The following is a 115,343-nucleotide window of genomic DNA, read 5'->3' on the forward strand; positions in this document are numbered from 1 at the left end:
CCCCGCACCCGAAGGAGAACATCCCCCCGTGGCCATTGACCGCGAGAAGGTGCTCCAAGCCGCCCAGAAGTACGCCGAGAAGAAGAAGTACGACAAGGCGGTCATCGAGTATCAAAGGCTCGTCGCAGCGGATCCGAACGACGCGCGCACTCTCCTGAAGATCGGCGATCTCCAGACGAAGATGGGCACGTACCCGGACGCGATCGCGACGTACGAGGGCGTCGGGCGCCTCTACGCCCAGCAGGGGTTCGCGCTCAAGGCGATCGCGGTCTACAAGCAGATTCGGGAGCTCATCGCGAAGCACGCCCCTACGCTCGACGAGCGCTACGGGCACATCACGCCCAAGCTCGCGGAGCTGTACGAGCAGCTCGGCCTCGTGAGCGACGCGCTCGCGGCCCTCGACGAGGTCGCTACGCGCTTTCAGCGCCAGCAACGCGACGCCGAGGCGATCGCGGTGTGCCAGAAGATCGTGCAGCTCGACCCGAGCAACCCCCTCCCGCACCTGCGCCTGGCGGAGGCCCTCTCCCGCACGCGCGACCTCGATGGCGCGGTCTCGTCGTTCAAGGCGGCGTCCACGCTCCTCATGCAGATCGGCCGGCGCGACGACGCGGTGAAGGTGCTGGAGCGGCTGCTCCATCACAAGACCGACCTCGAGCAGGCTCGACTCTGCGCCGAGCTCTACCTCGAGCGAGGGCAGCCGCAGGACGGAATGCTCGCGCTCGCGAAGCTGCAGCTCTGCTTCCAGGCCGACCCTCGCAACCTCGACACTCTCGGCCTGCTTTCGCGCGCGTTCAACGTGATCGGGCAGGCGGCGAAGTCGATCGAGGTGCAGAAGGAGATGGCGCGCGTCGCACGCGACAGCGACCAGCGCGACCTGTTCCGCGAGATCGCGACGAGGCTCTTGCAGCTCGCGCCGCACGACGACGTGGTCCAGCGCCTCGCGGGCCAGGCGATGCCCGAACGCGTGCAGGCCTACGTGCCACCGCCGCAGGCCACCGCGCCCCCTCCGGCTCCTCCGGCCCCTCCCGTCCCGCAGCCCGCGGCGGCACAGTTCGCCCAGACCGCGATCGGCGGCGGCCAGGCGTGGCCCCTCGCGGCGCCGCCTGAAGAGGTCGAGGACTCCGGCAGCTACGAGTCGGCGGACGAGTACGCGGAAGAGGCCGAGCCCGAGCCCGAGCCCGAGCCCGAGCCCGAGCCCTTCGCGCCCCCGCAGGCGGAGTCGGAGCCGGCGCCGCCGGCGGACGTGCCCCAGCTTCTGGAGAGCGCCGCGGCTTTCCGCCGCGTGCGCCTCTACGCCAAGGCGCTCGAGGCGCTCGTGGCAGCCCTCGAGCTCGAGCCCCGCTCCGTCGAGGTCTACGAGGCGATGCGCGACATCTACCTCGAGGACAACCGGGTCGACGACGCCGTGCAGGCGATGCTCTTCGTCGCGAGCCTGAACGTCGACGCGCTCGACGGCGACGCCGCGGCCCGCACGCTCCAGGACGTGCTCGCGTACGATCCAAGCAACGGGCGCGCCATCGAGATGCTCCGCGAGCTCGGCTACGAGGTCGTGGACGAGTACGGCGAGTCGAGCCAGGCCAGCGAGATCACCGAGCAGGGCTATGCCGACGAGGCCAGCCAGCAGCTGCCTTCCTACGATCTCGAAGAGATGGGCCCGCAGGACGTGTCGCCGCAGTACGCGTCGCCGAATGTCGTGGCGCGCGGTGGCGAGCCCGGCGGGCTGCCTCGCTTCACGATGGAGGCGCAGGAGCGCGACGCGCCCTCGGTGCCCCCTCGGCCAGGCGGCTCCGCCGCTCCCACGGGCCTCAGCCTCGAGGAGGCCCTCGAAGAGTCCGAGTTCTTCGCCTCCCGCGGGCTCTTCGACGACGCCTACAACATCCTCGTCGCTCAGCTCGAGCGGTACCCGAACCACCCTCTGCTCCGGGAGCGGCTCGCGGAGCTCGAGTACCCGACCGAGGCGAGCGGCGCGCACGAGCGCCCCGTCAACGACGAGACCGATCGCAGCTTCGCTATCGCGGAGTCCCTCGACGTCTATCCGGAGGCGCCCGTCACCGCGGCGGCCGGCTTCCGCTCGGCGGACCAGCAGGTGAACGTCGAAGAGGTGTTCGCCAAGTTCAAGCAGGGCGTGGAGACCCAGGTCGCCGAGGACGACTCGCAGACCCACTACGACCTCGCCGTCGCCTACAAGGAGATGGGGCTCATCGACGACGCCATCCGCGAGTTCGACACGGCCTCGCGCGACCAGGAGATGGAGTGCGTCTGCCAAAGCATGATCGGCACCCTCGAGCTCGCGCGCGGCAACACCACCGAGGCGGTCACGGCCTTCCTTCGGGGTCTGAACGCGCCCGTGAAGGAGCCGCAGCAGGAGACCCTCTTGCTCTACGAGCTCGGCAACGCTTACGAGGCCAAGAAGATGCCGCGCGAGGCGCTCGCGTACTTCCAGAAGGTCGTGCGCAAGGACCCGCGCTACCGCGACGTGACCGAGCGCATCACGCGCCTCGGCCACAAGGTGCCTGGCCGCGCGAGCTGAAGAGCCGTCACTTTTCTAGGTAAGCACGCACCGCAGGATCGCGACGAAGGTGGCGGCGAGCTCGGCTTCGTGTACGCGCGGCCCTGACGGGCTCGCGGCGAGGCGGGCTACGGCCCCGTGTCGCGTCGGCGGATCGCAGCTTCTGCGCCCGCCCCGCGAACCCCTTGCGCGCGCCGCGAGAGACCTCGCGAAATGGCGCAAATGCGCGCGGTCACTTCAAGGCACACACCTTGCTCAATGCCCACGGAGCAGGAGGCGCGCATGAAGCGAGCGGTGATCTTAGGGGCAGGGACAGCCGGGACGATGATGGCGAACAAGCTCGCCAAGGCGCTCCCGGAGGACACCTGGAAGATCGTCGTCGTCGATCGCGACGACCAGCACGTCTATCAACCGGGCCTGCTCTTCCTGCCATTCGGCATGTATAGGCGCGACGATTTGATCAAGCGGCGGACGCAGCTCGTCGACCGCCGGGTGGAGCTCCGCCTCGCCGAGGTGGATCGCGTCGCGCCCGACGAGAGCGTGATCCACTTCAAGCGCGGCGACAAGCTCGCGTACGACATTCTGATCATCGCGACCGGCTCTCGCGTGCTGCCCGAGCAGACCGAAGGCCTCACCGCCGAGGGGTGGCGCGACACCGCCTTCGACTTCTACACACTCGACGGCGCGCTCGGGCTCGCGGAGAAGCTCGCCGACTGGCCTGGCGGCCGCCTGGTGGTCAACGTCGTCGAAATGCCCATCAAGTGCCCTGTCGCGCCGCTCGAGTTCGTGTTTCTGGCCGAGGCGTTCTTCCGTAAGCGAGGCATTCGCGACAAGGTGGAGCTCGTGTACGCGACTCCCCTCGAGGGCGCCTTCACCAAGCCGCAGGCGTCGGCCGCCCTCGGCGACATGCTCACGAAGCGGGGTATCGAGGTGGTCGGCGACTACTCGCTCGCTCGAGTCGACGGCGGGAAGCGCGCGATGACGTCGTACGACGGCCGCGAGCTAGGGTACGACCTGCTCGTCACGGCCCCGCTGCACAGCGGCTCCGAGGCGCTCGCGCGCTCGCAGATGACCGACGCCGGCGGGTGGTTCCCCACGGACAAGCACACGCTGCAGAGTCCGCGCTTCCCGAACGTGTTCGCCCTCGGGGACGCCACCGATCTCCCCACCTCGAAGGCGGGCGCCGTCGCCCACTTCCAGTCGGAGGTGCTCTTCGAGAACGTGCTCCGCTTCGTCGACGGCAAGCCGCCCGAGCCGGCGTTCGACGGGCACGCGAACTGCTTCATCGAGACAGGCGACGGCAAGGCGATGTTGATCGACTTCAACTACGAGACCGAGCCGCTGCCCGGGCGATACCCCCTCCCCGGGGTGGGGCCGTTCACGCTGCTCGGGGAGAGCGAGATCAACCACTGGGGCAAGCTCGCCTTCAAGTGGGTTTATTGGAACGTCCTCTTGGCAGGCAAAGAGCTGCCCCTCGATCACCGCATGCTCATGGCTGGGAAGTGGAGCTGAACATGGAGGCCGACAAGCTTGACACAGTCCTCGCCCGCCTCGACGCCCTCAGCGCGAGGGTGCACGATCTCACCGAGCGGCAGCGCAAGCAGGACGAGCTGTTCTCGGAGATGAGCCCCATCCTGAAGGAGGTCATGGCGACCGCCACGACGCGCCTCGACGCGCTCGAAAAGAGGGGCTACTTCGCCTTCGGGCGCGAGCTCGTCGGCGTGGGCGAGCGCATCGTGGAGGGCTTCTCGCCCGACGACGTGCGCCTGCTCGGCGACTCGGTCGTGGCCATTCTGGAGACCGTGCGGACGTTGACGCAGCCCGAGGTGCTCGCGGTGGCGGGCGAGGCGAGCGAGGCGTTGCAGAAGGCCGACCAGGTCGAGCCCATCGGCATCCTCGGGATGGTGCGCGCGTCGCGCGACGAGGAAGTGCAGAAGGGCATGGCCGTCATGATGGACGTGGTACGCCACGTGGGGCGCGTCGCCGAGATCGTCGCCAAGCGGAGGGCGCCGCGACCCGCCGACGCCCGGGCGCGGCTCGCCGCGGTCACCGGCGCGAGGCGGCGCCCTGTGCTCGGCGTGGAGCGACCTCGCGCCTCGCCCCCCAAGCCCGCGGCCGCGCAGTCCGAGGGGGGTGCCGCGTCGAGCACCAAGCCCGCCGAGGTCGCGGCGGTGATCGAGGGCGTCGCCTTCACGCGGGACGGGCACCTCGCCGACGCGGGCGCGTGGTCCGAAGGGCTCGCCCTGAAGCTCGCGGAGACCCACGGCCTCGCCCTCGACGCGCCGCGCTGGGCGGTGGTTCGATTCGCCCGCGCGGACTTCGAGGCCACGGGCGCGGCGCCCAACATTCGGCGCCTGACCCAGGGCACGGGAGTGACGACCAAAGACCTCTACGGCCTGTTCCCGAAGGCCCCCGCGCGCACGATCGCCAAGATCGCGGGAATACCGAAGCCCGCCGGCTGCATCTGAGCCCCGCGAGCCCGCGCTCGCCATGAACGGGAACATCTCGCCACCCGAACGCGGACTCCCCACGAAGGGGACCGCTGATTGCCTTCTACGTCTCCAGGAGGAGCCTCGATGAACGTCGCCACGTCCAAACGAAGAGTTGCCATCATCGTCTCTCACGGCGGGCTCGATGAGGTCTATCCGGGCCTCATCCTCGGGAACGCCGCGCGGCAGTCGGGCATTGACGCCTTCCTCTTCTTCACGTTCTGGGGGCTCGACGCCATCACCGAGTCGAAGGTCGACCACCTGCACATGAACCTCGCCGGAAACGCGAGCTCGAACATGCCGACCGTGCTCGCCGGGCTCCCCGGCATGGAGAGCCTCGCGGCCTCGATGATGAAGAAGCAAATGGCCGAGCTCGACCTCCCCACGGTCCGTGAGATGATGCAGATCCTGGACGAGTCGGGCGCGGAGCTGTTCGCGTGCGAGCTCGCGATGAAGATGTTCAAACGCGAGGGCAAAGATCTCCTGCCGCAGGTGAAGGACGTGATCACCGCCGGCGACTTCTACGACCTCGCCGAGGGCGCCCAGATCATCTTCACCTGACGCCGACGCGTCAGCGCGCGCGGTCCAGAAACAGGCTCGGAGAGACGACCCCGACCGCGATCGCCGCCACGACGAACGCCGTGCGGGTACCGAGGACGAGGGCGTCGGTCGCGAGGCTCACCGGCGGCGAGGGCGTGCTCACGAGGGCGATGAGCGCCAGCATCGTGCGGTAGGCGAACGTGCCGGGGACGAGGGCGATCATGGCGCTCATGCTGAAGAGCGACATGGGCACCCTCATGCGTCGGGCGAGCAGCGCGCTCACGACACCGATCGTGGTGGCCCCGATGAGCGTCGCGAGCTCGAGCGGCACGCCCCGCTCGACCGCCACGGTGCGCCCCACGTGCCCCAGCACGCCGGCGAGCGCCGAGCCGAGGAGGTATCGGCGAGGCACGGCGAAGAGCAGCGCGAAGCCGATCGTGACCACGAGGGTCGCGCCCGCGTCGCGCGCCAGGAGCCCGAGCCACGCGAGCGGCGTCATTGAACCGCCGCCCCGAGCGCGCGGGTGATCGAGGCCGACACAGCGAGGCCTACGGCGATGACGAGCACGATCGTCGTGGCCTTCGCGGCGCGCGCCACGGCGGTGACGATGTGGCCCTTGATCATGTCCCGGCCCGCGTGCACGAACAGCACCCCGGGGATGAGCTGCACCGCCGTGGCGGAGACGCAGACGGTCACGCTCCCGTGGACCGCGGTCGCGAGGGCGGTGAGCGCCAGCCCCGTCGTGAGGGAGGCCGAGAGGACCGTAAGATAGGGATTCACGTGACGCGTGTGGAGCGCCTGGCGGAGCGACATCACGAGCGCGCCGCCGACGAGCGTGCACGCGAGCTCGCGGACGCCGCCCTGAAAGAGCTGGCTGAACGCGGCGCACGCCGCGCCGATCGCGAGCGCCACCCACCATCGGGGGTAGTGCGCCGCGCGCTCGATCTCGGCGAGCCGCGCGCGCAGGGCCTCGCGAGACACCTCACCCGTCATCACGCGCGGCGCCACCTCGACCACGGCGGCCATTTTCGCGAGGTCGACGCCGAGCTCGGGCACCCGGCGCAGCTTGGTGCGAAAGTCCTCGCCCTCGGTCGTGGTGATCACGAGGCCGTTCGGCGAGACGAGTACATCGATGGAGTCGACCCCGAGGCCCTTGGCGAGGCCCGCGACGGTGCGCTCGACGAGGGCCGTGTCGGCGCCGCTTTGGAGGAGGAGCGCGCCGCCCCAGAGGATGAGATCCACCGCGTCGCGCAGCGCCTCCCGCGACAGGCCAATCGCCCGCGGATCCGCCGTGTCGGCGGGCATCCACGCCAGGGGAGACTCCTTGTCCGGCATGGCGGGCACGCTACGCGATGTCACTTCACGCGTCGACCCGCGCCAGGGCCTCAGTGCTTGACCGGCGGCCGCCAGCCGGGGACGTCGACGTCGTGCCGAGGAGGCGGCGTGGGGTGCGGCGCGCCGCGCACGCAGCGCAGCCCGACCCCGGGCACTTGGTAGGTGAACTGCGCCGCGGCGCGGAACGTGATCGCCATGCCACCGAACGAGCGATTCCACGCGCCGCCTCGCAGCGGGTGCATGGGGGTCTGGTTGCGCACGAGCGGGTCCACCTTCGGAGGCGCGTCGGCCTGGCCCTTCTCGAACGGCGCGAACGAGTCCTCCACCCACTCCCAGACGTTCCCCGCGAGGTCGTGCACGTGGCCCGAGGGCCAGAGTCGGTCGCCCGCCGGATGCACGCCGACCTTCGAGGGCCCCCCGCCGTGGCAGCCCACGTCACCGCCAGCGCGGGTCTTCGGCGCGCCGAACTGCGTGAAGTCGACGAGGTCGCACGACGGCTCGGGCTCGTTGCCCCACGGGTACTTGTACTGCTCGGGACCGGTCGCCGCCCACTCCCACTCGGCCTCGGTCGGCAGGCGCTTGCCTACCGCCTCGCAGTACGTGCGCGCCTTCTTCCAGTTCACGAGGTTCACCGGGTGGTCGGGCAGCTTCGGGTAGGTCGAGAACGGGTCTTTCGTCCACGGCTCGAGGCAGCGCCCGGCGTCCACGCACGCCGCGTATTGGCGCACCGTGACCTCGTTCTCGTCCATGCAGAATGCACGCGTAAGCACCACCTTGTGGCTGCCTTCGCGACCCTTCATCATGCGGAATCCCTCGGGGCCCGTCGGGGGAATCTCCACCTCGCCCGGGGGGCAGGCGCGCGCGGACGCGTCGGTCGCGGCGTCGTCGGCGACCGGAGCCCCCGCGTCGGTAGGCGGCGTAGACGGAGTGGGCGGCGCGTCGCTCACCCCGGCGTCCTCGGGTGCTGGGCTGGCTTCGGGCGCCGCGTCACGGACCTCGACCGCACGAGGCGACTCGACCACCGCGGAGGCCGCACACGCGCCGGTCGCGCCGACGACGAAGAACCCGACTGCCGTACGCCACCGCATCCTCGCTGGTAGCCGATGCCGCCCGGGCGAGTGAAGTTTGTGCCGGAGCCCGCGCATGAGCGCGCCATGGGGCGCCGGAGCGCTTGGGGCGACGTCCAGGGCCTCTCGCGGTCGCCTAGTGCACCGCCGTCGTAAGTAAGGTGAGCGCGTGGCGGTCGACATCACCACGGAGACCGTCATCGATCGCCCGCTCGAGGTCATCGCGGCGCGGCCGCTCGTGAGGCGGTAGCACCGAGGCCCTGCCGGGGGCATACTGGCGGGCGATGCGCCGCGCCTTCCCAGCTGTCTCCGTCGCGTGGTTGTTTGCGGCGTACGCTTGCACCACCTTCGGCACCGCCGTCAACGAGTCGCCGGACGCGAGCCCCATCCCCGTCCCCGTCCCCGTCCCCTCGGACGCCCTGGCACCGCTGGACGGGAGCCGGATCGACGCGGGCTCCCCGGGCGAGGCTGACGCCTCCGCTGACGCGGGGGCGCAGTGCGCGCTCGTCGTCGCGGACGATTTCTCCTCGGGGACCCTCGGTCCGTGGAAGCACACGAAGTCTGCGGACGTGGGCGGCGTCGACTTCAGCAACGGTGGTGTGACACTTACAACGAGCGGAGCGGGCTTCTCCGTCTTGGCTTCGCCGCCCATCGCGCCGGCGAACGCCCCTGCTTTGCCAGCCTTCGTGGAGGTCCGCTTCGACGTGAGCCTCGCGGAGAACAAGGCGTCCTACACGCTGGCGCAGCTCATCGGCTACTTCCCCCAGAACGTGCAACTGGTGACGCGCAGCAGCGAGGACGGCGTCGCGCGGACCCTCTCCCTCGTGTACGCCTCGCCCCTTTCCACGGAGAGCCAAAGACTCCCGGTGAAGGTCGGCGCGCCCACCGAGGTGCTCTTGCGCATTGCCTCGGATCCCACGAGAGGGACGCTCGTACAGCTCACCGCTGGGACCTCGACGGTGACGCTCATCGACCCCGCCTTCCTCAATCCGCGGACAACTCCACCGGCGGACGTCTACTTCCAAATGGGTCCGTTCCTCAACCTCGTTGGCGACGTGGTTGGCGTGACCGTGGCGTACGACAACGTCTCGGTACGCCGCTGCCGTTAGCGAAGCGCTCGAGCGACGGAGCGACGGAGCGACGGAGCGCGGCGGGCGCGGCGCGGCGCGGCGCGGCGCGGCGCGGCGCGGCGCCCTCCAGGGCGCGGGCGTGGAACGCTCGTCATTCGGGGAAGGCGCGAACGCTCGCGCGGGAGGAGCCCGCCGAACGTCGCGCTCTGCCAATCTGGCGGCCAGGCCTCGGGCGAGCTGCCAAGTTGTCCCCCGGGCGACGGGAACACCCAGGATTTCCCCACCAATTCGCGACAATGTCCCGTCCGAACCGCGCGGCACGTGCGTTGCTGAGTTGGACTCTCGATGCCATTCGAAGATCCCCCATCGCCGCGCGCACCGCGCCCCACCCCCCCAGAGAAGAGCCCGTTCTGGAGGGACCTCCTTCACCTCTGGTTCGTGAAATACAACCCCCTCTACCTCGTGAGCGCGATGCTCGTCTTGGCGGGCCTCAACCTGGTGTCGAAGGGACTCGCCAGCGAAGGGAGCCTCTACGGCCCGCTCGCGGTGGGTCTCGTGGCCGAGGTGTACGCGGCCGTGCTGATCGGCGGCGCGGCGCTCCTCACGCGCGTCGGCCAGCGGAGGCCCGCGGTGCTGCTCGCGCTGATCGCGATCGTGTATCAGGTCGATCTGACGCTCCACACCGAGACGTGCGCGGTCCTTGGCGCCCTCGGGGTGACGCTGTCGGCGCTCTGGCTGGCCATCTTCGTCGCCAAGCTCGTCGCGCTCGGGTGGGCGCTCCGCGTCCGCATCGCGCCCCGCGCGCTGCTCGCGGCGACCCTTGGAGCGCTCGGGCTCGCGGCTCTCCCGCGGACCTTCGTGGCGCTGGGACCCGAGCACGCCGGGACACTGCTGGCGCTCTTCGTCTTCGCGCTCGGCGTGGTCTTCCCGCGCGACCTGACCGACTGCGTGACCTCGCGGGCCGAGCTCGACGCGTGGGGCCGCCTCGTGCTCCGCCGGACGGTGCTCGCCACGTGGGCCATCTGGGGAGTCCTCTTTGCCCTCCACGTCGCGTTCTGGGCGAGCGAAGCGCCCATCGCGTGGGCCCGCGTCGTCCTGGCGCTCCTCGCGCTGGTCGTGGCGCGGCAGCCGCGCGAGCTCCGCGTTTGGGTGACCGGCGGCGGCGCGCTGGCCCTCTTCGCGGTCACGCGGCCAAGCGAGCTCTCGAGCGTCGCGGCGCTCTTCGCCTTGACCCTCGCGGTCCGGGCCGCAACCCGCCTCCGCACCGTCGTGCCGGCGCTCCGCTCGACTCCGGACGATCCATCGCCCTACCGAGTGAGGACGACCGAGCGCGAGGCCTGGACGACGACCGAAGCCCTCGCGCGCGTGAGCCCGGAGGAGCGACTGCGGCTCATCACCGGGACGCTGGCGGCGACCTACGTCGCGCAGTGGACCTCCGGCTGGCGTGGCGGCTCGCTCCCTCCGCACAACCTCCTCGTGGACGTGCTCTTCCTCGCCGTCGCCGCCGTCGTCGCGTGGCGCGCTCGCGGGCGACTGGTCCTCGGCTTCGCGGGCCTCGTGGTCGGTCACGGCGTCGCGGTGTCGGGCGTGCTGGCGCTCGTCCCGCGTCCCCATTCATTGGTCGGCTGGGGGGCGAGCGCGCTCGTCCTCGGGTTTGCCCTCCTGCTCGCGGCGATCGGCGTCAGCTTCGCCGTGCCTCGACGCCTCGCGCGGCCGGCGGAGGGAGGCGAGGACGACCGGGGCGGCCACGATCGCGCTCCGGACCCAGCAGGCTATCGTTCGTAGATCAGATGTTTGCCTCAGCGCCAAGGACGCGACATTCGAGAGGTTCCCGCGTGTCTCGTCGCGGTTCTCGCGCGAAGACGCTATGCTCCCGCGCGGCATGGCCGAGGGGGCAGCATCGGTTCGACCCGGACAGGTGATCGACGGCAGGTACAAGGTCGAGCGTGTGCTCGGCCAGGGTGGCATGGCCATGGTCGTCGCGGCGCGTCACCTCGAGCTCGACGAGCTCGTCGCCATCAAGGTCATCCTCCCGGGGCGCGCCTCGAGCCCTGACGCCCGCGAGCGTTTCGCGCGGGAGGCGCGCGCGGCCGTCAAGATCAAGAGCGAGCACGTCGCCCGGGTCATGGATGTCGGCCCCCTCGAGGACGGCACGCCGTACATGGTCATGGAGTACCTCGACGGCGAAGACTTCGCCGCGGTCCTCGAGCGCCGCAAGAAGATCCCAGCCGCGGAGGCGATCCACTACGCCCTGCAGATCACCGACGCGCTGACGGAGGCGCACTCGCTCGGGATCATCCACCGCGACGTCAAGCCCGCGAACCTCTTCCTCGCCAAGAAGCGCAACCGTCCGCCCACGGTGAAGGTGCTGGACTTCGGCATCTCCAAGGTGGAGCTGCACGATCGGAGGCGCACCGAGACGAAAGAGATCCTCGGCTCTCCTTGGTACATGGCGCCTGAGCAGCTCAAGAGCGCGACGTCGGTGGATCGGCGCTCGGACATTTGGTCGCTCGGGGTGATCCTCTACGAGCTCGTGACGGGCGAGGTGCCGTTCGACGGCGGGTCGATGACCGAGGTCATCGTGAAGGTGCTCCACGATCCGGTGCCGAGGCGCGATCTCCCCGAGCACCTCGAGGCCGTGATCCAGCGGTGCCTCGCGAAGGACCCGAACGACCGCTACGACAGCATGAACCAGGTCACGGCGGCCCTCCGCGCGCTGGTCGACACGGTCCCGCTCTCGCCCTCGCCGCCGATCGCCGACGTGGCGGCGCTCGCCGCGGCTCCGGAGGCAGGCTGCGACGAAGACGACGGCTCCGCGGTCGACGAGGTCGATGAGGGAGAGCTCCTTCGCTCGGAGGTGCCGCCCAAGGTCGCGGAGGCGCCGCCCAAGGCCGAGGTGACGCCGCCCAAGGCCGAGGTGACGCCGCCCGGAAGCGACGGGCCCAAGGTCGTCGTGGAGGACGCATCGAAGGTCGCAGAGGCGCCGACGCCCATCTCCCCGGCCGTCCGCATGTACGTGCAGTCCACCCCGCGGGCGGAGGACGACACGGGCGACCGGCGATCGCGGCCCACCGTCCCCGTCCCGGGCGCGCGCCGCAGCCGGCGCGAGACGACGAGACCGAGACGCGCTCGCGGCCCACCGTCCCCGTCCCGGGTCGCGCGCCCGCCGCAGCCGCGGCGCCAGAGACCGACGAGACCGAGACGCGCTCGCGGCCCACCGTCCCCGTCCCGGGTCGCGCGCAAGCGCCCGGTCCGAGCCCCGTCGACGAGGGGCGGCGCCGCCCGAGGATGCTCGGCGCGCTCGCGGTCGGGCTGGTGGTGGCCGGCGTGGTGGGCGCGAAGACGCTCTCGCGCGCCCCGGACGCGACCCGCGCGCCCGAAGCCGTCCGTCCGCCCGATCCGCCGCCGGGGCCCGCGTCCAGCGCCCCTCCCGCGGCCGACAGCGCCCAAGCCGCCCCGGCGCCGCGCGCGAGTGAGTCCCGGGTGGTCGCAGCGCTCCGGCAGCCCCCGACCGCCGCCGCCCCCGCGCCGGTCTCCGCGCCACACCCGACGGCTCCCGGGCCGCACCCCGGCGCGACCGCGCCAGCGCCCTCGGCGGCAAGGGACCTCGAGCTCTCGCCGACGTTCACGCCTCCCCCTCCGCTGCCGCTGCCGGTGCCCGCGACGCCGCCGCCGGCCGCGCACGCGCCGGCTCCCGCCTCGGCCTCCGCGTCCGCGGCAGGAGCCGCCGACGACGCCTCGGTCGGCCTCGCGGTCGCGCGAGCGCACCACCCGGCCCTCGCGAAGGCATGCTGGGGCGCCGCCGGGACCGCGATGGTCACGGCGGTGGTCGCGGTGGCTCCAGGAGGGAGCGTGAGCTCCGTCCGGGCGTCGACGACCGATCCTGGGCTCGCGCGCTGCGTCGAGGGCGAGGTCCGCGGCTGGAGATTCCCGGTGGCGGAGCGACCGCGCACGTTCACGATCCCGATCCTCTTCCGTCGCCGCTGACGGGACGCGCGCGCCCCCTTCGGGGGGCAGGCCCCCGCGGCCGGAGTCGCTCGCGAAAACTTGCCGGTCGCTTGTATGCTCTCGCTCGCCGGGCCGTCAAAGCGGCTCGCTCGGCCTTCGCCGCGCGATGCGCCAAAAAAGGAGTCTCGATGAACTACTGGAAAGTGTCGACGTTTGCGCTCGCCGGGTGCCTCTCCCTCGGCATCGTTTATCAGACCGCCACGCCCGCTCACGCGGAGGCACAGCCGCACATGCAGGCCGCGCTCGGCCAGCTCAAGGCGGCGAAGGCGTCGCTCGCGCGCGCGACCGCAGACAAGGGTGGCCACCGCGTCAAGGCGATGGCCCTCACCGATCAGGCGATCGACGAGACCGAGAAGGGCATCGCGTACGACAACAAGCACTGAGCGCGCAGACGCGCAGACGCACTGAGCGCAAAGAAGGGCCCCTCACGAGGAGCCCTTTTTCGCTGTTCGGAGGTGCTCTGGCGCCCTTCGTCGCACGCAAAATCGAAAGGGGGGGCCCCTCTCGGAGCCCCCCTTCGCCGTTTCGGAAGTGCCGTTCGCGAGTCTCCTTACTGCGTAGGCCGGAGGCCCTGGATCTGGTCGAGGCGCACGAACGTGTAGCCCTCGGCCTTCAGCTTGGGCACGAGGTACTTCACCATGAGCTGGGTCTTGGCGTGGATGTCGTGCAAGAGCACGATGCCCTTCTTCTTCGCCTTGATCTCGGCCATGTAGCGGTCGCCGCACGCCTCGGGGGAGAGCTTGTACTTCGCACCCCAGCAGGCCCAGTCGGCGCCGAAGCCGCCGGCCATGTCCCCGCCGATGTCCCAGTAGATGTTGCCCACGTACTTCTTGGTGCGGTCGCTGCCGTTCAGCGCGGTCTGCACGCCGGTGCTCCAGCTGCCGCCCGAGGTGCGCACGAAGAAGGGCGCGCCCGACGCGACGTGAGGGGCGATGAGCACGTCGGTTTTGCCGATCTCGTCGACCATCTGCGAGGGGGCGAGCCGCGCGAACGAGGGGGTGATGGGATGCGTGTAGGTGTGGTTGGCGATGAGGTGGCCCATCGCCGCGATCTTGCCCGGGGCCGCGCGCTGGGGCTCGGACGCGGCGATCGCGTTGCCGGTCATGAAGAACGTGGACGGGATGCCCTGGTCCTTGAGCCACTGCGCGAACTCGACGGAGCTGGCGCGGGGGCCGTCGTCGAAGGTGAGCGCGAGCTGCTTGTCGGCCATCTTGTCGACGCCGCGCAGGTTGTTCTTCTCGGTGAGCGCCTCCTCGGAGTTCGACTCGCCGACCACGTCGAGCTCCGCGCCGGGGTCCTCGCCGACGGGGTCGGTGGGAGCCTCGGCCGAACAGGCGGCCACGCTGAGCGCGGCGACGGCCGCGAGAGCCAGGGGAGCGGCGAGGGACCAGCGCTTCGACATGCAGACTCCTTCGAGAAAGTTGACCCCGCTAGCTGTGCCATTCCTGTAGGCAATTTCAAGCGCAATCCGGCGTGGAGACGTGCCATCGCTGCGCGCGGATTTCAACCCGAACGGATAGGCCGCCCGAGGCGTTGAAGGCTACGCTCGGAGGAGGAGGTCTCAGGATGGATCGATCGGGCCACGCGCGAGCGACGAGGCGGGGCTGAGAGTGGCGGTCCCCAAGCCCTTCCAGTCGCTGCGCGCGCTGCGAAACTTGAACGTCGCGGCGGTGGGGCTCGCGCTCGCGACGGTCACGGCGGGCATCTTCGGCCTGATCGTGGCCGACTCGGGTCAGTTCGGGCTCTCCACCTTCGTCACGGGCCTGCCGACGCTGCTCATCGGGAGCCTATGGGCCGCCGTGCTCCGGTGGCGCAAGACGGTGGGGCGCTCCTCGTTCCGCTGGGGTTGGCTCTCTTCGGTGCCGCTCGCCATGACGAACGCCGGGCTCGCCGCGGCGATCCTGTTAGGTTGGAGTCAAGGGGAGATCGGCGGGGCCGCCGTCGGGTTCGCGCTCGGCTGCACGTTCGGAGCGATCGCGTGGCTCCCCGCGATGATGGCGACCCTCGTCGCGTTCGGCCTCCCCATCGCGTGGTCGCAGGCCCTCGCCCGCAAGGGGCTGGCCGGCGAGGAGCGCGGCGAGTGGATCGTTGGCCTCGCGTGTGTGGCGCTGTCGCTGTTTGGCCTCGTGCTGGCCCTCTCCGGCGGCCACGTGTCGGCGGGCGCGGACCACGTGCTCCCGCACTGGGAGGGGATCCTCGAGCCGTGGGGCCGGCGGCTGCTGCTCGCGATGGCCGGCCTGGGGACCGCCACCGGACTGGCCTCCACGCTGCTGGCCCGGCGGCGCGAGGCCGCTCGGCGCAGGTTCGTCGCCGAGGCTGAAGAGGGCCAGGTGCCTGGGTACCGCGTCGACGCGAGCCCCGAGGGCAAGGTGCTGGTCCGCGTCACCTCGCACGGAGAGGGCTACCGCGTCAGCGACTTCCGGGAGGAGGTCTTCGCCCTCGACGAGGAGGGGCAGGCCACGCGAGCGCTTGCGCTCGCGCCGCCACGGCGCTGATCTCACGTGGCGAGCGCTGACGTGCGCTCACTCCACGGAGCGGCGCACGAGGACTGCCAGCTCGGCGCGGATCCGGCAGAGCAGCGCTTGGTCGGGGAGGCGCGCGAACCCCAGGGTGACGTCTTGCGGCTCCACGGTCTCGGTGAACACGCGCATCGTGACCTGCCCGGGGCCACCCGGCACCGCGGGCGCGCCGGTGAGGTAGTCGAGGCCGGTCCAGAGCTCAGCGCCGTTCACGAAGTGCTGCGGGAGCGAGGGCACGAGCGGCGCGAGGCCCCACGCGTCGCGCCGGGCCTCCGTGAGCGCGCGGAGCCCCTCGCGGAGCCCGCCGCACAGTCCCGGGAGTCGGTCACGCGCGGTGCGCTGCCACGCGCGGCGGAGCGCGTCTTCGGGCGCGAAGAGGTTCAGGCTCGTCGCGTGCACGCAGTACGAATAGGTCTCACCTTTTCCCTCGAGGTCCTCCGCGCGCACGGCGGTCGGCGGGCGCACGACCACGTCGCGGTTCGGGAGCTCGCCTTGGAGCGAGGTGCGCCGCCCCCTGCGGCCGGCCGCGATCGCGCCGCGCGCGCGCGCGGGGGACACCGAGGCCTCGAGCGGCTCGGCCGAGGTGTCCCACGGGAGCGCGGCGTCCAGCGCCCCGTCGGACTGGCAGAAGAGCATGTGGTCGAAGCTCGCGCGGGCCGGCAGGTGGCCGTCGTGTACGTGGAGCGTGGGGAAGAAGAGCGCGCCGGGCTCCCTGGTTGGGAACGTGAACGCCATCGGGTGCACGGTCTGTCGCGCGATCCTGCCAAGGAAGCCGGCGCGGCGAGGCCTCAGCTGAAATACGGCGAAGCCCCAGTCCGCGTAGTTCGCGCCGTGGTCCGCGCTGCGCCCGTCGAGGCGCGCCCACACCGCGTCGGAGAGGCGAAAGCGCCGATCGAGGCGGCGAAAGTCGGCGCGGCGAGGCACGAACGAGGCCTCGAACTCGCCGACCTCCACGACCGCGAGCGGTCTCCGCGAGGGGGCCGAGCGCATGAGCCCCTTCGCCTGCGGGGCGCTGCCCCAGTCGGGCGGGAACGCCGCCTCGAGGTGCGTGAAGAACGAGGCGTAGCCCGAGAGATCGACGAAGCTCACGGCGTCGTCGCCGGGCGACGGTGGCACGGGCAAGGGCAGCACCATCGCGAGCTCCTCGTCGAGCTCGACGTTCATCGCGTACACCAACCACTGGCGCCCGAGCTCGGCCGACCTCGCGAAAATGCGCGTGCCACCGACGAACCTGACCGGGAGCGAGAAGCAGCACATAGGCCGAGTTTACGCGAGCGCGGCCGCCGCGCAGGAGTCCCTGGCGAAGCTCGACACATCAGCACGAAGCCGTGCTCGAGCTCCTCGAAGACGACGCGCGCTTGGGTGCTCAGCGCGCGCGCAAGACGGTCACTTGGTGACGCCGGCCTTCGGCGGCACGAGGAAGAGGACCTTGCGGGTGTCGAGGCGGATGTCGCCCGGCACGCCGACCACGTCCAAGAAGGAATTGTAGAACTGGGCCGTGTCTTGGGGCTCCGCCGTCGTGTTGGTCTCGGCGATGACCTCGAAGCAGACCGGCGTGCCGACGGTGACGCCGGTGAACGTGTCGTTGACGCCGTCGCCGTTCGTGTCTTTCGCGGGGTGGGCGGGGCAGCCCTGCGTCGCGTCGCCCTCGTCCTTCGCGCGGAGGGCCTTGATGAACTTGGTGGCGTCGACGCCATTCGCGTTGGCCGGGTCATTGCGCGGGCGGAGCGCCACGTCGTACGCCGTCCCGATCGCGACGGCCTTGATCGCGTCGACGACTCCTCCCCCGATGTTCGGCGAGCTCTTCGAGTAGCGGAAGTTCAGCCGGCACCTGCCGCCGGGCGCCCCGGCGCGACCCGCGCCGTTGACGCCCGTACAGCACTGGCCGCCGCAGCCCGTGAACGCGCTCGGAGGCAGGTTCGACTGCGTCGAGTCGGACAGGCTGTCGGCGTCGACCTCGTTGTCGCTGCTCCCGTCCGAGGTGAGCGCGACGAACTTGGCGTTCGCTCCCGCGAAGGCGCCGCGCAGACGCGCGCTGGTGACCCCGCCCTTGGTCCCGTGCCAGGACGCGTCGGTCACGAGGACCACCATCGGCAGCGCGCCGGGACGGAAATCGACGCCGCCCGTAGTGCCCGGCGCGGGCGTGTGGGCGGGCACCCCGGTGACCGGGAGCCCCGTGAGGACATGGAACATCGCGGGCACCTGCCCCTCGGGCGTGTCGCCGCCGCCGGACGCGTTGAGCCGCCCCGCGGCCGACTGCGCGAGGCTCAGCGTCGTGGTGATCCGTTGGAAGACCTCGACGAGCTGGGGCGCGGGATCTTCTTCGTCCTTGTGGCTCACGATCGCGATGCCCACGGAGGGGATCGCGGCCTGGAGCTGGGTGAGGAGGGAGCCGCCGAGCGCGGTCCGGATGGCGTTGATCTCGGACGACATCGACCCGGTGGTGTCGACCACGAAGGCGACGTCGACCGCCTGGATGTTGGTCTTGAACTTGAGGACGTCGCTCGGCGGCGTGGGGGCCTGGCCGTACGGGACGATGAAGAAGAAGTCGCGCGCGCTGTCAGCGCCGCGCCGAAGCGGCACGACCGTGAGCTTCGCGCCGGTGGACCCGCCGTCGACACGGACGGTGACGTCGGTCGTGAAGCCGGGAGCGGTCGTGGGCAGTGTGGCGACCGACTCGAAGTTGTTGCCGGTGAACTTGCCGAGCTCGGGCTTCTCGAGCTCGAAGGTGGCGCGCGCCGTGAGGTCGGTCTCGCCGTTCGCGGTCTTGCGCACGACCTTGTAGGTCTGCTTGGCCGGGGTGGGTGGCGTCGTGGAGGTGTCGACGAACAAGATCGCGTTGAGCGGGTCGACCGCGAGGCCGTCGTCCGCCGCGTTGCCGAAGTCCACGAAGCCGCCGTCCGCCCCACTCCCAGGGGGGAGGGGGTCCTTCTTGTCGTCGAAGACCGCGCGACGCTCGGTGCCGCACGCGGCGGCGAACGCGATAGCAAGCAACGAGAGAGAGACGCTCGGGCGCATTCGACGACCTCCAGGCCCGGACCGGACCATGAAGCACCATAGCGCACCTCGGGGCGAGACGCCCCTTTCACGCCGCGATCGATCGCCCGGGCACCGTTCGGAGGTCGAGACGGAGCGGCGGGCGGACCGCGAAGAGGGGTAAGCTCGCGCGATGGCTCGGCCCATCTCGCTCGCTGCGGTCGTCTTTCTTCTGCTCGCGGCTGCGTGCGAACGCCGCGAGCGCGGGCTGCGCTGCCCCGAGATCACGGGGCGTCTCCCCGGCGAGGTCGCCTTCCGCGCGTGCACGGACGGGCGCGAGCGCGCTCTCTCCTGCCCCGCCGTACGCGGAACGGCGACGTCGGAGCTCTTCTGCGCGTGCACGACCAACGGCAAGCTGGGCGCGAGCTTCGTGCTCATGAGCGACACCGTCGACGGCTCCAAGGACCCCGCGCGGGCCATCGACATCGGTCACCGCAGGTGCGGCTGGGAGATCGAGCCGCCCCGGTAGCGACCCGCGACGCGGCGCGTGGCCGCGCGATCGCGCGAGAGACGTGCAATCGTCAATGGGATTGACTTCGCGGACGCGGCGTGCGGCGAGCTCAAGGCAAGAGGAGGAACGACCGAACGAGCGCCACCCCCTCCGGCGTGCCGATCGACTCCGGGTGAAACTGCAGCCCCACGGTGGGGTGCGAGGCGTGGCGCATCGCCATGAGGGTGCCGTCGGCGGCCCGCGCGATCGGGCGGAGCGCCGGCGGCAGCGTGACCGACTCGACGACGAGCGAGTGGTATCGCATCGCCACGAGGGGCCGCGCGAGGCCGACGAAGAGCGGATCTTCCTCGGTGAACACCTCGCGGGCCTTGCCGTGGACGACCTCGGCCGCGCGGACGACCCGCGCGCCGAACGCCACGCCGATCGCCTGGTGCCCGAGGCACACGCCGAGGAGAGGCACGCGCCCCGACAGCGCGCGGACGGCCTCGACCGACACGCCCGCGCCGCCCCCACCGGGCGCCGAAGGATCGCCTGGCCCTGGCGAGAGAATCACGCGATCGGGCGCGAGCTGCTCGAGCTCGGCGACCGAGGTCTCTCGACTCCGGCGAACGAGGACCTCGGCCTCACCGTCGAGGGCCTCGTGCACGAGGTGCACGAGGTTCCACGTGAACGAGTCGTAGTTGTCGACCACGAGCACCCTCACGGGCGGTGCTCCCAGACCACGGGGCGGCCAAAATACGCCGCGAGCGCTCGCACCAGCGCGCGCGCCTTGTCGAGGGTCTCCTCCCACTCGGCGAGCGGCTGCGAGTCGTGGACCACTCCGCCGCCGACCCCGAACGTGCAGGTCTCGGCGGTGAGGACGAAGGTGCGGATCGCGACCGACGTGTCGAGCGCGCCGCGGACGTCGAGGTAGCCTATCGCGCCGGAGTACACGCCGCGCTCGTGGGGCTCGAGGTCGGCGAGCAGCTCGACCGCGCGCACCTTCGGAGCGCCGGTCATGCTCCCCGGCGGGAAGGCCGCGCGCAGGACGTCGACCGCGCCGCGTCCGGGCGCGAGGCGCGACTCGATCGTGGAGACGAGCTGGTGGACCTGGGCGTGCGGCTCGACCACCCGGCGCTCGCGGACCCGCACGCTCCCCGGCGCGGACACGCGCGCCAGGTCGTTGCGCAGGAGGTCTACGATCATGTCGTTCTCCGCGCCGTCCTTCTCGCTCGCGGCGAGCTCGAGCGCGAGGCGCGCGTCTTCCTCCGGGGTCGCGCCGCGCGGACGTGTGCCCTTGATGGGCCTCGCCTGCACGGCGCCTCCGGGTGCGATCCGCAGGAAACGCTCCGGCGACGACGAGACCAGGTGCACACCGGCGAGCCGGACGTAGCTCGAGAAGGGCGCCGGGTTCGACGCGCGCAGGGCCTCGTAGAGCGCGGCCGGATCACGGGGCCTCGGCTCCACGGCGAGGGTGTGGGTCACGCAGAGCTGGAAGACCTCGCCGGCCGCGATGGACTCCTTCGCGCGCGCGACCAGCGCCGAGTAGCTCTCGGCCGAGTGACGCGAGACGATCCGCGGCGCGCGTTCGTCCGGCGCGGCAGGCGGCGCGGGATCTGCCGGGCGCGCGGCGCGCGGCGCACACCACGGCCCCGCCGCCAGCAGGGCTCGGACCCTGGCCTCGAGCGCTTCCGCGTCGGAGCGCGCCGCGGCGTGGCTCGGGCCGCGCCCGACGAGGGAGAGCTTCGCGGTCCACCCGTCGGCGTCATCGGCGAACAGCACGGCGTCGGTGAAGAGCAGCGCCAGGTCCGGGGCCGCCTCGCGCGGGCGCGCCGGCAAGCCCTGGAGCGACTCGACGAAGTGGGAGACCCCGTCGCCGAAAAAACCCACGAAACCGCACGCATACGGCCCGCACTCGGCCGCGGCGGGGACGGAGCCGGCCGCCGCGCGGAGGAGCCGCTCGACGAGCCCGAGCGGGCAGCCCTCGAGGCGCGCTTCGGTCGGTTCCTCGCCGCGCAGATCGGTGACGAGCGTCTCCGCCTGGTCGACGAGCCTCGGCGGGCAGGCGGCGTCGTCCCAAGGCATGCGGAGGGTCGCGCTCCCGCCAGACGCGAGGCGGCCCGCAGTGAGCGTGAAGCGGGGGGCGAGCGCCACCCGCGCCGTGGTCGCGTAGGGCGAGCCGCGCACGGCGCGATCGAGCAGCGCGAGCGGGCCCGCGGCCTCCGGGAGCCGGACGAGACCCGCGAGCGCGCACGGAAGCGCGACGTCGACCACGCGGTGGACGCGCCCGGCCGAGAGCCAGGCGACGAGCTCTTCCACGCACGCGCTCACGCGGGCCCGCGCTCCTGCGCGATCGCCTCGAGGAGCGCGGCGCGCGCGCGCGCGACGCAGGGGTGGTCAGGCGCGAGCGCCCGCGACTCGAACCGCGACACGGGGAGGAGCGGGGTCACCGAGCTCGTGAAGAGCGCGCCGTCGGCGGCCCGCAGGTCTTCGAGGGCGACGGCGCGCTCCTCCACGGGGGCGCCCGCGGCGCGGAGGCGCTCGAGCAGCAGCTCCCGGGTGACGCCCGGCCGGCACCCCGACGAGAGCGCGGGCGTCACCAGCAAGTCGCCGCGCGCGAGGAACAGGTTCGACGACACGCCCGACACCACGGCGCCATCGAGCCCGAGCACGAGCCCCTCGCCGTGGCCTCTCGCCTCGACCTCCCGGCGCATCGCGACGCGGAGCGCGTAGCTGCCGAGCTTCCACCCCGGAGGCTGGCACGCGGCCGGCACGGCGCGCAGGGTCACGGGCGCGACCTCCGTGGGCGCGGGAAACGCCGGAGTGCCGAGCTCGCGCACGACGACGCTCAGCACCGGCGCGGCGAGCCCCGTGAGCCCGAGCCCCGCGGCCCGTGGCGGCATCTCGCCTCGGCTCAGAGTGATACGCAAGTACCCGTACTCGGATACAAATCTGTCGCACGCGGTGCGCACGATTGGCTCGATCGCGGCCGCCGACGGGCAGGCAAGGCCGAGCTCCCCGGCGGTCGCCTCGAGCCGCGCGAGGTGGCGACCGAGGCCCACGGGGGCCCCTGCGTAGACGCGGAGCGACGCGAAGAGCGAGTCGCCGAGCAGGTACGCCCGATCGAACAACGACACCGTCGCGGGCTCGTCGGCCTCGAGGAAGCGGTCGCGGAGGAAGATGACGGGCGGCGCGGACAACGGGGCCGGCACCTTACACGATCCCGGGGCGGCCGAGCGCTCGGGGCCGGCCCGCGGCATGCGGAGCCTCGGGGCGGCGCGCGCCAGGCTCGCCACGTGGCGGAACTACGCTATTCTCGACGCTCGATGCCTACGTTGCTGAGCCTCCCCGTCGCCGCGGTGGTGCTGTTCGGCGCCCTCTTCGGCGGCGGAGGGCGGCCGACGCCCCCACCCGACGCCGTCACGCCGCGGTCTGCGAGCGACGAGGTGCTTGGTCTGCCCCTCGAGGAGCCTCGCGCGAAGGCCGAGGTGTGGGCCACGCGCGCGTGGCCGCTCCACGTGCGAAACCCGAACACGAACCGCACCGCCGACGTGCGGGTGTACACCGACCTCGGCAAGGTCGACCCCGAGGCGCTGCGCGCCTTCGTCGCGGTGGTGAACCCCGACGGAGAGCCGCTCGAGCCGAGGGTGCTCTTGCTCGTCGCGCGCGCCGCGTACGCCTTAGGCGCCAGCGGCGTCGAGGTGATCAGCGGTCACCGCCAGGAGGCGCGCGGGACGAGCAGGCATCACACCGACGAGGCGCTCGACTTCAAGCTCGATCGCGTCGACTCCGGCCTGCTGGCCGCCCACCTTCGCGGCTATGGCCACGTGGGCGTGGGAGTCTATACCCACCCGCGCACCCATTACGTGCACCTCGACACGCGCGAGAAGAGCTTCCACTGGATCGACGCCTCGCCCCCCGGCAAGACCTGGCGCGAGCAGGGCATCACGAGCCTGAAGGCCGACGAGCGCGATCGGAGCTGGCGCGACGAAGACGACCTGCCGCGCTTCCTAGGCGTCGCGGTCCCGCGGCGACGCTAGCAGCCTGTTGATTTACGGACCGAGGCCCGGCGTCGTCCGCGCCCGGCCCGCCAAGGCGCGATCCGAGGAGCGCGCGGAGCGTGTTCCAGGTGGGCGTTTCTAGGTGAGCACGCACCGCAGGATCGCAACGACGGCGGTCGGGATGCGGCGGCGACGGGCCGACGGGAGTAAATCAACGGGCTGCTAAGCTAAGTCAGCGAGGATTTGGCTCGCTTCGGCCGCTCGTCCGCGAGCTCATTGGGATCGAATCGTCGGTGGGTCAGCGCAGCCAGAGGACGGCGAGATCGAGCTCGATGGCGTCGAAGGGCTCGGCGCGCACGCGCTCGTCGTCGGCGTACGTCGCGAGGAGCCGGTAGGTGGGCCCGTCGAGAGAGAGGACCTCGAGCGTGCGCGCGACAGGCTCGATGAGCCACACGTGCTGGACGCGCTCGCGCTGGTATACCGGGAGCTTCTTTCGCCGATCGTGGCGCTGCGTCGAAGGCGACAGCACCTCGCACACCCAGTCGGGGCGGAGCGTGAAGAACGCCGCGTGGGGCATCTCGGGCATCGACTCGCGCCGCCAGCCGCCGAGATCGGGGACCAAGATGTCGGGCTCGGGTCCGAGGTGGAGCTCGGGCTCGTAGAGGAGGACCCAGCCACCCGGGCCGCCTCGACCGCGCTTGAACGGGGGCCCGAGCTCTTCGCCGAGCGTGGTCGCGGCCTGCGCGTGGGGAGACGCCGGGCGGGGGTGGAGCACAAGCTCGCCGTCGATAACCTCGGCGACCTTGTGCGGAGGTGCGTCGAGGACATCTTGGTAGGTTGCACGTTTTCTTGCGGGCTCACCCATCCCCTCAGCGTACGCGATGGGCAGCGCCCCGGCGAGGGCGTCCACGGCCGACCTCGAGCCGCTACTCGCCGACCTCGAGCGTCGCGAGGAGCCGCTCGAGCAGCGTGATGAGATCGCCCGCGAGCCCCATCGGCGCCGAGCGCGACTCGGTGAGCGCGTCGCGGAGGCGCTCGGCCGCGGCCTTCATCGAGGCCTTCTCGCGGGCCACCCGGTCGGGCTCGCTCGGCGGGAAGATCGTGGGCGCGAAGTGCTTCGACAGGGTCGGCATGGACACCGGGTGCTCGAGCACCTTCTTGCGCAGCTCGTCCATCACCTCGGGCGGGGCGTCGTGGCGCTCTTCCGCGCGGCGCAGGAAGTCCACCGAGTCGTAGCTCGGGATCTTCTGCGTGAGGCCGTCGCGCTCCATCACGTCGGGCGCGCGCTCCTTCAAAAACAGAAACGATCCCGTGAGCTTGTCGACGGTCTCCTGGCGGAGGCGCAGCTCCTTCTTCGTGTAGTCCTCGAACGACGCGTAGCCCCAGGCCTCGTAGCTGCGCTTCTTCCGCGCCCGCACGAGCGCCTCGGCGAGCTCGAGCCAGCCGGTCTTGAAGAGGCGCGCCCGGCGCAACATGTCGGCGCGCTCGGGATCGGCTCTGTGCGCCTGCTCCGACGCCTCGAGCTCGGCGACCGTCCCTCGCGAGGCGGGACGGGGCGCGTCGGCGGGGCTGTGCGAAGGCGGCATCGTCGCGGGATACTGCGCTTCGAGCCCGGCGGGAAGGGGCAGCGCGTCTCTCCTCGTTCGTCGCTGGCGCGTCAGTAGCGGTGAACGAGCGGCGTGACCTCGCTGCACGGGCGGCACATGGTCGAGGCGACGCCCGTGTTTCGCCGGGAGCGCCCCGCGACCGCCTTGAAGACGGGGCCGCTCACGTCCTCGTCGCACTGGAGGCATGCGTTGAGGGCGCCGTCCGGCTCGTTGTAGGGCTTGGTGAGCGCCGCGACGCAGGGGCCGAGGCAGCGCGCGCGGGTGTGGTCGGTGTTGTACGACCAGACCTGCGCGCAGGGGCGGTCGAACCCGAGCGCCTCGAGGCACGCGAGCTGCGCGGCCTTGTCGTTTCCGTGTTTCACGCCGCAGTCGCGGACCGGCGCGGTGAGGTCGGGGCGACGGATGTACACGGCGAGATCGCGCAGCGGCGAGCAGAGCCCGCACGCGCCGACGTGGGTGATCTGCGCCCCCGCGGCCTTGGCCGCCGCGGGCGAGTCGTAGGTGCGGAGGCGGTAGCTCTTTGCGGGCGCCGGCTCGCGGAGCACGGCGCACACCGCGTCGGCCGATCCGGTAGCGGCCGGCGGCGAGGCGTACGGATCGGCCTTGAGCTCCCCAGGCGCATCGAGCAGCGTGAGCGACTCGAGCGCGGCCAGATCGGCCTCGGTGTAGTCGGGCTGCTCGAACGGGGTCGCCGCGCACGTGCACCGCGGCGCGCACTCGGCCTCGGAGAGCCCCGTCTGTGGGCCAGGCCGGCCGAACATCGCCGTGCAAGGCGCCGACGCGTCGGAGGTTTGCCCTGCGGGGTCGGCGCGGCAAGCGACGAGCGCCATCGCGAGGACCACCGCTCGGACCGTCCCACGTGAGACGGAGCGCGACCGCGCGACCGCGAGGGCCTTGGGCGAGGGGCGCATGGATCGAGTCTTATGCCATTCTTCGGGACGCGGCAGACGAATCACGCCCCTTTCGTTCGTTGGTGGCGAATGGCCACGACGGCGGCGCACCGGCACCTCGCCGTCCGTCGAGCGGGACGGGCTTCAGCGCGGCGCACATCATGCGCCGTCGAAGCCCCAGATCGCCACCGGGCCAGTTCCTCCAGAGATTCGTAACCGGTGCGCGGACCCCATTTCGCGCGTGTGATGCGCGTCTTCCGACGAGGGGGGAGCCGGACCGCGCCGGCGAAGCATGGCTACGTCGCCAACATCCTCGACCAGGCTGAAACCGGCTGAACCCTCTCGCCTCCTCGTGGCATCGTAGGCTCCGACATGCGCACCCTCGTCTGGTTTCGTGGCAAAGACCTGCGCGTGAGCGATCACGCGCCGCTTCGCCGCGCGGCGGCGGCGGGCGAGGTCGTGCCCCTCTTCGTGCTCGACCCGTATTTCTTCGCCCCCGAGCGCGCGCGCGAGCTGCCGCATCGCATGCAGTTTCTCCTCGAGTCGCTCGCGTCGCTCGCGCAGAACCTCGCCCACGCGGGCACGCGGCTCCTGCTGGTGGAGGGCCGGAGCGACGAGGTCGTGCCTCGCCTCGCGCGTGAGCTCGCGGTCGATCGCGTGGTCGCGCAGGCGTGGACCGAGCCGCTCGGGCGCGCCCGAGATCGCCGCGTGCGCGCGCGCCTCACCGTGCCGCTCGAGCTCTTGGACGGCGAGCTGCTCGCGGCGCATGGCGCGGTGCGGACGGGAGGCGGCGGACCGTTCTCGGTGTTCACGCCCTTCGCGCGCGCGTTTCGGCGCGACGTGGCGATAGGCCCGTGTCTGCCATCGCCGCGCACGCTCCCGCCGCTGCCCGAGGCGGCCCGCGCCGTGCGCACGCGGGAGGTCCCCACGCTCGCCGAGCTCGGCCTCACCGAGAACCCTCGCCTCCTCCGGGGCGGCGAGCGCGCGGCCCGCGCGCGCCTCGAGGCCTTCGTGGCCACTCGGCTCGAGGCGTACGCGAGCGGCCGCGATCTCCTCGGCGTCGACGGCACGAGCCGCCTCTCCCAGGATCTCAAGTTCGGCGTGCTCTCGCCGCGCACCGTGTGGAACGCGGTGACCGCCGCCTCGGCCGAGGCGCCGGCGCGCATCGAAGAGGGCGCCGACAAGCTCACGAACGAGCTGCTCTGGCGCGAGTTCACCCACCACGTGGTCGACGCGCGCCCCGAGGTCCTGACCGAGCCGTTCAAGCCGGCCTTCCGCCGCTTCCCGTGGCGCGACGACGAGGCCTCCTGGGCCGCGTGGCGGGACGGCCGCACCGGCTACCCGGTGGTGGACGCCGCGGCGCGGGAGCTCTTGGCCACGGGCTTCGTGCACAACCGCGCGCGCATGATCACCGCGAGCTTCCTCACGAAGCACCTCCTGCTCTCGTACACCCGAGGCGAGGCGCACTACCTGCGCTACCTGACCGACGGCGACTGGATCCAGAACAACGCAGGCTGGCAGTGGTCGGCGGGGTGCGGGTGCGACGCGCAGCCGTATTTTCGCGTCTTCAACCCCATCACGCAGGGACAGAAGTTCGACCCCGACGGCGCGTACGTAAAACGCTGGCTGCCAGAGCTCGCGCGATTGGATGCAAAGCACATCCACGCGCCGTGGCTCGCGCCCGCCCTCTCCCTTCGGGCCGCGGGGCTCCGCCTGGGAGAGAGCTACCCGCACCCCATCGTGGACCACGCCACGGCCCGGGAGCGCTTCCTCGCGACAGCCAAAGCGGCGCTGTCGCCCAGCTGAGCGAAAGGAGCGGCCGGCCGCCGGGCGCGCGCAATCCCTGTGGTTGGTCGACGGGCTGCTAGGGTGGACGCGATCGCTACCCCTGATCGGAGCCATGAATGACGGACGACGCTGCCTCGTACACGCCCTCGAAGGTCTGGACCTGGAACCGCGAGATGGGAGGGCGGTTCGCGGGCGTGAACCGCCCGACCGCGGGGGCACGGGCCGACGTCGAGCTGCCCGTCGGACGCCACCCGCTGCAGCTCTATTCGCAGGCGACGCCCAACGGCGTGAAGGTGACCGTGATGCTCGAGGAGCTCCTCGCGCTCGGGCACAGGGGCGCCGAGTACGACGCCTGGTTCATTTCGATCGACGACGGTGCGCAGTTCGGGAGCGGCTTCGTGGCGGTGAACCCGAACTCCAAGATCCCCGCGCTCATGGACCGCAGCGGTCCCGAGCCCATCCGGGTCTTCGAGTCCGGGGCGATCTTGCTCTATCTGGCGGAGAAGTTCGGCGCCTTCCTGCCGAAGGAGCCCGGCAAGCGCGCGGAGTGCCTGTCGTGGCTCTTCTGGCAAATGGGCAGCGCGCCCTACCTCGGCGGCGGACTCGGCCACTTCTACGCCTATGCGCCGACGAAGATCGAATACGCGATCGACCGCTATGCGATGGAGGTGAAGCGACAGCTCGACGTGCTGAACCGTCGACTCGCAGAGACCGCGTATCTCACGGGCGACGAGTACACCGTCGCGGACGTCGCCGTGTGGCCTTGGTATGGCGCGCTCGTGAGGGGCCTCCTCTACGGCGTTGGGGAGTTCTTGCAGGTGACGAGCTACACCCACGTCGTGCGATGGGCGGAGCTCATCGCGCTGCGCCCGGCGGTCCAGCGCGGCAGGAGGGTCAATCGTGTGTGGGGGGCCCTCGAGGGCCAGCTCCGCGAGCGCCACGACGCGTCCGACTTCGACCCCCCATCGACGCCGTAGGCGCGCGCGGAAGCGGCGCGTGACCGGGAGTGCCCTCCCCCGCGAACTGAGCCGCGTCGACGGTGCTCGACGCGGTAGGGCTTGCGCCGGCGAGGGAAGGCGGGTCTCCTCTCGGTGGAGGTCGTTCGCCCTATGCCCAAGGTCCCGCTCCGCGACGGGCGCTCGCTGCACGTACACGTGGTAGGGCGGGGCGGTCCCGGCCGCACGGTCGTGATGCTGCACGGCTTCGGCATGCACGGGGCCATGTGGCTGCCCCTCGTGGCGCCCCTCGCGCACAAGTACCGGTTCGTGCTGCCCGACCTGCGCGGCTTCGGGCGGTCGCATGGGGTCGACTACGGGCACGCCGACGTGATCGGAGGGCACGCCGACGACGTGGAAGACCTCCTCGAGCACCTCGGCGAGGAGCGCGTGTTGCTCGGCGGCCTCTCGATGGGGGCGCTCACGGCGCTCGCGCTCGCGGCGCGCGGCGGCTTCCGGCGAGTCGCCGGCTACGTGCACATCGACCAGGCCGCGCGCATCCAGAACGATGCACACTACACCCATGGCCTCTTCGGCCCCGAGCAGCCGGCGCGGTTCGCGGAGATGCGCGCGCTGCTTGGCGAGGTCGATCCGCTCCGTGACCGGCCCTTCGATGCCCTCCCCGCCCGGCTCCGCGAGCGGGTCCGCGGGGCGTTCGCGAAATTCCTCCGCTCGGCCTTCCGCCCCGCCTGGCTGAAGACCGCGACCGGCGCGGTCCACCGCGAAGCGCTGGCCAGGCGCGTCTTTCCGGTCGCGAACTGGCCAATCTACATGGACTGCCTCCGAGCTTATCTGGAGCAGGACTACGACTTCCGTGACGCCTTGGTCGACACGCGAACTCCGGTAACCTTCATGGTGGGCGAGGCCTCGGAGATGTACCCGGCCGAGGGCCAACTCGAGCTCGCGCGGTCGGTGCCCGGCGCCACCGTCGTGCGCTTCCCGGGCGTGGGGCACGCCATCCCCGTGGAGGCGCCCTGGGCCTTCGTCCGCGCCCTCTCCCGCGCGCTCGACACCTGACGAGGGTCGAGCCGGGTGATGGGCCTTCTTTTTGGGTTTCCCGCCGCGACCAAGCGGCGATACCACTCAGGGATGCGCAACCTCATGCTCTCGTGCCTCGCGATCTCTTCCCTGCTCGTCTCGAGCGCGGCGAGCGCGGACATCCCCCCGGGTCCGAGCCCAACCAACCCTTCCGCCCCGGCGCGCCCCACTCCATGTGGCACGAACGAGAACGCTGCCGCGTCTTCCTGCTCGGGGAAGAACGTCGGCGAAGCGTGCACGCTGGCCAGCGGCGCAAGCGGCGAGTGCCAGGCGCTCCGATGCACGACCGAGGCGGGCACGACCCTCCTCGCTTGCGCGTCGCCCGCCCCCGGCGCGGATGCCGGCACCTCGGGCCCGGTGAGCAGCTCGTCGAACTGCGCGGTCCACGCGCCCGGCGCGCACACCGTCGGCGCGGGCGGCGCGGGCCTCACGCTGCTCGGCCTCGCCGTGGCGGTCGCGGGCCGCCGCCGGCGCCGCTGACACGCCAGGGTGCTCGAGCTCGCTCAGGCGGGCGTCGGGCACCCGTAGACGATGTCGACCGCCTTGATGGTGCCCGCCTGCAGGTCGGTACACACCTGGCCGTAGAGGGTGACCTGGTTGGTCACCGGATCGTACTCCCAGCCGTTCGCCTTGTTCGGGTCGCGCGACACGGGCTTCGTCTTGTCGACGAACACGTAGAGCTTCGTAGGATCGGGCGGGGTCGTGCCGAGCTTGAACGTGCACGAGAGAGTGAGCGCCGCGATCGCCTTCAGCGCCGCGTCGAGCGAGGCCTTGTCGCCCGCGTTGTAGAACTTGGTAGCCCCGCTGAGCGGCGCGCCGCCCGCGACGGCGAACTGGTTCAGCGTGGGCACGTCGACGCCGCTGCCGAAGCCGACGACGAAGGTCTTCACGCCCTTCCCCGCGAGCGCGGTGATCGCGGCCGTCGTGCCGGAATCGCCCCCGGCGGCGTTGCAGCCGGCCTGCGCGCCGTCGGACACCAGCATCGCGAAGCTCTTGCGGGTGGTGTCGCTGAAGCCGGGGTCGGTAGCCGCCTGGGTCATGCCGGTGTCGATGTTGGTCACGCAGGGCCCGTCGGGGAAGTTGGGATCCGCGGCCTTTAGCGCGCTCGTGAGCATCGTCTGGATCTTGGTCTCGTTCGTGGGCCCGACCGGCACCGGCAGCGCGGCGGCCTGCGTACAGCTGTTGGCGTCGGTATCCGGGAACATGGTGAGGCCGAAGCGAATCTTGCCGTTGTAGGAGGTGGTGAGCGTCTTCAGCGCGTCCACCGCGATCTCCCACTTCGTCTGCGCGCCCACCTTGTTGGTCATCGAGCACGAGCGGTCGAGCACGACCAGCAGGTTCGGGGGCACGGGCTCGGCCGAGATCGCCTGCGAGCCACAACCGCCGCCGGGCACGCAGGTGAGCGTCTTGGGATCGCAGACCTTGCCCTTCTCGCAGTCGAGGGTGTCGTCGCAGGCCGCGCCGCTGAGGCAGCGGCCCTTCGAGCTGCAGCGCTCGGGGGCGACGCACGCGGGGCTGCACGCGCCCGGCGCAGGGGGCGGCGCGACGCCGTCGGGGAAGCTGCCCGAGTCGGGATCGGTGGGGAAGACCGTGACGCCGTCCCCCTCGGTGCTGCCGCACGCGGCGACGATGAGAGCCACACCTGCCACCACCGAGAGAGCGCGCAGCTTCATGCTCGAAGCATACCCGCCCGGGGGCGCCTCGCCCGATGACATTTCGCACGCGCCGCCCGAGGGAGCTCCGCCCGAGGCCGGCTCGTGCTCGCGGCCGATCCTGGTCGGGCTCGACCTCTGCCTCGCAGTCTCTCTGGGTGGTGGCGTACACGACCCGATGCCCCGCGAACGCGGGGCGCAGGCGGAGCAGCTCCATCCAGTGCCCCCCAGACGAGGCCACGGCGAGGATACTTCTGCGGACCGCGGGGGCCCGCGGGTCGAACGGCGTGGAGGCGGAGTGCGCCAACGTCGGAGGAGTTGTTGCCATGACTCCACCTCAGCAACATCCGTACTCCGCAGCTCATGCGGCAAAGGCCGGCTCCACGGGTCGGCAGGGTGTGCAGTGCCTTGCACCCTTGCGCCGATCCCTGCGCGGCGCGCTCCGAGAGCGGCACGCGCCCCTGCCGCGCCCCCGCCGCTCGCCCGCTCAGCCGGCCGGTGCGCGTCCGCCGTCGGCCGCTCCCGCTCGAGCGCCCGCCGCGCGGACGCCGTAGAAGTAATACCCGCGGCCGAGCGCGCCGATGGGGTAGGTGCCGTACGTCCACGTGAACGCGTCGCCCAGCGGCGCCACCATCACGCGGAGCTCGTCTTCCGTGTAGACGCGCAGCGTGCTCACGAGGCCGTCCCAGACCGACGCGACCAGCGCGGTCGGTGTCGCCCAGGTGAGCCAGGCCTTCGCGAGCTTCCTGCGCGGCGCGAGCGCGGGGTTCGCGTAGAGCCCAAGGAGCCCTGGCACCGCGAACGCCGCGAAGAGCAGCGGGTTGCGCTCGAACCCCTCGGCGACGAACACGCCCGGGGAGCGCTCGCACGCGCCGCGCAGGATGGCGCCGGCGAGGTCGGGGGAAAAATGGTGAAGAGCGTTGATGATCACCCGGACGCGGCCCGCGCCGAGGTCCGCGGGGATGCGCGTGGCGTCGACCGACGACGCCTCGTACTCGACCACGCCAGGGTGCGCCGACGCGAGGCGGGCCCACGCGTCCGGGTGGGGGTGCAGGTCGGTCAGCAAGAACCGCGGCGCCCGTGCGCCTTGCCGGGCGAGCTCGCGCGCGAGGATCGCGGCGGGGCCGCCGGCGCCCGAACAGAGGTCGAGCACGGAGTCCGCGCCCGCCCGGTCGAGGAAGTCCGAGAAGGGGCCGGCGAGGCCCCGGAGCATACGCCCCCAGGTGAGCGCGCGGCTCAGGGCCTCGACGATCGACTCGCGGAGCGCCGGCGGTGCCCAGGCGCTGTCGTTGAACTCGAAGAGCTGGGCGCGCGGTAGAGCCATGGGGCGCGAGGGTATCGTCCGGGCTCCCGAAGCGCGACCCTCGCGTGCCCATGACACATCCTGCCCCCCCCCGAGCCTCGTGCGGCGCTCCGGCTCAGCGGAGCTTCGCCTGCAGGCGCGCCACTCCAGCGCGGAGCACGGTGTCGAGCGCCTCTCCGAACGGGGTCTTGTTCTTCACGGCCACGGAGAGGTCGAGGCCCCCGGCGGACGCGCTCAGGCCGGCCTTGTCGGCGGGCACCGTCGCGTGCACGACCTCGGCGGCGAGCACCTGCCCCGACTCCACGTCCACCACGCGCAGGTTGAGCGTGAGCGCGGCGTACGAGCGGCCCGCGTCGATGCCGGGCAATCCCGGGATCTTGAGCGCGAGCTCGGCCCCCTTCACGTCGGGCTCGAAGGCGTCGACGTCGCCAAGGACGAAGCGCGAGACACCCAAAATCTTCCCCTGCTTGGCGAAGCTGCCTTTGCAGTCGAAATACACCTTGTCGGGGTTCGAGTCCGAGCAGAGCTTGAGCTCGCCAATCAGCGCCGAGATCTGCGCGCGCTCCACGAGAGTGAAGCAGCCTGTGCCCGAGAGCGCGGCCACCACCAGATCGTCGCTCCCGTCGAGGAGGAGGTCGCGCTTGGTCTTGTTGCGCAGCGGCACGACGCCGAAGGTGCCTGCGACCGGGGCGCTCGCGCACCGCGCGCCCGGAGCCGCGGGAGCTTCGGGAGCAGGCGCCTTGACGACCACTCCACCGCCTTCACCCCCGCACGAGATCGTGAGGCCGAGTCCGAGGAGAAGAAGCGCGAGGCGCGCGCGGGCGCGAGCACGAACGGAAGCGGGGTCAGCCAAAGGAGGGATCATGGGGTTCCTGACAAGAGGTTCTGAACGGAGAGCTCGGGCGCCTTGGCGCACGCGTTCTCGAAGTGGAGGGTCGCGAACTTCGGGCCCTCGGTCCACGCGCCGTCGTCGTAGTCGGCGGTGCAGAGGGCACGCGCGCGGCCCGCCGCCTCGCGCTTCAGCTTCCCCTCGGCGCACTGCGCGAGCTTCATGTCGACGGCCGCGGCGAGGTCGAGGGCGCGCGCGCGCGTGCAGGGCGCCTCCAGCCTGGCCCCGTCGGTGAGGGCCTTCATCCAAACCTTCGCGTGGGGAGCGAGCAGCTTGTCGGCCGCCGCCCAGTCGCGCGCGAGCCCGAGCGCGACCGCGGCGTCGGACAGCGCGAGGGCGTGGACGACCGTCGACCGCGGGCTCATGCGCTCCACGGTCGCGGCCATCGCCTTGTACGCGGCGCCCGAGGCGCGCCAGTCCTTCGCCTCGGTCGCCAGACGCGCGGCGTAGAGGTCGTAGCGGTACGCCTGCGCGGGGGCGCGCTGCGCGGCGGCCCGGCCCGCCTCGAGGAAGTAGCGCTCGGCCTCCACGTCGTGGGCGAGCCGCGCGGTCTTGGCGACTCCCGGGTATTCGAAAGATCGCCAGTAGTCGCTCGCCCCGTGGGCCGCGTCGAACTCTCGCCAGAGCGCGACGGAGCGCTTCGGATCGAACCGCGCAGCGGAGGAAGCAAACGATGCCTGGTACGACACGAACTGGTACGCGTCGGGCTGCTGTCGCACGTAGTAGTCGCGAATGTCCTCGAGCATGCGGTCGAACGTCGGCACGTCGCCGACCTCGGCCGCCAAGACCCCGATGTGGGTGCGAAGGCGATACCGCTCGGTGATGCCCGAGGCGGGGTCGAACTCGGGCAGCACCTCGCGGCCGCGCGCGATCGCGCTCCGCACGCGCTCCTTGTCCGCGTAGCTCCGCGCGCCTCGAATCAGGTAAGCGCCAATGCCCATCACGCACTCGGCCCGATCGCGCGCGGAGCTGCCTGCGAGGCCCCAGCACGCGTCGGCGAGGGCCCAGAGCTCGGTCTCGCTGTCTGCGCGCTCCATGAGCTGGCGCTCGGCGAACGCCGCCTCCGTGGTCGACTTCGCTTCGACGAAGAGATCGCGCGCGAGGCCGAGCTCGCGCTTGCGCTCGGCGGGGTCCTTCGTCTCGCTGGCCGCGCTGCGGTGCAGGAGCGCCGCGAGCATGGGGAACTCGGCGCTGTCTTTGAAGGACGCGGCCCAGCCGAGGGCGGCGCGGATCACCTCCTGAGCGCCGGGCGTCCCCGGGGGGAGCCTGCCCACGGCCCGCGCGGCGTCGCGAAGCCGACCGGACGCCACCAGCGCGTCGAGGCGACCGCGCACGTCTCTCATGTGCTGGGCGGCGACAGGGTTCTTCGCCATCATCTCGTTCGTGCTGCCGCGGTACGTGTGCCAGAGCATCCCGCGGATCGCCCAGAGCAGATCGACGCGGGAGTCGAGCGATCGGAGAGGGTCCCCTGCCTTGTCGAGCACCGTCACACGGCGGAGCGCGAGGCGCACGTGCTCGGTGCTCCCGTCCGTGTGCGTGCCGTCGTCGTAGAGCCGGGCGGCGCGCTCGAGCGCGGTCGCGGACGCCTCGAAGGCGCCCTGACCGTCGAGTTCTTGGGAGAGCTTCACGAGGCGAGCGACGCCCTCGCCGAAGTCGCGCCCCGCCTTCCAGGCGGCGTCCTCGGCCATGTACACGGTCCACGCGTAGCGCGCGGGAGCCCCCTTCCGAGCGAAGTCGACCTGCTTCGCGCGGAGCTCGGCGATGGCCTTCGGATTCTGCGCCGCCGCCTCCACCTCGAGGTCGAGCAGCGCGTCGGTCTGCCCGGGCGAGTCCTTCACGAACGCGGCCGCCGCGCGCAGGCGCTCCTTCGCCGCGCCAGGATTCTTCGCGCGCAGGTAGAGCCGTGCCTCGAACTTCGCGATCTCGCGGAGGAGATCGGGGGACTGGGTCCACTCGGCGACCTTCCGCGCCGCGCCCAGCACCTCGCGGGCCTTGTCCTCCGAGCCCTCGACCGTGAGCCAGTAGAGCTCCGTGAGGGCCCAGAAGGCGGACTGGAGGTTGGCCCCAGAGCCACGGAGCGGCGGGGCGGTGGCCGCGAGCACGGCCTCATAGGGCAGCTTGGCTCGCTCGAGGCGCTGGGTGATCGCGGCCCGCTTGTCTGTGAGGGTCGGCTCGCGCGGCGGGTTGAGGACGTCGGCGATCGCCACGTAGTAGTCGGCCTGCTGGCGAGACTCGCCGCGCGTGCGGTCGGCCCACTTGCGGAGCCCCGCCGCGAGCCCCTTGCGGTGCGCGGCGAGCACGAGCTTCTCGTCCTCCGACACCGTGCGCGCCGCGACCGTGGGCTTCGAGACCTTGGCGGCGCGCAAGAGCTCGTCGTCGAGGCGCGACTCCGGCTCGACCAGGGCGCCCGTAAGCTGCAGGATGGAAGAGAGGTGTGACTCGACGACCGAGAGCAGGCGCGCGTCGGCCTCCGACGGCTTGCCCGCGCCGCGAAGATCGTCAGCCACCGCGAAGAGCTGCGTGTCGAGCGTGCTGCCACCGACCCGCTCCGCGAGCTTCGCTGCGCGCGCGAACAGCTCGGTCCGGCGCGAGGGCACCGGCGTCGAGTACGCGGCGTTCCCGGCGTGGACCGCCGCGACGCGGAGGTTGCCGGAGGCCTCGCAGCGCTCCGCTATTTTCGTGTAGGCTGCATCGAGCTCGCTGCCGGCGGAGGCGAGGCGGGCGTCGCTGTCGAAGGCGACGTTCCCGTCCACCCAGCAGGAGAGCCACGCGCTCTTTCCTTCGGCGAGCCGCTTGGCGTGGGCGAGCGCGGCGGCGCGGCTCGGGTAGTGGACGCTGTCGACGGCGCTCGCGTAGACCACGAGCGCGCCGCCGAGGATCACCGGATCGCCGCACGTGGCGGCGAGCCGCACGGCCTCGCGGGCGTCGCCGAGCGCCGCGGGGCCCTCGGCGATGTTGATGGCCCTCGCGCGCTGGGTCGTCACGGCGGCACGATCACACGCGGCCGCGGCCGAGGCCGGCATGCGCGAGAGCACCTGGGAGGTCCGCGAGAGCGCCCACTCGGTCATGCCGAGGTCGAGCATCAGGCGGATGTACTCGGCCTCGAACCTGTACTGATCCGACGGCTCCGCCAGCGCCTTCGCGTAGAGCGGCTGCGCCTTCACGAGGTCGCCCTGGTACTGGAGCTCGCGGGCGCGGGTCGCGAGCGCGAGGGCGGCCGGGGCGAGCGGCTTCGCAGGCGGCGGCGAGGCCCCCACGACGCCCACCTTGTCGAGGATCTTCGCGACCGCCGCGTCGAGCTCCGGCCCGCCGGTCGCGCTCGCGTCGAGATCGAACTCCACGGTGGGCAGCACGACCGCGTCCTCCACGCGGACGGGCCGGATGACCGCGTGGAAGTGCGTGAGGTCGCGCTCGTGGAGCCCGCCGAGCACCAGGTACTCGGCGCCGACGAGCCGGCCGGTAGCGGCGAGCTTCTGCGCCCCTGCGCTCGAGACCTCGCCGCCACGGCGGAGCTCCTCGATGATCTTCGTGAGCTCGGAGCGCTCGAGCACGGAGACGCCTTCGGTGTGCGTGAGACGAGACGCGAAGAGCTCGGCGACCGAGCCGCCGAGGTACTGCCGCTCGCGCATGACCTCGGGCCGCGCGTGGAGCTGGAAGGGGGGCACGGCGACGCGGTGGGAGCCGCGGCCCCGCCCGAGCGAGGCCTTTCCCTTCAGCAGCGCCCCGAGCTCCTCTTCGGCCGAGAGGTTCTTGCCCTCGATGTCGGCGATGTCGGCGGCCACCTCGCGGACGGGCGCCTTCGGCGGCGCGCTCCCCTGGCAGGCCTGGCACCCCACGACGAGCCCCACGAGCGCCGTGCCTCGTCCCCACCCGAAGGTTCGCATTTCGTCAGTCGACCCGTCGCCTGGGTGTCTGTCAACGGAGAGGACGAAGGAGAGTCCTCTTCGCCGCGGCGGCCGCGCCTGGCCTCTCAGCGATGGCGGTCGGCCGCACGCAGCGGATCGACCGCCGCCGGCGAACGTGTAGGCGCGGGACGCGGGAGGAGGGACACGGTCTTGCGCACGCCCACCTCGCCGGCCATCGCGCCCCAACACAGGAGCTCGTGCGGACGACCTCGCCGACGCACGCAGGTGGAGCCGCAGCCCGAGCACGGCTCGCCCCCGCCCACGCGCACCTCCTCGACCTCGCCGACTCCGGGGACGGGCTTGGCCGTCGAGTCGAAGTCGCCCTCGGTGTGGAGGTCCAACGGCGCGCCGAGCTGGCCGGAGAGGTTCGAGCCCCAGCACGCGATCGTGGCGTCGGCGCGGAGGACGCACGCGTGGTACTCGCCGACCGCGAGCTGCGTGACGCGGCCGAGCCCCGCTTTCTTTCGGGGTCGGCCCGCGGGCTTTCCCACCGAGCCCTCCCCTCCCCAGCAGGTGACCTCGAAGCCCGCGCGCGCGCAGACGAGGCCTCGCCCCACGGACACCTCGTCGACACGCGTGACGCCTTTGACGGGGACGGCGGAGGCGCTGTCTTTCCCGGTGTCGTCGCCCAGCTCGCCGAAGCCGTTCGCGCCCCAGCACGCGAGGCCGCCGTCGAGGCCGATCGCGCAGCTCGAGGAGGGCCCTCCGCCGATTCCGCGCGCGGCCGCGACGCCCTCCGCGGGGAGCAGGGCCCCGCTGTCGTCGATGCACTCAACCGCGCCGCTCGCGCGCCGCGCGCACCGCCCGGAGAGCTCGACGACCTCCGAGGCCCCGGCGAGGACCCGCGCCGGACCGAGGTCCGCGAAGCACGCCACTCCGCCGCCGCGTCGCAGAGCGCACCACCGGTCGTCGTCTCCGGAGACCGAGAGCACATCATCAAGGACCTTGACGAATTGCGCTTCTTCGGGAGGCGACCTGCGCAGGTCGCCGAGGAGCGGCGAGGCCCCCCAACACACGACGCGGCCGTCGACGCGCACCGCGCACCCGCGCCCGTGCCCGAGCGCGAACGACGCGACCGGCGACGGGGGCGGCGACGGTCCACCACCGGCCACGGCGGAAGGCGGCGGCGGGAGAGGCGGCGACGCCGACGCGTCGCGACCGCCATCGGGCGCGTGGGCCGCATCCGGGGCGGCGGCCGGCGGGCAGCCGAACGCGAGCGTCGCGCTCAGCGTGAGCGCGACGCCCCCGCCGACGACTCGGTAGCGGCGCGCCCGCTCGCGGTCGCGTGGGCCTTCGTCGGGTGCTCCCATTCGCCGAGTCTACAGCCGCGACGCGGGACATTCGGCTCCTACGGTTGGCGGCGCGACGCCTCGGCCTGCGGCGTCGACCACCACACGCTGCACCTGAAGGGGCACGGCCACCTGGCCGACCGTCGGCGCGGCGTGGGGCCGACCCGCGCTGCGCGAGCCCGTTCGGCGTGCTCGATCTGGCGAGGAACGTCGAAGCGTGGGCCGCCGCGGACGGCGGCTCGAGGGGGTGGCGACAGGCGTTGGAGGGGTCGCATTTGGATCGCGGGCCGGCACCGGCACCCGCTGCCGCCACGCCCCCTGGGCAGGAGAGGGGAAGAAAAACGCGGCGGTGCGCGATGGCGGGCCGCGGCGTGCGCGCGGCCTGATACCCTGTTGGGCATGTGGGTGCGTGGCGCAGCGATCCGTCCCGTGCCGGCCTTCGCGGTCGTCGGCCGCGCGGTGGTCGACGGCGTCGAGCGGGCGCTCAGCCAAGAGGGAGACACCGCCGACCGCGAGCTGGCGCGCTGCTTCGAGCGCTTCGAGAAGACCCAGCCCGAGATCGCCCGGCGCGCGAACGAGCTGCTCTCGCGTCCCCTCGACGAGACCGCGCTCGCGCTCGGGTATTTTTTGACCGTCGCCGTCTGGCTCGCGTTCGATCGCTCCTTCCGCGGACGCCTCGAGGAGGTCTCTGCGGAGGCACTCTGCGCGGCGGAGGCGGCGCTCGCCCTCGAGGAGGAGCTCCGCGCGACCCACGCCGACGAGCCGCTCGAGCTCGACGACGTGATGGCCATCGAGCAGCCGTCGGTGGTCGGCTTCGTTCACGAGCACGTCGACGCCGCGCTGGAGGGCCCCGCGGAGGACGGCGAGGTCGACGTGGACGACGTAGACCTCGTGTACAAACTGGTGCTCCTCGAGACCCTCGCGCTGTCGCACGCGGTGACGGCCCCCGACGGTCCTCCGCGCGGGCGCGAGGAGCTCGAGGCCTAGTCCCATCATGAGAGCGGTCCGGTACGACGCCTACGGGGGCATCGAGCGGCTCGCGCTCGAGGACGCCCCGCGGCCCGAGGCTGGCCGCCGACGAGCGCGGGTCCGGGTGGTGCGCGCCGCGCTCAACCCGAAGGACGCGCTGTTTCGCAAGGGCCGCTTTCGCGCGCTGTCGGGCGCTTCGTTCCCCAAGACGCCCGGGCTCGATTTCGCCGGGTTCGTGCTCGACGACCCCACCGGGCGGCACCCCGTAGGGGCGCGGGTCTTCGGCGTGCTCGACGAGTGGCGCTGCACGCGAGGCACCCTCGCGGACGAGGTCGTCGTGCACCCGCGGGAGCTGGCGCGGCTGCCGAGCCACGTCTCCTTCGACGAGGGCGCCGCCGTGGCGCTCGTGGGCCTCACGGCGATTCAGGCGCTCCGCGACGTGGCGCGCCTCGAGCCCGGGCAGCGGCTGCTGGTGAACGGCGCGTCGGGCGGCCTAGGCACGATGGCCATCCAGGTTGGGCGGCGGCTCGGCGCTCACGTCACCACGATCTCCTCGGCGCGGAATCGTGCATTCTGCACAGATCTCGGCGCGGACGAGGCGCTCGCTTACGATCTGCCGGCGCCGCCCCGAGCGCCCTTCGACGTCGTGCTCGACGCCTTCGGGAACCTGCCGCTCGCCGAGGCGCGGGGCCGGCTCGCGCCTCGCGCGGTGTGGGTCGGCGCGGTCCCCACGCCCCGGCTGCTCCTGCGCGATCTCGCGACGCGGGTCGCGGCCATCGAGGAGCGCTTGGTCTTGGTGCGACCGCGCGTGAGCGATCTGGACACGCTCGCGGCCTGGCTGGTCGACGGCTCGCTCCGCGCCGTGATCGACCACACCTACGCGCTGGCCGACGTCGCGGCGGCGTTCGCCCACCTGGAGTCGAAGCGCGCCCGCGGCAAGCTCGTGGTCGAGGTCTGCGAGGAGTGCGAGTGAGGCCACGGCGGCCCTGGCGCGCGACCCTCACGATCGTCGCGATCGTCGCCTGGCTAGGCGCGGCCTGTGGCGCCCCCGAAGCGCCGATCGCCGCTACGTCGCCCGCGAGCCTCCCCACGGCAGCGCGCGACGCCGGCGTCGCACTCGACGCGGGCTCCGCGCTCGAAGCTGGCGCGGTCGACGCTTGGGCGGGCGACGGTGGCGACCCGAACGCGGGCGTGGTCGCCAACGTCGACGCGGGCGGAGCGGTCTCGACCTCGACACCCCCGCCGACGCTCACGCCGCCGCACGCGCGCACCGCGCAGCCCGACGACGGCGCGTGGCGGCCCCTCCGCTCCGACTCGGGAGAGGCTGTCCTCTACGAGACCACTCTCCACCCGAGCGCGACGAACCCGTACGTCTCGGTGAGCCTCGTCGCCGCCGATCTCACGCACGTGGCGCTCCGGCTCGTGGCCGGGACCCGCGAGCCGGTGGCACCCGACGTGCCGGCCTCCGCCCGCGCGGGCCTGGTGCCCGCGGCCGATCACGCGGGGCTGCTCGCGGTGGCCAACGGGGGCTGGCGCTCCGAGCATGGGCGCTTCGCGATGCGGGTGGGACCGCACCGCTTCGATCGCCCGCGCCCCGGCCGGGGCGAGGCGTGCACCGTCGGGCTCGACGAGGGCGGGCGCCTGGTCGTCGGGCCATGGGCCGAGCTCGAGCCGCGCGAGACCGAGCTCGCCGCCTGGCGCCAGACCCCCGCGTGCCTCGTCCTCCACGGCGCGGTGCACCCCGCCCTCGCCACCGAGACCCACACCCGCCGCTGGGGCGCGGCGGCCGACGGCGGCGTCGAGATCCCACGCACCGCGCTCGGCGTCGACCGCGCGGGACGCTACGCGCTCTTCGCGCTGGGCGACCGCACCACGGCCAAGGCGCTCGCGGACACGATGGTCGCCGCGGGGGCGCGCGCCGCCGCCGAGCTCGACATCAACTGGTCTTACACGCGGTTCTTCCTCTATTCGAACGCGAGCGGCGCGCCGCGCATCGCGCGGTCGATCGGCACGAAGGGCCAGCACCCGGCCACGTCGTACGTCGAGCGCCGCTCGGAGCGCGACTTCTTTTACTTCGCGCGACGCGCCCCCTAGTAGCGTACCCGCCATGCACCTGACAGTGAGATCCGAGGGAGGTCGACGGCGACTCCGCGCCAAAGGCGAGGTGTGGCCGTGAAGACCGAAGCGATGGCGATCCTCGCCACCGGAGCCGCCGATGTCCTGCAGCGCATGGAGATCGAGCTACCTGAGCCCGGCCCGCGCGAGGTCCGCGTGCGCGTGCGCGCGGTGGCGCTGAACCACCTCGACCTGTGGACCCGCCGGGGGCTCCCGCACCTGCGCTACACCTTCCCGCACCGGCTCGGGGCCGACATCGCAGGCGAGGTCGAGGCGCTCGGGCCGGGAGCCGTCGGCCGCGTTGGACAGAAGGTGGTAATCGCGCCCGGCGTCTCGTGCGGCGCCTGCGCCCGGTGCGCAGGCGGCGAGGACAACCTCTGCCGCGAGTACAAGATCCTCGGCGAGAGCACGCAGGGCGGCTACGCGCGCCACGTCGTCGTGCCCGATCGCAACCTCCTTCCGTACCCTGAGGGGCGCGCGCCGCTCTCGTGGGAAGAGGCCGCCGCCATCCCCCTCTGTTTCTTGACGGCCTGGCAGATGGTGGTCCGAAAGGGCGGCGTGCGCCCGGGCCAGACCGTGCTCGTCCAAGCGGCGGGCAGCGGGGTGTCGAGCGCCGCCATCCAGCTGTGCAAGCTCCTCGGCGCCGAGGTCATCGCGACGACGCGGGCGCCCGAGAAGGCCGCGCGGGCGACCGCCCTTGGCGCCGACCACGTGATCGTCACCACCCGCGAGGACCTCGTCAAGCGCGTGCGCGAGATCACCCTGCGCCGCGGCGCAGACGTCGTGATCGAGCACGTCGGGGGCGAGGTGTTCGAGCAGAGCGTGCTCGCGGCCGCGTGGGGCGGGCGCGTCGTCACCTGTGGCGCCACCTCGGGCTTCTTCCCCAAGCTCGACCTTCGCCAGATCTTCTTCCGCCAGGTCGAGGTGCTCGGCTCCACGATGGGCAGCCGCCGGGACCTCTTCGAGGTGCTCAACCTCGTCCAGCAGGGAAAACTCAGGCCCGTCGTGGACCGCACCGTGCCGCTGTGGTCGGCGGCGGAGGCCCACCGGGCGCTCGAAGCCGGAGCGGCCTTCGGGAAAATTGTGCTGCTCGTGGACTGACCCAGAAATTCCACCGACCCCACGCGTCCGTGGTGGCGCTCGGGGCGTGCGTCGGCTACCGGTAGGGCCGCAGAAAGCTATCGGTCCGGGCGCTCCGCCACGCGTGAGCCTCACAAACCCGGACAAATCAAGCGGCACAAATTTTGCTTAAGAGCCGTGGAGTGCAGGAGGACCGATGAGGAAGAGTTGGTTGGGCAGGGTTGGCTTGGTTGGGCTGGTCGGCAGCGCCGTGCTCGGTTCGGGAGTGTTGGCCGGCTGCGCCGGCGAGCGCGATCCGATCGACCGCACGCAGCAGGGCGTTCTGAACAAGTCGTTCTTCGTGGGTGCGAACCTGGAAGACTTCCGGGACGACCCGGAGTTCCGCACGAAGAGCTTCAACATCGACAGCGCCGCGAACACGGACAACTACTCGGGCACCATCGGCGGCGCGAGCGCGGTCGATCGCGTGCGCTGGGAGATCACCGAGAACATGCTGTTCGCGCGGCGCTCCTACCAGGAGTCGCCCGGCGCCGATAACCGCGGTCTGCCGCGCAAGGAGGTCTCCCCCGGCAAGTGGGAGTTCCCCGGCAAGCCGAACGGCACGATCATCGCGGCGTACCGCATCGTCAACCACTTCGACGTTCGTCGCGACTACAACTCCTCCACCGGCGAGGAGATGAACGTCATCGTCGAGAACTCGTCCGACCGCCCCTGGTACCAGCGCCAGCAAATGCGCGTCGACTGGTCCATGAACCTGGCCGACAGCACGAGCGGCGACACGAGCTGGGTGTGGGGCGGCAACGCCAAGGGCACGCCTATCCAGTACTCGCCGACGAACGAAAACGACGAGGACCGCCCGCACTTCGAGGAGGCCTACTTCGACGTCACGAACAAGTTCACGCTCGCATCCGAGGAGATGCCCGGCTGGGGCATCCCCGAGTGCGTCATCATCGGCTACTTCAACGGCACCTCGTCGTTCGACTGCACGCCGACCGAGGTGAAGTTCCGCAGCTCGTTCGAGCGCCTCACGGGCAACGAGGACTTCGAGCCCTTCGAGGAGTCGAAGGCGCAGCGCGACATCGTGGGCAACTGGGGCAACGCCGGCAACACCTTCAACCGCGAGTACGGCGCCCCGCCGATCACCGCGTGGGACCCGCAGTACGGCTATACGGACGCGAAGACCAAGGCGTTCTACTCGCTCCACAACATCTGGACGAAGAGCCACCAGGACAAGGCCTGTACGAGCAACGTCGACGACGACGCCGACGGCAGCGCCGACCAGTGCGCCAACACGAGCACGGGCTACAAGGGCTCCAAGGGCTCGCAGTGCGACGTCCACATTGGCAAGTGCACCTTGCCGGTCCGCGATCGCCAGATCAAGACCGTGGGCTACTGGCTCAACAAGGAGACGCCGGTCGAGCTCACCGACACCGTCGCGGCCGACGGCAAGACCGTAACGCAGGTGGGCGCGATCGAGGAAATGACGATCACCTGGGACCAGCTCCTCAAGAGCTCGGTCGCCACCCGACGTGAGGTCGAGTGCCGTCGCACGAAGGACGGCGACCGCGACACATGCCACTCGCAGTTCTTCGCGGGCCAGAAGGACATGGTCGCCTTCGGCGGCTGGGGCCTCGAGAAGACCAAGGACCTCCCGGTCGACAAGGGCCAACCGGTCATCGCGACCTGCCACAACCCCGTCCGCGCTTACGACCCCACGGTCTGCGGCAAGGTGGGCGAAGCCACGCGCCTCGGCGACGTGCGCAAGAACTTCACGATCTACTGGCCCTTCGCCTCGCGCGCCCCGTACGGCGGCGTCGCGTCGATCGGCGCCGACCCGCTCACGGGTGAAATGGTGGGCGCCACGGCGACCATCATGGGTCGCTCGGCCACCGCGGCGGCCGCGCAGCAGCGCGACATCATTCAGCTCGCCATCGGCGACGTGAAGGTGGAGGACCTCATCGTCGGCGGGCAGGCCACCCGTTACGCGGACACCGTGAAGAACGGTCGCGTCAACGAGGCCATGGCGCACGGGAAGAGCCCGGCGGAGCACCAAGCCATCCGCGAGCGCGTCAACCTCCAGCAGATCAAGGCCGCGACCGGCGCTGACGCGCTGGGCCTCGATGCCATGTCGCCCACCCAGCGCACGCTGGCGAAGGCGAAGCTCCACGCGAAGGACTCGGTCCTCTCGCCGCGCATCGCCGCGGACACGCAGCGCCTCGAAGGGCTGCTCGGGCAGCTCAACGGCAACCCGCTGCAGGCCGACCTCGCCGACAAGAACCTGCGGCAGCTCGTGGCGAACTCGCCCAACAAGCAGACCAGCGTCTACCAGGCGATCAAGAACTTCTCGCAGCGCGACTCGTCGCAGGTGCAAGACCTCTTCGATCAGTACCAGGCGTACCTCGGCAACAAGGGCGTGTGCTTCCACGACTCGGCCGCCTCGGCCACGTCGGGCAGCATCTATCAGGCGGCCCTCGCCCCGTACTTCAAGAAGAAGTACGACGGCCTGGAGCCCAAGGAGCGCGGCGTCAAGATCTACTCGGAGCTGCTGCGCGAGGCCGTCAAGGGCATCGGCTTCCACGAGATCGGTCACTCGATCGGAATGCGCCACAACTTCTCGAGCTCCTGGGACTCGATGAACTACGCGCCGCAGTACTGGCAGCTCCGCACGAACGAGGGCAAGTCGGTCGGCAAGTGCGCGGCCGCCGGCCGCACGGGCGGGCCTGACACCTGCATGGGTCCGCGCTACCTCGACCCGATGACGGACGACGAGCAGGGGCTCGCGGACGAAGCGCGCCCGGGCATCGAGTACTTCGCGAACACCTCCACCATGGAGTACCAGATCGAGCGCTTCGGCGAGACGGTCGGCGCGGGCACGTACGATCTTCACTTCATGAAGACCGTCTACGGCCGCGTCCTCGAGACCATGGACGAGCGCGAGATCGAGCCCGAGAAGCAGCAGTACTTCGCGGTGAAGACGCTGTCGCAGGGCATCCCGAGCAACCTCGTCTTCGACCCCACCTCCGGCTACGGCGTGCACTACACGAAGCAGGGCGTGCTCGCGAAGGTGTTCGACCCCGACCGCGACTGCCGCCCCGCCACTGACGCGGAGATCGCGACGGCCAAGTGGCGCATCGTCCACGGCAAGGTCTGCTCGCCGTCGCCGAAGAACCACCTCGCCTACGAGGACATGAAGTCCTCGGGCATCGAGTTCACGGACAGCAAGGGCGTGAACACCCCGATCGGCGTCGCCGGCGTTCGCTGGGCCGGCACCGACGAGAACGGCACGAAGCTCGTCCGCTGGCACTACCGCTACGGTGAGGACTACAGCCGCGGCGGGTACATCCACGCCAAGCTGTTCGACTCGGGTGCCGACATCTACGAGACCACCGTGAACGTGACCCGTCGCTTCGACCTCACGTACCCGTGGCAGTACTTCCGCCGTCTGAACAAGGAGTTCGCGTGGTGGTCCGTCGCCGGATCCGTCACGAACAGCACCTTCTCGCGCCTCCGCGCCTACCACTGGAACACGACGACCGACCTCGGCCGCGCGTCCGCCGCGGACGCGGAGAACCCCGACCAGGATCAGCCGGCCGCGTACGCGTCGCAGGAGATGTTCAACTTCCTACAGCGCGTCATCCTCATGCCGGAGCCCGGCATGTACGGCACGGGCGCCGACACGACGCTCCGCACGCCCACCCGCTACAAGGCCCTCAAGATCTTCGACATCACCGAGGACGAGAAGGCCCTGAACCAGGTCGGCGCCGTGGGGATCGTCGACGGTCGCTACATCCAGGTCGACTTCAACAACGAGCTCGGCGGCAGCTGGGACTACTTCCACTTCCCCGAGCACGTCGGCTTCGACGACGAGAAGATCTACGCGCTCCGCGAGATGGTCGACTCCCGCCCGACGCTCTCGACCATCTCGCGCGAGAACGCGCTCGACGGTCGCGACCCGTACATCAGCTTCCGCACCGACAACCCCCACGCGATGGATCGCCTCCTCGGCGGCATCCTCGCGCAGGACTGGGAGACCATCGCCCCGTCGATGCTCTCCGACAAGCAGACGCTGAAGACCTTCAGCCTGCTCGACAGGGACCCGTCGAAGCTCACCCGCCCGGCTGGCTCCAGCGTCATCTTCCCGAACACGGGCTACTCGAACGCCATCTCGATGAGCATCTACTCGATGCTGTTCTCCCGGTTCAGCACCGACATGGTGCTGGCCCAGAAGCTCCGCATTCGCCAGGAGCGCGACAGCGGCGCGAGGATCCCCGACAACAAGCGGCTCTCGTTCACCGATCCGGTGACCGGCTTCCGCTACGACGCGAACCGCTTCGGCAACGAGCTCATCCAGGGCCGTCAGGTCGAGACCGGCATCGCCTCGCGCGTCCTCCAGCGCGCGAACGAGCTCGTCGCCCAGGCCTACCAGGTCCGGGAGGTCGAGATGACGGACACCTCCACTACCCCGCCGACCAAGTACAACGCGCCCTTCATCGACGCCTTCGGCGAGGTCGAGCTCGTCCTCACCAACGGCGCCCCCACGGTGAAGAACGCTACGGCGGCCGCGAACCTCCGCCGCTACATCGGCCTCATCGACGGACTCCGCCAGGTGGGTAACATCTTCGGCGGCGGCCCCCTCGGCGGCGGCGGCGGCGGCGGCGACGAAGACTGAGCCAGGAACCCACGCGTAGAGCGTGACCCAAGACGGCGCTCCCCAGGGGGCGCCGTTCTTCTTTTGGCCGCGCGCCTCTCGCCGTGCGGAAACAAAAAGCGCCACGCCACCGGCGGATCTGCTATCGATGCCTAGCCATGCAGCGCGGAACCGCCTTCATTTTCCTTGGAATCGGCACCATCCTCGCCGGTGTGCTCGCCCTGAAGCTCACCGACATGAACGTGTGCTGGGCGCTCATCGCCTTGGGCGGCGCCCTCGGTTGCTTCGGTGGCATCTCCGTGTCGCAGCGCGCGCGGGGCTGAGTGCGACCGGGCGTCGGCTACCTCATCGCCGGGGTGGCGCTGCTCGCAGGCGGCGTCGGCATCACCGTGGCGTCGGAGCACACGGTCTGGTACGGCGCCATCGTCGTCGGTGTGTATTACATCGGACGCGGCGCCTACATCCTGCTCCGCTCGCCGCCACCGCCACCGCCGCTGCCGCCGGCCTAAGCCCGTCGCACGCTTCCGCCGCTGCCGCCGGCCTAGCGCCCCGTCTTCGTTCGCGACGATTCGTTGCGAACCTTGGGCTCCGGCCGCGGCGCCGCGCCGAGCAGCACGGTGTCCACGAGGCGGGCCAAAAAGAGCTCGTCCACGCGCTGGTTCAACATGAAGAAGCGGTGGTGAATGGGGCCGAAGAGCATGCCGCGGAGCATGTCGACGTCCACGTCATCACGGAGCTCGCCCCGCTCCAGGGCGCGGCCCACCATGCTGCGGTAGGCGTTCTCCTTGCTGTCTCGGATCGCCTGGCAAATCTGGACCACGTCCGGGTCGGTGACCTCCGCCATCACCACGCGCATCACGCCCTGACCCGCGACCGACATCATGAACTGCGTCAGCTGCCTCGAGGCCTCGAGGAGGTCGCCGCGGAGGCTGCCGGTGTCCGGCGACGGGAGCGAGTCGCTCACCAGCGTGAGCATCGCCTCGTGCACCAGCTCGCGCTTCGTGGGCCACCGTCGATACACGGTGGTCTTGTGCACGTCGGCGCGGGCGGCCACGTCGTCCACGCGCAGCGCGCGGTAGCCCACGTGCGCCAGCTCCTCCCGCGTGGCGGCGAGCACCTTCTTGACGACAGCGTCACCGCGCGCGCCCTTCTCGGGGAGTTCCAAGGTCCGCTTCTTCATCGTCTCGCCCGATCCTAGCATTCGTAAAGTTTCGCAACGAAGTGTTGCGATACAGCCTGCGTCATGGCATGTAATTTCGCAACCATGAGTTGCGATATTTTCGGCCCCTGCCTCGCGCTACACGCCCGCACGGCGCCCTCTGCCCTCGCATCGCCTCCGATCCCGAACGCGACGCGTGCCCTACTGCGGTCCCTCGCCTCCTCCGTGCTCACCTCGTCCGCCGAAGATGACCGCGATGGGACCGGCTAGAACGTGCACGGACGCGGTGCGCGAAGCGGCTCGCGTCCCCAAATTCGACTCCGACCGCCTTGTCCACTGCACGCCATCCCCCCGCCCTCACCCCGCCCTCACCCCCAAGATCGCTGCGCCGGGCGCGCGCGCACGACGCGCCACAATCGCTACTAAGAGTTGCGATGCTCGCCGCGGTGTGGCACCCCTCGATGAACCACATCGTCGCCATGGAACGAATCTCATGAGATCCACTTGGTTCGGGCGCATGGTCGCCACCGCAGCGCTCGCGCTGCTCGTCCCTTCGTCCGCCCTCGCTCTCCAGCCGCTCGCGACGTTCCTCGCTGGCACCAAGGAGAACAACCCCGACGCGCGAGTAGCCGACGCCACCATCCACCAGCGGGAGGCCGAGGTCGACTTGGCTCGTGCGCGCCTGCTCCCGTCGTTCGCGGCGCGCGGCGTGCTCACCCACAACCAATACGAAGCCGTCGCGCAGCTCCCCGGGGCATCGGCGCCGCTCGTCATCATCCCGCAAAACCAGCTCGACGCGTTCCTCGTCCTCGACGTGCCGATCGCAGACTTGTCGCAGTTTTCGCGGTACGACACCCAGAAGATCCAGCTCGCGCTCTCGAGGGCGACGCAGGGGCTCACCCACCGCCAGCTCTCCGAGCGCGTGGTCCGCTCGTACTACCTCGTCATCGCCACCTCGGCCCTGCGCCAGGCCACCGACAAGAGCCTCGCGCTGTCCGAGCAGAACCTCGGGCTGGTGAAGGATCGGGTCGCGGCCGGCGTCGCGCCCCCCCTCGATCTCGAGCGGGCGACGGCAAACCTCGAGCGCGCGAGACAAGACGTCGCCGACGCGGAGCTCGCCAGGGTGCTCGCGACGCGAAGCCTGGCGACCATCACCCGCGTCACGCCGGAGCCGCCCACCGCGTTCCCGGAGGACGATCTCCACGAGGAGACGGCGCTCGCGATTTGGCTCGGCCAAGGCAAAGAGAGCCTCCCCGAGTACAAGATCGCCGAGAACGAGGCGAAGCTCGCGGACGCCACCCGCCGCACCGCCAACCTCGCCTATCTCCCATCGCTCTCCGCGCAGGCTCAAGAGCGCTTCACCAACGCGACCGGCTTCACCGGGCGAGTCAGCTCGTACACCCTCTCCGCGACGCTCTCGTTCCGCTTCGACCTCGGGCTCCTCGCCCAGCAAGACGTGGCCAAGGCACAAGCCGCCGCCACGGCCGCGCGCGCCGACGGCACCAAGCGCAACGTCGAGGACGCGATCGTCGAGGCCTGGCATCGCACCGGCACCGGCATCGCCAAGGCACGCGCCGCGCGCGCGCAGGTGAAAGCCGCCGACAGCGCCGCCCGCATCGCACAAGACCGGTACTCGAGCGGAGCCTCTACTCAGCTCGACGTCACCCAAGCCCAGCGCGACGCGTTCGCCGCCAACGTCGCGCGCATTCAAGCCGAGCTCGACGTCACCCAGGCTCGCGCCATTCTTCGCATCGCCGCGGGGAAGTCATCCGAGCTCATGCAGAAGTGACTCTGCGCCATCTTCATTCCGTGTCGCCCAAAGCCCTCGCGAGCGAGCCCTCGATGCCTATGTCTCCCATCTCCCGCAACCAAACCCGTTCAGCCCTGCGCGGCTTTGCGCTCGCCGTTCTCGTCGGAGGCGCTGCAAGCCTCGTGGGTTGCAAGAAGCCGGCAGACGCCCAGTCGGAGGACGCCGCGCCTTCGGTTCACGTCGAGTCGGCCGAGGTCACCACCGTGGACGCGCCGATCCACCTGCGCCTCACCGGCACCCTCAAGGGCGCACGCGAGACAGACCTCGCCGCCAACGCCGCCGGCCGGGTCACGAGGACGGTCGTCGAGCGCGGTCAACTCGTGAAAGCGGGCGATCTCATCGCCCAGCTCGACACGAGCGCCGCCGCGCTCTCCCTCGCCGAGGCGAGGGTCGCCGTCGCGACCGCGAAGACGCAGGAAGAGATAAGCAAAGCCGACTGCGCCCGCTACGAGGCGCTCAAGGGCAAAGGCACCATGAGCGACCTCGAGTACGACCAGGCGACCGCCAAGTGCAAGACGGCGCCGCTCAGCCTCGAGGCCGCCAAGGCGCGCCAAAACATGGCCGCGAAGAACGTCGGCGACGGCACCATCCGCGCCCCCTTCGCGGGCATCATCTCCGAGCGCTTCGTCGACGTCGGCGAGTACGTGCAGCCCGCCTCGAAGGTCGTCTCCATCTCCCAAGTAGGCGAGCTCCGCCTCGAGCTCACCGTCCCCGAGGCCGATCTCGCCCACCTCAAAGAGGGCTCCAAGGTCACCTTCTCCGTCGCCGCGTACCCGAACGACTCGTTCAAGGGCGTGGTGAAATTCATCTCCGGCGCCGTCCGCGCGACCACCCGCGACCTCGTCGCCGAGGCGATCGTGGAGAACGAGTCGAAGAAGCTCCTCCCCGGCATGTTCGCCGACGTCTCCCTCTCCACGGGGAGCCAGAAGCTCGCCTCGGTGCCCCTCGCCGCGGTGTTCGAACGGCAAGAGAAGAAGCGCGTCTTCGTCGTCGTGAACAATCGGCTCGAGGAGCGAGTGCTCCAGTACGGCCCCGAGGTCGACGGTCGGCTCACCGTTCACGTGGGCGTGAAAGCCGGCGAGAAGGTGGTCGTCGGGAAGCTCCAAGGCTTGCAGAACGGCGCCCGCGTCGAATGAACGCGACGAGCGCCTTGGCCCGCAGAATCTGAGGTTCGAACCATGCAGTGGCTTGCACAAATTTGCGTGCGCCGTCCGGTATTCGCCTCGGTGCTCATCCTCACCATCATGGTGTTGGGCATCGTCGGTTACCGTGGTCTCGGCGTCGACCAGTTCCCCAACGTCGAAATCCCGATCGTCGTCGTCACAACCCGCCTCGACGGAGCCTCTCCGGAGGAGGTCGAGCTCGACGTCACCGACAAGATCGAGGGCGCCGTCAACACGATCTCGGGCATCGACGAGCTCACGAGCACGTCGAGCGAGGGCGTGTCCCAGGTGGTCATCGCGTTCAAGCTTGAGAAGAACGTCGAGAGCGCGATCAACGAGGTCCGCGACAAGATAAACCTCGTGACCCAGGAGCTGCCGAAGGGGCTCGACCCCCCCGTCGTCACCAAAATCGATCCCGGCGCCTCACCGGTCCTCCTCGTGGGCCTCCGCGCGAAGAGGCCAGGGACGACCCTCCGCGATCTCAGCGAGACCGCTGACAAAAAGGTGCGCCGTCAGATCGAGACGATCAACGGCGTCGGCAAGGTGGCGGTCATCGGCGGGCGCGATCGCCAGATCAACATCCTGATGAACCCGACCGCCCTCCGCGCGGAGAAGGTCACCCCCATCGACGTGCTGCGCGCGCTCCAGTCGCAGAACATGATGACCCCCGGCGGCGCCCTCGAGACGGGTCCCCAGAGCATCACCCTCAAGATCGAGGGCCGCGTCGCCACCGTGGACGGCGTGTCCCGCCTCGTCATCCGCGCACAAGAAGGCCGCGTCCTCCGCATCGGCGACGTCGCGAAGGTGGTCGACAGCCAGAGCGACGTCGATTCCCTCGCGCGCTACGACGGCCAAGACGTCGTCGTCATGTCGATCGTGAAGCAGTCGGGGACGAACACGATCGAGGTGGTCGACTCGATCTTGAAGCGGCTCGACACCGTGCGCTCCACGCTCCCCGGCGACATGGAGCTCGTCGTCATCCGCGACAACTCGCAGACCATCCGCACCAGCGTGCACTCGGTCACCGAGCACCTCGTGCTCGGCGGTCTCCTCGCCGCCCTCGTCGTGCTCCTCTTCCTCGGCAACGTACGAAGCACCCTCATCGCCGCCATCGCGATCCCGGTGTCCATCGTCGGCACGTTCGGTCTCATGTACGTCCAGGGGTACACGCTGAACAACATCACCCTGCTCGCCCTGGCCCTCGCCGTCGGTATCGTCATCGACGACGCGATCGTCGTGCTCGAGAACATCATCCGGTTCATCGACGAAAAGAAAATCAAGCCGTTCCCCGCGTCGATCTTGGCGACCAAGGAGATTGGTCTCGCCGTCATGGCGACCACCCTCTCCCTCATGGCGGTGTTCATCCCCGTCGCGTTCATCGGCGGCATCCCGGGGCGCTTCCTCAAGAGCTTTGGTTACACGATGGCCTTCGCGGTCGGTGTGTCGCTCGTCGTGAGCTTCTCGCTCACCCCGATGATGTCGGCGCGCCTGCTCCGCCCCCACACCGAGAACTGGCTCACGCGCGCCGTGAACGCGTTCTATAAACCGATCGAGCGCACCTACATGGCGATGCTTGGGTTCTCCCTCAAGCGTCGCTGGGTCATCATGGTCGCGTGCGCGGCGAGCCTCGGCTCGTGCGTCCCGATCGCCAAGTCGCTCCCCTCGGGCTTCTTGCCCCTCGACGACAAAGCGAAGTTCCAGGTCACGCTCCGGGCCCCGGAGGGCACAAGCTCCGAGGCTACGCTCCTCATCGCCGAGCGCGCCGCGGCCGAGCTGCGCCACCTCCCCGGCGTGTCCCACATCCTCATCACGGTGGCCGAAGACGACCAGAAAACGCGCAATTATTCGCAGATTTACGTCGACCTCATCGACCCCAAGGCGCGCGAAGAGTCGCAGTTCGAGCTCATGGATCGCGCGCGCAAAGAGGTCATCGCCAAGCTCCCCCCCGGGCTGCGCGTGAACGTGGCCGAGGTGCCCGACTTCAGCGTCGGCAGCAACACGCAGAACAACCAGATCGTGCTCTCGGGCGCCGACTTCGGTCTCCTCGAGCAGTACGCGAAGGCCATCACCGACGGCCTCAAAGAGTCCAAGCTCGCCGTCGACGTCGACACCACGAACCTCCCCGGTCGTCCCGAGGTGAAGGTCTCGATCGATCGCGACCGCGCCGCCGACCTCGGGGTGAGCGTGTCCGACGTCGCCACGACCCTGCAAATGCTCGTCGCCGGCGTGAAGGGCTCCACGTTCCCCGAAGGCGGCGAGGAGTACGACATTCGCCTCCGCGCCGAGCAGCGCTTCCGGCTCGACGCGACGGCGATGAACCTGATGAACGTGCCCTCGACGAAGTACGGAAACGTGCCCCTCGCCTCGGTCGTGAAGTGGAAAGATGGCACCGCGCCGTCGCGCATCAACCGCTACGGACGCGAGCGCCAAATCACCCTCCTCGCCAACGCGGCGCCCGGAAAGGGCGACGACGCGGTCGTCAAGTACATCCAAACCAAGTTCGCGGAGCAGAAGCCACCGCCGAACTACCGGCTGCAGCTCACTGGCCGCGCAAAGTCGCAGGCGGAGACCGGCGCTGGCTTCGCCCTCGCCCTCGGGATGGCGTTCGTCTTCATGTACCTCATCCTCGCGGCGCAGTTCGAGTCGTGGCTCTACCCGGGCATCATCTTGGCTTCGCTGCCGCTCACCGTGCCGTTCGCGTTCATCTCACTGAAGATCTTCAACCAGAGCCTCAACATGTTCTCGATGCTCGGGCTCCTCGTGCTCTTCGGCGTCGTGAAGAAAAACAGCATTCTCCAGGTGGACCACACGAATCACCTCCGGTCGCTCGGGCTCGATCGCCACACCGCGATCATGGACGCGAACCGCGACCGTCTAAGGCCCATCCTCATGACCACGATCGCGTTCGTGGCCGGCATGGCGCCGCTCATCTTCTCGAAGGGCATCGGCTCTGGTTTCAATCGCGCCACGGCGAGCATCGTCATCGGCGGCCAGACGCTCTCGCTCCTCCTCACGCTGCTCGCCGTCCCGGTCATCTACAGCCTGGTCGACGATCTCCGTGAGTGGGGCGCGAAGGTCTTCGCGAGCCGGACGCCCGTCGATCTCGGCGAGAAGGACCTCGACAAGCTCCTCCACACCGCCCCCGTGCACGGCACCACGGGCGAGCCCACCCCCGCGGAATAGCCGGCAGATCAGCGACGAGGCGCGGCGCGCCTCGGAAGAGCCGCGGCTCGTGGCGCGCACGCGAGCCGGCGCTCGCGGGGCGCGCGGCCGTGTGGTATTGGGGCAGAGCAAGAACGATGGACGTCCGCGTACTGAACGAGCTGGTTGCGAGAGAGAGCGCCTTCGTCGAGAGGCTCACCGCCGAGGTCGGGAAGATCATCGTCGGGCAGACCTACATGGTGGAGCGCATCCTCATCGGGCTGCTCACCGGCGGCCACGTGCTGCTCGAGGGCGTGCCTGGCCTCGCCAAGACCCTCACGGTGCGCACGCTCTGCGACGTCATCTCCGCGAAGTTCGCGCGCATCCAGTTCACGCCCGACCTGCTCCCGGCCGACGTCATCGGCACGGTGATCTACAACCAGCAGAAGGGCGACTTCACGAGCAAGCTCGGGCCCGTCTTCGCGAACCTCGTGCTGGCCGACGAGATCAACCGCGCGCCCGCGAAGGTGCAGAGCGCGCTGCTCGAGGCCATGCAGGAGCGGCAGGTCACCATCGGCGACACCAGCTACCCGCTGCCCAAGCCGTTCATCGTGATGGCGACGCAGAACCCGATCGAGCAGGAGGGCACCTACCCGCTGCCCGAGGCCCAGATCGACCGCTTCATGCTCATGGTCAAGGTGGGCTACCCCTCGCGCGAAGACGAGCGCAAAATCATGGACCGCATGACCCTCACCGAGGCGCCCACAGCGAACCCGGTCGTCACGACGGAAGAGCTCCTCGAGGCGCGCAAGGTCGTGGGCCAGGTGTACGTCGACGAGAAGGTGAAAGACTACATCGTCGACGTCGTGTTCGCGACGCGCGAGCCGAAGAAGGCGGGCCTGAAGGACCTCGCGCCGCTCATCGAGTACGGCGCCTCGCCCCGCGCGTCGATCGCCCTCAACATGGCCGCGCGCGCGCACGCCTTCCTCCGCCACCGCGGCTACGTGACCCCCGAGGACGTGAAGGCCGTCGGCCCCGACGTGCTCCGCCACCGGGTCGTACTCACGTACGAGGCCGACGCCGAGGAGGTCACCGCCGAGCAGGTTGTGCGGCGCGTGTTCGAAGCGGTCGAGGTGCCCTGAGGAGGTCTCGCGCCGCGAGGCCGAGCCACGAGACGCCATGATCCCGAAGGAACTGCTCGCCGCGCTCCGGACCATCGAGATCCACACGGCTCGCCTCGCCAACGAGCAGCTGTCGGGCACCTACGCGTCGAGCTTCAAGGGCCAGGGTCTTGCGTTCCGCGAGGTGCGGCCGTACCAGCCAGGCGACGACGTCCGCACGATCGACTGGAACGTGTCCGCGCGCATGAACGAGGCCTTCGTGAAGGTCTTCGTCGAAGAGCGCGAGATGACCGTGATGATCGCCGTCGATCTCTCGGAGAGCGCGCGCTTCGGCACGCGCCGGGCGCAGAAGGCGCATGTGGCCTCCGAGATCGCCGCGCTGCTCGCGTTCAGCGCGATCCGCAACAACGACCGCGTGGGGTTGCTCATCGGCACGAACCGCCTCGAGCGCGTGGTCGCGCCCAAGAAGGGCGAGAAGCACGTGATGCGCGTGGTGCGCGAGATCCTCGGCTACTCCCCCACCCTGCACGCGCAGACGCGCAAGGAAGAGGCGCCGCCGCGCTCGCCCCGGGGGGCGCCTCCGCTCGGGGCCGCGACCGACCTCAAGGGCCTGCTCGAGGGCCTCGTGGGCGTCGCCCGACGCCGAAGCGTCGCGTTCGTCGTCAGCGACTTTCTCGCCGAGGGGTACGAGCGCGCGCTCTCGCTCGCCGCCGCGAAGCACGACGTCGTGCCGGTGGTGCTCCACGACGCGCGCGACGACGAGCTGCCGGACGTGGGCCTCGCGAGCTTTCAAGACCTCGAGACCGGCGAGCTCGTGCTCGTCGACACGGGCGCGCCCGAGGTGCGTGCAAACTACAAGAAGTCGATGTTGGCCCTGCACGCGGCTCGCACCGCGCTGTTCCGCAAGCGCGGGCTCGACTCGGTCGAGATCGACACGGGCGGCTCCTTCGTGCGGCCGCTGCGCGACTTGTTCGCGCGCCGCGCGCGGAGGGCGCACCGATGAGCCCGCGCGCTCTCCACGACCGCGTCGCCCGCGTCGCCGCGCTCGTCACCGCCGCCGCGCTGCTCGGCCTGCACGGCGCGCGCGCCGCGGCGGACACGCTGGACGCCAGCGCGGAGGCCGGGGCGCAGGCGACTCCTCTGGCTTCCGCGAGCGCCGCGCCGGCGGACGCGCAGGCCCCGGCCTCCATTCATGGGTGCGTGGAGTCGATCGCGAGGGGCGCGGCCCGGCCGATCGTCACCGACGACTTCCCTCGGCGCGGGACGTCGGGGTGGGCGGCGGCTCTCACTGTGACCATTCGCCACGGCCGCGGCGAGCACGTGCTCCCGAACGGCCTCGAGCTGCAGCGCTCCAGCGAGGCAGAGAAGGAGCTCCGCGCCGCCGGCTTCGCGCTCCCCGAGCAGGACGGAGGCACGGCCGCCGCGCGCGTCACCGTGCTTCCCGAGGACCCGAACCGCAAGGAGATCGTGGTCACGGTGCTCGAGGTGCCGCTCGTGCTGCTGCCCGAGAAGCCGGGACGGAGCACGCTGGTGCTCCCGCCGCTCCCTGTCGCCGTCGCGCGCGCCAACGGGGAGCTCTCCACCGTGTGCACCCGCAGCCACGCGATCCTCGTCGACGATCCGATCGCCAACGCCGACACGGCGGATCCCGATCCGCGACCGAACCCGCCGCCGCGGCCCCAGCGCGAAGAGTGGCGCGAGGCGAAGCTCGCCGCCGCCGCCGCCGCGGGAGGCCTCGCCCTCGGGCTCGCCTTTGCGCTCCTCTACCGCAGCTGGAAGCGACGGCCGCGACCGGTCCCCCCGCCGCCGCCGCCGCGCCCCGCGTGGGAGCTCGCGCTCGAGCGGCTGCACGACGCCCGCCACGCCGGCCTGCTCGACGCGGGGCGACCCGCGGAGTTCTGCGACCGCGTGAGCGACGCGCTCCGCGAGTACCTCGGCGCCAGCCTCGGCTTCGACGGGCTCGAGCAGACCACCGACGAGATCGCGGGCCACCTCGGTCGAGGGAGCCTCGCCGAGAACGAGCGGGCGCGGGTGCTCGGGATCCTCCGCGAGTGCGATCTCGTGAAGTTCGCGAAGTTCGCGCCGGAGCGCGCGGCGTGTGAAGCGATGCTCGACTCGGCGGAGCGGCACGTGCACGTCACCATGCCGAGAAAGCGCGGCGAGGGCGGCCCACGTCGGCGCGCCGTGAAAGACGCGCCCGTCGGTGACGACGCGGCCGAGCCGTCGAGCGACGCGACCGACCCCGCCGACGAGGCGTCGTCGGCCGACGCAGGCGACGCGCCCGACGCGAGCACCGCAGAGGCGACGACGACCCGAGCGGAATCGCCGGAGGCGGCCGCCGCGGACGCGACCGCCGCGGACGGGGCCACTCCCCGCGAGCCGAGCGACGACGAGGAGGCCTCATGAGCCGCGCGCCTCGCCTCGTCGGGATCGCCGCGTCGGTGCTCGCCGCCACGGCGGTGGGCCTCATCTACCCGCTCGCGTCGCGAGGCTGGGCGTGGCGTTCGGTCGTGTGGGAGCACCCGCTCGTGGGGCTCGCTGCGCTCGTCGTGCCCCTGGTGGTCTACTTCACCACAGTGGGGGCCGATCGACGCGTGCCGACGCTCACGCTGCCCACGGTCGCGCCCCTCGTGCTGGGGCCCAGGGGCGCGCGCGCGCGCTTCCGTGACCTCCCCGGGGTGCTGCGAGGCGCGGCGCTGCTGCTCGGCATCCTCGCCCTCATGCGCCCCGAGAACGTGCTCCGCGGCGAGAACGCGCAGGAGTCGGGCATCGACATCGTGCTCGTGCTCGACCTCTCGGGCTCCATGAGGGCGCTCATGGACCAGGGCGAGGGCGCGAGCCCGCCCAACACGCCGGACACGCCGACCGATCGCGGCCCGTCGAAGCGGCTCACCCGCCTCGAGACGGCGAAGGACGTCATCCTCGAGTTCGTCTCGCGACGAAAGACCGATCGCATCGGCGTGGTGGTCTTTGGGCGGAGCGCGTTCATCTTGTCGCCGCCCACGCTCGACAAGTCGCTGCTCTCCGGCCTGGTCTCGAAGATGGAGCTCGAGCTCATCGACGGCAACGGCACGGCGATCGGCGACGCCGTCGGCACCGCCGTCGCGCGGCTGCGGAGGAGCACCGCGCGCTCCAAGGCCATCATCCTGCTCACCGACGGCGACTCGAACGCCGGCACCGTCGCGCCCGAGTACGCCGCCCACCTCGCGCAGACCCAGGGCGTGAAGGTCTACACGGTGCAGATCGGCGACGGCGACGAGGTCGACGTGCAAGACGGCGTCGACCTCTTCGGCCAGCCGCACTTCATCCGCACGCACTTCCCGGTGAACCCGGAGCTGCTCCGCAAGATCGCGCACGACACCGGCGGCGAGTCGTACGTGGCGACCGACAAGAAGAGCCTGTCGGTGAGCATGCACACCATCCTCGACACCCTCGAGAAGACCCGCTTCGAGTCGCAGTCGGCCACGATGGAAGACCTCTTCCCGCTGCTCCTCTTGCCGGCCGTGATGCTCCTCGTGCTCGAGGCCCTCGCCCGCGCGTGGCTCGTGCGGAGGTTCCCGTGAGAGGAGGGCCAACGTGAAATTCGCTTATGATTTCCTCGCCTTTCCCGGGGTGCTGTACGCGCTCGTCGGCGCCCTCGTGGTGGGCGGCTTCGCGAGCCTGCTCGTCGTCGCGGCGCTGCGCCGCCGCAGAGACACGGCGCGCTTCGGCGAGGCCAAGCTCGTCGAGCGGTTGCGCTCGTTCGACGCCGACACGCGGCGCTCAGTGAAGGGGCTCCTGCTCGTGCTCGCCCTCGCCGCGGCGTTCTTCGCGCTCGCCCGGCCGCAGTTCGGCCGCGGGGTCAAGCACGTGCCCGCGACCAACCTCGACGTCGTGATCGTGCTCGACTACTCGAAGAGCATGTACGCCCGCGACGTCGTGCCGAGCCGCATCTCGCGCGCCAAGGCGGAGGTCGCGCGGCTCATCCGAGAGCTCCGGGGCGCGCGGTTCGGCGCGATCGCGTTCGCGGGCGAGCCCATGAGCTTCCCCATGACGAGCGACGGGGCCGCGATCGCGCAGTTCTTCCGTGGCCTCGAGCCCAACGACATGCCCGTGGGCGGCACGGCCACGAGCCGCGCCCTCGAGCGCGCTCGCGAGCTATTGGAGCGCGATCCCAAGTCGAAGGAGCACGTGCGCATCATCGTGCTCGTGACCGACGGCGAGGACACGGAGGGCGATCCCACCAAGGTCGCGAACGAGTTGGCCGCGGAGGGCACCCGCGTCGACGTGGTGCAGATCGGCACGCGCGCGCCCGAGCCCATCCCTAACGTCGGCGCCGACGGGCGCGTCCTCGGAATACGGCAAGACGAGAACGGCAAGCCGCTCATGACCCAGCTCTCGACCGAGGCCGAGGCCGAGCTCGCGAAGATCGCCGAGATCACCCACGGCAAGCTCGTGACCGGAACCAAGGGCGAGACCGGCATCGACGACGTGACGCGCGACCTGAAGCGCCTCATGACCCAGGAGCTCTCCGAGCGCGTCGAGACCGTGTTCGCCGAGGAGTACGCGTGGCCGCTCGGCCTCGCGCTGGTGCTCCTCGTGGCCGAGGGCCTGCTCCCAGACGCCCCCAAGACCCCGCCGCGCGTGCCGCTCCCCGTGGCGGCCCTCGCGAAGCGTCCGCGAGGGCGCCGGCGGAGGGCGCTCGCGCGCGCAGACGCGGACGGCGCGGCGGGCACGTCCCGCGGAGGTGCCGCGTGAGCGAGCCAACCACGCCATTCCGGTGGGGCTTTCTCGTCGCGGCGGTCGCGTGCGGCGCGCTCGCTGCGTGCGGCTGGGATCCGCAGCGGCCGTTCGAGCGCGAGTCGCCGGTCGTGAACCGCGCGCTCGCCGAGCTCGACGCGGGCGAGGCTGGCGTCGCCACCGCCGCCGAGCTCTTGCAGGGGTACCTCTCGACGGGGGCGTGCTCGGAGAGCGCGATCGGCACGCCAAAATCGCTCCACGAAAAGCCGAACGGCGCGCTCGACCTCGGCATCGCGCTGTTCCGCATCGGAGAGTCTTTCGGCGCCCGCTTCGGTGACGAGGAGGCGAAGACGGGCCGCCCCGCCGCCCCGACGATGCCCGGAGCGCCCTCCGCGGACGGCCTCCGCGCGAGCCACATCGAGTGCGCGCTGCGGATCGTGCGCGCGGTCGCCGAGGACCCCGCGCAGCCCGTCGAGCTGCGCGCGCGGGCGCGGTACCTCGAGGGCAACCTCCTCTTTTTGGATGCAAAGTACAAGGAAGCGGTCGCGGCGTACGACAAGGCGTTGGTGCTCGCCCCGGGCATGCCCGAGGGGGGCGTCGACGCGCAAGGCGGCCCGCGCCTCGGCGATCCCCTGGGGCTCGACGCGGCCTGGAACCGGGCCGTGGCCCTCCAGCGGATCGAGGACAAGAAGGACGCCGGCCAAGACGGCGGTCAAGACGGTGGGCAAGACGGCGGGGGTGACTCGGGCGGCCAAGACGGCGGGGGTGACTCCGGCAACCAGGACAGCGGCGGGCAGGACTCCGGCAAGGACGGCTCGAACGGCGACCGGGACTCGGGCAAGGACTCGGGCAAAGACTCCGGCGGCGAGGACGCGGCCCCTCCTCCCCAGAAGAACGAGGACGCCGCCGCGCCGCCGCCGCCACCGCCGTCCGAGCGGAGCCAAGACGAGCGCCTCCTCGATCAGCTCGAGAACGCCCCGACCGTTCAGCGAGAGGCGGCGCGCAGGCAGAAGCGGGGCGGCGTGAAGGTGAGAGGCTCCGAGGACAAGTGATCCGCGTCGGCGCCCGCTGGCTGCGCGCCCTCTTGGCGCTCGCGACGTTGCTCGCCGCCCTCGTGGGCGGCGCGCGCCCCGCGTGGGCCGACGAGCTCCACGTCGCGCTCGACGCGCACGTCGTCGAGGTGGGGCAGACCGTCACGATGCGTCTCGAGGGTGCAGGCACGTCGGGCGAGGTCACGGCCGTCGAGCCGGGCCCCACGCCCGGATTCCGGGTCGCCGGACGCAGCGTGATGCCCACCCGCATGGTGTCGATCGTCAACGGAGTGCGCAACGAGCGAAGCGGCGTGTCGGCGAGCTTCACCCTCCTGGCCGAGCGAGTGGGTGTGTACTCGCTCGGGCCCGCGACGGCGACGTTCGGCGGCCGGGTCCGCCGCTCCGAGCGCGTCGAGGTGAAGGTCGTCCCACGCGGACAAGGCCCGCGGCGCTCGCAGCAAAACCAAGACCCCTTCGCGCAGTTCTTCGGGCCCGGCGGCGGGCTGCTCGAGCCGCTCACGCCGCGTGAACCGGAGCCGACGCTCGATCCCAAGCTCGCGCTCCCGAGGTCGCGCGGCCCCGTCGCCTTCCTCCACGCCACCGTCGACAAGACCCGCGCCTTCGTGGGCGAGCAGGTCACGTTCGCGGTCTACCTCTACATCGAAGCGACGGGGCGAGAGCCGCAGATCGGCGACGTCCACGAGGCGCCCGCGGCGGCGTTCCAGAAGCGCACGCTCCTCGAGAGCGAGAACGACGCCAAGCACGTGGGGCTCGCGCGCGTGGGTGAGCAAATCTACGAGGTGAAGCTGGTCCGGCGCGCGGCGCTCTTTCCTCTGAAGCCTGGCGTGCTGCCGGTGGGCACCATGAGCCTCCGCGTGTTCCGCAACGAGGGCCTCCGGGGTCGCCCGGAGTCGATCCGTGAGAGCGAGCCGCTCGACATCACGGTCGTGGAGCCGCCCTCCGCCGGCCGGCCACCGGGCACCGCGGCCGGCGACGTCGGCGAGTTCACCCTCCGCGCAGAGGTGGCGCCGCGCGAGGTGCCCCGCGGCGGCGCGGTCGCCGTGACGCTGACGCTCGTCGGGCGGGGAAATTTCCCCAACAAGCTCGCGCTCCCCACCATCAAGGGCGGCGAGTGGCTCGACCCCGAGGTGAGCGAGATGCTCGGAGCGGACGCCGAGCAGCGCTTCGGGGGCAGCCGAACCTTCAAGTACATCCTGCGGCTCCGCGAGGCCGGCGTGGTGCCGCTCGGCGAGGTCACGTTTCCCCACTACTGGCCCGAGCAGCGACGCTACGCGACGGCCCGCGTGGCGCTCGGGGACATCACGGTCACGCCCGACGGGAAGGTCGCGCCGGTCGACGACGCGAAAGAGAACTTGCTGCCGAACCTCCCGGGGCCCCGGGGCTCGCTCGAGGGCGTCGCGCGCTCCGCCACCCCGCCGCTCGGCGATCGCGCCGAGGCGTGGTGGCTCGTGCTCGCCGCGCCGCTCGCGTTCGGCGCGGCGATCGGGGGGCAACGACTCACCTCGCGCGTGCGCGCCGCGCGGCAGGGGCGGGCCACCTCGCCGGCCGCCGAGCTCGACCGACGAGTGGCCGAAGCGCAGCGCGCGCTCGCCTCGCGAGACTGGGACGCGGCGCTGCGAGCTGCCCTGAGCGTGCTCGAGCAGGGCGCGGCCGTGAAGCTGGGTGTGCCGCTCCGGGGGCGCTCGGCTTCCGAGAAGCGGGCCGACATGACCGACGCGGATCTGCCCGAGGCGACCATCGACGCGTGGCTGGACGCGTTCGCGTCCGCCGAGGCCCGAAGGTACTCGCCCACACCGGCGACCGAGGAAGAGGCGCGCGAGGAGGTCGCGTGCGCGCTCGATCTCGTCCGCCGGGGGCGCGAGGCCGCGGCGCGGCCCGGCCCGGCCGCAGAGGAGACCGCATGAGCCGCTCGCCCCGACGCCTCACCTGGGCCTTGGCAGCGGCCGCCGTTTGGCTCAGCGCCTCGGCCCGAGCCGACGAGCCTGCCGACGGGCTCAAGCGTGCGGAGGCCGCGCTCGCTGCCGACAAGGCCTCCGAGGCGATCGCGGAGCTCGAGTCGCTGGCCGACCTCGGCCACGTCGACGCCGCGCTCTCGTTCGACCGCGGGCTCGCGTACGCCCAGCGTGTGCGAGGCGGCGCGGGGACCGACGGCGATCTGGGCCGCGCGATCCACGGCTTCGTCGAAGCGCGCGAGCTCACCACGAGCGACCGTACGCGGGCTGACGCCACGCTCGCCGTGAGCTCGCTGCGCAGCGAGGTCGCCAAGCGCCGCTCGCGCGCCGGCGAGGATGCCGACGTCGAAGAGGGCCTTTCGCTTGGTAGGAACGTCGCGCACCTCCTCCCCGAGTCGGGCTGGTACTTCGCCGCGCTCGGCTTTTCCCTGGCGTTCACGTTCGCGCTCTTCGTCCGCCGGCGGGCGATCGCGCGCGGCGTCGAGGGCCGACAGCTCGGCGTGGTGCTGGGCCTCGCGGCGCTGCCCGCCTGTCTCCTCGCGACAGGCCTCGGCCTGGCCGCGCGGGCCGAGCGTCGCGAGCTCCGAGAGGGCATCGTCGTCGCGTCGGGCGTGAGGCCCTTCGACGCGCGACGCATCGTGCGCACCGGCGCGCCGACGCTCCCGGAGGGAGGCCGCGTGCGACTCTTCGAGTCGGAGGGCGGCTTCGTGCGCTTTCGCCGCGGCGACGTGGAGGGATATCTCCCCTCCTCTGCGGTGGCGCCGCTCGCGCGCCGCTGAGACGGCGCCGGATGGCCGGGCAGCCTCAGCGTGAGTCGAGGCGTGTGCCCAAAGTCACGCGCAGCTCGGTGCCGCGCCACCGCACAGCGCGGAGGAGCGGAGCGCACCCCCACCCAGCGACCATGAGCAACTCCTTCAACGGACCGCGACGAGCGCCTGCGCGCGGCACGCGCGACGGCGCGCACCGCGAGCTACCGTCGCCAGTGTGTGGCGCGGTTCACGGACGCGAAGCCCGCGGGCCGGCGCGCGGTGCAGCGCGCGGCCGGCGGGACGAACACCTCACTTGGCAACGCGGAGGAACTTGGTGCCGCTCTTGAAATAGGCGTGCGTCGCCGTCAAGTAGAGCTGCGGATCGACGGGCTCCGAAGCGATCTTGACTGGCGTGCACGTCCGGGCCGTCGCGATCTCCGCGAGCGCGCAGCGCGAGAGGCCCCCGGAGCCGCCGAGGTAAAGGTGCGTCCCGTCGAGGTTGAATACGGGGCCAATGGGCCCCAGGTCGATCCACGCGGCGCAGTCCGTCGCGGTCGGGCACGCCCGGATCTCCGACCCCTGCCGCACGACGGCCATGGGGTAGACGACGCTCGCCCCCCGAGGGCTCGTGCCGACCACGTTGGTCGTGCCGGTGAGCGCGGGGAGAGTCGCGCCCGTGACCGTGGGCGTCGGGCCGCCCGAGATCGTCGAACCGAAGTTCTCGTGCTCGAGCGCTATCTGCGCGGTCCGCGGCACGCGGGACGAAGCCGAGCTCACGCGGCGCGTCTGGGTCTGCACCGTGCCGCCGAGCGGGGGGCGGAGGCGATAGAAGGCCAGCTCGTGGCTGAGGAGCCCGACCAGGCCCGTCGGCTCGATGCTCCCCGTCCAAACCACCGGGTGGTTGGTGAGCCCGGTGCCGTCGGGGTTGGTGGAGTGCAGCGTGTGCTGGTTGGGCGCGCTCACGCGGAAGAAGAAGAAGCTCGAGTCGCTCGCGGCGAGCTGGTTGTACGCCGCAGTGAGCGTCACAATAGAGCGATCGTTGGCGCACGCGGGGAGCTCGCACGATCGGAGGGCGGTGGTGCCCGTGCGGTAGAGGAGGTGCGTGGCGTTGAGGTCGATCTCGGTGAGACCCGGGATATCGGCCACGACCTCCGCGGGGGGAGGTCCGGACGCGCTGTCTGCGCCATCTGCGCCGGCGTCGCCCGGGTCGACGTCGGCGCCCGCGTCGCTGGGGTCGACGTCGGCGCCCGCGTCGCTGGGGTCGACGTCGGCGCCCGCGTCGCTGGGGTCGACGTCGGCGCCCGCGTCGCTGGGGCTTCCGTCGGCCGAGGTGGCGTCCGGACGCGAGCTGTCCAGCGCCGACGCGTCGGGCAGCGGGGGCGGCGGCGGTGTGGTGGCGGTGGGCGCCACGGGTCCAGCGTCGGCGTCCGTGCCGGTCGACGCTGGCGAACACGCGGCGGCGATCGCCAACGGGAGAGGCGCGAGCACCCACAGTCGAGTCCGAAACCCCATGCGGACGAGACTACGCGACGCCGGACGCGACGCAACCCCGAGGAAGTCTCCTTCTGGCGGCCGTTGGAGCCGTGGCGCGCTCGCGCCGCGTCTTTGGAGAGCGCCGCGCGCCCCAGCGAACGAGCGGCGGTACGTCTCGCGGCGGGCTCAGCCGAGGGCGATGCCGAGCTGCTTGCGGAGCTTCCCGGCGCGCTCGGAGAGCATGAAGCTCATGAGGTCGTTCATCTGCTCGTCGAGCTGTCCGCGATCGCGCGTCTCCAGGGAGAGCACGCTCTCCGCAGCGCCGAGGTCCCCGGCGAGCAGGAGGCCGGCGCGCGCGCAGGTGCGGTCCACCGCCGTGGCCCAGCGGGCCAGGTTCGCGCGCCCGCCCTCTTCGACGAAGCGGAGGAACTGGCCGCGCAGGGTGTCGACCTGGGGCGCCTCGAGGATAGGCTCTATGGCCTTCGCGATGGGGACGACGAGCTCCTTCACGTTGGCGGCGAGCGGCAGGCCCGGGTTCCCGATGGAGAGCGCGGCGAGGAAGATCTCCTCGAGGCCACGCGCGTCGGGCACGAGCATGGTCATGAAGTGCTCCTCGCGGTAGTGCGCCAGGTGGCGTCCGGCGAGGAACGCGAGCTCGCCGGCGGAGCGCCCGGAGAGCGCCGCCTTGCCGAGCCGCGACGCCGGCGGGATGCCGGGCACCATCTCGGCGCCGCCGGTCCACTCGGGCGCGAGGTAGAGCCCCGGCGCGCGCATGCCCAGGATCGCGGCGGCCCAGTGGAAGCAGCGCACGGCCTGCACAGTCGAGGCCGCCGGATCCTGCTTTTTCTCGGGGTCGAGCTTCACGAGCTGCTTGTCGCGGCGGAGGGCCGAGATGCGACCGACGAGCACCGCGGAGACGACCACGGAGAAGATCTCGCCGACGAGGGGCTCCTCCTCCGGGTGAAAGAGGAGGCGGGTCCACGCCTCGCGTGTGAGGGCGGCCTTGGGACGGATGAGACCCACCGTGCGGTGCTGCTCGGCGAAGGCCTTCTCCTCCGGGCTGGCGGCGCCGATGTACGCGAGCACTTGAGCCACCGCGTACCGCGCGTCGGTCTCGCCGCGCCGGTCGTAGAGCCGGTAGAGGGCGCGCAGGCTCATGTCGTCGCGCGGATCGTGCCGAACGCGACGCGCGAGATCGGCCGGATCCTCGTCGGGAATAGCGGCGCGCTCGGGCGTCACGTCGGAGAGGTCGACCTCGACCGAGATGTGTGCGCGCGCGTCCTCGAGCTCGACCTCGAGGTCCTTGATGCGCGCCTCGAGCACCTTGATGCGCCGCTCGAGCGCCTGGGTGCGAGCGTCGGTGGCCGGGGCGAGCGGTTGGATGCTCGCGGGGGGCGCCGAGTCGACGTCGTCGAAGGAGAGGTCTTTGATGACGATGCGATTGCGCGACTCGTACGCCGCCTGCAGCGCCTGCTCGAGCCGCCGGAGCCGCATGCGGTCGAGCCCGAGGCTGTCGGCCATCTTGTCGAGCTGCTTGCGCTCGTCGGCGGTGATGACGCCGTCTTCGATGACCTCGGCGAAGAGCTCCTCGTACATCGCCTCGAGCTTCCCGAGGCGCACGTTGCCCGAGACCTCCCCCGCCTCGAAGCCCGCCTGGTGCTCGAACGTCACGCTCGACTCGGACATGTCTGCCTTTCCTTCCCTCGCGAACGCCGTAGGCGCCGCCGCGGACGTCGCGTCCGCGTGGAGTCTCGCCGGAGTCGGCGCGCACCTCAAGCACCCGCGACGGCTTTCTCCGCTCCTCGGCTGTCGGGCGTGAGGCCGACCCGCGAAGCCCGGCGTCACGCGAGGCCGGATCGAGGGCGCACGTGTGGTGACATCTGTCGCCAACGCCAGAAATCCAATAGGATTCCGCGCCGAGAGATGGCGCATTCCCCAGAGGAGCTCATCGCCCGCTGGAGGGCCCGCCGCGACGCCGCGAACACCCTCGCGGTGGCCGACTCCCTCCGCCGGGGGCGTGATCCCGGCGCAGCCGCGGAGGTGGCGGCGCACGTCGAGCGCCACCTGACGAGCGACGTGGGAGTGCTCATGGCCACGGCGCGCATGTGCCTCGCGAACGGGCTGCTGCCCGAAGCGCAGCAGCTCCTCGGGTTGGGCACGAAGCTCGCGCCGAGGAGCGGCATCCTGCTCCGCTTGCTAGGCGAGGTGCAGCTGCGACGCGGCGACGCCGAGCGCGCAGAGAAGACCCTCGAGCGCGCGGCGCGCGTGGACGCTGACCAAGAGATCCGCGTGTGGCTCGACCGCGCGCGCCTCTGCCTGCCGCTGCAGGTACGAGAAGGTGCGAGGGCGGTGGCCGACCACGTGTCCACGGCGCACCCGCTGGCGCAGGCGTCGCTCACCCCACGAGCGCTCGACGACGACGACGACCTCGACACGAACGTCCGCAGCGTGCGCGACGAGGGGCGGCGCGCGCGACCACGGGACGACGACGATCTCGACACCCAGGTCCGCAGCGCGCGCGACGCGATCCGCCCCGCGCTCGAGGCCCTCCACGCTCGCCGCGCCGAGAGCGCCGCGCCGGCTCGCTCCGCGCCACCTCCGCCCGCGCGCTCCGCGCCGCCTCCGCCCGTGCGCTCCGCGCCACCTCCGCCCGCGCGCTCCGCGCCGCCTCCGCCCGTGCGCTCCGCGCCACCTCCGCCGGCTCGCTCCGCGCCTCCCCCTCCGACAAGCGCCTCGGCGCCGCCCGCGGTGCCGATCATCGAGTCGCTTCCCGCTGAGGCCCCCTCCTCCACGCACGCCGCCGCACCTCCTCCCCACGCTCGCTCCGCGCCCCCTCCGCCCGATCTCGGGCAGCCGGCGCCCACCACGATCCCGCCGGCCGCCTCGGTCCTCGAGGAGCTGGCGCGCGCGGGGGTGTTCGAGGGTGCAAGCGACACGCCGGTGTGGACGCGTCCCGAGGCCTCGCCTCCGCAGAAGCGGCGCGCGCTGGTCGTCGGCGCGGTGCTCCTCCTCGGCCTCGCCGGCGCCGCGGGAGCGTTCTTCTACGACCGCGATCGAGACACCAAGCGGCGCGCGGCGGCCGAGGCGCTGTTGGCGAGCGTCGACGCCGACCTCGCGGCCAGACCGAGCGCGGTCGACGAGCACGGCGCCCTCGCGGGGGCGTTCGCGCTCGATCCGGGGTCCGGCCACGCGGCGCGCGCGTGGGTGCGCGCCCGAGTCATCGCCGGGCTCACCCGCGGGAGCGAGCTCGGCGGGCTGGTCGAGCCAATCGCGCACGCGCGGAGAGTCGGCGTGCCCGAGAGCGAGCTCGCCTACGCGCTCGTGGCCCAAGCCCTCTTCGACGGCGACCTGCTGCGCGGTGTGGAGCTCTTGTCGATCTGGGACGACCGCGCGGCGCGCGAGTCGGACTACCAGCTCGTGGCCGGGCTCACGCTCGCCCGCGCCGGAGCGCCCGACGCAGCGCGCCGCCTCGTCGCCGCGACCCGCCTCGCGCCCGCGAGCCCCGTCGCGGAGCTCGCGCTCGCGCGCCACGTGGCGATCGCGGGCCCCCCAGACGCTGCGGCGACGCTCACGCGGAGCTACCAAGTCGCCCACCCCGACACACCCGAGGGAGGCGCGCTCGTGGCGCTCGCCTGGGCGACCGGCGCGCGGACCGGCGCGGCGCCGCCCGAGGTGGCGCAGGTCCTGACCGGCGCCACCGAGCTGCCGCGCTCTCTGCGCTTCATCCCGCACGCGCTTCGCGCGCTCGAGGCGCTGAAGCGCCACGAGACCGCCGAGGCCGCGCGCCCCGCGCTGGACGCCGCCGTCGCGCTGGCCGAGGGGCCGGACGAGACCTGCTGGTTGGGCGAGCTGCCGCTGGACGTCCGCGTGTCGTGGAGCGCGATCTTCGCGGCGGGGGTCGCGACACGTGTCACCGCGGCAAGCCCCGCGCACCCTCGCGCGAGGCGGCTCGCGGCGCGCGCCGCGCTGGCAGGCGCGCGGCTCGCCCAGGCGGAGGCCGCGGTCGGCGCTCTCGAGGGCAACGATCCGCTCGCGGCGCTGGTGGCCGCGGTGAGCGCTTACGAGCGAGCGTCCTCGGCGGACCTCGCGAAGCACCTCGACGCGCTGAGGCCCCCCAAGCCGACCGCGGCTGCCACGAAGGGCGTCGTGAGCCCGCTGCTGCGCCCGGCCATCCTCAACGCGCGCGCGATTCTCCTCGGGACGACTCTCTTCAAGTCGGAGGAGCTCGTCGCGCTCGCGAGCTCCCCGGATCCCTGGGCGCGAGTGTTCGCGCTCGACGCGGCGCTCGACGCGGGCGACCTGCTCACCGCCGCGGCGATTTCCCCGCAACTCCAGCCGCGCGAGCAGCCCGAACACGCCGCGCGAGCCGCGCGGCTCGCCCGCTACGAGGGCGATCTCGTCTCGGCGGCCAACGCCAGCGAGCTCGCGCTGCGCGGGGACCCCGCGCGAACGCCGGAGGCGTTTTGGCGCGCTCGCGTCGAGCGCCTGTTCGTCCTCGTCGCTCGGAGAGAGCGCGCCCGCGCCGTCGACTTCGTGGGAACCGCCGGGTTCGGTGAATTCACTCCGTTCGCCCTCGCCGTGGCCCGCAGCGCCGGCCCTGGCGCGGGCGCTCGGGATCTCCCCGATCCGGGCGCGCTCGGCGCGGACACACCTGTGCCCCTCCGCCTGCTCATCGCCCGCGCTTACGGCGCTGTGCGCGACCGCAACGTGGGGTTCAAGTACGTGCAGCAGCTCGCCAAGGCGGGATTCACCAACCCGGACATCGCGCTCGCGGCCGAGGGCGTGAACTTGCCGCCGGTGACGCTGCGGTCCCGTTCCGAGCGCATGGGCCGCTGAGGCGCGAGCTCGGGCCGCGAGCGAACGCTCGCCGACGGCGACCCATCGGCGCTACACGCACGCGAGCACTTCCTGCGGCACGGGGACGATCTCCTTGTTCCCGTCGAGACAGACCATCTCGACCACTCCACGCACCAGCAGCGTCTCGCCCCGGAAGACGTCTTGCTTGAAGACCATGCGAAACTCGCTCGAGAGGGCAGCGACCGACCGCACCTCGAGCGAATCGCCGAACACGGCGCCCTGCTTGAACGTGAGCTCGCAGCGGTAAACGACGAACCCGAGGCCGGCTTCGTAGAGCTTCACGAGCTCCGGCACCCCGAGCAGGTGCTCGCGGGCGCGCTCGAAGTACTTCAAGTAGTTGGCGTGGTAGACGACGCCCGAGTGGTCCGTGTCTTCGTAATAGATCTGCACGGGAAAAACGGCGGTGGGCACGGGCGCAATCTACTCCATTCGCGCCTCTTCGCGCCTCGAACCGAGCCCCGCAGTGTACTCCGCAGGCACGAAGCGCGAGGTACGAGCGTTGCAGCAAGAGGATCGGCTGGCTCGCGCGGAACCCTGATGAATTATCCGGGCTACGGTGGCTCCTGGCCACGCGCGCGCGCGGGTCTCGACCCCCATGAATCCGCCCTCGCGACCCCACGTTCCTGATCCTCGGAGCCCCACGCGGGCCGCGGCCGCAGGCGCGGGGCTCGAGGCGGATCCGGACCGCCGCGCGTTCCTCGCGCTCCTCGAGCGCTACGGCCGCGAGGCCACCTCGTTCGTCGCGCTGGGCGCGGGCTTCCGGTATCTCTGGCTCGGGGACGACCTCTGCGTGCCCTACGTCGACACGGGCGGCGCGTGGGTGGCGGCGGGCTCTCCCGTGGGGCCGCCGGAGCTGTGTGCGGCGGCGGGGCGCGCGTTCTCGGAGCGCGCGCGGGGCGCGGGGCGCGAGGCGGTGCTGTTCGCCACCGAGGAGCCCTCCGCGAGCTCCGCGGAGCTCAGCTCGTTGCGGGTGGGCGAGCAGCCGGTGTGGGCGCCCGCAGACTGGGGCGCCACTGTGTCGCGCGTCCGCAGCTTGAAGGAGCAGCTCCGCCGCGCGCGGGCGAAGGGGGTGCGGGTCGAGCGGCTCGCGACCGCAGAGGTCGAGCAGGCGGGGAGGCGCCGCGGGGCGGTGCACTCGCTCATCGCGCGGTGGTTGAGCACGCGACCGATGGCGCCGATGGGCTTCGTGGTGCAGGTCGCGCCGTTTACGTTCGCAAGCGAGCGGCGGTATTACGCGGCCTGGCGCGGCGATCTGCTCGTGGGGTTCCTGGGCCTGTCGCCCATCCCTGCGCGGGACGGCTGGCTCTTCGAGAACCTGCTCCGCGATCCGCGCGCGCCGAACGGGACCGCGGAGCTGCTCTTCGACGGCGCGATGCGCGACCTCGCCACCGACGGCGTGGCCTACGCGACCTTCGGCCTCGCGCCGCTCGCGGGCGAGCTCCCGGGGTGGCTCGCGCTCGCGCGGCGGTGCGGCCAGCCGCTCTACGACTTCGCGGGGCTCTACGCGTTCAAGGCCAAGCTCCGCCCGGCGCGCTGGGAGCCCGTGTTCGTCTCGTACCCGCGGGGTGGGCCTGCGGTGGTGGCCATCTACCACGCGCTCCAGGCCTTCGCGGGCGGGGGTTTCGTGCGCTTCGGGCTTGCCACGCTCCTTCGCGGGCCGGGCGTTGTGCTCCGCGCGCTGACGGCCACGCTCGTCCCGTGGACGGCGGCGCTGGCCCTCGCCGCGCCGGATCGGTGGTTCCCCTCGCCGTGCGTGCGGCACGCATGGACGACCTTCGACCTGACGCTTACCTTGTGCCTCGTCGCGCTGCTCGCGCGATGGCGGCGCGCGCTGGCCACGGGCCTCGCCATCACCGTCACGTTGGACGCGGCAGTGACGGCGGCGCAGGCGCTGCTCTGGAACGCTCCGCGTGCTCGAACGCTGGGCGACGCGGGGGCGGCGCTCGTCGCCGTCTCTGCGCCTGCGCTCGCGGCGGCCGTCCTCTGGGGCGCGCGTCGCAGGCACGCGCGCGCGGAGGCGGTCGAAGGCGCGGCCGTGGCGAGCGAAGAGCTCGCGAGCCGCTGAGCGAGCCGGGACGGGAGGGCGCGCTTTTTGCGGAGCTTGGTGCGGTCCGCTAGATTCCGGCCGGTGAACAGACAAGCGAGCCGCAGGCGAGCGGCGTGCCTAGGCCACGCGACCGACGGGAGCACGGCATGAATGTCGCTCCGCAGGCCGCTCGCGGCCCTCGCGGCGCCCTCTGGGTCCTCGCGGCGTTGCTCGTCGCGGTCCTCACGGCCGCGCGCGGCGCCGGGGCGGTCGACGCCGCCGCCGCGGACGGGGGCGGGGGCGTCGACGCGGCCGAGGCCCCCGCGCCCGAAGCCGCCTACAGGAATAATACCAAGTATATTCATCAATTTACAAGGGAGTCCTTGGGAGCCGAGATCGATCCCAAGGCCCTCTTCGACGTGCCCCTCGACGATGCGGCGGCCGTGGAGCTCGAGGCGCGGCGGCTCACCGCGCTCCTCCACGAGGTCGACGCTCCAGCGCCCACCCCCTCGGCGAGGCGCGCCGCGAAGAACCGCGGCCGCCCGTTCGACGCGGGCGGGACGACGGACGCGGAGAGCGCCTCGAGCCAGCGCTGGGACGCGCGGCTCGAGCTCGACCGCGCGCGCCTCTCGTTCTACTCACTCCCGCCGGCGCGGCGAGTCGAGCTCCTCACGCTGCACGCGAAGCGGCAGGCCGAGGCCGCACCCCAGCCGTCGGAGTCGGAGCTGTTGGAGCAGCGGGCCGCAGCGGAGCGCGCGCGGGCCGTGCTCGCGGCGCAGCAGGCGCGGTCCGAGGCCGATCGGCTCGTGTCGGAAGAGCTCACGCAGATGCTCGACGTGGAGAGAGCCCAACGCGAGGTCGAGCAGAGCCTCGCGAAGCGCCGCGACGAGCTCGCCGCGCGGCTCGAGGCGACCCTCGGCACGCAGCGAAAGGTGCGCGAGCTGCGAGAGAAGGGGGAACCGCCCGCCGTCGACGCCGGCTACGACGCGCTCCGCAGAACGCTGGCGACCTCGGAGCTCGAGCTCGCGGAGGCACTGGATGACCTCGGCCGGAAAGCGGAGCGAGCGCCCGCACCAGGCCCCACGGCGCTCGTAAACCTGCCGCCCACGGCCGACGCCGGGCCCGCGCGCGACGCGCGCGCCCGCGCGGTCGCCCACGCCTCCCGCCTCGATGCCGAGCGGCAAACGCTCCGCGAGGAGAGGGCGACGCAGCTCTTCGGCGAGATCGGCGCGCTCAACGTCGAGCGGCTAGCCCTCCTGCCGCACCTCTCCCCCGCCAAGCGCGACGCCGTGACGGGCTTTGGCGAGGCGGGGGTGGACCACGTGACCTCCGAGCTGCGGCAGCTCGCCCTCATCGCGCGCTACCACCGCCACGCAGCGGGTCGCTGGGTCTCGTCGATGGGAATCCGAGGCAAGGCCTCGGGCCAGACCCTCGGGCGGTCACTCCTTCTCCTCTTCGAGTGGCTCGCGGCCATTTTGGCCTTCATCTGGCTTCGCAAGCGCACCCCCGAGTGGCTGACCAAGGGCCGCGGGCGCGCGCGCGACCTCGACCGGCACGAGCGCCTGACCTCGCCAAGCCTTGGGACCCGTGCCTTCGCCTTCGCGCTCGGCGTCCACCGGCCGGTCGAGTGGCTCGCGCTCGCCCTGCTCATGGCGTGGATGCTTCCGGAGAGCGCCGCCGACGTCCTCGAGCTCGAGCTCGTCGCCGTGACGTTCCAGTGGTTCATCGGCGGCGCGCTCGTCGTCGACCTCGTGAACGCGCTCGCGGGTGAGGGGACGCGAGCGGCCGCGCGGGACAACGACACGCCTGCGCTCCGCCTCAAGTCGCTCCGCCTCGTGGGGCGGGTGGTCGTGGCGTTTGGACTCATCCTGACACTGAGCACGAAGCTCGTGGGGCAGGGCACGATCCACCGCTGGGTGCTGTCGACGTGCTGGTTCGCCTCCGTGCCCGTGGCCCTCGTGCTCGTGCGGTGGTGGCGCGCGGTGGTCTTCGAGCGGATCGCGCGGGCGCGTCGCGAGTCCCCGTTCGAGCGCTGGGTGCTCGGGAGCCAGCGGGGCTGGATGAGCCTCTTCGCGGCCTCCGCGGGGGCGGCGTATCTCTTCGCGCGCGGCGCGGCCCGCGAGGTACGGAGCTGGGTGGGCCGCTACGGCGTGACCCGCCGCGTGCTCGCCTACCTGTTCCGTCGCCAGCTCGACAAGCTCAGCGCCGAGCGCACCGATCTCGCGACCGCTCCCATCCCGGACGACACGTTCGACGCGCTCGGCCCCGACACCGCGTCGCGCGTGTGGGTGAAGACCGAGACCCACGAGGCGATCGAGGAGCTGCTCGAGCGCATTCGCGGCCGGTGTGGCGGCGTCATCGCTGTGGTCGGGCAGCGCGGCATGGGCAAGACGGCCCTGCTGCACCACCTCCACGGGGAGTTCCCCGACACCATTCGATTGCGCCTCCCGCCCGAGGGCATGCGCGCGCTCCCAGCCGCGCTCGCCGAGGCGATCGGTGCCGATCCGAGGAGCTCGCTCGAAGAGCTCGCCGCGGCGCTCAACACCTCCGAACGGGGGCGCGCGCTGCTGCTCGACGACGTTCAGCGCTTCGTCCAGCCCGTGATGGGTGGGCTCGCGCCGTTCGACGCGCTGCTCGACCTCGCGAGCCGGCACTGCGGGAAGACCACGTGGGTGCTCGCGCTCGACGACGTGATCTGGCTCTTCCTCCAGCGCGCACGGGGCGCTCGCCCGCTGTTCGATCGCGTCATCAGGCTCTCCCCTTGGCCCGAGGAGCAGATCATCGAGCTGCTCCAGGCCCGCACGGCGCAGGTGGAGATCGATCCCTCGTTCGAACACCTCCGCGAGGACCTCCCGCCGAACGCCGACGAGATCGACAAACAGGGGGCGCTCGCCCGCTGCGAGGGCAACTACTACCGCCTCCTCTGGGACTACGCGGCCGGCAACCCGGGCGTGGCGCTGCACATGTGGCGTCGCTCGCTCGGCCTCGACGCGAAGGGCGCGCCGCACGTTCGTTTCTTCCAGGCCCCCGACACGACCGACCTCGAAGCGCTCCCCGATCCTGCGATCTTCGTGCTCCGCGCCGTCATGCAGCTCGCCCCCGCGACGCCCCAGAAGCTCGGTGAGGCCACCATGCTGAGCGCCGCCGACGTGGCCGACGCACTCCGCTTTGCCCTCGCCCACGGCTACGTGGCCACCGAGGACGAGCGGTACGTCATCACGTGGGCGTGGTTTCGCCCGATCGTGCTCTTCCTCCAACGCCGCCACCTCCTCGTCACGTGAGGGCCCCATGAGTCCCAAGAAGGGCCGCGTCTGGCTCGCCTCCGCCGCCGCCGCGTTCGCGCTGCACCTGCCTCGCGCCGCGGAGGCGCAGGAGGCGCCGGACGTCGCGAAGCTGGCGGGCTTCGTGCGCTGGGGCGGGCTGTTCGCCTCGGTCTTCGTGTTCATCGGGGCCGCGGTCGCGCTGCGGATCCTGACCAACGTCGCCGACCAGCTCGGCCGGCGCTTCGCGAACCGCCGCCCCACGATTCAGAAGTACGAGTCTGTCGCGCGGTTCTTCGTGTACATCGCCGCGCTCGGGGTCTGCCTCTCGCTCAGCTTCAGGCTCGACTCCACGACGCTCACGGTCATCGGAGGCACGCTGGCCGTCGCGGTCGGCTTCGCGATGCGCGACCTCATCGCCGCGCTCATCGCCGGGATCACGATCATCTTCGACCGCCCGTTCCAAGTGGGCGACCGGGTCGAGTTCGCCGGTCAATACGGCGACATCGTCAAGATTGGCATTCGCAGCGTGCGAATGAACACGCTCGATCACAACATCATTACCATACCCAATAACCGCATCCTCACCGACGTGACCGCGAGCGGCAACTGGGGCGCCCTGGAAATGCAGACTCCCTTCGATTTCTACATTGGTATCGATCAAGACGCGGAGCTCGCGGCCTCGCTGATTCGCGAGGCGTGCCTCACGAGCCCTTACGTATTTCTCCCGAACCCGGTGCCCCTGGAGGCGAAGCAGGTGATCTTGCACGACTACGTGGCGATGCACCTGAAGGCGCGGCCGTACGTGTTCGACTGCAAGTACGAGAAGCCGTTCCAGTCCGACGTGCACCTACGGGTCGCCAAGGCCTTCCGGACCCACGGCATCCAGCCCCCCGCGGTGCTCCTCCGGCGCTCGGCGGACGTCGAAGCTCACGCGTACGGCGGCAGGCGCGTGCGCGAGGTTGGCGAGCCGAGCGACACGCCGTAGCCGTTGGCGATGCCGCTCACGGCCCGGCGACGTGGTCCTCGACGTCGTCGGGGCTCTCGTCGGCGTCGAGCGCCCCGAGGTGTTCGGCAGAGATCCAGCGACCCATGAGCGACCGCACCGGCACGAGCAGCGCAATGACGAGCGGAAAGAGGATACCGACTGCGCTCGACTTGACCGCCCAGAGCACGCCGAGGCACACCGCTTGGAGGGCGGTGTACGCGTGGATCACTCGGGGCGGCACCCTCCTCACGTAGTGGTGAGGGGGGTAAAGCGCCGGGTCGGTGAGCCACAGGCGAAGGCGGTCGAAGAACTGGTTTCCTGAGGTCGAGGCGAGCCCCATGTAGAAGAAGAGCCCGTAGAGCACGGGCATCGGGATCTGCACGAGGTACTTCGTCGCGAGCAACGACGCGCCGATCCCGGCGTGGACCAGCAGCGGCGAGACCCGGTTCTCGCGCACGCCCGTGATCCGCGCGCGCTCTGCGGCGCCCTCCGTCGAGCTGAGCGCGCGCACGTGGTTGACCGAGCGCACCGTCGCCGCCACGAGCCAAGGCAGCCCGAGCATCGAGCACGCCGCGAGGAGCGCCCCTACGACGACGAGATCCCAGTGGTACGCCGAGCCCTTCTTGAGAGCGTTCGAGGGGCTCTGGATGATGCGGACCGTCACGTTCTGATCCATGAAGACGAGCAGCGCGACGAGCAGCGCGGGCACGATGGCGACCACGGGAACCCACGGGGGCACGCCACCCAAGGGAACCAGCCAGGCGCGCCCGGTCGACGTGCCGAAGGCCGCCGGGACGGCGAGCGGCTCCACGCGCACGGCCGGGAGGAGGCGGCGCGCGAACACCATGGCGAGGACCGCCGTCGCGGGGCCGAAGTCGGCGATGAGCTCGCGCAGGGCCCGGCGCAGGTACGGCCGGTGGCGGAGCTGCGCGAGCGAGCGCGCGAGCATGTACGTGCCGGCCGCGAGCACGAGCCCGAACAGCGCCGAGTCGTCCGCGACGCGCGTCCCAGGAAAGGCCCCGAGGACATTCGCAATGGCTTGGTAGACGAAGATGACCGAGATGAGGGCCGCGAAGGTCTCGTCGGTGAACCTCGTGAGGCGAGCCACGAGGCGGCTCATCCCCGTAGCGCCCAAGACCACGGTGAAGAGGCCGCTCCAGAGACCGATCCACGCGTAGGTCGGCAGGAACGCCACGCCGAAGCGGCGGCACGCGTCGTAGAGAATCGCCGTGAACACGAGCAGAGGGCCCGTGCCCCCGAGGATGGTGAGCGGCTGGCCGGCGACCACCGCGTACGCCACGCCGCACGCCGCCGTGGAGACGATCATCTCGACGACGCCGATCTCGCCGCCGGTCATCACCGACATGAGCCCACCGAACGCGATCGCAGGCGCCAAACAGGCGAAGAAGAGGAAGCCAATCGCGCCCGCGGCCTTCGGGTGCAAACCGTCGGTCCAGTCCCCGCCGTACGTCGGGAGGCGGCGAGCGAGATCGCCACGGACGCCGGCGAACCCCCGCGCGTTCAGGCCCTCGTCGACGCTAGGCACTTGGCCCACCTCGGGGGCGCTCGGTGCGTCTTGGTCTTCGTGGGTGCATGGCTGGAGCCTCGTGGGGTGGCGCGGCCGCGCTCGCCACGCGAGCGCGAGCGCGAGACCTTGCCGCACTCGCGGGTCGTGGTCCACGACGAATGAGCGCCGCGTTCTCGGGCACTCACCGCGGCCGAGCTCCGCGCGAGCCCTCCGGACTCACCTTCCCCTGTCCCGTCGTCGCGCGGCCCCCGGACGCCGCCCTTTCACCGCTCCCACGCCGCGTCTCGACCGGCGAGTGATAGACTCGTGCCATGAGGGCGCGGCGCCGGGGGAAGCAGGTGTTCGGGGCTGCGCTCGCGGCGGCGGCGACCGCGCTCGCAGCCTGCGCCGAGCCTCCGACCCGAAGCACGGCCCCCGTCACGCCCGCGGCGTCTCCTCCGCCACAGGACGCCGCGACCGCCGCGACCGCAAGAGACGCCTCGGCGGGCGGCCCGCGGCAGATCCCGCCCGAAGCGACGACCTGCGCCGCGACTCCCGTCGTACGAGTGACCGTTCCCAAGAAGGCCCTGTCGCTCCCGCCGGAGCCGACCTGCGCCGGCGACATGTTCTGCGACTGGGTCGAGCGGGCGCCCGCAGGCGCCGACGCCTGCTTCGTCGCCAACGACACCCTCCGCCGAGCCGAGGGCGAGATGCGCGGCGCGCCTCATCGGCCGCCGGGCGGCTCGAGCACTTCGGCCCCGCCTCCGCTCACTCCTCCGGCCCCGCCGCCAGCCGCGTCCCCCGCGCACGCAGCGGTGGCGCCCAAGTACCTCGACCGCGTCTCCGCACACCTCGACCTCACGCCGGACGAACGCGACGCGCTCCAGAAGGGCGGCATGGTCGTGCTCGATCGGCTCCCGTACGTCGACTACGCGCGGGCCTACCACGACGTATTTCAGGAGCAGCTCCCGGTCTTCGTGACCGTCGACTCCATCCTCCACGCCGTCTTTCGCGCGACCGAGGGCGCGCTAGAGACGGCCGAGCGCAAGACCCTGGAGCCTGCGCTCGCCCGTGTGCTCACCGGCCTTCAGACGAGCCTCCGGGCCTCGGCGCGCGGACTCGATCGCCAAGTCGTCAACGACATTGACGTTTACCTCGGCGTCGCGATCGGACGGCGCTGGCGGTGCCCGCGGCCGAGAAGCGCGCACCGTGGCGCGCGAGCTACGCGGCCCCGGAGCGCTCGCTCACCGACGCTCCCGCCGCCTGGACGACCTCCTGCGAGCCGCCCGCGCCGCGCTTCGGCCCGAGCAGCACCGGCGTCTTGGGCATAGGTCGCGCGACCGCGCCGAGCGCGGTGGAGTCGCTCCGCATCGCCGTGTCGCTCGCGACCGCGGGCGACGTTGAGGTCGGGCTACTCGACCACCACGGCGATCCGCTCGGCGCTACCGCGAAGCTCCGCGCGGGCCCCGAGCCTGCGGTGGCGCTCTTCGAGGGCGCGGGCGTCCCGCAGGCGAAGGCGTACCGCGTGCGCGTCACCACCGCGGGGCGCGTGGGCAGCTGGTCGACCTCGCCGAGCGTCAACTCGGGCTTCAGCGACGATCGGGGGGAGCTCGACCGCGACCTCGTCCACACGCGCCCAGCCGGGCTGTCGCCGCTGGGCATGCCGCCGCTGCCTCGCCACCGTCGCGGCCCGAGAGACCCATGACGCTGACTCCCTCCTTCGTGAACGCCAACGGCCTGCGGTTCGCCTACTTCGAGGAAGGCACGGGGCCGCTCGTGCTGACGCTGCACGGGTTCCCCGACACCGCGCACCCATGGGACGACATCCGCCCGGTCGTCGCCGCGGCGGGCTCTATCGCCGCGTCAGGCGCCTCGCCGAAGCACGCGACTTCGCCAGTACGAAGCGTAGCGCCGCGCTCGGCCGGAGCCCGCGCTATCCACCAGGGCGCCGCGGGGGGTATGCTTGCGCCCAGCGCGCCCCGGAAGCACGCGACCCACGAAAGGCTCATCCCATGAAACGCGTCGCGCTCTCCTGCCTCGCCTTCTCGACGGTGTCGGCGCTGTTCGTCGCGTGCGGCGCCTCCGAGCGACCGGCCACGTTCGACGACGGAGGGGTCACGCCCGTCGTGCCCATCGGCGCCGACGACGCCGCAGCGCCGGGCACCGACGGCTCGCTCTTCGGCGACACGGGCGGCGGCCCGGTCGGCTGCGTGGGCCTCGAGTGCAGCAAGCCGAAGTGCGGCGGGCAGAACACGACCAAGCTCACGGGCAAGGTGTTCGCTCCGAACGGCACCGACCCCCTCTACAACGTGCTCGTCTTCGTGCCAAACGGCGATCTGAAGCCCTTCGACGAGGGCGTCACCTGTGAGACCTGCGAGAAGTCCGTGTCGGGCAGCCCCGTCGCGACGGCCCTCACGGACACCCAAGGGCGCTTCGAGCTCACCGACATGCCCGCCGGGAAGGACATCCCAGTCGTGGTGCAGATCGGCCGGTTCCGCCGCAAGGTGACCGTGCCTGCGGTCACCGAGTGCGTGGAGACCAAGGCCAAAGATGGCGATCTGCGATTGCCCAAGAACGCCTCCGAGGGCGATATCCCCCGCATCGCCATCGTCACCTCGACCTACGACCCTACCGAGTGCATCCTCAACCAAATTGGCATCGACGCGACCGAGTTCACGGCGCCCAGCGGCTCGGGCCGAATCCACCTCTACCGCGGGAATGGCAACAACGTCGTGGGCGCCCCGTCGGGGGCCGATCTGTGGTCGAGCGCCGCGACGCTGAAGAAATACCAGCTCGTCGCCCTCCCCTGCACCTCGTTCCCCTCGGAGGCGAGCAGCGTCCAGAACCTGTTCGAGTACGCGAACGTCGGCGGCCGCATTTTCGCGACCGATCTCTCCTACCCGATCATCTCGTCGGGGCGAGGCACGTGGCCACAGACTGGCAACTACACGAACCCTGGATCGTTCTCGAACCCCGCCCAGATCGACACCACGTTCCCCAAGGGCAAGGCCCTCGCCGAGTGGCTCCAGGCGCTCGGCGCGACCTCGGGGCCCCAGCTCTCCCTCACCGACACCTACAGCCGCGTGGGGGTCATCGCCCCGCCCGCGCAGCGGTGGCTCTACTCGGGCGGCACGAACACGCAGGCCTACACGTTCAACACGCCGACGACCGCCGACGAGAAGGACCAGTGCGGCCGGGTCTACTACTCGAGCTTCCACATCGGCACCGGCCGGAGCCTCACCGGGACCTTCCCCGGGGCCTGCCAGGCCAAGCCGCTCACGCCGCAGGAGCGAGTGCTCGAGTTCATGCTCTTCGACCTCGCGTCATGCGTGCAGAGCGACAAGATCCCTCCCGCGATACCCAAGTAGCGACCCGCCGACTTGGCGCCCCGCGCGCGGCCGGACGCGAGGCGGTCAGCGCGCGGAGAGCGCCGCGTCCAGGCTCGCCCGGAGATCGGCGAGAGCTGCGTCGATGCGCGGGCGGTGGGTTCGAAACGACAGCACGCACATGCGCAGCACGAAGCGATCGTCGACGGTGGTGCCCGTGAGGAGCACCCGCTGCCGCGCGTTCACGCCGCGCATTACGCGCCGAGAGAGCGCGTCGGCCTCGGCGGGAGAGAGCCCAGGCGTCGCGAACCGGAAGGCCAACAGCGAGAGGGTGGGCGGGGCGACCATGGCGACCTCGGGCCACGCGCCGAGGGTCTCCGCGGCGTAGCGGGCGAGGTCGAGCTTCTCGTCCAGAGCGGCGCGGAAGGCGCGCGCCCCGTGCATCTTCAGCGGCAGCCACACACGCAGCCCGCGGGGCTCGCGGGAGAGCTCCGGCGACAGCTCGCAGAAATCGATGAGATCGGCGTCTCGCTGCATGTCCGGCAGGTAGCTCGCGTGGCTGGAGAAGGCCCGCCGCAAGGTCGTCGGATCGCGCACCACGACGCACCCGGTGCCGTAGGGGAGGAAGAGCCCCTTGTGCGGATCGAGCGTCACGGAGTGGGCCCGCTCGATGCCCGCGAGCGCCGCCCGGCCGCGCTCGGTCAGCGCGAAGAACCCGCCGTAGGCCGCGTCGACATGCAGCCAGAGGGCCTCGCGCTCCGCCACATCGGCGAGCGCGCCCAGGGGGTCGACCGCGCCCGTGTTCGTGGTCCCGGCGCTCCCGACGACGAGGAACGGCGAGAGGCCCTCGGCGCGATCCCGCGCAATGGCCTCCACGAGGGCGTCGACCCGCATGCGCTGGCGCTCGCACGTGGGCACGGAGCGGACGTTCTCCGCGGGAAACCCCGCGACGATGGCGGCCTTGGTGACCGAGTGGTGTACCTCCCGCGAGACGTAGAGCACGCCGCGGGAGAAGTCGGTCGGCAGGCGGTCGCGACGCGCGGCCACGATCGCGAGCAGGTTCGCCATCGAGCCGCCGGTGGTGAGCACTCCGCCCGCGCCCTCGGGCAGCCCGACGACGCCGGCGAGCCACCGCACGACGCTCGCCTCAATCTCCACGAGCCCGGGCGCGGCGATCCAGACGCCCACGTAGCGGTTGACCGCGCTCGTGATGAGATCGGCGATCGCAGCGTGCAGCAGGCCGCCGCCGGGGATGTAGGCGAGGTAGCCGGCGGAGGCCGTGTTGAGGCCGAGCGGAAGCGCTCGCGAGAAGAGCTGCTCGAGCAGCGGCTCGAACGACGTGCCCTCCTCCGGCATCCCCTCGCGAAGCGCCCGGGCCGCCTTGCGAGCGCCTCGGTTCCGGTGCATCGGCGCGGCCTCGAGGCCCCCGAGGTGCCGCACGAGGCGCGCCTTCACGAGGTCGATCATCGCCGCGAACGTCGGCCCGCTGAGCTCGAGGGGCGAGGTCGCCGCACCGTCCGCGAGGTCGTCCGGCGCGCAGACCGCGGCGACGGGGACGGGGCGACTCGCGAGCCTTGGCTTCTTCGGAGAGCTCACGCGCGCGCGCTCAGCGGCGCAGGATGCGCGCGGGCGAGCCCATGGCGACGGCGCCGTCGGGCACGTCGACCGCCACGACCGAGCCCGCCGCGACGACCGCGCCCCTGCCCACCGTGACGCCCTTCAGGATGTGCGAGCCGCGCCCGACCCACGCGTAGTCGTGGAAGGTGACCGGCGCGATGTCGCTCGCCTTCAGCCCCTCGCCGCGCATCCGCGCCTCGGGGTCGGAGGGGTGGCCGTCGGAGTCCTGGATGTTGCACCCGCCGGCGATGAGCACGTGCTCACCGAGCGTGATCCGCTGGTTCAGGATGAAGCGCACCTGATAGCCGATGTGGCAGTGGTCGCCGATGATGAGCTCGGGGTCGTCCATGAAGCGCCCGGTGTCGACGCCGAACTCGGAAAAATAGCAATGGTTCCCAATACGTAGGCGGGCGTGGCCGCGAATGTACGGCACCGCGGAGACGTTCAGCCCGACCCCGGCGCTCTCGCACCGCGCGCGCAGCATGGGCGCGTAGAGGAACTTCGAGAGCGCCCACTCCTTGCCATCGACCCACATGCGCTGGGCCGCGTACGCGGAGCCGAACAGCATGCGCGACGCCTCGGTGTCGGGGATGTCGAACGCCATGAGGCGCTGGTACGCGTCGTACGCGAGCTTGGCCGCCGGCGACTCGCGTCGCTTCGCGGCGAGCACGAGCTGGTCGAGGACGCTCACTTGAGGCCCTCGACCAGCGCCACGATTTTGGACAGCGTGCGCGCGTCACCGAAGGCGTCGTCAGGGATCTGCACGCCGAACTCGTCCTCGAGCGACAGCAAGAGGTCGAGCGCCTGCGCCGACTTCACCCCGAGGTCGCGGAAGATGTCCGCGTCGGCCGCGAAGTCGGGGGAGAGCTTCCCGATCCGCGTGAGCAGCTCGCGCACGCCTTGTTCGATGCCTTCGTTCGCCATGGCTTGGGCCCCTCTCTCCGTCGCGCTCGCGTCGCTCTCGCGCGCCCGCGCGCGACGCGCGCTGAGACGCCCGGCGACCTTAGCCGACCCGGAGGCTCTCGGGGAAGACCGTCGACCGAAGCCCGCTTTCCGCGCGAATCAGGCGAATGTCGGTGCGGAGCTCCCGGGCTCGGTACTAGGCTTGGCTCCGCCATGGCGGCACCCCACGTCCTCCCGTTCGAGAAGCCCATCGTCGAGCTCGTCGCGCGCGTCCGAGAGCTGCGCTCGCTCGCCGACGCCGACGCCAAGCTCCTCCCCGAGCTCCATCGCCTCGAGCAGAAGGCCAACCGGCTCGCGCGGGCGCTCTTCTCCGAGCTCACGCCGTGGCAGAAGGTCCAGCTCTCGCGCCACCCGAGCCGCCCGTACACGCTCGACTACGTGGCCGAGCTCTTCGAGGATTTCGTGGAGCTCGCGGGCGACCGCCTCTTCGCCAACGACGCGGCGATCGTCGGCGGCCTCGCGCGCTTCCGCGGGCGGAGCGTCGTCGTCGTGGGCCAGCAAAAGGGCCGCGGCGCGAAGGAGAACCTGAAGCGCAACTTCGGCATGCCCCACCCCGAGGGCTACCGGAAGGCCGAGCGCCTCTACGAGCTCGCCTCGCGCTTCGGCCTGCCGCTCCTCACGTTCATCGACACGCCGGGCGCCTACCCGGGCATCGGCGCCGAGGAGCGCGGCCAGAGCGAGGCCATCGGCTCGTGCCTCGCCGCCATGTCGCGCGCCCGCGTCCCCGTCATCGCGACGATCATCGGCGAGGGCGGCTCCGGCGGCGCGCTCGCCCTCGGCGTGGCCAACCGTGTGCATATCCTCGAGTACGGGACCTACAGCGTGATCACCCCGGAAGGCTGCGCGTCGATCCTCTGGAAAGACGGCACGAAAGCCGAGCTCGCGGCGGAGCGCCTCCGCATCACGGCCCCCGACCTGCTCCAGCTCGGCGTCGTGGACGAGATCGTCTCGGAGCCTCCTGGCGGCGCGCATCAGGACCCGGCGGGCGCGGCGCGGGCCGTCGGCGACGCGATCGCCGCGAGCCTCGCGAAGCTCGGCATGCTCACCCCCCACGAGCTCGTCGAGCAACGCTACGAGCGCTTCCGCGCGCTCGGAGCTTACAGCATCTGACATAGCCCCACATTGGCCCGCGGCACGCGCTCGTTCAGGGCGATGCGGGACGGCCAATCGTCGTCATTGCGCCTTTTCGATGTCGGAAATTATGCTAGACGGCGGGATATGTCGGCAGGTGTCTCCCTAGACGGAAGAGTAGCGGTCGTCACGGGCGCGAGCCGGGGCATCGGGCAGGCGATCGCCAAGTCGCTCGTGGACGCAGGCGCCAAGGTCGTGTGCGCGTCGCGCAAGATCGAGGGGCTCCAGGCCGTCACCAGCGCGCTTGGGCCGAACGCCCACGCGATCGCCGCTCACACGGGCCGAGCGGCCGACTGCGACGCCCTGATCGCCGCCGCCGTCGAGCGCTTCGGTCAGGTCGACTACCTCGTGAACAACGCGGCCTCCAACCCGTACTTCGGGCCCCTCCTCGAGACCGACGCCGGCGCGTGGGACAAGACCTTCGAGGTCAACGTGAAGGGCTATTTCTGGATGATCCGCGCGTTCGTGCGGCACCTCCGCGCGCGCGGCGCGGAGAGCGGCGCCGTGGTCAGCGTGGCCAGCGTGGCGGGCCTGGAGTCGGCCCCCATGATGGGCGCGTACGGCATGACCAAGGCCGCCGTCATCTCAATGACCAAGACCCTCGCGTACGAGCTCGGCGGCTCCAACATTCGCGTGAACGCCATCGCGCCTGGCTTCGTCGACACGCGCTTCGCGGCGGCCATCGTCCAGAACGAGAGCCTCCTCTCCGAGGTCGTGAAGAAGACCCCCCTCGGTCGGGTCGCCCGGCCCGAGGAGATCGCCGGAGGCGTCGTGTACCTCCTGAGTGACGCGGCGAGCTACCTGACGGGACACACGCTCGTCATCGACGGCGGAATGACGGTGTGTTGAAGTGCTTGTCTGAGCAGAAGCGAACCAGTCACGTAGTTTCGGAGTAGTTTCGGGGGCGCTCCCCTGGCCGGCAGGCCACGCGAGCGAAGAGTGGTCGGTACCGTGGCGCACATGCAGTCGGGCCAAGTCATCGTCGGTAAGTACCGCCTGAACCAGCTCCTGGGGACGGGCGGCATGGCCGAGGTGTGGTCCGCGACCAACGTCTTCACCGAGCGCGAGTTCGCGGTGAAGTTCATGAGCCCCGAGGTCGCCAAGACCCCCGAGCACGCGGCCCGCTTCCTGAAGGAGGCCAAGGTCTCCGCGCGGGTCAACCACCCGAACATCATCGAGATCATCGACGTCGGCCAGAGCGACGACCAGCAGCTCTTCATGGTGATGGAGCTGCTCTCGGGCGTGCCGCTCGAGGTGGCCATGCGGCGGCAGACCCCCCGCATGACGATCCCCGAGTTCGTCTTCGTGATGACGGAGGTGGCCTCGGCGCTCGCCGCGGCTCACCGCGCGGGTGTCGTCCACCGCGATCTGAAGCCGTCGAACATCTACCTCCACCGCGACAAGAACCAGGCGGCGGTCCCGAAGGTGCTCGACTTCGGCGTGAGCAAGTTCCTCGACGACGGCGCCCCCAACATGGCGCTCACCATGGCCGGCACCGTCCTCGGCTCGCCGCTGTACATGAGCCCCGAGCAAGCCCGCGGCGACGGCGACCTCGACGGCCGCACCGACATCTTCGCGTTCGGAGCCATCCTCTTCGAGGGCCTCAGCGGGCTGCGACCGTACGACGCCGCGAACTTCAACGCGCTCATCGTCAAGATCGCCACGACGGCGCCGCGCGACATCGACGACTTCGCGCCCGACGTCCCCGCGCCGCTCCGCGACGTGGTGAAGCTCTGCCTCGAGCCGGACCGGAACAAGCGCGTCGCCATGTTCGAGACGGTGGCCGAGGAGCTCATCAAGATCCTCCCAGATCTCGAGCGTGAGCCCGCCCACCTGCCCGCGCCGATGACCATCCTCTCGACCGACGATCCCGACGCCACGAACGCGCTGCCGATCGTCCGGGCGGGCGATCGTCCGACGTCGGTGCCGCCGCCCGCCGCCCAGCTGGCCGCCCCGCACTTCGCCGCGTGGCAGAACCCCGCCGCGAACCTCTCTCACACGACGGCCCCCACGTCCATCGCGCCCCCGGCGCCGCGCGCCGCGCCGCAGCCCGCCGTGTACGCGATGGGCGCCGCCGCCGCGGCGGTGATCCTCGCGTTGCTCATCGTCTTGGTCACGGTCCTTCGGCGCGAGCCCAAGATCATCACCGTGACCGGCGAGCCGCGGACCCCGGCGTCGGTGCCCGTGGTCGCTCCCGCCTCGGCCGCGCCCTCGTCGTCGATCCCGATGGTGAACGTCGACACGCTGCCGATGGCCGCCAAGCCCACGATTCCCTTGGAGAAAGGCCGCGGACGACTCATCGTCTCGGCGTCGCCGGGCTGGTGCGTCGTCACCGTCGACGGGGTGTTGAAGGGCCCGACCCCCCTCCCCGCCCTCGACCTCTCGGCCGGCACACACCACCTGCGCTGCGAGGCGCCTGGCAAGAAGCCAAAGGCCGTGAGCCTCATCATCACCGAGGCCGCGGCGGCGAACTACAAGTTCACGCTCGACTGAAGCGACCGGACCGAAGCGACCGGATCGACGTGCGCCCGCCAGGCGCGCATGACACAACGAGGGGGCCCCATGACATCTCCGAACCGCCGCGCACTCTCGCCCGCTCTTCGCGCCCTCTTCGCCGCGAGCCTGCTCGCCGCGAGCCTGGGGGGCGCCGGGGCGGCCTGTGGGATCACCACGGATCCCGGCCCGGCCGACGCGGCTACGCGCGAGACCGGCGGACAGGAGACGTCGGTGCCGGGCCCCGACGCCACGGCCGACGTGGCCCCCGACGCGACGACGGGCCCCGACGCCACGGCCGACGCGACCACGGACGCGAGCGTGGACGCCACCCCCGACGCGACAACGGGCCCCGACGCCACGGCCGACGCCGCCGCAGACGCCACCCCCGACGCCACGGCCGACGCGATCGCCGACGCAGCGGACGCGGCCGACGCCGCGGACACCGCCGTGCCCCCCGTACCTCCCGCGGTGCGCTTCGTGGGCCGCTGGGACACGCGGTCCGCGCAGGGGCCGCGCGCGGCTTACCCGGCCTCGCGGGTCATGGCTCGGTTCGAAGGCACCGAGGTGAGCGTCCGCATGAACAACACGACCGGGTTCTCGGGCGGACCCGCCCGGTACGACGTGCTCATCGACGGGGTGCTCGAGCCGACACAGCTCGTCACCGTCACCGGCGTGGCGTCGTACCCGCTCGCGTCGGGCCTGGCCCCTGGCGTCCACTCCGTCGAGCTCTTGAAGCGCACCGAGGGGAACCTCGGCGTCACCACGTTCATGGGCTTCACCTTCGGCGCCGGCGGCACCCTCTTGTCGCCGCCGCCCACGCCCGATCGGCGCATCGAGGTCATCGCCGACTCCACGATCGACGGCTATGGCGTCGAGGGCATGGGCCCGAGCTGCCCGACCACCGAGCAGGTGCTGGCGAGCCACAGCCCGCGCCTCGGGGTCGCCGGCCTGGTGGGAGCCGACCTGGGCGCCGACACCATCATGGTCGCGTACTCGGGGAAGGGCCTCTACCAAAACGGCTACCTCCCCGACACCGCCACGATGGGCGTGCTCTACCCACGCACCCTCCCCGACGACGCGACGAGCGCGTGGGACTTCACCCGCTTCGTGCCGGACGTCGTCATCGTGTCGCTCGGCGGCACCGACTACGACGCAGCGAATCCGCCCGCGCCGCTCGCGGGGTTCACCGCGAAGTACGACGAGCTCATCACCAAGGTGCGCCTCCACGCCCCCGACGCCCATATTTTTCTCACGATCTACGCGCAGCTCAAGGACGTATACCCGGCGGGCTACTTCACGCGGAGGAACGTGCGCGCGGCCATCAACACGGTCGTCGCGAACCGCGCGGCGCTGGGTGACACCAAGGTCTACCTCCACGAGTGGCCCGAGAGCGTGCCATCGCAGGAGACCGGCTGCCAGTACCACGGCAACATCGCGCTCCACCAGAGCCTGGCCAACCACATCCTCCCGGTCATCCGCGCCAAGACCGGCTGGTAGCAGGCGAAAGGCCCTATCCATCGAGGCGTTGTTCGTGCAGAGTGCACGCATGCGCTGGCTCTACCACGCCCTCCCTAGGTCCCAGGCGACCGCGCTCCTCGCGGACGCGGCCTCCGAGCTCGCCCCAGCCACGGTCGAAAGCTTCGTGCACGCGTCCTTCCTCCCGCAGGTCGAGGCGAGCGCGCGCCTCTACGTCCCCCACGATCCGGTGGCGCTGCTCATCGATCCCCGGCGCGTCCCGCACCGCGTCGAGGTGGTCTCCACGCCGCGCGGCCCGATGCCGCACATCCACGGCGCCGTACCACGCGACGCGCTGGTAGGCGCGCTCGAGCTCGGCGAGCTGAGCGGTCAGGCCGCCGATCAGGTCGTCGGCACGCGCTTCGCGTTCGTCGCGTTCGAGGGCATGACGCTCCTCGACCTCGTGGGCGTGCTCGACCCCGTCTCGCGCATCGCGAGCATGGGCTTCGACCCGGAGAGCACCTGCGAGGTCGTCTCGGGCACGCTCGGCACCTCGGTGTGGGAGGGCGCAGGCGCGCGCCTCTCGGTCGCCAAGGTGAGGCCCAACCTCGGCGGCTACGACGTGGTGATCCTGCCCGGCGGCCCGGGCGCACACTCGCTCGTGAGAGACACGGCGTTCTTGCGCTGGCTCGAGACCTATCCCCCGAACCGCCTCGCGGCCTCGGTGTGCACGGGCTCGTTGCTCTGGGCGGCGGCGGGGCGGCTGCGAGGCAAGCACGCGACCACCCACGCGAGCGCCCTCGACGCGCTGCGCGGGCTCGGCGCGCAGGTGAGCGACACGCCCCCACGCCTCGTGGCCGACACGGGCACGCTCACCGCCGGCGGCGTGACGGCCGGGCTCGACCTCGGCCTCGAGCTCGTGCGGCGCGTCGCGGGCGAGGCCACCGCGGCCGCGATCGCCCGCCAAATGGAGCTCCCGGCGGGGTTCGGCGCCTGAAGCGTCGGCGCGCGCCCCCGAGGAGTTGCCTCTTCGAACGGCGTGACTCCCGATTAGCTTCCAGCGAGTTGGCCAACGAAGTGCGCTTGGATCACCTTGAGCGGCCCCTGGAGCATTCCCACTTCCTTCGTGGAGCGGTCCCACTCGACAGCCTTCTTGTAGACCATCGACCACTATGACCGACACGCGGGCACGCGGTCCATACCGCCGAAGAACCTGTCGATCATCGCCTTCCACGTGCGCGCGTTCTCGGGCGGGCCGCACTTGAAGGGCCTCCCCGCCACGCGAGGGCCGAGACCGAGGAGCGCGCGCTGCTCGTCGAACACGCGCGTGGCGAGCTCGGCCGCATACTCGAGGACGATGTCGTTGCCCGGCTGGAACGCGTAGTACGTGCCACCCCGCACCTGGAGCGCGGTGGGGGCGTACGGCGCGAGGCAGGCGGTGCTCCGCGGCGCGGCTTGCGCGGTCGTGACCTTGCACCGCGCGAGGATGGCGTGGACGTCGGCGGAGAGGGCCCGGGCGGACCACGCGCGGGCCCCGCCGGAGCCGTCGCCGGAGCCCGCGTCGAGATCGTTCAAGTGGAAGATCTCGTGGAACGCCAGCGAGAGCACGCTCTCGGCGGAGACGTTCAGCGACCCCTGGACGTTGTACGAGTAGGTCCAGTCGCTCGCGTACCCCGAGGGCGTGCGCTTGCCGTCGAGCGAGCGCACGAACTCGACCACCAGCGGCGAGGCCTGGTACGCGAGGCCCGCGCGGTCCGCGGCGGGGGCGAGCTCGCGCGAGAGCGCCTTCTGGAACGCGTCGATCTTCATGAGCGCGGCGTGGAGCCACACGAGGTGCTTGCGGTCTTGACCCGTCGGGAGCGTGGGGACGAGCCGGATCGTTCCGCGGTACGCGCCATCCATCGTGCGCGCCTCGCCCTGCCCGACGACCGTGCCGAACGACGTGTAGAGCTCTTGCACGAGCTCCTTCGCTTGGGGATCGCTCGCGTACCGAACGCCGAGCCAGCACGAGATCTTCTCGCGCGTGGCGCCCGCGCAGCGAGAGGCCTCGACCGGCACGCTGGTGCCAAAGAGGACGCGGCGCGCCGTGGCCTCGCTGATGGCGCGGTTGGGTGGCGTCGCGGTGGCGACGGGTGGGGCCGCGGAGGGGAGAGGCTCGCCAGGCGCGGGCTGCGACGGCGCGACGGACGTGGCGGGCGCGGGAGTCGGCGGTGCAGGCCGCGCGGGCGCGGTGGTCGCGGTCGGGCGGCTCTCGCAGCCGGGAAGGGCGAGGCCCAGCGCCATCGAGGCGAACCTGCAGAGGCGGCCGATCCGCGGGCGGAGCATGAGGCTCACGCGCTCAGCGGGCGCCCCGCGCCCGGCGCGCGCGAGGGTGTGCGGCCTCCTCCTCGGCTTCGGCCTGCGCGAGCAGCTCTTCCTCGACGTGGGAGACCACGCGGGGCGGCTCGGCGTCGGGCGCGGGACCGCGGGCCACGTCGACACGCACGCCCACGCGCGGCTGGGCGGCGATCCCACGGAAGCGAAACAGCACCCTCCCCTCGTCGTCGACGTCGACGGCGAGCTCGTCGGGGCGCTCCTTCGCCATCTGGGTGAGGTAGTTGTCCCCCACCGGCGCGCTCACGCGGAGCGCGGCGGCCACGTCGTCCTTCGTCAGGATGCCCCCACGCGCTCGCGCGAGCCCGTAGATCGCCTTCTCGCGGACCGCCAGCTCGGCGTGCTTTCCGCTGGTCGAGAGGGACTTGCCGCTCATGACGAGGCCAATGCCCAGCGCCAGCGAGACGAGGAGCATGGGGACGCCGAGCGCCCAGCCAACGATGCCGTCGGGCCAAATCGCCTGAGCGAGCGCCCCGACGACGCCGGAGACGCTGACACCGAAGAACAGCACGAGCCAGCCGAACACCCTCGCGAGCACGCCGCCGACCTGCGACGGCTGGCCGGCGAGGTTGAGCGACTCGGTCGGCGAGGCGAGCGGTCGCATCGCGCCGCAGGCCATGCAGTAGGCCATCACCCCCCGGTAGACGACGGGCACGTCGCTCTGACAGTACGGGCACACGCCCCCCAACATGCGCCTTCCCGTGGCGGACACAAGCAGAAGCGGAGCGGGGGGGCGTCCCGGGGGCGTCCGGCGCCCTCCGCGGGCCGGGCTGCTATGCGGCCCTCTCAGCAGGAGCGGACGAGCACGAACGCTTGGGTCTGCGCCACGTCGAGCTCGGGGCTCAGCTGGCGAGCCGACTCGCCCTCGCGCGCCGCCCCCACGAGGCGGATCTCGCTCTGGAAGGACGTGGAGATGTGGTGCGTGTCGAGCGGGAAGGAGGGGAGGTCGCTCTCGGTGCCGGGGTCGTCGAAGGCGAGCTCCGAGACGTTGGCGGGGGCGAGGGCGCGCGGCGGGCTGATAGGGATCGGGCGAATCGCAGGCGCGGCGGGCGGCAACATGGTGCGCGAGCGGGCCGCGAGGAGCTCGGGCGCTTCGGTCACCGGAGAGAGGCGCGAGAGCTCCTGCGTGCGGTCCGGATCGGCGCCGCGGGGGAGCGGATCGACCAGCGTGACCGGGGCCCTGCGGGGGGCGCGGGCGGCGGTGCGCTCGGTCTCGCCCATCACCAGGGTCTCGGAGGCCCGGTCGGCGGGGACGGCCGGCGCGCTCTCGGTAGGCGTGATCTCGACGAGCCGCCGGCTCGAGAGGGCGGCGAGGGCCCCGCGGGAGGCGGCGGCCCCGCTGGAGGCGGCGGGCACGCGGCGGCTCGACCGGAGGCCCCGGTACTCGCCGGAGAGCATCTCCTCGTAGGTGTAGAACGGCTCAGGGGGAGCGCCGAAGTGCACGCTGGCTTCCTCGGCCGCGCTCTCGCGGGCGGCCCGCTCGTCGCCGGCCCGGTCGACGCGGCGCGCCACCAGCACCGCGACCACGCAGCCGACCGCGAACACGAGCAGGCCGGTCACCACGGCGCCCTCGACGGGCGAGAGCACGCCGACCAGGCTGCGCACCGAGAGGCTCGCGCGCACGCCCAGGTCGGTCTCGGCCGCGCCCGCCGGCGTCGGCGCACACACGGCCAGCGCGGCGAGAATAGGAGCGAAGGCGGCGGGAAGCTTCGAGGTGTTCATGGCTTCAGTGGGTTCTACGCGGCCGGCGCGCAGACCTTCCCCTTCTGCGGCGAATTTCTGGGGGCCCGCCCTCATGGACATAAGTCATTGAAACTACGTACTCTTTCGCGGCGCGGCGCGGCGCACGAGGCGACGACACCAGGGCGCAGTGGCGGTCAAGGACTGCTAGGATGCGTGGCGCCATGATCACCCCGCCCATCCAGACGCCGCTCCGTGTCCTGCTCCTCGAGAGCATCCACCCGAGCTCGCACGAGGTGTTCCGCAGCGAGGCCATCACCGTGGAGACGGTCGCGACGGCGCTGAAAGAGGAAGAGCTCATCGAGCGGCTCCGCGGCGTCCAGCTCCTGGGCATTCGCTCGAAGACCCGCATCACGCCCCGCGTGATCGAGGCGGCCACCGACCTCATCGGCGTGGGGGCGTTCTGCATCGGCACGAACCAGATCGCCCTCGCGAGCGCCGAGCGCGCCGGCGTCCCCGTCTTCAACGCGCCGTTCAGCAACACCCGCAGCGTGGCCGAGCTCGTGATCTCCGAGGTCATCGCGCTCGCCCGGCAGCTCTTCGATCGCTCCCGCGAGGTGCACGAGGGCAAGTGGCGCAAGGTCGCCACGAGCTGCTACGAGGTGCGCGGCAAGACCCTCGGCATCGTCGGCTACGGGCACATCGGCTCGCAGGTGGGCGTCCTCGCCGAGGCGCTGGGCATGCGGGTCGTCAGCTACGACGTGCGCTCCACGCTCCCGATGGGCAACAACAAGTCGGTGGACACGCTGGAGAACCTGCTCCGCGTCGCCGACTTCGTGACGCTGCACGTGCCCGAGACCCCGCAGACCCAGAACCTCATCGGGCCGAACGAGCTCGCGCTCATGAAGAAGGGCTCCTACCTGCTGAACCTGAGCCGCGGCACCGTGGTCGACATCCCCGCGCTCGCCGACGCCCTCGCGCGCAAGCACCTCGCCGGCGCCGCGGTCGACGTGTACCCCGAGGAGCCCGAGTCGAACGTCGACGACTTCGGGAGCCTGCTCCGTGGGCTCTCGAACGTGATCCTCACGCCGCACGTGGGCGGCTCGACGGAGGAGGCCCAGGAGGCCATCGGCCGCGAGGTGGGCGTCGCCCTCGCGCGGTTCGCTCGCCACGGCTCCACCGTCGGCGCCGTGAACTTCCCCGCCGTCGAGGTCGCCCCCTTGCGCGACGGTCACCGCGTCCTCAACGTCCACCGCAACGTGCCCGGCGTGCTCCGCGACATCAACAAGATCGTCTCCGACCTCGACGCGAACATCCGCGCGCAGGTGCTCGCCACCGACAACGACGTCGGCTATCTCGTGATGGACCTCGACGACAAGATCGCCCACGAGGTCAACAAGGACATCGCGGCGCTCCCCACGAGCATCAAGACCCGCATCCTGTTCTGAGTGGGCGAGCGTGATCTGGGGCCCCTCTAGCACTACTGCGAGAGGTTCCCTCTCGCTACGCAGTTCGCTGCGCGAACGGCAGTCGTGCTAGCCCTGTCCCGTAGGGGGCGCGGCGCCCCCTCTCGGCCACAAAGCTGGCCGATTCACCCCTCCGGCTTGTCCGCTCCCGCGGCCAACTACCACCCCTGCGAGAATGAAGTCTCGCAGGTGTGCTAGTAAGAAAAGCCCTCGCAAGCACGCGTACTTTCATGCACCCGAGGTCGGCTCCGCCGGTGGAGACTAGCTATAGCTAAGGGCTCCGCCCGTGGGGCGGAGGACGGAGTCCTCCGATGACAAAGGAAGAATCACCGGGCTTGCTCGAAGAGCATGCTCGGTGATTTGGAACTTCAATCCTGCGCGCACCCAAGCGTGCACGCAGGACCGGCGCAAGCGTGGCGCGCGTCAGCGAGGAATCGAGAAGAGGCCTGTCGCCTCGCCCCAGTAGACGCGACCGCTGCTCACGTCGATCGCGAGGGCCAGCGCGCTCGTCTCCACGACGAGCTGGATCGGCCCCGTGAGCGCGGCGCGGGCGATGTAGAACTTCCCCGCGACGGTGATGGGGAAATAGGCCTCGGTGTCCGACACTCCGACCTGGCCGCAGGCGTTCCGGGCGAGCGTGCGGGTGCGTCCCGTCGACGTGGCGAAGCTCACGGTCCCCCCGGTGCAAGTGGCCATGACGGTGCCCGCGGCGTTCGACGCGACCTCGGTGCGTGTTGGTGCGGGGCCGCCGCTCGTCACGGTGGCGCCGCCGCCGATGGAGTAGTCCGGAAGGAAGACCGCGAGCTTGCCGAGTGAGTTGAGCATCGCGAGCGATCCGTCGGTCCGCGTGGCGGTCCCGACAGGCACGGCTCCCATGTCTGGAACGGGGAATGGCACTCGCTCGACGGGCGACGGTCCCGGGACGAATTGACTGAGATCGATGCTCTGGAGGGCGTACGCCCCGACGCCCTTCCTCATGACGAAGTGGACGCGGTTGCCCGACTGCGAGAGGCCCGACATCGAGGGCACGGGGATCGTCACGTTGCCCCCGGGGCGGGAGCAGGTCACGAACCCGTCGTCGTGTCCGGCGGCCGTCGTCCCCGGGCTTCCCCAGCAGAACTGCTCACCGGTCGCCGTCACATAGTCGAGATTCGCGACGCCGCCGACGAGCAGAATGGGGGCGACCGGCGCTACCGGCAAGGCATAGAGCTCACCGTCCGCCGCGTCGAGCGCGCTCCCCGCCGTGGCCCAGAGCACACCTCGCGATCCGGCGTTGGCGGCGATGCGCACCGGACGCGCCGACGGCCCAACGAGCGTCCCCACGGCACCCGCGGGCGGCGGCAGGATGACGTCGGGGGGCGAGGCATCCGCGGCGTCCGGCGTCGATGCGTCCCCGGCGTCCACCGGCGGCGCCGGCGAATCGGGCCGAGCGTCCACCTGCGCGTCCACTTGCGCGTCCACCTGCGCGTCCACCTGCGCGTCCACCTGCGCGTCCGGAGCACCCGCGTCTGGCGGCGGCGTCGTCGCGACGCTGCAAGCGGTCGCCGCGGCAACAAAGGTGACGAAAAGCGATAGAAACCGGAGGTGTTGGGGAGCCTTCATTCGTCCACGATACAGTGCGCTCGAGCCTCGTCACTTCCCATTCCGCGGGCGCGGGATCCTCGTTCTTTGGGAAGCGGACGCCTGGCGCGCTGCGTACCATGAGGGGATGCGGAGCGCTCGTCGCGAGGTCCTCGTGTGGTTGCTGCCCATCCTTGCGGCCGCGTGCGGCGGCGCGGCGCTCGAGCCGAGCCCCTCCCCTCCTGGCTCGTCGTCGGCACGACCCGACGTGCCCCCCGGCGACGACGCGACGACCAAGGACGCGGATCCCACGCCGCCGACCGCTGACGCGACGACCCCCGACGCCCGCGCCGACGCCGCCGAGGGCGGGGAGAGAGACGCGGAGGCCGACGCGAGCCCCCCGGGGGACGCCGACGCAGGGGCCGCGTCCGACGCCGGGCCCCCCACATACGTGTCGGGCCAGTCGTACTTCGACACGAGCGGCAACCAGTGGCTCGAGTACGTCGCCGGCGACCTCCCCATCGTCCTCAGCGTGCCACACGACGGCACGCTCGAGCCGGCGTCCGTCGTCGACCGCGCGGCGAACCCCGCGTGCTCCCACCATCACGACCGTGCGCGACACGAACGCCGCCACGCTGGGCCGCCTGATGCAGGCCGCGTTCGTCGCGCGCTACGGCGGACGCCCGCACCTCGTGGTCGCGAACATCTCGCGCAAGAAGGTCGACCTGAACCGCGAGATCGACGAGGCGACCTGCGGCGAGCCTCGCATGCAAAAAGTGTGGGCCGAGATGCACGGGTTCATCGAGGCCGCCGTCGCCGCCGAGGTCGCGCGCTTCAGCCATGTATTCTACATGGACATCCACGCACACGGCCACGCGAACGAGCGAATGGAGCTTGGCTATCTCTTCAGCGCCAGCGCGCTGCGAAGCTTCGCGACGAACCCCGGGTTCACCAGCGCGACGACCCCCTCCTTCGCCAACCTGCCCAGGTACCGCGATGGCCTCGTCTCCACGCGCGAGCTGCTCACCGGCGCGAGCGCGTTCGGCGCGCGGCTCGGCGAGCGGGGCCTCCCCTCCGTGCCCAGCCCGGCGGACCCGGCGCCTCTCCTGGGGGAATCCTACTTCAACGGCGGTTACAACACCGAGCGCTACACGAGCGCGGCGCACCCCGCGACGTTCGGCTGGCAGGTCGAGACCAACCCCGCGTCACGCGCCAGCGCCGCGCAGCGGTCCGCGACGGCCACCGCGCTCGCCGACGGGGTGGTCGCGTTTCTGTTCGAGCACCACGGCACGTTCACCGGCGCGTCCACTTGGCGCGTCCCGCCGCCCCTCCCGTGAAAGCGCCGGCCGCGCGAATCCGCGCGAGCGAAGGGGCGTCAGTCGAGGAGCGGAATCCCGTCGAGCCCGACGCTCGTCCCCAACTTGTGAGACGGGGGCGGCAAGAGCGGGACCGCCGTCCCTGAGACCGCCGCGCGCCAGTACGCCGCCTCGTCGGAGAGAGGCGGCGCCGACGGAATCATTCCCCGAAAGGGTTGACCGTACTTGTCGGCGGCTCTCGCGAGGTCCGTGAGCTGGTGACCGAGCGCGGCGGGCAACGGTCTCGGCATCGCCCGCGCGAGCACAGCGGTCAGGGCCGCGGCACAGTCGTAGATCGCCACCACCTGCTCTCTGGTGCGATCGCCCGGCTCGGCGAGCCACCCTGAGAGAACCTTCGCGAGCTCCGTCACCACGACGGCGGGCTCGAGGGTAGAGAACAGGGCAAAGACGCGCCAAGCTTCGTTCGCGATGGCGACCGGAAAGCCCTCGCAACGGCTGTGACAATTCCCCCGTTCGCCCCAGATACTCCCGAACATGTCTTGTGCGGCCGCAGCCGACACCTGCGAAAGGGCGGCGAGAAACGCGCCGGGGTTCTGGCGCGCCAGCTCGTATCCGTCGTGCGGCCCCACGAGCTCGGTGGCCTCGCGGCGCGGGAGGTAGATTTCCTCGCCCATGTCCGTGCGGACGCGCAGGAAGAACGTGGGGTCCTTGCCATACGGGTGCATGCTCAAGGTCGTTCCCCGAACCTGCACGAAATAGCGCTTGTCGTGGAAGGTGATGCGCCCGATCCCCGTGGGTCGCGGGCGCTCGGGGAGCGGCAGAGGCCTCTGGAACAGTCGCGGATTGCCCTCTTCGTTCAACGCGATGATTTCGTCGAGTGTGAACGTGCGTGGCTCCTCTCCGGCACCGTGCCCCCCAAACAGGTCGGGGTACACGTCTCGAGCCCGCAGGTGACGGTTCACGAACGAGTTCATCGCCGCCCGCGCGACAGGGCTGCCATAGGTCCGGAGGACCACATCCATGTATTCGGCGAAGGACAGAATGCCCGTGTTGTCGAGATCGGCCCCGTGGTCCTCACTCACCACGACGTTGAGATCGGTGGTTGGCAGGAACACGGCGACGTTGACCGTCATCTCGTCGGACTCGAAGAAGTCGAACGGCAACATGCCCCCCTCCCGACCGTTGGAAAGCCGGAGGCCGTGCCCTTCGTAGGGCCCGTCGAGGAGGTCCATCGCACAAGACCAATGGGCAGGCCCCTTCCGCATCTCGGTGATGGAGGGAATACGAACGCTGCCTCCGTAGCCCAGCTCACTCGGCTCGCGCATCCCGCTCGGGTCGCGCACGACCCAAGACAGCGTGAGGTGGGTCGTCCACTCGAAGAAGGTGCGCACGTCGTCGGGGACGGGACGGCCAAGCAGGCCCTCGAGCCGCGCGATCTGGGGATCCGTCGGCGTCGCGGCCTCCGCGGCGAGCACGTGCACGTCGGGATGCGCCCGCAGGTCTCGCACGAGCCCTCGCCACCTGCGCTCGTACTCCGCGACGGTGCTCAGCATCCCTGACTTGTACCAGGTGACGCGCGCCGCGGCTCACGCGCGCAGCAGGCCGTCCACGATTCGCTCGCTCTCGGTCCACAGCCGCTCCGCCAGCGCTTCGTCTTGCGCGTACGCCGACGGCGCCTTGACCTTGCAGTCGGCGTAGTAGGCGCCCGTGATCCCTGCGAGGGAGGGGTGCGCCGCGAGCAGCGTCTGGGTCGCCGCGCCCTGCGGCACGGTCTTCATCATCTTCGCGTCGATGCTGTCGAACACGGCCTCGCCGATGTGCCGCGTCAGGTTCGTCTTGATGACGCCTGGATGAAGAGCGTTGGCGGTCTGGCCCGAGGGCAATCGCTTGGCGAGCGCGCGCGCGAAGAGAATGTTCGCGAGCTTCGACTGCCCGTAGGCCTTCCACGGGAGGTAGGCGTTGGCGAGCGTGAGGTCGTCGAAGGCGATGCCCCCGTCGGGCGGGTTCATGTGCGCGCCGCTCGAGACGACGACGACGCGTCCCCCCTCGGCGAGCGCGGGCAGCGCGCGCGTGACGAGCGTGAAGTGCCCCAGGTGGTTCGTGAGGAACTGCAGCTCGTGGCCGTGCTTCAGCTCGCGCTCAGGCAACGCCATGATGCCCGCGTTGCACACGAGGGCGTCGATCTTCCGCCCCCCGGCCACGAGCGCCCGCGCGGCCGCGGCGGCCGAGCGAGGCTCCGACAGCTCGCAGGCCAGCGGCGTCCCTTCGATACCGAGTGTGCGAAAGGCCTCGAGCGCCTTCTCTTCGGTCCGGGCGGTCCCGATGATGTGCGCGCCACGGAGCGCGAGCACGCGGGCGGTCTCCATGCCGATGCCCGAGTTGCAGCCCGTGACGACCACGGTCTTGCCGGCCAGAGAGAGGCCCTCCGTCACCTCCTCCGCGGTCGAAGAGAAGCCGAAGGGGGTCGCGTTCGTCGTCGTCATGGGGACTCCAGCGGGCTCATGCCAAGGGGGTGGGATTCGGTGCGCGGGAGACTCCGCGCCATGACCTGCGCGCCGAGGGCTACTTCGGCTTGGTCGCCAAGTCGAGCTTGTAGGTGCCCGCCGTGGCCCGACCCCACCGCTTGGCGCCCCTCCAGCAAGTCAGGGCGTGCGGAACCGCATGCACCGGCCGCCCATCCACCCGGCCTTGAACTCGGGGTAGATACCCCGGGCGTTTCCTCCGCTGGCCGCCGCGATGCCGTTGAAGTGTCCCCCCGCGAAGGCGAGGCCCGTGGGCGCGACGGTGTCCGCCAGCGCCATCTCGTGCATGTTGCCGCGCATGTCCATCCACGGCTCGTCGCCCGGGTTTATCTGGACGATGTCCGCCGTCATGCGCCCGGGAGCCGCCACGCGTGACGCGCCGTCCGTCACGGTCGCAGGCACGTTGGGGTAGAAGTACGCGAAGGGCGCCTGGCCGGCGTCGCACGTGAAGTTCGCGGGGCTCGTGGCCACGTCCAGCGCGACCATCCGGCCGTGCTCGGGGGACTCGCAGGTCGGTCGGGGGCCGACGGCGCGCTTGCTCGTGCCCGTCCCCGCGACGAACCGGAGCACCGCGCTCGTGGCGAGCTGGCCGCCGTCCCAGGCGCAGAACGCCGCGAGGACCGCGTTCGGGATGCAGTTCATCGAGCGAGTGTCGAGGTCGGTCTGCGACAGGAACCTCGGGCCTCCGAAGTTCTTGTCGATCATGATCGCGTCCGGGTACCAGTACGTTGGGTATCCGTAGATACCCGTCGACGCGACTCGGCAGTTGTCTCCGTGAGTGTAGAAATAGGTCCCGCCGTAGCCGAAAATGCGATCGAGCCCGACGTCGCCCACGGTGCCGAAATCGCGAATGGGGTCAATTCCGCCTCGTGGAATGTCGACGACGGTGCTGGCGGCCGTCGGCATCCACATGTTCCACTCGGGGTTCCAGTACGGCGGAGGGTTCGCGTCGACCCAAGCCTTGATGTTCGGCACCCCTCCGTTGGCTTGCATCATGCGCTCGACGAACGTGCGCACACGCCCCGCGGTCACCTCGTACTTGTCGAGATACACGGTCTTGCCAGGGTTTCTCGGATCGCTGTAGCCCGGCACCGGGAGCGACTTGCAGCAGCTCTCGTGACGCGACCCGGGCTGGCCGATCTCGCCCGCACCGCAGGTCGTGCCGCCGTTCACGCCGGTGCAGCTCCGAGCCTCGGCGCAGTGGAGCGTCGTGTCGCAGCCGTCGGAGGCGCAGTCTCGATGCAGCGCGCACGCCTTGCCCGTGTCGCACCGCTTGCCGGGCGGAGGAGCCGCGCCGCCGCAGTCGATGTCGGACTCGTCACCATTCCGGACGCCGTCGGTGTAGGTGGCCGCCTGGCACACGTTCGCGGTGCACACCCGGCTCCCGCAGTCGCCCGGCCCCGTGCACGGGGTGCCCGCGGGACAGGGCGGCGCCTTCGTGTCGAAGCCCGTCGGACCCTTGCCGCAGTCGACGCCCGTCTCGTTGCCGTTCTTGATGCCGTCGGTGCTCGTGGGGGCCCTGCAGATACCGGCGGTGCACACGCCGTCCTCGCAGTCGGTGGCGACGCCACAGGCCTTGCCTTCGCCGCAGCGTTTGGCGTTCGTGGGGGCGCCTCCGCCGCAGTCCACGTCGGTCTCCGTGCCGTTCTTCGTGTTGTCCGTTCCGGTCGGGGCGCGGCACACGTAGCCACGGCAAGAGAGGCTCTTGCAGTCGGTCCCCTGGGCACAGCTCTTTCCGTCGTCGCATCGCGGGGCCGCGCTCGCGCTGCCGCCACAATCGACGTCGGTCTCGCTGCCGTTCTGCACGCCGTCCCCGGCTGCGCCGGGGAAGCAAACGGCGTCTTTGCACACCTTGCTCACGCAGTCGGCCGCGGCCGTGCATGCCGCGCCGTCCGCGCACGGCGGTGTCGCGCAGCGCGCGGGAGGTGGAGGCGCGCCGTCGGGGGGTGCCGACCCGTCTGGCTTGGAGGCCGTCCCTGCGTCGGCCGCCGGCTCGGTCGGCGCGGGGTCGGCGCTGCAGGCGACCATCAGGAAGCCGATCGACCCGGTCAACGCCAAGAGGACAACGTGGCTACGCGCGCTCATGAGTCACCTCGTGCGGTCGCCCCCCGGCGAACCACGATCTCGAAGTGTTTCGGATGCATGCGGCCCGCGCAATCGCTTTCTCGGGAAAGCGCCCCCTCGGCGTCACCGAGCCGTTCCTGCGCGCGACACGACACGACCGCGCCTGCCGCCCGAGTGGGGCAGCCTGTCGATTTTCAGACCGAGGCTCACGCTCGGCGGTTCTCGTACCCCGCCTCGCCTCTGCGCGACTTTCGCGAGCCGCTCCCTGCTCCGCACCAGGTGCTGGCCTGGCGAGATCGCGGGCGCGGGCGCGGGCGCGGCCCCCGCTGCGCGGCGCTCCTCGGCGTCGTCGCCGAAGGCGGCCCGCAGGCCGCGACACTCCCAGCACAATCGTCCGACACCGGCGGAATTCATGAGCAATTTCAGCCACCCGAGACGCCAAGTGGACACGGTTGGGGTGGCGCCGCGCGAGGCGTCCGTTATCGTCAACGGATGCGCTACGCCCCCGCCCGCACGCCGCGCCGGTTCTTCTCCGCATCGCTGGTCGCGCTCTCTGCGCTCGCGTTCCTGGCGCCCGCTTGCAGCGACAGCCCGCAGACGCTCGTGGGCGAGCCGCCCGTCACCGGCGGCGGGGGCGGCGATCCCGACGCGCCCCCTCCCCCGAGCGCCACCTCGACTTCCACTTCCACCTCACCCACCCCGCCGCCCACGGGCACGGGGACCACCACGCCGCCCGCCCCTCCGGGCCCGCCCGCGGCCGAGCCCAACGACCCCGTGCTGAAGGGCATCGTCGCCGCCCACAACGCCGCTCGCGCCGCGGTCGTGCCCGCGCCCGCCACCGCGCTGCCCCCGATGGCCTGGTCCGAGTCGGACGCCGAGGTCGCCCGCGCGTACGCGGCGAAGTGCGTCTTCGCGCACAACCCGGGGCGCGGCCCACGCGGTGAGAACCTTTACGCCAACAGCGGGGGCACGAAGTCTCCCGCGGCGGTCGTCGGTAGCTGGGTGAGCGAGGTCAAGAACTACGACTACGCGACGAACCGGTGCTCGGGTGTGTGTGGGCACTACACGCAGGTCGTTTGGCGCGAGAGCGTCAAGGTCGGGTGCGCGATGCAGCGCTGCACCGCGAACAGCCCGTTCGGCGGAGGAGCCTGGGACAACTGGGTCTGCAACTACAGCCCGGCCGGGAACTTCGTCGGACGAAAGCCCTACTGATCGCGCGGTCGGCGCGACGGCCGGCGAGCGGCGCGAAACGAGCCGCGGCGACCGTGCGCCCAGCCGCGGGCTCGTGTACGGTTCGCCGCGTGCGCATCAGCTGCAAGCTCTCCCGCGAGCTTTTCGACTCCGCCGAGGCGGTCGGGATCAGCCGGCTCACGCTCACGCGGGGGAGCCACACCAACGCGGAGCGCTGGGGCAATCCAAGAAACGACCTCGACTGGAGCGAGCTCGCCGACATCTTCAACGAGCTCGAGCGCGCCTGCGAGCACGACCCCGAGCGCGTCCGCGCTGTCGGCCGCGCGCTCATCACCGCGCCCTCGTGGACCTTCTTGCCGCGCCTCGCGCGCGGCGCCGTGCCGTTGCGGCGGCTCTACCAGGCGGGCGCAGAGTGGGCCGCGCCGGCGATGTTCCCCCACCTGCGCCTCGAGATGTCGTACCCCGGGGACACCGTCGTGCGCGTCCGCACCGCCATTCCCGCGCCGTACGCCCCCTCGAAGGCAATGTTCCACCATTTCGAGGGGATCCTCGAGGAGCTTCCGCGCAGCCTCGGACTCCCCCGAGCGCGCCTCGTCGAGTCGAGGGTGACCGACCGCGACATGGACAGCCTGATCGAGCTGCCCGCCTCGTCGACGGCGCTCGCTCGGGTGAAGGGCCTCGCTCGCCGCGCTCGCGGCTTCATCCTCCGGAGCGACGTCGTCGACGCCTACGAAGCGCAACGCCGCGAGCTCACCGCCGGGCTCGACGCGATGCGGGCCGAGTCGCTCGAGATCAAGCGTATCTTCGCCGATCTGCCCGACCTCGTGCTCGTCCACCGCGACGGGAGTATCCTCTGGACCAACGCCGCGCTCTTCGAGGCGTTGGGCTACTCCGACGGCGCCGCGTTGGTCGGGCGCCCCGTGCTCGAGATCGTCGCCCCGGTCTCGCACGCGAGCGTGGCGGCTCGGATCGACGGGTCGGCCGACACCCCGGCGCCGCGCCTCACCGAGATCCGCCTCATCGCGCGCGACGGCCGTGCCTTCGACGTGGAGGTGTCGCCCGCGCGCGACGTCGTGTTCGGCGGCGAGCCCGCGCGCCTGGTGGTGGGCCGCGACGTCACCGAGCGCGCGCGACTGCGCGAGCGCCTCGCCATCTCCGACCGCATGGCCTCTATCGGCGTGCTCGCGGCCGGCGTCGCGCACGAGGTCAATAACCCCCTCGGCTACGTGTTGAACAACATCGAGCTCGCCGACCGGGAGCTCGCGACCCTGGACTCCGAGTCCGCCCGCGCGGGTCGGGAGGCCCTCGCCGTCGCCCTCGAGGGCGTCGACCGCATCCGCACGATCGTCCGCGAGCTCGTGGCCCTCTCGCGGGTCGACGAGGCGATCTCCACGCCGGTCGATCTCCGCGAGGTCGTCGAGTCGACCCTCGCGCTCGCGGGCCCGGAGCTGCACGCGCGCGCCTCGGTCGCGCGGCGCTTCGAGCCGGTCCCGGCGGTGCGTGGCTCGCGCGCGCGTGTGGGTCAGCTCGTGCTGAACCTGCTACTCCACGCGAGCGAGGCGATGGCCGATACGCCGCGCGCGGAGTGCGAGCTCGTGGTCGAGCTCCGGGCATCTCCCGAAGGCGACGCCCTCGTCGAGATCTCCCACAACGGCCCCAGCCTCTCTGCGGAGGATGCGCGCCGCATCTTCGAACCGTTCTTCGCGCCCGGGGGCGACGCGACCTCCCGGCGAGGAGCGGGCCTCGGGCTCGCCGTCGCGTGGCGGCTCGTCCACGACGTGGGCGGGGACCTCACGCACACGGACCGCGCGCCGCGCGGCAGCACCTACGGGGTCAGGCTACCGCGGGCGTGACCCACCGGCGTGCACGCGCTCGTCAAGCGTCGCGGAGGCCCTTGCCCGCCAGGATGCGCGCGACATGCTGGTCCACGCGCCGCGCCCGTGTGCTCGACTGCTTCGCGCCAGCGACGTGGAGGTCGTACTCGCGCCGACGACCCGGCGTGAGCGCGAGGAAGGCGGCGCGGAGGGCGGGCTCGCGATCGAGTCGCTCCTGGAGCTCGGGCGCCAACGCGGGCGCGGGCCGGTCAGGCAACGTCAGGCCCGAGTCCTCGACGGCGATGGCCTTGGCCACGAGATCCCGCAGCGTGGGCTCGAGGCGAGTGACCCGTTCGAGGTCGGAGAAGCACACGCGGCGAGGGTAGCGCGAGCTCGCTCCCTGCTCTTCGAGCACCCCGCCCGGGTCGTCGAGCAACGCCCCCTTGAAGAACATGAGCGCCAGGAAGGCGTTCATCGGCTGGACGATGGCGATGTTGTGGCCGCCGTGCGTGTAGCAGGGCTTTCCCCACTTGAGCGCCTCACCAAGGCCGCAGTCGAGGAGGACGGCGCGGACGCGCGCGGACTCGGCGCGCCAGCGCTTGGAGGTGACGAAATAGCGGTCGACCAGCGGATCCATGACAATTCCCGAACTCTGGGAGAACGTGCGAGCCTTCACCGGCCTTCCGGTTGGAATGGGCCGACCCTACGGGACGGGCCGAGCGCGTGGCAAGCGTGCTCAGCCGAAGGCGGCGTCGGCGCACGCGGCGACGGAGAGCAGCGCGAAGAGCCCGAAGAGGACCGCCATGCCGATCGAGTGCGCGTCGCGGGCGTCGTGGGTGTGCGTGGTGCTCATGCCCCCTCGTACGCCCGGCCGCGGCTCCCCTTCCCTCGGCGCCAACCATTTTTTCCGTCGGCGTCCGGCGGGGCTACTCGAGCCGATCGACGTCGCGAAGCGCGGGAAAGAACACGGCCCACGCGGCCACGATGAGGCAGGTGCCGACGCCGCCGGCGATGACGGCGACCTCGGGCCCCAGCCACGCCGCGGTGAGGCCCGACTCGAACTCGCCGAGCTCGTTCGACGCGCCCACGAAGACGTCGGTGACGGCGTACACGCGGCCGCGCATCGCGTCGGGGACCCGCACCTGGAGGAGCGTGCGGCGCACGACCACGCTCACCATGTCGGCGGCGCCGAGCACCACCAGGCACGCGAGCGAGAGGGGAAAGCTCTTCGACAGCCCAAAGGCGATCGTCGCGACGCCGAACACGCCCACCGCGGCGAGCATGCGGCGGCCCGCGTGACGCTGGAGCGGAAAGAAGCTCAGGAAGAGCGCGGTGGCGGACGCGCCGACCGCCGGCGCGCTGCGAAGCAGCCCGAGCCCGAGCGGGCCGCCCCCAAGCGACGCAGCGAACATGGGCAGGAGCGCCACCGCGCCACCGAGGAGCACGGCGAAGAGGTCGAGCGAGAGCGTCCCGAGGATGGCTCGTTCGCGGAACACGTAGCGCAACCCCGCGAACAGCTTTGCGAATTTGCTCTCGCCGGGCGGCCCCTCCTCGGCCGCCGTGGGGCAAGCCGACGGGCCACCGCCCCGCACCGACGCGGTCGCGAGCCCGGCGCCCGTGAGGAGGACCATCGAGGCCGCGTAGGCGGCGGACGGCCCGAGCCCCCCGTACACCGCGCCGCCGAGGGCCGGCCCCACGATGACCGAGAGCTGCCACGCCGTGGAGGACCACGCGACGGCCCTAGGGAGCAGCTCACGCGACACCAGGTTCGGCGCGAGCGCCTGGCTCGACGGACCGCTGAAGGCGCGCGCCGTGCCGAAGACGACGAGCACCGCGTAGATCGGCCAGAGCGCTCGGTTCTCGGCCCGCGTGAGCGCGAGGAGGCACAGCGTGCAGGCCACCTCCGCGGCGTAGCAGAGCACCAGCACGCGCCGCCGGTCGACCCGGTCGATGATCTGGCCCGTCACGAGCGAGAGGGCGATCGCCGGGAGGAACTGCGCGAGGCCGACGTAGCCGAGATCCATCGCCCGGCCCGTGAGCGAGAACACCTGCCAGCCGATGACCACCGAGGTGATCTGGTGGCCCAGCATGCTCGCGACCCGCGACGCCAGAAAGAACCGGTAGTCGCGCAGCTCGCGGCGAAACATGCCGTCGCCTCTCTACCCCAAACGCCGCGCTCGCGACGAGAAACACCGGCACTTCGGCCTTCGGCGTGGGCGCGGGCGCAGCGACATTTACGCCGCGCTCGCGACGAACTACCAAGGGCCCCCCTATGGCGCTCGATCCCGAGTTTGTGGCGGACTGTCCCTATGGCCCCGGTGGTCTCTTGCTCGACGACATCCTGGAGATCGACCGGGAGGGCGGCAGGGTCGTCGCGCGCATGCCCACCCACGACGATCTGCCGCTCACGCGCGAGCAGCGCGCCCACCCGCTGCGGCACCCCCGCCACGTGTCCGGGGGGCTGATGGTGCACATGACCGGCATGGTGGGCTTCGTCCACGCCTACTACGTGCTCGGTCTCCGCCACGCCGACGGGTGGGTGGGCTACGGCGGCCGCATTCACCTCGCGAAGTTCCTGGCGCTCGCGCCCCCGGGCGAGCCGCTCATCCTCGAGGCCCGCGCCACGCAGGTGAGGCGCATGGCAAAAAGTGTGTTCTGCAGATACGCGCTCACCTTCACGCAAGGCGCGACGCGCATCTACGAGGGTGATCAGAGCGCCATGTGGGTGCGCCCCGACGAGGCTGTGGCGCACCTCGCCGAGCTCGCGAGCCGCTCGGCGAAGTAGCCGCGGCCATCGCGCAACGGTGGCAGAGGGCTGACGGCTTCGTGACGAGGCGCCCCCTAGATTGCCCTCACGACCATGACCACCGACTCCACTGCCCACGCCGGTGCGCCCGCCCGGCGCTATTCGCTCGTGAAGAGCATTCCCTTCTTCGCCGTGCACCTCGCCGCCGTCGTCGGCGTCGCGCTCACGGGCTTCTCGTGGAAGGGCGTCGCCCTCGCCGCGGCCCTCTACTTCGTGCGCATGTTCGGCGTCACGGCCGGCTACCACCGCTACTTCTCGCACCGCACCTTCCGCACGAGCCGCGTTTTCCAGTTCTTGCTCGCGCTGCTCGCGGTCTCGAGCACCCAGAAGGGCGTGCTGTGGTGGGCGGCACATCACCGGTTGCACCACAAGCTCAGCGACAAGCCCGGCGACGTGCACAGCCTGAAGCGGGACGGTTTCTTCTGGTCTCACGTCGGGTGGATCATCGCCGACGACCACGAGGCGACCGACGAGAAGCGCATCTCCGACCTCACCCGGTTCCCCGAGCTCCGCGCCCTCGATCGCGTGCACGTGGTGCCGACCATCGCGCTGGCCTCGACCCTCTACCTCGTGGGCGGGGTCCCCGCGCTCTTGTGGGGCTACTTCGTCTCGACCGTGCTGCTCTGGCACGGGACGTTCACCATCAACTCGCTGTGCCACGCCCTCGGCAAGCCCCGCTACCGCACCGGCGACGAGAGCAAGAACAGCCTCGCGCTCGCCCTCCTCACGCTGGGCGAGGGCTGGCACAACAACCACCACTACTACCCGCGCTCGACCGCGCAGGGGTTCTTCTGGTGGGAAATTGATGTGACCTATTACATCCTGAAGGCGCTCTCCTGGGTCGGCGTGGTGTGGGACCTCCACGTGCCGAGCGCCGAGGTGCGCGCGCGCCAGCTCCTCGACGCGCCGGCCGACGCGCCGGCGCCCCCGCTCCCGCTGCCCGTGGAGGCCCTCTCCGACGCCGAGTGACCACGCGCGAGGCCGCGAGGCCGCGAGGCGGCTCAACCCGGAGTGCGCACAAACCTACGCAACGAGAGGGCGACTACGCACTTTGACATATTCACGCCAGAGGTCATGACGCGGTTGGTCCCGAGAAAGAAAGCGCGCTAAGACACGCGCGCCCCGCCCGGGCGTTAGGCACGGAACGAGCAACCGGGGCACACGGACCGATGCAAACGACGGCGCCCTCCCCCCTCATCTCTCCCGTCTCCCTCGCTGCCCCCGTCGACGCGCGTGAGCTCGCGGACGAGGCCGAGCGAGCGACGTCCCCGAAGGAGCGCACGGAGAAGGAGCTCATCCACGCCTCGCGCCCCTACGCCACCGAGTCGCGGGCGAAGAGCTGGTCGGTGTTGCTCGGCACGCTCGCCGTGCTCGGGGCGTTCTGGTCGGGCGCGGCGCTCTCGCCGCACTGGGCGCTCCGCCTCGCGTTCGGCCTGCTCGCCGGCCTCACGATCGTGCGGATGTTCATCGTCTATCACGACTTCATGCACGGCGCGATCCTGCGCAACTCGTGGCTCGCGCGCGCGATCCTCCACGCGTATGGCGTGCTCGTCATGACCCCGCCGCGCGTGTGGAAAGAGACCCACAACTACCACCACGCGAACACGGCGAAGATCATCGGCTCGCACGTCGGCTCGTACGTCATGGTCACCACGGGCATGTGGCAGAAGATGAGCGCCCGCGAACGCTTCATGTACAAGGCCGTGCGCCACCCGCTCACCATCCTGTTCGGGTACTTCACGGTGTTCATGCTCGGGATGGGCGTCTCGCCGTTCCTCCGCTCGCCGAAGAAGAACTGGGACTCCGCGCTGTCGCTCGTCGTCAACTGGGGTGTCTCGGCGCTGCTCCTGTGGAAGCTCGGCGCGGCCGGATTCTTCTTCGGGTACTTCTTCCCCCTCGCGGTGGCGATGGCCTCCGGCGCGTACCTGTTCTACGCACAGCACAACTTCCCCGACATGAACGTGCAGCCGCGGCACGAGTGGAGCTACGCGCGCGCGGCGCTCGAGTCGTCGAGCTACATGAAGATGGGGCCCGTCATGAACTGGTTCACAGGCAACATCGGGTATCACCACGTCCACCACCTGAACCAGCAAATCCCGTTCTATCGCCTGCCCGAGGCGATGGCCGAGATCCCGGAGTTGCAGCACCCCGCCACCACGAGCCTCGGCCTCTCGGACATCGTCAGCTGCTTTCGCCTGAAGCTCTGGGACCCCGACCTCGGCAAGATGGTCGGGTATCCGAAGGGCTGAAGAGCGCCGACGGTCGCGCTGCAGGCCGGGGTCGTCGCGCGTCAGTCGTCGCCCCCGCTCCTCGCGACGCCAGCGCGGCGCTGACCCTTCTTCTCGGCTTGCGCGCGCTTGTCGCCGAGCCGGCGCCGGACGGCGCCCCTGGAAGGCTTGGTCTTCTTCCGGGGCACCTCCGGCGTGATCCCCACGAGCACGAGGTGAGCGAGGCGGGCGCGCGCGTCGGCCAGGTTCTGCCCGCGGTCGCGGGTCTTCTGGCTCACGATCTGGAGCCTGCCTTCGGCGTCGATGCGCCCCTCGCAGCGCGCGCGGAGGAGCTCTCGCTCTGCCGGGGTGAGGGCGAGCTCCTCCTCGAAGGCGTAGCGAAGATCGACCTTGGACTCGACCTTGTTCACGTTCTGGCCGCCTGGTCCCGACGAGCGCGCGCTGGTCCACGAGAGCAGGCGACCCGAGAGCGTGAGGCGCTCGGTCACGACCAGATCGGGCGACGCGCTCACGACCTGCGCTCCGTGGCGACGACGAGCCGCGTGCCCGCGATCACGCCGACCGGCAGCAGGAACAGCCCCACCCCGGGCACGAGGAGCATGAGCGCGAGGGTGGTCCCGAAGCCGAGCACGGCCCCGAAATGATCGGTCACGAACGACAGCCGCGCGCGCAGCCCCATCGAGCGGAGCGAGAACGGGTAGTCGAGGAAGTCCCACGCGGCGAGCAGCCCCACGACGATCACCTTGAGCGGCACCGTGACCACCGCGAGCGGTGGCACGGCGAAGCTGAGGACCGCGAGCGCGACGATCGCGGGTACGCCCACGAGCAGCCCAAGGAGCGTGACCTTGAGCGAGCCGAGCAGCGCGGGCAGCAGGTCGGGCCCCGTGCGCCGGGGGCCGCCGAGCGCTTCCTCTTGGCGCGTGGAGAGGGCGTCGAGCGCGAACCCGGAGAGCGGCTGCGCCAGCGCCGTCGCGACGAGGAACGCGACCGCGACCGACACGAGCCAGAGCACCACGCGGAGGAGCCACGCGAGCACGATGGAGGTGCCTTCGCGGTGTACGAGATCGTGCGTGAGCGCGTTGGTCGCCACCACGCCCGTGGTGCCGAAGAACACGATGAGGGCCCCCGCGATGACCACCGGCACGAGCGCGTGCCCCCACAGCGCGGGCCGCATCACGAGGAAGCCGAGCCCTCGAAATACGCTCGCGATCCCGAAGAAGAGCCCAGGTTGCGCCGGCGCCGCGGCCGCGCGATCGTTCATGTCGAGACCTCGCGCCAGAGGCACGCCGCTCGCCGGTGGCTCGCTTGCGTGCTCATGGCCCGGACAAGGTACCACAGCGTATGCTCCGGCGATGCTCGCCCCGGCCCCGCGCAGCCTCGTCACGTCGCTCCTCGCCTCGCGGCGCGCCCCTCGCGCTCGCGCCGCGGCCCTCGCGCTCGCGTCGCTGCTGGTCGCGTGCGGCGCCAAGGAGCTCGGGCGCGTCTCGGGCGCGCGCCTGCTCGCCCGGGCGGACGGCGGGGCCGAGCTTCTGGTCGAGGGTTGGCCTCGGGTGCCGCTCTCGGCGGGCGATGTGGGTGGTCGGCCGTCGATCGAGCTCGCGCGCGACGACGGCCTCGACGCGGTGGCCTTCCGCGGGGTCGACGGCCAGTGGGTCAACATGGTGATGCTCGCGGGCGAACCGCAGCGAGGCCCGGCGACGACGACGCCCGCGGCGTACGAGGTCACGGTCGGCGAATTGCTCGCCTCGACCCCGAGCCCCGACGTCATCGTGGGCGCGGTGCGCGCTGCGAAGGGCCCACCAGGACTCGCCCGGGTGCTCGCGCGCGCCGCGGCCACCGAAGGGCCGAGGTGGGAGCTGCGCCTCCCCACGCTGCGGCCAGCCGATCGCGACGAGCTGGCGACCGCGTTCTCCGCGCTCGTCGCTGACCCCACGGCGTCCCCCGCGCTCCTCTCGCGCGCTGTCGCGTTCGCCGATCCGCGGGCCCTCGCGGCGTCGGCGCTCACCCAGCGGCTCGCGGGCGTCACGGGCGCGAAGGACGCGCGCGGCGGCCTCGGGGCGGCGGTGCTGCTCCGCGTACTCGCCGTCAAGTCGCCGGCCGACGCCGGCAAGCTCGGCTGCGATCTGCTCTCGGCGAGGCCACCGCTGCTGGCGGAGCCCGAGCCAGAGCGCGCCGCGCTGGTCGACGCGGCGGTGCTGGCCGTCGCCCACGCGGGGGCGTCGTGCGCGCCGGTCGACGCGCTGCTGCGCGAGGATCCGTGCGCCGCTGGCCTCCGGTGCGCGACGTCGGGTGTCTCGGCGGGCAGCCCCCTGTTGGCCAACCAGACCACGACCCAGGACGAGCCCACGTGCTCGGTCGACGCGCTCACTCGCGCCGTGGAGGCGGAGCTCGCCCGGCCCCCGGCGGAGGTCGTCAAGGACCCCCACGCTGGGCGCACGTCGACCTACGCGCTCGCCGCGCTCACCCGCGGAAAGCGCGCGCTCGGGGCCGAGGCCTCGCGCGCGCAGGCGAGGCGTATGTACACGATTGTACAGATCAAATCTCCCGAGTGCGACGCGGTGTCGGAGGTGGGGCGGCCGTGCCACGCGCCCGACGCGGTGCTGCGTGATCAGGCGTGCCGAAACGAAGGCGCCGTCGTGCGCGTGGGCACGCTGTCGTTCCGGGTGGACGACCAGAAGAAGACCCTGGGCCCGGCGGAGACCGCAGCGCCGCCCTGAGGCGCGGGTAAGGCCTCGTGAGCCGCCGCTCAGCCCCGGCGACGCTTGCGTGCCCACGCGAGGCCCGCCACCGCGGCGGCTGCGGCGAGCCCGTAGCTCCCGAACGTCGTGCGTGAGCGAGCGCCGCTCGCGCAGCCCTGAGCGCGAGTCGGGCTCGCCTCGTCGGAGTAGGTGTCGACGTAGTGGACGCTCTCGACGGGGGTCTGGCTCGTGGTCGCCTCGAGCCGCAGATCGCCGGCCCCGAGCGCGTTCGAGGGCAGCACGGCGCGGAGGCGCGTGACCCACACGCCGGTCGGGCTCATGCCCTCGGTGGCGACGGCGAGGTCGTCGAGCCCACACGGGAAGCTCGTCGAAGGTCCAGGCGATACGCCAGCGTCGGGGCGAGGGGATCCCGCGTCGACGCGAGGAGCTCCCGCATCGACGCGGCCCCCGCCGCCGTCCGCCTCGCCGCCGTCCGCCTCGCCGCCGTCCGCCTCGCCGCCGTCCGCCTCGCCGCCGTCGGTCGCCTCGGGATCGCTCGCGTCCGGCGCGGCGGCGTCGGGTGCCGCGCCGGCGTCCACGGGGGCGCGCGGGGGGATCCCTCCGTCCGTCGATGCGACTGGGCCGTTGTCGGGACAAGGCGTCGAGCCGCCCGTCCCGCCGCTCGAGCCGCCCGTCCCGCCGCCGGCGCGGCGACAGAGACCGAAGTAGGTGTCGACGAGCGACGGGTGGAAGCTGCTCGCGTAGCGGCGAGTCGCCGCTTGCACGACGTCGACTCGCCCGGAGAACTCCGTAAGCCACGCGCGCCCCCCAGCCTGCGCCATCGCAGCCGCGGCGAGGTCTTGGTAGTTCGAGCGATTGCCGGTTCGCGACCAAGTAAGGTCGGACTCCCACTCCACCTCGGCGTCGGGGAAGTTCTGGGGGTGGTAGCGCCCCTCGCCGATGACGTAGAGCGTGATGCCGACGCGCGCGCCGACGCCGGCGGCGACCATGCGAAGCGGCAGCGTCGGATCGGCGCCGGGCGTGACCACGCGGACCGGGCGCATCTGCCGCTCTCCGCAGCGCGGCGCGAGCCGAAGGGCGATGAAGTCGAAGCCCTCGCGCACGTACGCCGCGACGATGGGCTCGATGTTCGTGGGGATCGCGAACGCGTGGCTCTTCAGCCACCGCGTGAGGGCGTCGGGATCGGTCGCGCGAAGCGTGACGGTCTCGTAGGGCCCGACGACGGCTTGACTCACGATCTGCACCTGGCCCTCGCCCGGCGCGCCCGAGCCGGTGGAGTCCGAGGCGCTGCACCCCGCGACGGCGCAGCCGAGCCGCCCGCCCGTGCGCCCCGGCGGGACGATGACGGGCTGGGTCGCGGCGTCGAGCGCAGTGAAAAACTCGTCGTTCGCGAGCTCGAGCTTCGTGCCCGCGCGCACCGGAAGCACCCACGCGAACTCGCGCGGATCGCCCGTGTAGCGAATCTGGTCCCAGAGCACGGTCTGGGTCTTCGAGATCGACAGGGCCATCCGGTGGTCGGTGACGACGGTCGACTCGTTCTGCACGAAGCAGCCGCCGCAGGCGCGGACGTGGGTGCTCTGCGTGAGCGCACACGCGGCGACGGCGGCGGCTAGAACGAAGGGGACGAGGCTGCGTACGGCGAGGCTCTTCAAGGCGGGCTCCTCACGCCACGCGACGCGACACGCGCGCGTCCGGTGCGCAGCGGTCGATCCGAGGGGCAAGAGCGGCCTGCATCTCGCGTGCCACCGCGACACGCACGACAAACGTTCGAGCGTCCCTCACCTCGCGACGCGCGCGTGTCCGGACTTTCGGCGCCTCGCCGGGACACCGCTGCCATGCCCGGCGCCGCCCAGGGGCGCGCGATCAGTCGACCGCGAGCGTCAGCTCGAACGCCGCGCGGTCGCTCGCGCCCGGCGTCGTTCCTGCGCCAGGCCCGGGGCGTCGCACGGAGCTCGTGGCGTCCATCAAGCCGACCATCGCGGCGTAGGGCAGCTCGTTCGACGTGCGCAGCACGAGCGGGTCCACGTGCTTGTCGGCGCGGTCGCGGTGTTGACCGTAGGTCGACCACTCGTCGGAGAGCGCCTTCGCGAGCTCGGGGTAACGGATCTGCCGCGCGCGGCCCGCGGTCGGCTCGATCGCCCGCTTGGGCACCTCCACCGTGCGGATCACCTTCTCGCCCTCCTTCCACGTGAGGAGAAACGCCTGCTCGCCGCGCGCGTCGAGCACGAGCTTGCGCGGTCGGCAGTCCTCGCACGGCTCGCCGTGGCCGCCCAGCGCGGCGCTCGCCTCCACGCGCCCCGCCGCGGTCCACGCCGCCGTGAGCACCAGGAACGCGATGGTGACGACCAGGAAGTCGATCATGGGGACCAGGTTCACCTCCGCGTCCAGTGTCCGTCGCTTGCCCTTGCCGCCGCTGTCGATCGCGATGCCCATGGAGTCCTCCTCGCGCCGCGCTCGTGCGGCGAGGTCCAGAGTCCCGCGGGGGCG

General features: G+C 71.5%; 91 protein-coding genes and 1 pseudogene. 54 read left to right on the forward strand and 38 right to left on the reverse strand.

Features of this window, described 5'->3' with window-relative positions:
- Positions 1-28 precede the first annotated feature (28 nt).
- From IPQ09_29335 to IPQ09_29350, 4 genes are all read left to right on the forward strand, one after another.
- Positions 29-2,530, forward strand: coding sequence for a tetratricopeptide repeat protein (locus IPQ09_29335; protein MBL0198250.1), 2,502 nt, complete (start codon positions 29-31; stop codon positions 2,528-2,530).
- Positions 2,531-2,791: 261 nt separating this feature from the next.
- Complete coding sequence (locus tag IPQ09_29340) at positions 2,792-4,021, forward strand: NAD(P)/FAD-dependent oxidoreductase (protein MBL0198251.1); 1,230 nt, start codon at positions 2,792-2,794, stop codon at positions 4,019-4,021.
- Complete coding sequence (locus IPQ09_29345; GenBank protein MBL0198252.1) at positions 4,012-4,977, forward strand: TusE/DsrC/DsvC family sulfur relay protein; 966 nt, start codon at positions 4,012-4,014, stop codon at positions 4,975-4,977. Before IPQ09_29340 ends, IPQ09_29345 begins: the two co-directional genes overlap by 10 nt.
- A gap of 108 nt (positions 4,978-5,085) precedes the next feature.
- On the forward strand, positions 5,086-5,559 hold the full coding sequence (locus tag IPQ09_29350) for a DsrE/DsrF/DrsH-like family protein (protein MBL0198253.1): 474 nt from the start codon (positions 5,086-5,088) through the stop codon (positions 5,557-5,559).
- Positions 5,560-5,569: 10 nt separating this feature from the next.
- Here the strand turns inward: IPQ09_29350 and IPQ09_29355 are convergent, their stop codons facing one another.
- From IPQ09_29355 to IPQ09_29365, 3 genes are read right to left on the reverse strand one after another with little or no spacing between them, the layout of a single operon-like run.
- Entirely contained in the window at positions 5,570-6,037 is a 468-nt protein-coding gene (locus IPQ09_29355; GenBank protein MBL0198254.1) for a threonine/serine exporter family protein, read from the reverse strand.
- Positions 6,034-6,873 (reverse strand): threonine/serine exporter family protein, encoded by an 840-nt coding sequence (locus IPQ09_29360; protein ID MBL0198255.1) that lies wholly within the window; start codon positions 6,871-6,873, stop codon positions 6,034-6,036. The genes IPQ09_29355 and IPQ09_29360 overlap by 4 nt, the downstream gene beginning before the upstream one ends.
- A gap of 50 nt (positions 6,874-6,923) precedes the next feature.
- The gene (locus tag IPQ09_29365; protein ID MBL0198256.1) at positions 6,924-7,961 is read right to left on the reverse strand and encodes a formylglycine-generating enzyme family protein; all 1,038 of its coding nucleotides are present in this window, start codon (positions 7,959-7,961) and stop codon (positions 6,924-6,926) included.
- 263 nt (positions 7,962-8,224) lie between these two features.
- On the opposite strand from IPQ09_29365, the gene IPQ09_29370 reads away from it, so the two are divergent.
- From IPQ09_29370 to IPQ09_29385, 4 genes are all read left to right on the forward strand, one after another.
- A complete protein-coding gene (locus IPQ09_29370) occupies positions 8,225-9,049 on the forward strand; it encodes a hypothetical protein (protein ID MBL0198257.1) in 825 nt (274 codons plus the stop codon).
- Positions 9,050-9,448: 399 nt separating this feature from the next.
- Positions 9,449-10,795 carry a hypothetical protein gene (locus IPQ09_29375; protein MBL0198258.1) on the forward strand — a complete coding sequence of 449 codons (1,347 nt, stop codon included), beginning with the start codon at positions 9,449-9,451 and terminating at the stop codon, positions 10,793-10,795.
- A 97-nt stretch (positions 10,796-10,892) separates the two neighbouring features.
- On the forward strand, positions 10,893-12,866 hold the full coding sequence (locus IPQ09_29380) for a serine/threonine protein kinase (protein ID MBL0198259.1): 1,974 nt from the start codon (positions 10,893-10,895) through the stop codon (positions 12,864-12,866).
- Positions 12,867-13,200: 334 nt separating this feature from the next.
- Positions 13,201-13,401, forward strand: coding sequence for a hypothetical protein (locus IPQ09_29385; GenBank protein ID MBL0198260.1), 201 nt, complete (start codon positions 13,201-13,203; stop codon positions 13,399-13,401).
- Positions 13,402-13,568: 167 nt separating this feature from the next.
- Here IPQ09_29385 and IPQ09_29390 read toward each other — a convergent pair whose 3' ends face one another.
- Positions 13,569-14,420, reverse strand: a complete 852-nt coding sequence (locus IPQ09_29390; protein MBL0198261.1) for a polysaccharide deacetylase family protein — start codon at positions 14,418-14,420, stop codon at positions 13,569-13,571.
- 208 nt (positions 14,421-14,628) lie between these two features.
- On the opposite strand from IPQ09_29390, the gene IPQ09_29395 reads away from it, so the two are divergent.
- Positions 14,629-15,513, forward strand: coding sequence for a hypothetical protein (locus IPQ09_29395; GenBank protein MBL0198262.1), 885 nt, complete (start codon positions 14,629-14,631; stop codon positions 15,511-15,513).
- Between the two features lie 27 nt (positions 15,514-15,540).
- On the opposite strand, the gene IPQ09_29400 is transcribed toward IPQ09_29395, so the two are convergent.
- Entirely contained in the window at positions 15,541-16,794 is a 1,254-nt protein-coding gene (locus tag IPQ09_29400) for a hypothetical protein (GenBank protein MBL0198263.1), read from the reverse strand.
- A gap of 129 nt (positions 16,795-16,923) precedes the next feature.
- Positions 16,924-18,555: a VWA domain-containing protein gene (locus tag IPQ09_29405; protein ID MBL0198264.1), complete on the reverse strand. Its 1,632-nt coding sequence runs from the start codon at positions 18,553-18,555 to the stop codon at positions 16,924-16,926.
- A gap of 151 nt (positions 18,556-18,706) precedes the next feature.
- Between IPQ09_29405 and IPQ09_29410 the strand changes: the two genes are divergently transcribed.
- Positions 18,707-19,042, forward strand: a complete 336-nt coding sequence (locus tag IPQ09_29410; protein ID MBL0198265.1) for a hypothetical protein — start codon at positions 18,707-18,709, stop codon at positions 19,040-19,042.
- 91 nt (positions 19,043-19,133) lie between these two features.
- Here IPQ09_29410 and IPQ09_29415 read toward each other — a convergent pair whose 3' ends face one another.
- From IPQ09_29415 to IPQ09_29425, 3 genes are read right to left on the reverse strand one after another with little or no spacing between them, the layout of a single operon-like run.
- Positions 19,134-19,742, reverse strand: a complete 609-nt coding sequence (locus tag IPQ09_29415) for an aminodeoxychorismate/anthranilate synthase component II (GenBank protein MBL0198266.1) — start codon at positions 19,740-19,742, stop codon at positions 19,134-19,136.
- Positions 19,724-21,334, reverse strand: coding sequence for an anthranilate synthase component I family protein (locus IPQ09_29420; GenBank protein ID MBL0198267.1), 1,611 nt, complete (start codon positions 21,332-21,334; stop codon positions 19,724-19,726). Before IPQ09_29420 ends, IPQ09_29415 begins: the two co-directional genes overlap by 19 nt.
- Positions 21,331-22,203 (reverse strand): aminotransferase class IV, encoded by an 873-nt coding sequence (locus IPQ09_29425; protein MBL0198268.1) that lies wholly within the window; start codon positions 22,201-22,203, stop codon positions 21,331-21,333. Before IPQ09_29425 ends, IPQ09_29420 begins: the two co-directional genes overlap by 4 nt.
- A gap of 126 nt (positions 22,204-22,329) precedes the next feature.
- Here IPQ09_29425 and IPQ09_29430 point away from each other — a divergent pair, with 126 nt between their 5' ends.
- Entirely contained in the window at positions 22,330-23,043 is a 714-nt protein-coding gene (locus IPQ09_29430) for a hypothetical protein (GenBank protein ID MBL0198269.1), read from the forward strand.
- A gap of 259 nt (positions 23,044-23,302) precedes the next feature.
- Here the strand turns inward: IPQ09_29430 and IPQ09_29435 are convergent, their stop codons facing one another.
- From IPQ09_29435 to IPQ09_29445, 3 genes are all read right to left on the reverse strand, one after another.
- A complete protein-coding gene (locus tag IPQ09_29435; protein ID MBL0198270.1) occupies positions 23,303-23,869 on the reverse strand; it encodes a Uma2 family endonuclease in 567 nt (188 codons plus the stop codon).
- A gap of 61 nt (positions 23,870-23,930) precedes the next feature.
- Positions 23,931-24,590, reverse strand: a complete 660-nt coding sequence (locus IPQ09_29440) for a hypothetical protein (GenBank protein MBL0198271.1) — start codon at positions 24,588-24,590, stop codon at positions 23,931-23,933.
- Between the two features lie 71 nt (positions 24,591-24,661).
- Complete coding sequence (locus IPQ09_29445; protein ID MBL0198272.1) at positions 24,662-25,522, reverse strand: hypothetical protein; 861 nt, start codon at positions 25,520-25,522, stop codon at positions 24,662-24,664.
- 351 nt (positions 25,523-25,873) lie between these two features.
- On the opposite strand from IPQ09_29445, the gene IPQ09_29450 reads away from it, so the two are divergent.
- From IPQ09_29450 to IPQ09_29465, 4 genes are all read left to right on the forward strand, one after another.
- Positions 25,874-27,307 carry a deoxyribodipyrimidine photo-lyase gene (locus tag IPQ09_29450; GenBank protein ID MBL0198273.1) on the forward strand — a complete coding sequence of 478 codons (1,434 nt, stop codon included), beginning with the start codon at positions 25,874-25,876 and terminating at the stop codon, positions 27,305-27,307.
- Between the two features lie 98 nt (positions 27,308-27,405).
- Positions 27,406-28,266, forward strand: a complete 861-nt coding sequence (gene yghU, locus IPQ09_29455) for a glutathione-dependent disulfide-bond oxidoreductase (GenBank protein ID MBL0198274.1) — start codon at positions 27,406-27,408, stop codon at positions 28,264-28,266.
- 132 nt (positions 28,267-28,398) lie between these two features.
- Positions 28,399-29,301: an alpha/beta hydrolase gene (locus IPQ09_29460; GenBank protein ID MBL0198275.1), complete on the forward strand. Its 903-nt coding sequence runs from the start codon at positions 28,399-28,401 to the stop codon at positions 29,299-29,301.
- 72 nt (positions 29,302-29,373) lie between these two features.
- Positions 29,374-29,802, forward strand: coding sequence for a hypothetical protein (locus IPQ09_29465; protein ID MBL0198276.1), 429 nt, complete (start codon positions 29,374-29,376; stop codon positions 29,800-29,802).
- 23 nt (positions 29,803-29,825) lie between these two features.
- On the opposite strand, the gene IPQ09_29470 is transcribed toward IPQ09_29465, so the two are convergent.
- The 5 genes from IPQ09_29470 to IPQ09_29490 form a co-directional block, all read right to left on the reverse strand.
- Positions 29,826-30,995: a VWA domain-containing protein gene (locus tag IPQ09_29470; GenBank protein MBL0198277.1), complete on the reverse strand. Its 1,170-nt coding sequence runs from the start codon at positions 30,993-30,995 to the stop codon at positions 29,826-29,828.
- A 466-nt stretch (positions 30,996-31,461) separates the two neighbouring features.
- Complete coding sequence (locus IPQ09_29475) at positions 31,462-32,298, reverse strand: hypothetical protein (protein ID MBL0198278.1); 837 nt, start codon at positions 32,296-32,298, stop codon at positions 31,462-31,464.
- A gap of 94 nt (positions 32,299-32,392) precedes the next feature.
- Entirely contained in the window at positions 32,393-33,028 is a 636-nt protein-coding gene (locus IPQ09_29480) for a hypothetical protein (protein ID MBL0198279.1), read from the reverse strand.
- A 110-nt stretch (positions 33,029-33,138) separates the two neighbouring features.
- A complete protein-coding gene (locus tag IPQ09_29485) occupies positions 33,139-37,050 on the reverse strand; it encodes a hypothetical protein (GenBank protein ID MBL0198280.1) in 3,912 nt (1,303 codons plus the stop codon).
- 86 nt (positions 37,051-37,136) lie between these two features.
- Positions 37,137-38,381: a hypothetical protein gene (locus IPQ09_29490; protein MBL0198281.1), complete on the reverse strand. Its 1,245-nt coding sequence runs from the start codon at positions 38,379-38,381 to the stop codon at positions 37,137-37,139.
- Between the two features lie 378 nt (positions 38,382-38,759).
- On the opposite strand from IPQ09_29490, the gene IPQ09_29495 reads away from it, so the two are divergent.
- From IPQ09_29495 to IPQ09_29525, 7 genes are all read left to right on the forward strand, one after another.
- On the forward strand, positions 38,760-39,347 hold the full coding sequence (locus IPQ09_29495) for a hypothetical protein (protein ID MBL0198282.1): 588 nt from the start codon (positions 38,760-38,762) through the stop codon (positions 39,345-39,347).
- 7 nt (positions 39,348-39,354) lie between these two features.
- Positions 39,355-40,302: an NAD(P)-dependent alcohol dehydrogenase gene (locus tag IPQ09_29500; GenBank protein ID MBL0198283.1), complete on the forward strand. Its 948-nt coding sequence runs from the start codon at positions 39,355-39,357 to the stop codon at positions 40,300-40,302.
- Entirely contained in the window at positions 40,299-41,423 is a 1,125-nt protein-coding gene (locus IPQ09_29505; GenBank protein MBL0198284.1) for a hypothetical protein, read from the forward strand. The genes IPQ09_29500 and IPQ09_29505 overlap by 4 nt, the downstream gene beginning before the upstream one ends.
- A 93-nt stretch (positions 41,424-41,516) precedes the next feature.
- Complete coding sequence (locus IPQ09_29510) at positions 41,517-42,545, forward strand: zinc-binding dehydrogenase (protein MBL0198285.1); 1,029 nt, start codon at positions 41,517-41,519, stop codon at positions 42,543-42,545.
- 175 nt (positions 42,546-42,720) lie between these two features.
- Positions 42,721-47,193: a hypothetical protein gene (locus IPQ09_29515; protein ID MBL0198286.1), complete on the forward strand. Its 4,473-nt coding sequence runs from the start codon at positions 42,721-42,723 to the stop codon at positions 47,191-47,193.
- Positions 47,194-47,330: 137 nt separating this feature from the next.
- Positions 47,331-47,495: a hypothetical protein gene (locus IPQ09_29520; GenBank protein MBL0198287.1), complete on the forward strand. Its 165-nt coding sequence runs from the start codon at positions 47,331-47,333 to the stop codon at positions 47,493-47,495.
- A complete protein-coding gene (locus IPQ09_29525) occupies positions 47,496-47,681 on the forward strand; it encodes a hypothetical protein (GenBank protein MBL0198288.1) in 186 nt (61 codons plus the stop codon).
- A gap of 32 nt (positions 47,682-47,713) precedes the next feature.
- On the opposite strand, the gene IPQ09_29530 is transcribed toward IPQ09_29525, so the two are convergent.
- Positions 47,714-48,352, reverse strand: a complete 639-nt coding sequence (locus IPQ09_29530) for a TetR/AcrR family transcriptional regulator (protein MBL0198289.1) — start codon at positions 48,350-48,352, stop codon at positions 47,714-47,716.
- Between the two features lie 472 nt (positions 48,353-48,824).
- On the opposite strand from IPQ09_29530, the gene IPQ09_29535 reads away from it, so the two are divergent.
- The 11 genes from IPQ09_29535 (at position 48,825) to IPQ09_29585 (ending at position 64,068) form a co-directional block, all read left to right on the forward strand.
- Positions 48,825-50,120 (forward strand): TolC family protein, encoded by a 1,296-nt coding sequence (locus IPQ09_29535; protein MBL0198290.1) that lies wholly within the window; start codon positions 48,825-48,827, stop codon positions 50,118-50,120.
- 59 nt (positions 50,121-50,179) lie between these two features.
- Positions 50,180-51,277, forward strand: a complete 1,098-nt coding sequence (locus tag IPQ09_29540; GenBank protein ID MBL0198291.1) for an efflux RND transporter periplasmic adaptor subunit — start codon at positions 50,180-50,182, stop codon at positions 51,275-51,277.
- Between the two features lie 42 nt (positions 51,278-51,319).
- On the forward strand, positions 51,320-54,487 hold the full coding sequence (locus tag IPQ09_29545) for an efflux RND transporter permease subunit (GenBank protein MBL0198292.1): 3,168 nt from the start codon (positions 51,320-51,322) through the stop codon (positions 54,485-54,487).
- A 116-nt stretch (positions 54,488-54,603) separates the two neighbouring features.
- On the forward strand, positions 54,604-55,587 hold the full coding sequence (locus tag IPQ09_29550; GenBank protein MBL0198293.1) for a MoxR family ATPase: 984 nt from the start codon (positions 54,604-54,606) through the stop codon (positions 55,585-55,587).
- Positions 55,588-55,624: 37 nt separating this feature from the next.
- Positions 55,625-56,569, forward strand: coding sequence for a DUF58 domain-containing protein (locus IPQ09_29555; GenBank protein ID MBL0198294.1), 945 nt, complete (start codon positions 55,625-55,627; stop codon positions 56,567-56,569).
- Entirely contained in the window at positions 56,566-57,972 is a 1,407-nt protein-coding gene (locus IPQ09_29560; GenBank protein ID MBL0198295.1) for a hypothetical protein, read from the forward strand. Before IPQ09_29555 ends, IPQ09_29560 begins: the two co-directional genes overlap by 4 nt.
- Entirely contained in the window at positions 57,969-59,129 is a 1,161-nt protein-coding gene (locus IPQ09_29565) for a VWA domain-containing protein (protein MBL0198296.1), read from the forward strand. Before IPQ09_29560 ends, IPQ09_29565 begins: the two co-directional genes overlap by 4 nt.
- 13 nt (positions 59,130-59,142) lie before the next feature.
- Positions 59,143-60,303: a VWA domain-containing protein gene (locus IPQ09_29570; GenBank protein MBL0198297.1), complete on the forward strand. Its 1,161-nt coding sequence runs from the start codon at positions 59,143-59,145 to the stop codon at positions 60,301-60,303.
- Entirely contained in the window at positions 60,300-61,337 is a 1,038-nt protein-coding gene (locus IPQ09_29575; GenBank protein ID MBL0198298.1) for a tetratricopeptide repeat protein, read from the forward strand. Before IPQ09_29570 ends, IPQ09_29575 begins: the two co-directional genes overlap by 4 nt.
- Entirely contained in the window at positions 61,334-63,241 is a 1,908-nt protein-coding gene (locus IPQ09_29580) for a BatD family protein (protein ID MBL0198299.1), read from the forward strand. Before IPQ09_29575 ends, IPQ09_29580 begins: the two co-directional genes overlap by 4 nt.
- Complete coding sequence (locus IPQ09_29585) at positions 63,238-64,068, forward strand: hypothetical protein (protein MBL0198300.1); 831 nt, start codon at positions 63,238-63,240, stop codon at positions 64,066-64,068. The genes IPQ09_29580 and IPQ09_29585 overlap by 4 nt, the downstream gene beginning before the upstream one ends.
- Positions 64,069-64,347: 279 nt before the next feature.
- On the opposite strand, the gene IPQ09_29590 is transcribed toward IPQ09_29585, so the two are convergent.
- Positions 64,348-65,550, reverse strand: a complete 1,203-nt coding sequence (locus IPQ09_29590) for a hypothetical protein (GenBank protein MBL0198301.1) — start codon at positions 65,548-65,550, stop codon at positions 64,348-64,350.
- A 147-nt stretch (positions 65,551-65,697) separates the two neighbouring features.
- Positions 65,698-67,197, reverse strand: a complete 1,500-nt coding sequence (locus IPQ09_29595; protein MBL0198302.1) for a hypothetical protein — start codon at positions 67,195-67,197, stop codon at positions 65,698-65,700.
- A 237-nt stretch (positions 67,198-67,434) separates the two neighbouring features.
- On the opposite strand from IPQ09_29595, the gene IPQ09_29600 reads away from it, so the two are divergent.
- Positions 67,435-70,347, forward strand: a complete 2,913-nt coding sequence (locus IPQ09_29600) for a hypothetical protein (GenBank protein ID MBL0198303.1) — start codon at positions 67,435-67,437, stop codon at positions 70,345-70,347.
- A 51-nt stretch (positions 70,348-70,398) separates the two neighbouring features.
- Here the strand turns inward: IPQ09_29600 and IPQ09_29605 are convergent, their stop codons facing one another.
- On the reverse strand, positions 70,399-70,779 hold the full coding sequence (locus tag IPQ09_29605; protein MBL0198304.1) for a YbgC/FadM family acyl-CoA thioesterase: 381 nt from the start codon (positions 70,777-70,779) through the stop codon (positions 70,399-70,401).
- Between the two features lie 184 nt (positions 70,780-70,963).
- Between IPQ09_29605 and IPQ09_29610 the strand changes: the two genes are divergently transcribed.
- The 3 genes from IPQ09_29610 (at position 70,964) to IPQ09_29620 (ending at position 76,642) form a co-directional block, all read left to right on the forward strand.
- Positions 70,964-72,433 carry a DUF2156 domain-containing protein gene (locus IPQ09_29610; protein MBL0198305.1) on the forward strand — a complete coding sequence of 490 codons (1,470 nt, stop codon included), beginning with the start codon at positions 70,964-70,966 and terminating at the stop codon, positions 72,431-72,433.
- A 128-nt stretch (positions 72,434-72,561) separates the two neighbouring features.
- Entirely contained in the window at positions 72,562-75,675 is a 3,114-nt protein-coding gene (locus IPQ09_29615) for an ATP-binding protein (protein MBL0198306.1), read from the forward strand.
- A gap of 7 nt (positions 75,676-75,682) precedes the next feature.
- Complete coding sequence (locus tag IPQ09_29620) at positions 75,683-76,642, forward strand: mechanosensitive ion channel (GenBank protein ID MBL0198307.1); 960 nt, start codon at positions 75,683-75,685, stop codon at positions 76,640-76,642.
- Between the two features lie 16 nt (positions 76,643-76,658).
- On the opposite strand, the gene IPQ09_29625 is transcribed toward IPQ09_29620, so the two are convergent.
- Positions 76,659-78,188 (reverse strand): HCO3- transporter, encoded by a 1,530-nt coding sequence (locus IPQ09_29625; protein MBL0198308.1) that lies wholly within the window; start codon positions 78,186-78,188, stop codon positions 76,659-76,661.
- Positions 78,189-78,481: 293 nt separating this feature from the next.
- Here IPQ09_29625 and IPQ09_29630 point away from each other — a divergent pair, with 293 nt between their 5' ends.
- The 4 genes and pseudogenes from IPQ09_29630 to IPQ09_29645 all read left to right on the forward strand — a co-directional run bounded on the left by IPQ09_29630 (position 78,482) and on the right by IPQ09_29645 (position 81,517).
- The gene (locus tag IPQ09_29630; protein MBL0198309.1) at positions 78,482-79,480 is read left to right on the forward strand and encodes a DUF3160 domain-containing protein; all 999 of its coding nucleotides are present in this window, start codon (positions 78,482-78,484) and stop codon (positions 79,478-79,480) included.
- Positions 79,471-79,854 (forward strand): hypothetical protein, encoded by a 384-nt coding sequence (locus IPQ09_29635; protein MBL0198310.1) that lies wholly within the window; start codon positions 79,471-79,473, stop codon positions 79,852-79,854. Before IPQ09_29630 ends, IPQ09_29635 begins: the two co-directional genes overlap by 10 nt.
- Positions 79,851-79,952, forward strand: a pseudogene (locus IPQ09_29640) (alpha/beta hydrolase). Before IPQ09_29635 ends, IPQ09_29640 begins: the two are co-directional and overlap by 4 nt.
- A gap of 209 nt (positions 79,953-80,161) precedes the next feature.
- On the forward strand, positions 80,162-81,517 hold the full coding sequence (locus tag IPQ09_29645) for a hypothetical protein (protein MBL0198311.1): 1,356 nt from the start codon (positions 80,162-80,164) through the stop codon (positions 81,515-81,517).
- A gap of 45 nt (positions 81,518-81,562) precedes the next feature.
- Here IPQ09_29645 and IPQ09_29650 read toward each other — a convergent pair whose 3' ends face one another.
- From IPQ09_29650 to IPQ09_29660, 3 genes are all read right to left on the reverse strand, one after another.
- Positions 81,563-82,942 (reverse strand): decarboxylase, encoded by a 1,380-nt coding sequence (locus IPQ09_29650; GenBank protein ID MBL0198312.1) that lies wholly within the window; start codon positions 82,940-82,942, stop codon positions 81,563-81,565.
- Positions 82,943-83,081: 139 nt separating this feature from the next.
- Positions 83,082-83,627 carry a hypothetical protein gene (locus IPQ09_29655; GenBank protein MBL0198313.1) on the reverse strand — a complete coding sequence of 182 codons (546 nt, stop codon included), beginning with the start codon at positions 83,625-83,627 and terminating at the stop codon, positions 83,082-83,084.
- A 152-nt stretch (positions 83,628-83,779) separates the two neighbouring features.
- Complete coding sequence (locus IPQ09_29660; protein ID MBL0198314.1) at positions 83,780-84,016, reverse strand: acyl carrier protein; 237 nt, start codon at positions 84,014-84,016, stop codon at positions 83,780-83,782.
- Positions 84,017-84,208: 192 nt separating this feature from the next.
- Here IPQ09_29660 and IPQ09_29665 point away from each other — a divergent pair, with 192 nt between their 5' ends.
- From IPQ09_29665 to IPQ09_29685, 5 genes are all read left to right on the forward strand, one after another.
- Positions 84,209-85,165 (forward strand): acetyl-CoA carboxylase carboxyltransferase subunit alpha, encoded by a 957-nt coding sequence (locus IPQ09_29665; protein ID MBL0198315.1) that lies wholly within the window; start codon positions 84,209-84,211, stop codon positions 85,163-85,165.
- 108 nt (positions 85,166-85,273) lie between these two features.
- A complete protein-coding gene (locus IPQ09_29670) occupies positions 85,274-86,035 on the forward strand; it encodes a glucose 1-dehydrogenase (protein ID MBL0198316.1) in 762 nt (253 codons plus the stop codon).
- 111 nt (positions 86,036-86,146) lie between these two features.
- Complete coding sequence (locus tag IPQ09_29675; protein ID MBL0198317.1) at positions 86,147-87,679, forward strand: serine/threonine protein kinase; 1,533 nt, start codon at positions 86,147-86,149, stop codon at positions 87,677-87,679.
- A 69-nt stretch (positions 87,680-87,748) separates the two neighbouring features.
- On the forward strand, positions 87,749-89,179 hold the full coding sequence (locus IPQ09_29680) for a hypothetical protein (GenBank protein ID MBL0198318.1): 1,431 nt from the start codon (positions 87,749-87,751) through the stop codon (positions 89,177-89,179).
- Positions 89,180-89,228: 49 nt separating this feature from the next.
- The gene (locus IPQ09_29685; GenBank protein ID MBL0198319.1) at positions 89,229-90,134 is read left to right on the forward strand and encodes a DJ-1/PfpI family protein; all 906 of its coding nucleotides are present in this window, start codon (positions 89,229-89,231) and stop codon (positions 90,132-90,134) included.
- Between the two features lie 173 nt (positions 90,135-90,307).
- On the opposite strand, the gene IPQ09_29690 is transcribed toward IPQ09_29685, so the two are convergent.
- The 3 genes from IPQ09_29690 to IPQ09_29700 all read right to left on the reverse strand — a co-directional run bounded on the left by IPQ09_29690 (position 90,308) and on the right by IPQ09_29700 (position 93,232).
- Positions 90,308-91,462: a hypothetical protein gene (locus IPQ09_29690; GenBank protein ID MBL0198320.1), complete on the reverse strand. Its 1,155-nt coding sequence runs from the start codon at positions 91,460-91,462 to the stop codon at positions 90,308-90,310.
- 13 nt (positions 91,463-91,475) lie between these two features.
- Positions 91,476-92,165 carry a hypothetical protein gene (locus IPQ09_29695; GenBank protein MBL0198321.1) on the reverse strand — a complete coding sequence of 230 codons (690 nt, stop codon included), beginning with the start codon at positions 92,163-92,165 and terminating at the stop codon, positions 91,476-91,478.
- Between the two features lie 131 nt (positions 92,166-92,296).
- Entirely contained in the window at positions 92,297-93,232 is a 936-nt protein-coding gene (locus tag IPQ09_29700) for a hypothetical protein (protein MBL0198322.1), read from the reverse strand.
- A gap of 170 nt (positions 93,233-93,402) precedes the next feature.
- Between IPQ09_29700 and serA the strand changes: the two genes are divergently transcribed.
- Entirely contained in the window at positions 93,403-94,638 is a 1,236-nt protein-coding gene (serA, locus tag IPQ09_29705; GenBank protein ID MBL0198323.1) for a phosphoglycerate dehydrogenase, read from the forward strand.
- Between the two features lie 441 nt (positions 94,639-95,079).
- Here the strand turns inward: serA and IPQ09_29710 are convergent, their stop codons facing one another.
- Positions 95,080-96,258, reverse strand: coding sequence for a hypothetical protein (locus tag IPQ09_29710; protein ID MBL0198324.1), 1,179 nt, complete (start codon positions 96,256-96,258; stop codon positions 95,080-95,082).
- Positions 96,259-96,827: 569 nt separating this feature from the next.
- Here IPQ09_29710 and IPQ09_29715 point away from each other — a divergent pair.
- Positions 96,828-97,553: a hypothetical protein gene (locus IPQ09_29715; GenBank protein MBL0198325.1), complete on the forward strand. Its 726-nt coding sequence runs from the start codon at positions 96,828-96,830 to the stop codon at positions 97,551-97,553.
- Between the two features lie 38 nt (positions 97,554-97,591).
- On the opposite strand, the gene IPQ09_29720 is transcribed toward IPQ09_29715, so the two are convergent.
- From IPQ09_29720 to IPQ09_29730, 3 genes are all read right to left on the reverse strand, one after another.
- A complete protein-coding gene (locus IPQ09_29720; protein MBL0198326.1) occupies positions 97,592-99,085 on the reverse strand; it encodes a hypothetical protein in 1,494 nt (497 codons plus the stop codon).
- Positions 99,086-99,118: 33 nt separating this feature from the next.
- Positions 99,119-100,015: an SDR family oxidoreductase gene (locus IPQ09_29725; protein ID MBL0198327.1), complete on the reverse strand. Its 897-nt coding sequence runs from the start codon at positions 100,013-100,015 to the stop codon at positions 99,119-99,121.
- Between the two features lie 159 nt (positions 100,016-100,174).
- Positions 100,175-102,139: a hypothetical protein gene (locus IPQ09_29730; protein MBL0198328.1), complete on the reverse strand. Its 1,965-nt coding sequence runs from the start codon at positions 102,137-102,139 to the stop codon at positions 100,175-100,177.
- Between the two features lie 471 nt (positions 102,140-102,610).
- Here IPQ09_29730 and IPQ09_29735 point away from each other — a divergent pair, with 471 nt between their 5' ends.
- Positions 102,611-103,330 carry a hypothetical protein gene (locus tag IPQ09_29735; protein MBL0198329.1) on the forward strand — a complete coding sequence of 240 codons (720 nt, stop codon included), beginning with the start codon at positions 102,611-102,613 and terminating at the stop codon, positions 103,328-103,330.
- An 89-nt stretch (positions 103,331-103,419) separates the two neighbouring features.
- A complete protein-coding gene (locus IPQ09_29740; protein ID MBL0198330.1) occupies positions 103,420-105,162 on the forward strand; it encodes a PAS domain S-box protein in 1,743 nt (580 codons plus the stop codon).
- A 22-nt stretch (positions 105,163-105,184) separates the two neighbouring features.
- On the opposite strand, the gene IPQ09_29745 is transcribed toward IPQ09_29740, so the two are convergent.
- On the reverse strand, positions 105,185-105,760 hold the full coding sequence (locus IPQ09_29745) for a YdeI/OmpD-associated family protein (GenBank protein ID MBL0198331.1): 576 nt from the start codon (positions 105,758-105,760) through the stop codon (positions 105,185-105,187).
- Between the two features lie 289 nt (positions 105,761-106,049).
- Positions 106,050-107,270 (reverse strand): MFS transporter, encoded by a 1,221-nt coding sequence (locus IPQ09_29750; GenBank protein ID MBL0198332.1) that lies wholly within the window; start codon positions 107,268-107,270, stop codon positions 106,050-106,052.
- Between the two features lie 125 nt (positions 107,271-107,395).
- Here IPQ09_29750 and IPQ09_29755 point away from each other — a divergent pair, with 125 nt between their 5' ends.
- The 3 genes from IPQ09_29755 (at position 107,396) to IPQ09_29765 (ending at position 110,178) form a co-directional block, all read left to right on the forward strand.
- Positions 107,396-107,908: a hypothetical protein gene (locus tag IPQ09_29755; protein ID MBL0198333.1), complete on the forward strand. Its 513-nt coding sequence runs from the start codon at positions 107,396-107,398 to the stop codon at positions 107,906-107,908.
- A 75-nt stretch (positions 107,909-107,983) separates the two neighbouring features.
- On the forward strand, positions 107,984-108,898 hold the full coding sequence (locus IPQ09_29760; protein ID MBL0198334.1) for an acyl-CoA desaturase: 915 nt from the start codon (positions 107,984-107,986) through the stop codon (positions 108,896-108,898).
- Between the two features lie 200 nt (positions 108,899-109,098).
- Positions 109,099-110,178, forward strand: a complete 1,080-nt coding sequence (locus tag IPQ09_29765) for a fatty acid desaturase (GenBank protein ID MBL0198335.1) — start codon at positions 109,099-109,101, stop codon at positions 110,176-110,178.
- Between the two features lie 41 nt (positions 110,179-110,219).
- Here IPQ09_29765 and arfB read toward each other — a convergent pair whose 3' ends face one another.
- Both arfB and IPQ09_29775 read right to left on the reverse strand, forming a co-directional pair.
- The gene (gene arfB / locus IPQ09_29770) at positions 110,220-110,651 is read right to left on the reverse strand and encodes an aminoacyl-tRNA hydrolase (GenBank protein MBL0198336.1); all 432 of its coding nucleotides are present in this window, start codon (positions 110,649-110,651) and stop codon (positions 110,220-110,222) included.
- Between the two features lie 14 nt (positions 110,652-110,665).
- Positions 110,666-111,418, reverse strand: a complete 753-nt coding sequence (locus IPQ09_29775; GenBank protein ID MBL0198337.1) for an EI24 domain-containing protein — start codon at positions 111,416-111,418, stop codon at positions 110,666-110,668.
- Positions 111,419-111,509: 91 nt separating this feature from the next.
- Here IPQ09_29775 and IPQ09_29780 point away from each other — a divergent pair, with 91 nt between their 5' ends.
- On the forward strand, positions 111,510-112,874 hold the full coding sequence (locus tag IPQ09_29780) for a hypothetical protein (GenBank protein MBL0198338.1): 1,365 nt from the start codon (positions 111,510-111,512) through the stop codon (positions 112,872-112,874).
- Positions 112,875-112,903: 29 nt separating this feature from the next.
- On the opposite strand, the gene IPQ09_29785 is transcribed toward IPQ09_29780, so the two are convergent.
- Both IPQ09_29785 and IPQ09_29790 read right to left on the reverse strand, forming a co-directional pair.
- Positions 112,904-114,508: a DUF2330 domain-containing protein gene (locus IPQ09_29785; GenBank protein MBL0198339.1), complete on the reverse strand. Its 1,605-nt coding sequence runs from the start codon at positions 114,506-114,508 to the stop codon at positions 112,904-112,906.
- Positions 114,509-114,719: 211 nt separating this feature from the next.
- On the reverse strand, positions 114,720-115,289 hold the full coding sequence (locus tag IPQ09_29790; GenBank protein ID MBL0198340.1) for a biopolymer transporter ExbD: 570 nt from the start codon (positions 115,287-115,289) through the stop codon (positions 114,720-114,722).
- Positions 115,290-115,343 lie beyond the last annotated feature (54 nt).

The sequence above is a fragment of the Myxococcales bacterium genome (assembly GCA_016720545.1).
Classification (GTDB): Bacteria; Myxococcota_A; Polyangia; order Polyangiales; family Polyangiaceae; genus JAAFHV01.

What these genes read in the sequence shown, in the direction of transcription:
- IPQ09_29515 (MBL0198286.1), top strand. Translation starts at nt 42,721, where the DNA reads ATGAGGAAGAGTTGGTTGGGCAGGGTTGGCTTGGTTGGGCTGGTCGGC.
- IPQ09_29510 (MBL0198285.1), top strand. Translation starts at nt 41,517, where the DNA reads ATGGCGATCCTCGCCACCGGAGCCGCCGATGTCCTGCAGCGCATGGAG.
- IPQ09_29410 (MBL0198265.1), top strand. Translation starts at nt 18,707, where the DNA reads ATGGCTCGGCCCATCTCGCTCGCTGCGGTCGTCTTTCTTCTGCTCGCG.
- IPQ09_29710 (MBL0198324.1), bottom strand. Translation starts at nt 96,258, where the DNA reads ATGAAGGCTCCCCAACACCTCCGGTTTCTATCGCTTTTCGTCACCTTT.
- IPQ09_29490 (MBL0198281.1), bottom strand. Translation starts at nt 38,381, where the DNA reads ATGGGAGCACCCGACGAAGGCCCACGCGACCGCGAGCGGGCGCGCCGC.
- IPQ09_29405 (MBL0198264.1), bottom strand. Translation starts at nt 18,555, where the DNA reads ATGCGCCCGAGCGTCTCTCTCTCGTTGCTTGCTATCGCGTTCGCCGCC.
- IPQ09_29750 (MBL0198332.1), bottom strand. Translation starts at nt 107,270, where the DNA reads ATGTTTCGCCGCGAGCTGCGCGACTACCGGTTCTTTCTGGCGTCGCGG.
- IPQ09_29655 (MBL0198313.1), bottom strand. Translation starts at nt 83,627, where the DNA reads ATGTGGGTCGATGGCAAGGAGTGGGCGCTCTCGAAGTTCCTCTACGCG.
- IPQ09_29610 (MBL0198305.1), top strand. Translation starts at nt 70,964, where the DNA reads ATGAATCCGCCCTCGCGACCCCACGTTCCTGATCCTCGGAGCCCCACG.
- IPQ09_29485 (MBL0198280.1), bottom strand. Translation starts at nt 37,050, where the DNA reads ATGCGAACCTTCGGGTGGGGACGAGGCACGGCGCTCGTGGGGCTCGTC.
- IPQ09_29465 (MBL0198276.1), top strand. Translation starts at nt 29,374, where the DNA reads ATGCGCAACCTCATGCTCTCGTGCCTCGCGATCTCTTCCCTGCTCGTC.
- IPQ09_29535 (MBL0198290.1), top strand. Translation starts at nt 48,825, where the DNA reads ATGAGATCCACTTGGTTCGGGCGCATGGTCGCCACCGCAGCGCTCGCG.
- IPQ09_29595 (MBL0198302.1), bottom strand. Translation starts at nt 67,197, where the DNA reads ATGTCCGAGTCGAGCGTGACGTTCGAGCACCAGGCGGGCTTCGAGGCG.
- IPQ09_29555 (MBL0198294.1), top strand. Translation starts at nt 55,625, where the DNA reads ATGATCCCGAAGGAACTGCTCGCCGCGCTCCGGACCATCGAGATCCAC.
- IPQ09_29365 (MBL0198256.1), bottom strand. Translation starts at nt 7,961, where the DNA reads ATGCGGTGGCGTACGGCAGTCGGGTTCTTCGTCGTCGGCGCGACCGGC.
- IPQ09_29350 (MBL0198253.1), top strand. Translation starts at nt 5,086, where the DNA reads ATGAACGTCGCCACGTCCAAACGAAGAGTTGCCATCATCGTCTCTCAC.
- IPQ09_29450 (MBL0198273.1), top strand. Translation starts at nt 25,874, where the DNA reads ATGCGCACCCTCGTCTGGTTTCGTGGCAAAGACCTGCGCGTGAGCGAT.
- IPQ09_29445 (MBL0198272.1), bottom strand. Translation starts at nt 25,522, where the DNA reads ATGCGCCCCTCGCCCAAGGCCCTCGCGGTCGCGCGGTCGCGCTCCGTC.
- IPQ09_29630 (MBL0198309.1), top strand. Translation starts at nt 78,482, where the DNA reads ATGAGGGCGCGGCGCCGGGGGAAGCAGGTGTTCGGGGCTGCGCTCGCG.
- IPQ09_29560 (MBL0198295.1), top strand. Translation starts at nt 56,566, where the DNA reads ATGAGCCCGCGCGCTCTCCACGACCGCGTCGCCCGCGTCGCCGCGCTC.
- IPQ09_29665 (MBL0198315.1), top strand. Translation starts at nt 84,209, where the DNA reads ATGGCGGCACCCCACGTCCTCCCGTTCGAGAAGCCCATCGTCGAGCTC.
- IPQ09_29690 (MBL0198320.1), bottom strand. Translation starts at nt 91,462, where the DNA reads ATGCTCCGCCCGCGGATCGGCCGCCTCTGCAGGTTCGCCTCGATGGCG.
- IPQ09_29775 (MBL0198337.1), bottom strand. Translation starts at nt 111,418, where the DNA reads ATGAACGATCGCGCGGCCGCGGCGCCGGCGCAACCTGGGCTCTTCTTC.
- IPQ09_29735 (MBL0198329.1), top strand. Translation starts at nt 102,611, where the DNA reads ATGCGCTACGCCCCCGCCCGCACGCCGCGCCGGTTCTTCTCCGCATCG.
- IPQ09_29585 (MBL0198300.1), top strand. Translation starts at nt 63,238, where the DNA reads ATGAGCCGCTCGCCCCGACGCCTCACCTGGGCCTTGGCAGCGGCCGCC.
- IPQ09_29645 (MBL0198311.1), top strand. Translation starts at nt 80,162, where the DNA reads ATGAAACGCGTCGCGCTCTCCTGCCTCGCCTTCTCGACGGTGTCGGCG.
- serA (MBL0198323.1), top strand. Translation starts at nt 93,403, where the DNA reads ATGCGTGGCGCCATGATCACCCCGCCCATCCAGACGCCGCTCCGTGTC.
- IPQ09_29355 (MBL0198254.1), bottom strand. Translation starts at nt 6,037, where the DNA reads ATGACGCCGCTCGCGTGGCTCGGGCTCCTGGCGCGCGACGCGGGCGCG.
- IPQ09_29340 (MBL0198251.1), top strand. Translation starts at nt 2,792, where the DNA reads ATGAAGCGAGCGGTGATCTTAGGGGCAGGGACAGCCGGGACGATGATG.
- IPQ09_29765 (MBL0198335.1), top strand. Translation starts at nt 109,099, where the DNA reads ATGCAAACGACGGCGCCCTCCCCCCTCATCTCTCCCGTCTCCCTCGCT.
- IPQ09_29565 (MBL0198296.1), top strand. Translation starts at nt 57,969, where the DNA reads ATGAGCCGCGCGCCTCGCCTCGTCGGGATCGCCGCGTCGGTGCTCGCC.
- yghU (MBL0198274.1), top strand. Translation starts at nt 27,406, where the DNA reads ATGACGGACGACGCTGCCTCGTACACGCCCTCGAAGGTCTGGACCTGG.
- IPQ09_29545 (MBL0198292.1), top strand. Translation starts at nt 51,320, where the DNA reads ATGCAGTGGCTTGCACAAATTTGCGTGCGCCGTCCGGTATTCGCCTCG.
- IPQ09_29790 (MBL0198340.1), bottom strand. Translation starts at nt 115,289, where the DNA reads ATGGGCATCGCGATCGACAGCGGCGGCAAGGGCAAGCGACGGACACTG.
- IPQ09_29460 (MBL0198275.1), top strand. Translation starts at nt 28,399, where the DNA reads ATGCCCAAGGTCCCGCTCCGCGACGGGCGCTCGCTGCACGTACACGTG.
- IPQ09_29675 (MBL0198317.1), top strand. Translation starts at nt 86,147, where the DNA reads ATGCAGTCGGGCCAAGTCATCGTCGGTAAGTACCGCCTGAACCAGCTC.
- IPQ09_29370 (MBL0198257.1), top strand. Translation starts at nt 8,225, where the DNA reads ATGCGCCGCGCCTTCCCAGCTGTCTCCGTCGCGTGGTTGTTTGCGGCG.
- IPQ09_29620 (MBL0198307.1), top strand. Translation starts at nt 75,683, where the DNA reads ATGAGTCCCAAGAAGGGCCGCGTCTGGCTCGCCTCCGCCGCCGCCGCG.
- IPQ09_29495 (MBL0198282.1), top strand. Translation starts at nt 38,760, where the DNA reads ATGTGGGTGCGTGGCGCAGCGATCCGTCCCGTGCCGGCCTTCGCGGTC.
- IPQ09_29390 (MBL0198261.1), bottom strand. Translation starts at nt 14,420, where the DNA reads ATGTCGAAGCGCTGGTCCCTCGCCGCTCCCCTGGCTCTCGCGGCCGTC.
- IPQ09_29470 (MBL0198277.1), bottom strand. Translation starts at nt 30,995, where the DNA reads ATGAAGCTGCGCGCTCTCTCGGTGGTGGCAGGTGTGGCTCTCATCGTC.
- IPQ09_29400 (MBL0198263.1), bottom strand. Translation starts at nt 16,794, where the DNA reads ATGTGCTGCTTCTCGCTCCCGGTCAGGTTCGTCGGTGGCACGCGCATT.
- IPQ09_29760 (MBL0198334.1), top strand. Translation starts at nt 107,984, where the DNA reads ATGACCACCGACTCCACTGCCCACGCCGGTGCGCCCGCCCGGCGCTAT.
- IPQ09_29670 (MBL0198316.1), top strand. Translation starts at nt 85,274, where the DNA reads ATGTCGGCAGGTGTCTCCCTAGACGGAAGAGTAGCGGTCGTCACGGGC.
- IPQ09_29475 (MBL0198278.1), bottom strand. Translation starts at nt 32,298, where the DNA reads ATGGCTCTACCGCGCGCCCAGCTCTTCGAGTTCAACGACAGCGCCTGG.
- IPQ09_29725 (MBL0198327.1), bottom strand. Translation starts at nt 100,015, where the DNA reads ATGACGACGACGAACGCGACCCCCTTCGGCTTCTCTTCGACCGCGGAG.
- IPQ09_29650 (MBL0198312.1), bottom strand. Translation starts at nt 82,942, where the DNA reads ATGATCGACCTCGTGAAGGCGCGCCTCGTGCGGCACCTCGGGGGCCTC.
- IPQ09_29550 (MBL0198293.1), top strand. Translation starts at nt 54,604, where the DNA reads ATGGACGTCCGCGTACTGAACGAGCTGGTTGCGAGAGAGAGCGCCTTC.
- IPQ09_29615 (MBL0198306.1), top strand. Translation starts at nt 72,562, where the DNA reads ATGAATGTCGCTCCGCAGGCCGCTCGCGGCCCTCGCGGCGCCCTCTGG.
- IPQ09_29435 (MBL0198270.1), bottom strand. Translation starts at nt 23,869, where the DNA reads ATGGGTGAGCCCGCAAGAAAACGTGCAACCTACCAAGATGTCCTCGAC.
- IPQ09_29720 (MBL0198326.1), bottom strand. Translation starts at nt 99,085, where the DNA reads ATGCTGAGCACCGTCGCGGAGTACGAGCGCAGGTGGCGAGGGCTCGTG.
- IPQ09_29530 (MBL0198289.1), bottom strand. Translation starts at nt 48,352, where the DNA reads ATGAAGAAGCGGACCTTGGAACTCCCCGAGAAGGGCGCGCGCGGTGAC.
- IPQ09_29745 (MBL0198331.1), bottom strand. Translation starts at nt 105,760, where the DNA reads ATGGATCCGCTGGTCGACCGCTATTTCGTCACCTCCAAGCGCTGGCGC.
- IPQ09_29600 (MBL0198303.1), top strand. Translation starts at nt 67,435, where the DNA reads ATGGCGCATTCCCCAGAGGAGCTCATCGCCCGCTGGAGGGCCCGCCGC.
- IPQ09_29540 (MBL0198291.1), top strand. Translation starts at nt 50,180, where the DNA reads ATGTCTCCCATCTCCCGCAACCAAACCCGTTCAGCCCTGCGCGGCTTT.
- IPQ09_29360 (MBL0198255.1), bottom strand. Translation starts at nt 6,873, where the DNA reads ATGCCGGACAAGGAGTCTCCCCTGGCGTGGATGCCCGCCGACACGGCG.
- IPQ09_29755 (MBL0198333.1), top strand. Translation starts at nt 107,396, where the DNA reads ATGGCGCTCGATCCCGAGTTTGTGGCGGACTGTCCCTATGGCCCCGGT.
- IPQ09_29685 (MBL0198319.1), top strand. Translation starts at nt 89,229, where the DNA reads ATGCGCTGGCTCTACCACGCCCTCCCTAGGTCCCAGGCGACCGCGCTC.
- IPQ09_29520 (MBL0198287.1), top strand. Translation starts at nt 47,331, where the DNA reads ATGCAGCGCGGAACCGCCTTCATTTTCCTTGGAATCGGCACCATCCTC.
- IPQ09_29500 (MBL0198283.1), top strand. Translation starts at nt 39,355, where the DNA reads ATGAGAGCGGTCCGGTACGACGCCTACGGGGGCATCGAGCGGCTCGCG.
- IPQ09_29660 (MBL0198314.1), bottom strand. Translation starts at nt 84,016, where the DNA reads ATGGCGAACGAAGGCATCGAACAAGGCGTGCGCGAGCTGCTCACGCGG.
- IPQ09_29700 (MBL0198322.1), bottom strand. Translation starts at nt 93,232, where the DNA reads ATGAACACCTCGAAGCTTCCCGCCGCCTTCGCTCCTATTCTCGCCGCG.
- IPQ09_29430 (MBL0198269.1), top strand. Translation starts at nt 22,330, where the DNA reads ATGCCTACGTTGCTGAGCCTCCCCGTCGCCGCGGTGGTGCTGTTCGGC.
- IPQ09_29780 (MBL0198338.1), top strand. Translation starts at nt 111,510, where the DNA reads ATGCTCGCCCCGGCCCCGCGCAGCCTCGTCACGTCGCTCCTCGCCTCG.
- IPQ09_29590 (MBL0198301.1), bottom strand. Translation starts at nt 65,550, where the DNA reads ATGGGGTTTCGGACTCGACTGTGGGTGCTCGCGCCTCTCCCGTTGGCG.
- IPQ09_29440 (MBL0198271.1), bottom strand. Translation starts at nt 24,590, where the DNA reads ATGCCGCCTTCGCACAGCCCCGCCGACGCGCCCCGTCCCGCCTCGCGA.
- IPQ09_29730 (MBL0198328.1), bottom strand. Translation starts at nt 102,139, where the DNA reads ATGAGCGCGCGTAGCCACGTTGTCCTCTTGGCGTTGACCGGGTCGATC.
- IPQ09_29680 (MBL0198318.1), top strand. Translation starts at nt 87,749, where the DNA reads ATGACATCTCCGAACCGCCGCGCACTCTCGCCCGCTCTTCGCGCCCTC.
- IPQ09_29380 (MBL0198259.1), top strand. Translation starts at nt 10,893, where the DNA reads ATGGCCGAGGGGGCAGCATCGGTTCGACCCGGACAGGTGATCGACGGC.